The organism is Streptomyces sp. NPDC026301 (assembly GCF_055567935.1).
The window spans coordinates 113,791-225,833 of sequence record NZ_JBVHPN010000001.1; the positions used below are offsets into that span (position 1 = coordinate 113,791).

The following is a 112,043-nucleotide window of genomic DNA, read 5'->3' on the forward strand; positions in this document are numbered from 1 at the left end:
TCAAGGACGGCATCTGCTTCTCGGCCGAGAAGGCCGACCGCGTCACGCAACAGGACAACGGCATCGAGAAGGTGCTGGAGCGGGTCGGCATGCCACTGCCGTCGGTCTACAGCGCCGAGCTGAGCGAGCTGGTGATGGCGGCGGGCGTGGACGTGCTGGAGCGGGACCGCCCGGAGCTGACGTATCTGTCGCTGACGGACTACATCCAGCACAAGCACGCGCCCGGCTCTCCCGTCGCCAACGACTTCTACGCCATGCTGGACGGCTATTTCGCGCGGATCGACGCACTCGGCGCCGTGCTGGTCGTCACCGCAGATCATGGGATGAACGCCAAGAGCGATGGCGACGGGGACGCTCAAGTGGTGTTCCTGCAGGACGAGTTGGACGCACGGCTCGGCGCGGGCGCGGCACGGGTCGTGCTGCCCATCACCGACCCGTACACCGTGCACCACGGCGCGCTCGGCTCGTACGCGACGGTGCACCTGCCGCAGGGCGCGGATGCCGACGCGCTCCGCGCCGAACTCGCCCGCCTCGACGGCGTGTCCGAGGTGATGGGCCGGGAGCGGGCCCGCGTCCGCTTCGAGCTGCCGGGCGACCGCATCGGCGAACTGGTCGTCATCGCCGAGCGCAACACGGTACTGGGCACGACGCCCGCTCGGCACGACATCTCCGGCTTCAAGGAGCCGCTGCGCTCGCACGGCGGACTGACCGAACAATGCGTGCCGTTCCTGGTGAACGCGCGGGTCGGGCCGGTCCCCCAGGGCCACCGGCTGCGTAACTTCGACAGTTACTGGGTGGGCACGTCGGTGGCGGCGGGAGTGCCGCTCACCGCCTGACCCACTGTCAGCCCACCCCTCTTACGGACGACCCACCCCCCATACGGACGCACCACCCGGCCCCGGCGTGCCGCCGAGGCGCGCGCCGGGGCCCCGTCATGCCCGAATCCAGGCCGAGGGACAGGACACGCCATGGCCGACCTCGCACCGCAGTCCGTACCGCCACAGCCACCCGAGCAGCCGCCGGGAGGCGTGCTCAGCACGCGGGAGGCGCTGAAGGGGATGACCCGCTGGCGCCGGCGGATCTTCGCGGTCACCTGGCTCGCGTACGCGGGCTTCTACTTCGTCCGCCAGGCGTTCTCGGTCGCCAAGCTCGGCATCCTGGACGATCCTCTGGTGAGCGGGGTGCTGACCGAGCAGGTGCTCGGCGTGCTGGACGCGGTGTACCTCGCGGCGTACGCGGCCGGGCAGTTCCTGTGGGGCATGTGGGCCGACCGCTTCGGGCCGCGGGTGGTGGTCGCCGGCGGCATGGTCGGCGCGGTGCTCGCCGCGTGCGCGATGGGAGTCAGCAGCGCCGTGCTGGTGTTCGGCGGGGCGATGGTGCTCCAGGGGCTGGCGCAGTCGACGGGCTGGGCGCCGCTGTGCAAGAACATGGGCAGCTTCTTCACGGTGCGCGAGCGGGGCCGGGTGCTCGGCATCTGGAGCAGCAACTACGCGTTCGGCGGGCTCGCGGCGCCGCCGTTCCTGGGCTGGTGGGCGTACGAGGTCTTCGACAGCTGGCACGCGGCGTTCCTCGCGGGCGCGGCGACGCTCGCCGTCGTACTGGTGCTGTTCCTGGTGTTCCAGCGGAACACCCCGCAGGACGTGGGGCTGCCGGACCCGAACCGTACGGAGGAGGAGTCCGCGGCGGGCGACCAGGCGTCGGCAGCGCCCCGCCAACCCGCCCTGGTCCTCTACAAAGAAGCGTTGCGCGACCGCATGGTGCTGACGCTGGGCGCCGCGTACTTCCTGCTCAAGCCGGCCCGGTACGCGATCCTGCTGTGGGGCCCGGTGATCGTCAGCCGGCGGCTGCCGGAGGTCGGCAACGTGGGCGCCACGCTCATCCCGGTGGCGTTCGGGGTCGCGGGCGTCCTCGCGCCGATCCTGATCGGCTGGGTCTCCGACACCGTCTTCCGGTCCCGCCGGGTGCCGCCGTGCGTCCTGGCGCTGGGCCTGCTGACGGTGGTACTGGCGCTGTTCATGCCGCTGACGGCGACCGGCAACGCGGCGGTGATGATCGCGGTGCTGGCGGTGATCGGGCTGGCCGTGTACGCGGCGGACGCGATGATCAGCTGTGTCGCGGCGGTGGACTTCGGCAGCGCCGGCGGCGCGGGCACGGCCGCGGGGCTGGTCAACGGCTGCGGCTCGGTGGGCGCCATCCTCGGCGGCCTGCTGCCCGGCTTCCTCTCCGGCACCGCACTCTTCTACGGCTTCGCGGGCGCCGCGCTGCTGGCCGGTCTCCTGCTGCTGCCGCAGTGGAACCGCGTACCGGCCGCGGCTTCCTGAGCCACGCTTCTCGCAGGTCCATCCACAGTGCACCACCACTGAGAGGGGATCACTCATGGCGAACCGTGCCACCCACCGGGCCGACACCGCCGTCGTCGGCGGCGGCATCGTCGGACTGGCGCACGCCCTCGCGGCCGCCAAGCGCGGCGACCGCGTCGTCGTCTTCGAGCGCGACGACCACTCCGTCGGCGCGTCCATCCGCAACTTCGGCATGATCTGGGCGGTGGGCCAGCAGCGCGGCGCGGTGTACGAGCGCGCCCTGCGCAGCCGCGAGATCTGGCTGGAGGTGGCGACCAAGACCGGGCTGTGGGCGGCGCCGACCGGCTCGCTGCACCTGGCGCACCGCCCCGACGAGGCCGCGGTGCTGGAGGAGTTCGTCGCGACCACGCCGGCGGCCCGGGAGCGCGGTACGGAGATGCTGTCCGCCAAGGAGGCGGTGGCGCGCAGCCACGCCGCGCGTCCGGACGGACTGCTGGCCGCGATGTGGAGCCCGACGGAGCTGAACGTCGACCCGCGGCACGCGATCCCGGCGGTCGCGGCGCACCTGGCCGAGGAGTACGGCGTGGACGTGCGCTTCGGCGCGACGGTGCGCGGTATCGGTATGCCGACGGTGTCGACCACGGCCGGCGACTGGCGGGTGGACCGGGTCTTCGTCTGCAGCGGCAACGACTTCGAGACGCTGTACCCGGAGGTGTTCGCGGCGAGCGGGCTGGTCCGCTGCAAGCTGCAGATGCTGCGGACGGGCGTGCAGCCCGGCGGGTGGCAGCTGGGTCCGATGCTGTGCGGTGGGCTGACGCTGCTGCACTACGCGGCGTTCGAGGACCTGGCGGCGCGCGCCGCGCTGGACGCGCGGATGCGGGCCGAGCTGCCGTTCCACCGGGACAACGGCATCCACGTACTGCTGTCGCAGACGGCGGACGGGCGGCTGACGATCGGCGACAGCCATGCGTACGCCACGACCCACGACCCGTTCGAGAGCGAGGAGATCAACGCGGCGATCATGGCGTACCTGGCGGGCTTCGCCCGGCTCCCGGACACCACGATCACCGAACGCTGGTCCGGCTTCTACCCGTCCCTGCGCGACGGCCGCACGGAGCTGGTGGTCGACCCGGAGCCGGGCGTGACCGTGGTCAACGGCGTCGGCGGGGCCGGGATGACGCTGTCCTTCGGGCTGGCGGAGGAGAACGTCGCGGCGCGCTGAGCGGCCGTACCGCGCTGAGCGGGTACGCGGGCGGGCCCGGCGGAATCCTCCGCCGGGCCCGCTCCGTGCGTGCGCCGTGGACCGTACGGTCCCGTCGGGATCAGACAGCCGGGGCCGGGTAGGTCGGGTACTCCACCCCGGAGACGTGCTGGACGACGCGGATGACCTGGCTGGAGTAGCCGAACTCGTTGTCGTACCAGAGGTAGAGGATCGCGTTGTCGCCCTCGACCTTGGTGGCGCCGGCGTCGACGATCGAGGCGTGCCGCGAGCCGATGAAGTCGTTGGAGACCGCGTCGGGGGCGCTGGTGAAGTCGATCTGGCGGCGCAGCGGCGAGGTCAGCGACACCTCGCGGAGGTGATCGAGGACTTCCTCGCGGGTGGTCTCGCGGGCGAGCTGCAGGTTGAGGATCGCGATCGAGACGTCCGGGACCGGGACGCGGATCGAGCTGCCGGTGATCTTCGCCTTGAGGTCGGGCAGCGCCTTGGCGACGGCGGAGGCGGCGCCGGTCTCGGTGATGACCATGTTGAGCGGCGCGGAGCGGCCGCGGCGCTCGGACTTGTGGTAGTTGTCCAGCAGGTTCTGGTCGTTGGTGAACGAGTGGACGGTCTCCACGTGGCCGCGCACGACGCCGTACTCGTCCTCCATCGCCTTCAGCGGCGGGACGATGGCGTTGGTGGTGCAGGACGCGCAGGACAGGATCTGCTCGTCCGGCTTGATGGTGTCGTGGTTGACGCCGTGGACGATGTTCGGGACGTCGCCCTTGCCCGGGGCGGTCAGGACGACCTTCTCGACGCCGGGGCGCAGGTGCGAGGACAGGCCCTCGCGGTCGCGCCACTTGCCGGTGTTGTCGATGAGGATGGCGTCCTTGATGCCGTACGCCGTGTAGTCGACCTCGGAGGGGTCGTTGGCGTAGATCACCTTGATCTCGTTGCCATTGGCGATGATCGTGCTGTTCGCCTCGTCAACGGTGATCGTGCCCTGGAACTGGCCGTGGATGGAGTCGCGGCGCAGCAGCGAGGCGCGCTTGACGATGTCCTGGTCACCGCCGCCGCGGACGACGATGGCCCGCAGCCGCAGGCCGTTGCCGGAGCCGGCCTTCTCGATGAGCAGACGGGCGACGAGGCGGCCGATGCGGCCGAAGCCGTAGAGGACGACGTCGCGTCCCTCGCGGCACTCGATCTTGTTGGCGCCCGTGGCACCGGCGACGGCCTCGGCGGTGAACGCCTCCACCGACAGACCCCGGTCGTCCGCGGCGTAGGTCTCGGCGAGCCGGCCGATGTCGATCTGGGAGGGGCCGAGGTCGAGCGTGGTGAGGGCCTGCAGGAACGGCAGCGTCTCGGTGACCGAGAGCTCCACTCCGGCGATCTGCCGGGCGAACCGATGAGTCTTGAGGATGCTGACCACCGACTTGTTCACCAAGGAGCGGCTGTGGAGGAGGACGGTGACGTCCCGCTCCCGGTGCAGCTTCCCGATGATCGGGATCATCGACTCCGCGATCTCCTCGCGGTTCTTCCAGTTGGTGAACGAGTCGTCGTTGACAGTCACAGGCTTATCTCTCGATCGAGCTAGGCGGTGCTCACATGATAAACCCCTCTTCTTCTGATCTTTTCACCGGTCCCCCTGGGCACTCCTGCCCCGCAGCCGCCTAGTAGCTAATGCAGGCGGAGTGCCACTCCGTGTAGAAGTCCCACACCTGCGGCGAGCACTCCGGCGGGCCGTACTGGGACGCCTTCGCGCCGACGTGCGGGAGGTGCGCGTACGCGCCCACGCCCGGGCGGTTCACGTGCAGCATCCCGGCCTCGAAGCGCTCGATGGCCTCGAAGGCGCGGGACTGCGAGGCGGTGAAGATCGTGCCGGACATGCCGTACTTGACCGAGTTCGAGATCCGCATGGCGTCGTCGAAGCCGTCCGCGTCGACGACGGCGAGCACCGGCCCGAAGACCTCCTCCTGGGCCAGCTCGCTGTCCCAGGGCACGTCGCGGATCACGGTGGGCTGGACGTAGCAGCCGTCCGGCAGGCCCTCCCCGGTCGCCCGGCCGCCGCCGCACAGCACCTTGCCGCCGTCCCGCTGCGCCCCGGCGACGGCCGCCAGCGCCGCGTCCAGCCGCGCGGTGTTCACCACGGGGCAGATCTGCGAGGCGGGATCGTCGCCCGGGCCGACCTTCATGCCCGCCACCCGGGCCACCAGCCGGTCCAGGAAGGCGTCCCGCACCCGGACGTCGACGACGGCCCGGCTGGTGGCGCTGCACCGCTGCCCGGCCTGCCCGAACGCGCCGTGCACGACGGCGTTCACGGCGCCGTCCAGGTCCGCGTCGTCCAGTACGATCACCGCGTTCTTGCCGCCCAGCTCCAGCTGCGTACGGAGCAGCCGGTGGGCGCCGCCGGTGTGGATGGCGGTGCCGACGGGCAGCGAGCCGGTGAAGCTGATGCCGGCCACGGCCGGGTTCGCGACCAGCGCCTCGCCCGCCGCGACATCGCCCTGCACGAGGTTGAGTACTCCGTCGGGCAGTCCTGCCTCGTGGAACACCTCGGTGAGCAGGGCCGCGGTGAGCGGGGTGAGCGGCGAGGGCTTGAAGACGGCCGTGCAGCCGGAGAGCAGGGCCGGGGCGACCTTCCACATGGGGATGGCGAGCGGGAAGTTCCACGGCGAGACCAGCCCGACGACGCCGATGGGGCGCCGGAAGGTGTACGCGAACGTGCGGTCCTCCTCGGCGGGCGCGGTGACGCCGCCGAGCAGCCGCGCCTGGCCCACGGTGAAGTCCAGTACGGCGCGGGAGCGGGCCACCTCGCCGCGGGCCTCGCCGAGGAGCTTGCCCTGTTCGCGGGTGATGGCGCGGGCGAATTCCTCGGCGCGCTCGGTGAGGAGGCGGCCCGCCTCGGCGAGGATCGCCGCGCGGCGAATGGGGCCCATGGCGCGCCAGGCGGGCAGGGCCGCGGCCGCGGCGTCGGCCGCGCGGTCCACGTCGACGCCGCCGGACTCGGCGAACTCGCCGAGCTGATCGCTCAGGTCGGCCGGGTTGATGTTCGTACGGGTCTGCCCCGATTCGGCCGGGCTCCACCGACCGTCGATGAAGTTCAGCAGGTGATGTGCCGCGAGGGGCTGCCGCCCCGATACGTCTGCCATGCCTCGTCCCTTCGCCGGACATTCGCCGGACAACTGTCGCCACTGGGCTGCCGCCAGGCTGTCCCAGCGAAGGTCGCCGCACCATCCGGGAATTGGCAATGCCCCCGATAGCGCTCCCCTATCTGGCACCGTGGCGGCGGGCGCGGCTGGCACCCTGCCGCGCGCCGCGCGGTGCCGTGCGTACGGACAGATCACGGACAGATCCCTGACCTCAGGAGGCTCGATGACCCGGCCGTTCCGTTTCGGTGTCAATACGCTCGCGATCGCCTCGGGCGGTGAGTGGCGCGCCAAGTGCCGCAGGGCGGAGGCGGCCGGCTACGACGTGCTGCTCGTACCGGACCATCTGGGCATGCCGGCCCCCTTCCCCGCGCTGGTGGCGGCGGCCGAGGCCACCGAGCGGCCGCGGGTGGGCACGTTCGTACTGAACACCGGCTTCTGGAACCCGGCGCTGCTGGCCCGCGAGGTGGCCACCACCGACGCGCTCACGGGCGGCCGCCTCGAACTGGGTCTGGGCACCGGGTACGTGCGTGCCGAGCACGAGTCGGCGGGGCTGCCCTGGGGCGGTCCTGGCGAGCGGGTGGACCACCTGACCCGCACGATCGAGGAGCTGGACCGGCTGCTGGGCGACCCGGAGCACGTCCCGCACGCCGTGCAGACGCCCCGGCCGCCGCTGCTGATCGGCGGCAACGGCCCACGGATGATGCGGCTGACGGCGCGGCACGTGCAGATCGCGGCGTTCCAGGGCGGCCGGCAGGCGCCCGGGAAGCCGGAGGGCACGCTGGAGCTGGCCTCCGCCGAGCAGATGGACGCGACGGTCGCCCGGTACGCGGAGGCCGCGGCGGACCGCGCGGAGCCGGCCGAGCGGAACATCCTCGTACAGCGCGTGGTGATCACCGGTGACCGCAGGGCGGCGGCCCGTGAGTTCGCCGCGCAGGACATCGGCCTGGACGAGGAGCAGCTGCTGGACGCGCCGACGCTGCTGTTCGGCACGGTCCGGCAGATCGCCGACCAGCTCCGCGAGCGCCGGGAGCGGTACGGCTTCTCCTACGTCACGGTGCTGGACGCGGCCCTGGAGACGTTCGCCCCGGTCATCGAGGAGCTGCGGGGCAGCTGAGCCTCCGGGCCCGCGTGCACGGGGTCAGCGCACCACGAGCCGCAACGGCAGCGACTCCCACGCCCGCAGCGTGTTGTTCAGGTGCCGGCGCGGCGGGCCCGCCGGCTCGATCCGGGCGACGCGTTCGGCGAGCGCGGTGAGCAGGGCCTCGGCCTCCAGGCGGGCGACGTGCTGGCCGACGCACTGGTGGAGCCCCATGCCGAACCCGACGTGGCCCGAGGGGTCGCGCGCCACGTCGAAGCGGTCGGGGTCCGTCCAGCGCCGCGGGTCCCGGTTCGCTGCACCGAGGAACATCAGGATCTTCTTGCCGTCCGGGATGACGGCCCCGCCGATGCCCAGGTCCGCCGTGGCCGTACGGAAGAAGGTCTGTACGGGCGACTCCCAGCGGACCGCCTCGTCGAACGCGATCCGCGCGGCGCCCGGCTCCGCGCGCAGCCGCTCCCACGCGCCGGGGTGGGTCGCGACGGCGTGCAGTACGGCGGCGAGCGCGTGCACGGTCGTGTCGACGCCCGCCGAGAGGAGGGAACGGACGATGCGCGGCGCCTGGTCGTGCGTGATGTCGCCGCGGTCCGCCGCGGCCCAGATCGCCGCGCCGAAGCCGGTGTCGTCCAGCGCCTCGCGCCGGCACTGCCCGTCGACCCAGGCGGCGTGCCGGCCGATGGCGCCGGCGCCCGCGCGGACCAGGTCGTTGTCCGGGCCGAAGGAGTTGAAGAGGTGGTCGCCGTACGGCAGCAGGTGCGCGCGCCCGTCCTTGGGCAGGCCCACCGCGTCGGGGAACACCCGCAGCGGGAAGGCCTGGGCGAGCGCGGGCACCGCGTCCAGCTCGCGGGCGCCCGCGGCCCCCGCCAGCACCTCGTCGACCAGCCGCCGGGCGTCGGCGTGCCAGGCCTCGCGCAGCCGGCGCAGCGCCCGGGGGCCGAGCACCCGGCTCAGGACGGCGCGGGGTGCGTCGTGGTGGGGCGGGTCGGCTTCGAGGAGCAGGCTCGGCGGGCGCCAGGGCGGCTCGTACCGGAAGTTGCTCAGCCCCACGCCGGCCGCCGACTGGAATCCCTGCCAGTCGGTGAGGGCGGCGTGCACGTCGTCGTAGCGGCCCATCGCGTAGACGTCGTACTTCGTGAGGTGGACGAGCGGCCCGGCGTCCCGCAGCCAGGCGTGGAAGGCGGTGGGGTCCGCGAGGACGTCCCGGCCGAAGGGATCGGCGTCGGTGCGCGGCAGCGGCTGAGTGACGGTCATGGTTCCTTCTCCCCTCACAGGTCCAGGTCGAGGCGGTCGGAGCAGGCGCGCGAGACGCACGGGAACATGGCGTCCCCGCGCGCCCGTTCGGCGTCGTCGAGGAGAGCGTCGCGGTGGTCGGGCACGCCGGCCAGCACCGTGGTCTCGCACGTGCCGCAGGTGCCGCGGCCGCACGAGGAGAGCACGGCGACGCCGGCGGCCCGTACGGCTTCGAGGACGGTGCGGTCCGGTGTGACGGTGACGGTCAGGCCCGAGCGCCGCAGCCGTACCTCGAAGGGCGCGTCGCGTACGGGCGCCTGCTCCCGGGGGACGAAGCGTTCGGTGCGCAGCAGGCCGGTCGGCCAGCCGGTGCACAGCCGTTCCACCGCGTCGAGCAGCCCGGGCGGCCCGCAGCAGTAGACCTTGGTTCGCCCGTCCGGGCGGGGCAGCGCGGCGGCCAGGTCGAGCGGGCCGTGCGTGTCCTGCGGTACAAGGGTGACCGCGTCGCCGTACGCGGCCAGTTCACCGGTGAACGCCATGGTGGCGCGGGTCCGGCCGCCGTAAAGGAGCCGCCAGGGGGTGCCGGTGAGCTGTGCCTGGTGGATCATCGGCAGGAGCGGGGTGATGCCGATGCCGCCGGCGAGGAAGAGATACCGCTCGGACGGCGCGAGCGGGAAGTTGTTGCGCGGACCGCCGACCGCGACCGTGTCGCCTGCCGCGAGCTCGTCGTGGACGCAGGCGGAGCCGCCGCGCCCGGCGGGCTCGCGGAGCACGCCGATGCGGTACTGGTAGGGATCCCAGCGGTCGCCGCACAGCGAGTACTGGCGCGTGCGGCCGCCGGGCAGGACGAGGTCGATATGGGCGCCGGGCGTCCAGTCCGGCAGCCGGCGGCCTTCGGGGTGCCGGAGCGTCAGCGTCACGACACCATCGGCGGCGCGCGTCTTCTCCGCCACGCGCAGACTGATCAGGGAGTGAGCGGGGCTCATCGTGCTCCTCTCTTCGATGCGCAGAGGATGCGCCGTGGAGAGAGGAGCCGACGAGACCGGTTCCCATTGAATGGGCGTTTTACGGGCGTTGGCCGACCGCCCGGTCCGATTCGGGCCCTCAGCGCGTCGGCCCCGCCAGGGTTCGTTCCACGGCGCGGGCGGCCAGTTGGAGGGGGCGGATCGGGGAGTGGGCCGTGTCGTCGTTGGGGACGACGCAGCCGAGGGCGGCAGCCACCCGGCCGCCGGGGCCGCGTACGGGGACGGCGACGCCGGCCGCGTCCTCGTGGAGGTGTCCGGCGCACAACGCGTGGCCGCAGCGCCTGATCTCCGCGAGCGTGGCGCGCAGAACCCTGGCGTCGGTGAGGGTGTGGCCGGTGTAGGCGGGCAGCGGGCCGCCGAGTACCCGTTCCTGGAAGTCCGCCGGGGCGTGCGCGAGGAGGACGAGGCCGGTGGACGAAGCGTGCAGCGGGAGCCGGCCGGCGATCCTGGTGATGTTGACGACCGCGCCGGGCGCGGTGAGCCGTTCGACGAAGAGCACTTCAGCGCCATCGAGGACGCCGAGCTGGGTGGAGTGGCCGATGACGGCGTGCAGGTCGGCCATGAACGGCATGGCCGCCTCGCGCAGGGTCAGCGTCGGCGAGGCGCGCTGCGCCAGCTCCCAGAAGCGGACGCCGATGCGTACCCGGCGCCGCCCGTCGCGGCGCAGCAGCCCGTGCTGCACCAGCTCCTCGACGAGGCGGCCCGCCGTGGCGCGCGGCAGCCGGGCGCGGCGGCCGATCTCGGTCACGGTCAGCGCCGTGGCCTCCGGGCCGAAGGCCTCGAAGATGCGCACGGCCCTGGTGAGGAGCGATTCACCGCTGGACGACCTGGCCATCCGCTCATCATGCCCGGCCCGCCCCCCGTACCGGTACAGGCACCGCTTCCAGTACGAGCACGGCGAGGTCGTCGTCGATCGGGTCGGGGCTGAAGTCGTGGGCCGCCTGCCGCACCCGCTCCGCCACGGCCGTGGCGCCCAGGCCCACGCAGCCGCCGAGCACCTCGGCCAGGCCGTCGTTGTCGTCCAACTGCCGGTTGCCCCTGCGGCGTTCGGTCACGCCGTCGGTCACGCACAGCAGCGTCTCGCCCGGCGCGAGGTGGAAGGAGTTCGCGCGGAACTCCGCGTGCTCGTCGATCCCGAGCAGCATCTGCGGTTCCGCGGCCGTCGTCACCGTGCCGTCCGCCGACAGCCGCAGCGGCAAGGGGTGTCCGGCGCTGGCCATGGCGAAGCGCGCGCCGCCCGAGACGGCGTCGGGCTCCAACTCCCCGTACAGCAGACTCAGGAACCGGGAGCCCGCCTGCTCCCCGCCGACCGTCACCGCTTCCGTGCTCTCCTCCGCCATGGCGAGGTTGAGCCGGCCGAGCAGGGCCTCGACGCCGTGGCCCTCGCGTGCCAGCAGCCGTACGAGGTGGCGGGCCAGGCCGGTGACGGACATCGCCTCCAGGTCGTGCCCGCACACGTCGCCGAGCAGGAAGCACCATCGGCGGTCGCCCCTGGGGAACAGGTCGTAGAAGTCGCCGCCGACGCTCTGGCCCTCGCCGAAGGGCTCGTAGACGAGCGCCGTATCGATGCCCGGGATGGCCGCGAGGGAGGTGGGCAGCTGCCTGCGCTGGAGCGAGTGGCTGATGTCCGCCTGCCGCGTGTAGTGACGGGCCGTGACCACTCCCTGGGCCACCCGTCGTGCCACGTCCTGCGTGAGGCGTACGACGTCGCCGGTCATGCGCGGCAGTCCCGCTCGGCCGATGAGCAGCGCGCCGTGCCACCGGCCGCCCGCGACCAGCGGGAACATCAGCGCCGAGCCGCTCGGCTCGGTGGCGTCCGCCGCCTCCGGCCAGGGCCAGGCGATGCCGGTGGTGCTCAGCGTGGCGGGCGGCGGGCGGTCCTCCTCCAGGGCCTGGCGGAGCGTACGGATGCGTTCCTCGTCCCGGTGCCAGACGCGGGAGAGCCGCATCCGGCCCTGGGGGGTGGTCAGCCATACGCCGCACCAGTCGGCGAGCCTGGGCACCAGCAGCTGTCCGGTGAGCGCCGCGATCATGTCCTCGTCCAGCTGCCCAGTGAGCAGCTCGCTGACCTCGGCGAGGAAGGACTGCCCTGCGGAGTCGGCTGCCTCGGGGGCCTGGGCGCGGCGGTCGGGCGATACGGCGCCGTGGGCCGCCGCCGCGAGGTGGTCGTCGCGGCCGGGCCGGGCCTCCATGGGGGTGGCCAGCCGGAACCACACGGTTTTCTCGGTGTGCCGGCAGGTCACGCCCCAGGATTCGGCCAGCGCGCGCAGCAGCCGCAGGCCGTGGCCGTGCAGGTGGTCCCGCAGGTCCTGCCCGTCGTGATCGGCGCCGGAGGGCTGGCGGTCCACCACTTCGACCACGACACCCACGTGCCGCGTCCCGCCCGGCGTGGGCGAGGCGGGGAAGCCGTCCCCAGTGTCGAGGCGGCAGCCGACCTCGATCTCGAATCCGCCGTGCGCGGTGGCGGCGGTGGTCAGCTCGCTGACGAGGAGGACGGCGTCGTCGGCGAGTCCGCCGCTGATCACCGGTGTCCCGGGGAGGGCCGGTGCGGCCAGTCCGGCGAGGGCGACGCGCAGGAATCTGCGGGCCGCGGAGGGCGCGAGCGCGTTGGCGGGCAGCCGGATCCGCGGCGTGGAGTCCCGCAGGTCGGAGGTGGTCTCCACAGGCGGCTCCCGGCTCGGTTCCGGCGCTGAGGTCAATGAATGTAGCGTAAATCGCCCCAGAGGGGTACATATGGCTTTATTGCTCGATTGAGGACATTCCATTATGGAACGCGCTTCGGACACCGCGCCGGACACCGATACTGGGGCGCCGGACACCGCGCCCGGGACCGCCGGGCCCGCCGACCGGCCCGGCGCCGCCCAGGACGAGCGGATGCTGCGCGCGGCCGAACTGCGACCGCTGCTCGCGGCGATGAACGCGGTCCGTGACGGCGATTTCACCGTACGCGCGGACGGTGCCTACGAAGGTGTCACCGCGGAGATGGCGGAGGCGTTCAACCAGATCGTCACGCGGAACGCGCACCTGGCCTCGGAGCTGCAGCGGGTACGCCAGGAAGTGATCCGGGAGGGCCGGCTGGACGAGCGGCTCGCGGCCAGTCCGGGGCACGGAGCCTGGACCACGAGCGTGGACGCGGCCAATACGCTCCTCGAAGCGCTGGTCGTGCCGGTCGGGAACGCCACCCGCGTACTGGACGCGGTCGCGGACGGCGATCTGACCCAGCGGGTCGAGCTGCACGACGGAAAGCGACAGCTCCACGGCGATCTGCGCCGCCTCGGGCGCGGCGTGAACCGCATGGTGGACCAGCTCTCGCTGTTCACCGGCGAGGTGACCCGGGTCGCCCGCGAGGTGGGCACCGAGGGACGGCTGGGCGGCCGGGCGAAGGTACAGGGGCTGTCGGGCGACTGGCGTCATGTGACCGAGGCCGTCAACGCGATGGCCGCGCGGCTGACCGCGCAGGTCCGCGACATCGCGGTGGTCACCACGGCGGTCGCCCGCGGCGATCTGACCCAGCAGGTCACGGTCGAGGCGACCGGTGAGCTGCTGGAGCTGAAGCTCACCGTGAACACGATGGTCGACCAGCTGCGGGCGTTCGCGGACGAGGTCACCCGGGTCGCCCGCGAGGTCGGCACCGAGGGGCAGCTGGGCGGCCGGGCCCATGTGGCGGGCGTCTCCGGCGTGTGGAAGAACCTCACCGACAACGTCAACTTCATGGCGTCGAATCTGACCTCGCAGGTACGCAACATCGCCCAGGTGACCACGGCGGTCGCCAACGGCGATCTGAGCCAGAAGATCACGGTGGACGCCCGGGGCGAGATCCTGGAGCTGAAGTCGACGATCAACACGATGGTCGACCAGCTCTCCGCCTTCGCCGACGAGGTCACCCGTGTCGCCCGCGAGGTCGGCACCGAGGGCCGGCTCGGCGGCCGGGCCCAGGTCCGCGGCGTCTCCGGCGTGTGGAAGGACCTGACGCAGAACGTCAACTCCATGGCGGACAACCTCACTTCGCAGGTACGCAACATCGCGCAGGTCGCCACCGCCGTCGCCCAGGGCGACCTCGGCAAGACGATCACGGTGGAGGCGAAGGGCGAGATCCTGGAACTGAAGTCGACGATCAACACGATGGTCGACCAGCTCTCCGCGTTCGCCGACGAGGTCACGCGAGTGGCGCGCGAGGTGGGCACCGAAGGGAACCTGGGCGGACAGGCACAGGTCCGCGGCGTCTCCGGGGTGTGGAAGGAGCTGACGGACAACGTCAACTTCATGGCGCTGAACCTGACTTCACAGGTGCGCAACATCGCCCAGGTGACCACGGCGGTCGCCGACGGCGACCTCTCGAAGAAGATCACGGTGGACGCCCGGGGCGAGATCCTTCAGCTCAAGGACACCGTGAACACGATGGTCGAGCAGCTGCGCGCGTTCGCCGACGAGGTCACGCGGGTCGCCCGCGAGGTCGGCACCGAGGGCCGGCTCGGCGGCCGGGCCCAGGTCCGCGGCGTCTCCGGGGTGTGGGAGGACCTGACGGAGAACGTCAACTTCATGGCGGACAACCTCACTTCGCAGGTGCGCAACATCGCGCAGGTCGCCACCGCCGTCGCCCAGGGCGACCTGTCGAAGAAGATCGATGTCGACGCGCGCGGCGAGATCCTGGCGCTCAAGACGACCATCAACACGATGGTCGACACGCTCTCCTCGTTCTCCTCCGAGGTGACGCGGGTGGCCCGCGAGGTCGGCAGCGAGGGCCAGCTCGGCGGCCAGGCCCGGGTCGAGGGCGTCTACGGCACCTGGAAGCGGCTGACCACCGGCGTCAACGAGCTCGCGTCGAACCTCACCACCCAGGTACGCGCCATCGCCGAGGTGGCGAGCGCGGTCACCCAGGGCGACATGTCGCGCTCCATCACGGTCGAGGCGAAGGGCGAGGTCGCCGAACTGAAGAACAACATCAACCTCATGGTGTCCAACCTCCGCGAGACCACCCGCGCCAAGGACTGGCTGGAGTCCAACCTCACCCGCATGGCCGCCCTCATGCAGGGCCACCGCGATCTGGTGGAGGTCGCGGGACTGATCCTCAGCGAGCTGACCCCACTGGTCAACGCGCAGTTCGGCGCGTTCTTCCTGGCCGAAACCGGCGCGCGCCCCGGCGAGGGCCTCCAGTTCATCGCCGGGTACGGCACCGACCAGGCCGGCGGCGAGAGCCCGCTCCCCGGCTCCGGCACCCCGGGCCGCGGCCTGATCGCCCAGGCGGCGAAGGAGAAGAAGCGCATCCTCGTACTGGACGCCCCGCCGGACTACATCACCATCAACTCCGGGCTCGGCGCGGCGCTCCCGGCCAGCATCGTCATCGTCCCCATCCTCTTCGAGGGCGAGCTGCTCGGCGTGATCGAGCTGGCGTCGCTCAGCAGATTCAGCGCTGTGCACCTGGCCTTCATCGACCAGTTCGCCAACACGATCGGCGTCTCGTTCAACACGATCATCGCCAACTCCCGTACCGAATCGCTGCTTTCCCAGTCCCAGCGGCTCACCGCCGAGCTGCGCGAACGCTCCGACGAGCTCCAGCGCTCCAACGCCGCGCTGGAGGAGAAGGCGGCGCTGCTGGCGACCGCCTCGCAGTACAAGTCGGAATTCCTGGCGAACATGTCGCACGAGCTGCGCACGCCGCTCAACTCGCTGCTGATCCTCTCCCGGCTGCTCGCCGACAACCCCGACGGCCATCTCTCCGAGCAGGACGTGCAGTTCGCCGCCACGATTCACCGCTCGGGATCCGACCTGCTCCAGCTGATCAGCGACATCCTCGACCTGTCGAAGATCGAGGCGGGCCGGATGGACGTCCACCCGAAGGAGCTCTCCCTCGACAAGCTGCTCGACTATGTGCACGCGGCCTTCCGGCCGCTGACCGTCGACCGCGGGCTCGGCTTCGAGATCACCGTCGGCGACGACGTACCGCACGAGCTGTACTCCGACGAGCAGCGCCTCCAGCAGGTCCTGCGCAATCTGCTGTCCAACGCGGTGAAGTTCACCCACTCCGGCGGTGTGGAGCTGCGCGTCGAGCGGGTGCCGGGCGAGGAGTTCGCGGAGGAGACGCTGCGGAACGCGGAGGCCGTCGTCGCGTTCCGCGTCAAGGACACCGGCATCGGCATCTCCCCCGACAAACTCCCGGTGGTCTTCGAGGCGTTCAAGCAGGCCGACGGCACCACCCATCGCAAGTACGGCGGGACCGGCCTCGGCCTGTCCATCAGCCGGGAGATCGCCGGGATGCTCGGCGGCCGGATCGAAGCCGAGAGCGAGGTCGGCGTCGGCTCCCGATTCACCCTGTACATCCCCGCGCGCCACCCCGACGGCGTGGAACTCCCGGCCCCGGAGGACGGTCTGCGCCCGGTGGCGGAACCGAGCCGGGTGACGGAGCCGAGCCCGGTGACCGAGCCGAGCCCGGTGACGGAGCTGCGCCCAGTGGAGGTGCCGAGCGAGGACGCCTGGCCGCAGACGACGCGGCTCAAGGAGTGGCTCAGCGGGCGCCCGGGGCGGGTGCTGGCCGGGCGCCGGATCCTCATCGTCGACGACGACATCCGCAACGTCTTCGCCCTCACACACGTACTGGGCCGGGTCGGCATCACCGTGAAGTACGCGGAGAACGGCCGCGAGGGCCTGGAGGTCCTGCAGCGCACGCCCGACGTGTCCTTGATCCTGATGGACATCATGATGCCCGAGATGGACGGCTACGAGACCATTCGCGCCATCCGCGGCACCCCCCGGCTCGCCGATCTGCCGATCATCGCGCTCACCGCCAAGGCCATGCCCGGCGACCGCGAGAAGGCGATCGAGAGCGGCGCCTCCGACTACGTACCCAAGCCCGTGGACATCGACCGCCTGCTGTCGGTGATCTGCGCGCTGCTCGACCCGCAGACCGGCACGGCGTCACCGGACGACGGCGACGGTGCGTCGCAGGACGATGCCGGCGACGCGCCGAAGGGCAGGCCATGACCACCGTCGCGCCCGACCAGTGCAGCATCCTCCTCGTCGACGACATGGAGGAGAACCTCGTCGCGCTGGAGGCCGTACTCGGCCCGCTCCACCAGAAACTGGTCCGCGCCCGCTCGGGGGAGGAAGCCCTGAAGGCGATGCTGCGCCAGGATTTCGCGGTGGTGCTGCTGGATGTCGTGATGCCCGGCATGGACGGCTTCGAGACCGCCGGCACCATCAAGCGTCTCGATCAGACCAAGGACGTGCCCCTCATCCTGGTGACCGGCGCCAACCCCGAAGCGGACTACGCCTACCGGGGATACGCGGTCGGCGCCGCCGACTTCCTCACCAAGCCCGTCGACCCGTGGATACTGCGCACCAAGGTCAACGTCTTCCTCGATCTTTACCGCAAGAACCAACGACTGGCCGCTGCCGCGGAGGAGCCGGGCAGCGGAGAACGGCTGGCGGAGATCGCCCAGCAGCTCGCCCGGATCGAACTGCTCCTCCGCAACACCCCGCCCCCCGACCCCGCGGCCATCGCCGACCGCGTCGCGGAAGTGGCCCGCTCCGTGGACGGCCTGCGGGGGAACGGCGACTGACGGGCCGCACACCCGGGACCCGGGTTCCGGAAATCGTTCGCCCCACAGGCCGGTGATCTGCTTGGCTCGCCCCATGAGTGATCTTCACATCCGTCCCGCCACCCCCGCGGACATCGACACCGTGCTGCGGTTCTGGCGCGACGCCGCGGAAGGGACGAGCATCAGCGACGACCGGGACGGGATGGCCCGGCTGGTCGCCCGGGACCCGGAGGCGCTGCTGCTGGCCGAGCGGGACGGCGAGCTGGCCGGCACGGTGATCGCCGGGTTCGACGGCTGGCGCTGCCATCTGTACCGGCTGGCCGTGCACCCCGAGCGGCGGCGGCAGGGCATCGGGCGGGCGCTGCTGGCGGCCGCCGAGGAGCGGTTCGCCGCGCTGGGCGGGCGGCGCGCGGACGCGATGGTGCTCGACCGCAACGAGCTCGCGCACCACGCGTGGCACGCCTCCGGGTACGCCCCCGAGCCCCAGTGGAGCCGTTGGGTCCGCCATCTGAAGGACTGAAACGCTCGGGGGGACCGCCCCGCTACCGCGGCAGCCGGAAGTCGACCACGTGGATCGGCGAGGGCGTGGTGCCGGTCGACCGCCGCTGGTACATGAACGACAGCACGCCGTCCTGCGCGACGCGTGTGTCGTCCACGACGACCTCGCCGAAGGCGTTCAGGCCCGCGCCGTCGTAGACGGTCTTCCAGTCGGTCCAGCCGGACGACTCGGACGCGGCGACGATCCGGCCGTACGGCATGACGGCGTAGGCGTTGTCGTGCGCGTCGAAGACCAGGTGCGTGCGCTGCGAAGAGTTCAGCGGCACGGGAATCTCGGTCTTCTTCCACTGGCCGCGCGCGTCCTCGTACACGTGGAAGGCCCGTCCGTAGCGCACCCGGTCGTCGACGTAGTCGCTGGTGCACTGGGTGAAGCGGCCGGGGACGTACGAGATGATCGCGTGCGGCCGGCCGGCGGAGTCGGTGGCCTGGCTCTCCTGGTTCATCAGCGAGTGGTCGGGGCCCAGCGGGTCGACGACGGTGCGGTCCTCGACCGACACCTTGTCCGCGCCGCCGGTGACGCCGACGACCTTGCCCGCGGCGTCGCGCCAGGTGCGGCCGCGGTCGGTGCTGTGGACGTAACCGGTGTCGTGGTTGGTGATCCCGCCGCCGTCGCACATGACCGCGCCGTTCTGCTCCCGCCAGGTGAAGAAGGCGTGGAGGGTGCCGTCCGCGCCGTAGTCGATGCCGTGCAGGTACATGTTGCGGGCCGAGCTTGCGCCATGGTCCGTGGTGTAGGTACCGGCGGAACCGCTCCACTCCCCCAGCGGCTTCCAATGGGCCCCGTCGTACTCCGCCAGTGCGTTGCGGCCGTTGCCGGAGACGCCGACGCGATAGCTCAGCTGCAGCCTGCCGTCGGGGGTCGCGACGAACTGCGGGTAGGTGAACTCGTCGGTGAGCGCGACACCGTCCAGCGTGGTCTGCACGTCCCCGAAGGCGCGCGGGTCCCAGGCGCGCCCGGCGGGCGAACTCACCAGCCCCGCCGCCGACTTCACGTAGAAGTAGCCGCTGCTGTGCGAGTCCATGGCGAGGTGCAGTCGGCCGTCGACGCGGGAGATGCCCATGGAGATCACGTTGTGCGAGTCGTCGACGCTCAGCCGGTGCGGCAGTTCCACCGTCTGCCACTCCGTGCCGGTCACCGGGCGGCGGGCGACGACGGCGTGCCGGTCGGCGGTGTACCAGGCGGCGTACTGGTAGCCCTTGTAGGTGAGCAGGCCGTTCTTCTGGAAGGAGTTGTTGTTGACGAGCCCGTCGTAGGAGACGAAGTACAGGGCCTGCGCGTCCAGTTGGGTGTCACCGAGCTTGCTGACCGCCGGTCCCTGATCGGCCGCGTGCACGGGGCCGGCCCCCGACACGGAAGCGAACAGCGACACGGCGAGCACTCCGGCGGCGAGGGGTCTCATGGGTTTCCCGTCCTGCGGTCGGTCGAGCGGTTCAGTCGAGGTGGAACACTTCTGTCAGCGGGCGCATGGCCTCGTCCGGCTGCGCGCCGTCGAGCGCCTCGAAGAACGGCGCCATCTCCGCCTGCCAGCGGGCGTTGACGTCCGTGGCGGCCATCGCCTCCTGGGCCGCGGTGAAGTCCTCGGTCTCCAGGTAGCCGACGAGCAGGCCGTCCTCCCGCAGGAAGAGCGAGTAGTTGTGCCACCCGGAGGCGGACAGCGCCGCCTGCATCTCCGGCCAGACGGCGGCGTGCCGCTCGCGGTACTCGTCGAGGCGCTCCCGGCGCACTTTGAGCAGAAAGCAGACGCGTTTCATGGGTCCCACTCGTCTTGAAGGGTTTGCCACAGAGATTCTGAAACGATTCAGGCCGGAGGGCAAGGGGGCGGGACCGTTCCCGTCAGTACGCCGTCGGCCAGCCCCCGCTCCAGTTCAGCAGGTTGACGCCGAGCTTGGGCGTGCCGGCGTCGTTGCCGTCGTAGTAGTGGTAGACGAGCAGGTCACCGTCGCCGTCGGGCATGATGTCCTGCCCGCCGGGGCCGATCACGGAGCCCTGTGACGCCATGACCACGGTGCCGCCGTTGTCGGTCATGGGGACGCCGTTGCGGTCGTAGTACGGGCCCGTGGGGCTGGTGGCCCGGCCGACCTTGATCTTGTACGTGGAGCCGGTGCCGTTGCAGCACGTGTCGTACGAGGCGAAGAGGTAGTAGTAGCCGTTCCGCTTGACCACGGTCGGACCCTCGACCGCCTTCGTGCCGGTCGGGCGCGCGGCCAGCGAGTAGCGGGTGGTGTCCCCCGCGTAATGCTTGCCGCTCGCCGGATCGAGGCGGATCATCTTGATCCCGCTCCACCAGGACCCGAAGGCCAGCCACCACTTGCCGTCGCTGTCGACGAACAGGTCCGGGTCGATGGCGTTGTAGTCGCTGCTCGAGGTGGAGGAGTGGACGATGCCCTGGTCGCGCCAGCTGCCCGGCAGGCCGGTCGAGGAGGTGGCGAGCCCGATGGCGGAGGTGTTGGAGCCGAAGCCGGAGACGGCGTAATACATGAGGTACCGGCCGCCCTGGTACGAGATGTCGGGCGCCCACGGGTCGTTCGTGGCCGAGTACCGCGACCACCAACTCGGGGGCGCGGAAAAGGCGTTGCCGTTGCGACTGAAGGCGGTGCGGTCGGTGGAGGTGCGGGCTTCCAGGTAGCCATGGGTGGAGTAGAGCAGGTACCGGCCGTCCGGCGTGCGGAGCATGGTCGGGTCGTGGACGACGACGTCGCCGGTGACCTTGCCCGGGCCGGGATAGGCGGACGCGCTCGACGGCATCAGAGCGAGCAGGACGGCGGCGGGCACGGCGAGGAACGAAGATCTCAGGCGGGGGTGGCGCACGCGGTTCTCCTCTGCTCGGAGATTCGCACGGCATGTCGTTCGAAATACCGAACCATGCCCGCGACTTCGAACGGGAAGCTAGGGAACAAGCGAGGGCACGTCAACGCTTTGCGCAGAGATTCCTGTACCGAGTGCGCGGAAGGGGCGGCAGCCGGAATAGGCCGCGGGCCGCGGTGGGTTGTCATCTGCATGACTTCCTCAGCCCGGTCCACGACGCCCTCCTCCGGGACGGCCGCCTCCGACAACGACGCGCCTTTCGGCCGCATCGGCATCTGGAGCGGCGCCCTGCGTTCCCAGGACGCCGAGGGGCTCGCCCGGATCTCCGATGCGGTGGCGGAGCTCGACGAGCTCGGGTTCGGCACCGTGTGGCTGGGCGGCAGCCCGTCGGTGGCCGATGCCCGCAAGGTCGTGCAGGCCACCCGGCGCATCACGGTGGCCACCGGAATCCTCAGCATCTGGGACCACGACGCGGCCACCGTGGCGGCGGAGACCGCCCAGCTGGAGAAGGAGGCGCCGGGGCGGTTCGTCCTCGGGATCGGCGTCAGCCACAGCGCGCTCGCGCCGCAGTACGCCAAGCCGTACTCCGCGATGGTCTCGTACCTGGACGGGCTGGACGCGGCGCCGGAGCCGGTGCCGGCTGCGCGGCGGGTGCTCGCGGCCCTCGGGCCGAAGATGCTGCGGCTGGCCGCCGACCGTGCCGCCGGGGCGCACCCCTACCTGGTCACCGCGGAGCACACCGCCCAGGCCCGGGCCGCGCTCGGCGGCGAGGCGCGGCTCGCGCCGGAGCTGAAGGTGGTGCTCGACACCGATCTGGAGCGGGCGCGCGCCACGGCCCGCGAGACCCTCGCGATGTATCTCCAGCTGCCCAACTACACCGACAATCTGCTGCGGCTCGGCTTCGCCGAGGAGGACCTCGCCGGCGGCGGCAGCAACCGCCTCCTCGACGCCCTCTTCGCGCTGGGCGATGTGGAGACCGTCACGGCCCGGCTGGATGCCTACTACGCCGCGGGCGCGGATCATGTCGCCCTGCAGGTCCTCGACGGGGACCGGCACGCCGGTCTGCCGCGCGCCCAGTGGCGCGAGCTCGCCACCGCGCTCGGGCTGACCGCCGCCTGACGCCTGACGCCTGAAGGACCGCAGCGGCCCGGGACCCGTCCGGTCACCGGGCCGCTGCTTTGCTGCTCCTTTACTATGGATAGTCCCCCCGCTGTCGGATACACGGATTCCGCGGCGCATTTCCCGAGGAAAGGTGTGAGCGTCCAGCCATGGGCGACCCTCCCAGTTGCAGTCGACATAGCGCGAACCTCCCGGTCCTGTTCGATCATGGGACGGAGGTGACCCGATGACCGAGCTGCTCCTGTTGGCCGTGGCGCTCCTGCTGACCCTGGCCTGCGGCGTCTTCGTCGCCGCCGAGTTCTCGCTGACGACCGTCGAGCGCAGCGAGCTCGAACGCGCTGTCGAGCGCGGCGAGCGCGGCGCGGACAGTGCCCTCAAGGCCGTACGCGGCCTGACCTTCCAGCTCTCCGGCGCCCAGCTGGGCATCACGGTGACCGGCCTGGTCATCGGCATGCTCGCCAAGTCCTCCATCGCCGCGCTGCTCACCGGCCCGCTGGAGGCCGTGGGGCTGCCGCGGTCCGCGGGCGAGAGCGTCGCGCTGGTCCTCGGTACGGCCATTTCGACGGTCGTCCTGATGGTCGTCGGCGAGCTGGTGCCGAAGAACTGGGCGATCTCCAGCCCGCTGCCCATCGCCAAGCGGGTGGCCACGCTCCAGCGCGGCTTCAGCGCCGCGTTCAAGCCGCTGATCGGCCACCTGAACAACACCGCCAACCGTGTGGTGCGCCGGATGGGCCTGGAGCCGGCCGAGGAGCTGGCCTCCGCGCGCGGCCCGCAGGAGCTGATGGCGCTGGCCCGGCACTCCGCCAGGGAGGGCGCGCTGGAGGCGGACACGGCCGAGCTGTTCGTCCGTACGCTGAACCTCGCCGACCTCACAGCCGAGAACGTCATGACCCCGCGGGTGCAGGTCACGGCCCTGGACGTGCAGTGCACCGCCGAGGACGTGGCCAACGCGACCCGCGCCACCGGCCTGTCCCGCTTCCCGGTCTACCGCGGCAGCCTGGACAGCATCGTCGGCGTGGCGCACATCAAGGACGTCCTGGCCATACCGGCCGAGCGGCGGCGCCGGCACCCCATTGCCGCGATGCTCCGCGAGCCGCTGCTGGTACCGGAGACGCTGCCGGTCAACGAGCTGCTGGACCGGCTGTCGGGCAAGCGGACGATGGCCGTGGTGATCGACGAGTACGGCGGCACGGCCGGCGTCGCGACGCTGGAGGACATCGTCGAGGAGGTCGTCGGCGAGGTCGTCGACGAGCACGACCCGATGGAGACCCCGGACCTGGCCCCGGCCGGCGTGGACGAGGACGGCCGCAAGATGTACGACGCGGACGGCGCGGCCCGTTCCGACCAGCTGGAGCGGATCGGCCTGCGGATGCCGGAGGGCCCGTACGAGACGCTCGCCGGGCTGATCGCCACCGAGCTGGGCCGCATCCCGGAGGACGGCGACGCGCTGTCCGTCGCGGGCTGGCGGATGGAGGTCGTGGACGCGTCCGGCCACCGCGCCGCGCGCGTACTGCTGCACGCCCCCGCCGCCGGTGCCGACGAGGACGGCCGGCGCACGCACGAGGAGGCCGCCCGATGACCGCGCTGCAGCTCTTCATCGGCCTGCTCACGCTGGTCGTCAACGCCTTCTTCGTGGGCGCCGAGTTCGCGCTGATCTCGGTGCGCCGCAGCCAGATCGAGGCCTACGCCGAGGAGGGCGACCGCCGGGCCCGCAGCGTCATATGGGGCCTGCAGCACGTCTCCGCGCTGATGGCGGCGGCCCAGCTGGGCATCACGCTGTGCACGCTGGTGCTGGGCGCGGTCGCCGAGCCGGCCATCGCCCACCTCCTGGAGCCGCTCTTCCACGTCACCGGGGTACCGGAGTCCCTGGTCCACCCGGTGTCCTTCGTGATCGCGCTGGCCCTGGCGACGTATCTGCACATGCTCTTCGGCGAGATGGTGCCGAAGAACATCGCGCTGGCGGCGCCGGTGCGCAGCGCGCTGCTGCTGGGGCCGCCGCTGGTGGCGATGGCGCGGGCGCTGCGCCCGGTGATCTTCGCGGTCAACTCGTTCGCGAACGGGCTGCTGAAGCTGTTGCGGGTGGAGGTCAAGAACGAGGTCGCCGCGACCTTCTCCGACGCCCAGCTGGTCAAGATGGTGGAGGACTCCTCCGACGCGGGCCTGCTGGACGACCGGGGCGCCGAGCGGCTGCGGGACGCGCTGGAGCTGGGCCGCCGCCCGGTCCGTGACGTGGTCCTGCCGGCCGAGAAGGTGGTCTCCGCCCGGCTGGGCATCACCCCCGAGGGGCTGGAGGACCTGTCCGCGCGGTCCGGCTTCTCCCGCTTCCCCGTCGTGGACGCCTCCCGACGCATCCTGGGCTATCTGCACGTCAAGGACGCGCTGGACGCCATGCCGCGGGACCTGCCGTTCCAGGTGTCGTCGATGCGCCCGATCGCACGGGTGCGGGCCGCGACGCCGCTGGACGACGTCCTGACGGCGATGCGCGGTTCGCGTACCCACCTGGCCGCCGTGATCGGCGACGACGGACGGCTGGCCGGGCTGGTCACGATGGAGGACGTGCTGCGGGAGCTGGTGCTGCAGCACCGGCCGGCGTAGCTCCATGCCCTGCGCGAGCGATCCTGTACTGCGTATAGGATCGCTCGCGCCATGGAGATGAGTGCTCAGTACACCAGTTTTGTCGCGGTCGGGGATTCCTTCACCGAGGGGATGTCGGACGCGCTGCCGGACGGCTCGTACCGCGGCTGGGCGGACCTGCTCGCGGCCCGCCTCGCCGCCCGTACGCCCGGCTTCCGCTACGCGAACCTCGCCGTGCGCGGCAAGCTCATCGGCCAGATCGCCGAGGACCAGGCGCCGGCCGCGGCGGCCATGGGCGCCGACCTGGTCACGCTGGTGGGCGGCCTGAACGACGTGCTGCGGCCGAAGTGCGACGTGCCGCGGGTGTGCGCGCTCCTGGAGGAGGCCGCGGCGCGGCTGGCGCCGAGCTGCAAGCAGCTGGTGCTGATGCGCAGCCCGGGCCGGCAGGGGCCGGTGCTGGAGCGGTTCCGGCCGCGGATGGAGACGCTCTTCGACCACATCGACGCGGTCGCGCGGCGGCACGGCGCGCTCGTCGTGGACCTCTACGGCTCGGCGTCGCTCGGCGACCCGCGGCTGTGGGCGGACGACCGGCTGCACCTGACGGCCGAGGGCCACGAGCGGGTCGCCGAGGCGGTCTGGCAGGCGCTGGGCCTCCCGCCGGAGGCGGAGTGGGACGCGCCGCTGCCGCCGCCGGTGCCGCCGGGCTGGGTGGCCCGGCGCGCGGCGGACGCGCGGTTCGCCCGGACGCATCTGGTGCCGTGGATCGGCCGCCGGCTGACGGGCCGGTCGAGCGGTGACGGCCGGCCGCCGAAGCGCCCGGACCTCCTTCCGTACGACGACTGACCGGACGCCGCCGACAGGCGGGGCGTCGCGTGATCCCACGCGGCGCCCCGCCTTTTTCGTATGTCCGCGTACACCGACGGAACGGCACCGCCAGCCAGAACTTCACGCAAGATGTGTTAACACAGAAGATCTCTTCTGCTAAGAATGCTGCCTGTCTCTGTTGGCGCACGCCCCGTCCCCCGAGGTACGCACCCTCATGCCTGCATTCCTGCCTGCCCGCTCCCCCGCCACCCGGCCACCGGTCGGCCGGCGCTCCCTGCTGCGCGGCGCCGCCGCCGTCGGGGCCGCCGGGCTGCTCACCGCCTGCGGCCGCGCGGCCGGCGCGTCCTTCGACGCCGGCGCCGCGCCCTGGCGGCGGTACGCCGGTACCACGCTGAACTTCATCTCCGAGAACACCGCGCCCACCGCCGCGATCGCCGCGAACCTCGCGCCCTTCACGCGGCTGACCGGCATCCGCGTCAACATCGTCACGCTGGAACTGTCCGCGCTCGCCCAGAAGGTCGCGCTGGACCTGGCGTCCGGCAACGGCGAGTACGACGTGGTGTACGCCGACCCGTACCAGGTCCTCGCGCCGTACGCGCCCGCCCTCGCCGACCTCCGGGAGTTCCAGGAGAACCCGGACCTGCCCCGGCTGCCCGGCGGGTTCGGCGACTTCGTCGGCACGCACCTGGACGCGGCCGGGCGCTTCGAGGACCGGGAGAAGGTACTGGCGCTGCCGTACGACTCGGCGACCATGATCTGGCAGTACCGGGCCGACCTGTTCACGAAGTACCGCGACCGGATGGCCGGTGACCTCGGGTTCGACCCGATGCCGTCGGACGGCACGACGTGGGAGCAGTACTACGCGATCGCCCGCTGGTTCAACGAGCACACCGACGAGGTGAAGTACGGGACCGGGCATCAGGCGAAGCAGCACGACTCGCTGATGTGCGACTTCTCGAACGTGCTGTGGGCGTACGGCGGCGACTACTTCGACGACGGCGCGCGGGTCGGGAGCCTGGGCGCCACCGATCCCGGGCGGTGCCGGCTGGGGTCCGAACGGGCCGTGGCCGCGGCCGAGTTCTACCAGCGGCTGCTGAAGATCGCCGACCCCGGGTCGCGGACCTGGGACTGGGACGGGCTGGGCGCCGCGTTCCGGGCCGGACGCATCGCGATGTGCCCCAACTTCCACGAGTACGCGGCGTCCAACGAGGCCGTCATGCCGGGCAAGGTCGGGTACGCGCGGCTGCCCAAGGGGCCCGCGCGGGCCGCCGGCATGTACGGCGGGACCGGCATCGCGATATCCGGCGTCGCCCCCAAGCGCCGCCGCGAGGCCGCCTGGCTCTTCGCCAACTGGGCGACGGCACCGAAGACGCAGCTCGCCGGGCTGGCGAGCAAGGTCGGCGGCGGCACCCCGACCCGTACGTCGGTGTACGCGGAACGCGCGGTCCTCCGCGCCGAGCACCGGCCGACGAAGCTGCCCAACATGCTGACCGCGAAGGCCGTACGGGAGACCTGGCGGCCGGCCAACATCGGGCTGCGCCCCAAGATCCCGATGTGGAGCGAGTGCGACACGGTCGTCTACACGCAGCTGTCCGGGCTGATCGCCGGGGACGCCTCCCCGCGCGCGACGATGCGCGCCACCGCCGAGCGCATCGACCGGATCACGGCACGAGGGTGGGTGGCCTGACGATGCGCCTGCCTTCCCTGCGAGCCGTACCCGGCTTCCACGGCCGCATGATGGCCCCCGGCATCCTCGTCCTCGCCGCCGTCTCCGTGCTGCCGTTCGTGGCCGTGGTGGCCATGAGCTTCTCCCGCGTGCACCTGCTCGGCGGCCTCGGCCTGGAGGGCGTCGGCCTGGACAACTGGGGGCGGCTGCTGGCCGACCCGGACATGGCCTGGGCCTGGGCGCGGACCGCCGCGTACTTCGTGCTCACCGTCGGCGGCGAGATGGTGCTCGGCACGCTGCTCGCGGTCTGCCTGTGGCGGCTGCGGCGCGGCCGCAACGCGGCGCTGAGCCTGATGCTGCTCCCGATGTTCGTCGCGCCCGTGATCGTCGGGCTGCTCGGCCGCTTCCTCACCGACTCCACGTTCGGCCTGTACAGCTGGCTGCTGCGGCAGGTCGGATACCACGGCGACATCATGGGCGACCGGACCAGCGCGTTCACGGCGGTCACGCTGATGGACATCTGGGAGTGGACGCCGCTGATCGCGCTGATCGCGCTGGCCGGGCTGACGTCCGTGCCGTCCAGCGTGCTGGAGGCGGCGGCGCTGGACGGGGCCGGCATGGTGCGCACGCTCCGGTACGTCGTGCTGCCGTCGATCACACCCGTGCTGCTCGTGGCGCTGCTGATCCGCTCCATGGACGCGCTGCGCTACTTCGACATCATCTGGAACACCACCGGCGGCGGCCCGGCCGACGCCACGAAGGTCGCCTCCGTACGGCTCTACGAAACGGCCTTCCGCTTCTTCGACTTCGGGTACGCCGCCGTGACCGGCCTGCTGATGCTCGCCGTGACCACCATCGTCGCCCGCTTCTTCGTCCGCCTCCTCGAACGGAAGGAGCTGCCGCGATGACCACCGCCACCGCCGCTCTCGAGCGCGGTACCCGTACCGCCCGCTGGACCGTCCGCGTCCTCGTGCTCGTCGCCCTCGCCTGGACGCTCGTACCGCTGGGCTGGATGCTGCTGTCGTCCCTGAAGGCCACCGGGGAGGTCACCGCGCCGACCCCGAGCCTGTCGTTCGCGCCGACGCTGGAGAACTACCGGCGGCTGTTCAGCGGCGGCAACTCGCTCTGGCCGTACCTGCGCAACAGCGTGGTCGCGGCAGGCGCGTCGGCGCTGCTGGCCACCGCGCTGGGCGCGCTCGCCGGGTACGGCCTGGCCCGCAGCCGGATGCGCGGCAAGCACCACCTGTCGTTCTGGATCATCTCCACCCGGATGGCGCCGATCGCGGCCGTGGTGCTGCCGATCTTCCTGATCTTCCGCTACCTCGGGCTGATCGACACCCTCCCCGGCCTCGTGCTGGCCTATCTCTCCTTCAACCTGCCGTTCGCGATCTGGCTGCTCAGCGCCTTCTTCGCGGAGGTACCGCCGTCCCTGGAGGAGTCCGCGCTGGTCGCCGGGTGCGGCAACTGGCAGGCGTTCCGGCACGTCATCCTGCCGCTGACGCGCCCGGGCCTGGTGACCACCTTCGTGCTGTGCCTGGTGTTCTCCTGGAACGACTACGCCTTCGCCCTGGTCCTCAGCGGACCGCACACCCAGACCCTGCCCATCGCCGCCAGCCAACTGGTCACCCAGACCGGCATCGACTGGGGGCAGCTGACCGCCATCGGGACCGTCGTGGTGATCCCGATGATGCTGGTCGGCCTCGCTGTACGCCGGTGGCTGGTCACCGGCCTGACCATGGGAGCCGTGACCGGAGAATGACCCCTGTTTCTGATACTTCTGACACTTCTGGTCTTCCCGAGACCATGCGGGCCGCCGTGCTCGTCGCGCCGAAGCAGCTGGAGATCCAGCAGCGGCCGGTGCCCAGGCCGGGCCCCGGCCAGGTGCTCGTACGCGTCGAAGCCGTCGGCGTGTGCGGCTCCGACGTGCACTACTACGAGCACGGGCGGATCGGCGACTTCGTCGTCCGCTCCCCCATGGTCCTCGGGCACGAGCCGGGCGGCACGGTCGTCGCCCTCGGGCCCGGCGCCCGGCGGCACACGCCGGGGCAGCCGGTCTCCATCGAGCCGGGCGTGCCGTGCGGCCGCTGCACCCAGTGCCGGCAGGGCCGGTACAACCTCTGCCCGGACGTCTCCTTCTACGCGACACCGCCGGTGGACGGGGCGCTGTGCGAGTACGTCGCCGTGGACGAGGACTTCGCGCATCCGGTGCCCGAGTCGCTGGGCGCGGAGGGCGCGGCCCTGCTCGAACCGCTGTCGGTGGGCGTGTGGGCCTCGCGGAAGGGGCGGATCGCGCCGGGGTCGCGGGTGCTGGTGACGGGGGCCGGGCCGATCGGGCTGGTCGCCCTGCAGAGCGCGCGGGCCTTCGGGGCGAGCGAGGTCGTGGTCACCGATGTGGCGCCGCAGCGGCTCGCCGTCGCCCGCGAGCTGGGCGCCACCGCGACCGTCGACGCGCGGCAGACGCGGCTCGCCGACACCGGGTACGAGCCGGACGTCCTGCTGGAGTGCTCGGGCGCGCCGGCCGCCGCCGAGGAAGGGCTGCGCGCGCTCGGCCGGGCAGGGCGTGCGGTGCTGGTCGGGATGGGCGGGGACACCATCCCGCTGCCGCTCGCGCATGTGCAAAACTTCGAGATCGAGGTCACCGGTACGTTCCGGTACGCCAACACCTGGCCGACGGCCATCTCCCTGGCCGCGTCCGGCGAGGTGGACCTGGGCCGGCTGGTCACGCACCGGTACGGCCTGGAGGACAGCGCGGTGGCGCTCACCGCGGGCGCCGCCGACCCGACCGCGATCAAGGCCCTGGTCCGCCCGCAGACCGGCTGACCGGCTGAGGGCGGCGCGGGGCCTCGCACGAGGGACCGCACGAGGGAAGGAGGCCGGGTGCCCGCCAAAGCCCGGCTGTCGCAGGCAGCCGTCGAGGACCGCCGCCAGGACGTGCTCAAGTACGTCGTCGAGCGGGGCGAGATGCGCATCGACGACCTCGCCGCGCACTTCGGCCTCAGCCTGATGACCATGCACCGCGATCTCGACGATCTCGCGGGGCGTGATCTGCTGCGCAAGGAGCGCGGGCGCGCGGTCGCCTTCCCCGCCCTGACCATGGAGACCGCCACCCGCTTCCGGGAGGGCGCGCACCGCGAGGTGAAGAGCGCGCTGTGTGCCGCCGCTGCCGGGCGGATCCGGCCCGGCAGCACGCTGCTCATCGACGACTCGACCACGCTGTACCCGCTGGCCGGCCTCCTGGCGGAGATCGACGGGCTCACCGTCGTCACCAATTCGGTGGGGCTGGCGCAGCGGCTGACCTCGGCGTCCAGCGGCTCCGGAGCGTCCGGCGCGTCGAGGCGATCCGGTCCGGAGGTGACGCTGCTCGGCGGGCAGTACCACGGCGACTTCAACTCCTGCACGGGACGCGAGGTGACACGGGGGCTCGCGCGGATCCACGCGGATCTGGCGCTGATGTCCGCGACGGCGGTGCACGGCGGCCGGCTGTTCCACCCGCTGCCGGAGTTCGTCGAGGTCAAGGAGGCGATGCTGGGGGCCGCCACGGGCAGCCTGCTGCTCGCCGACCACTCCAAATTCGGCAAGACCGCCACCTACTGCTACGGGAACGCCGCGCTGTACGAGGCGGTGATCACCGACACCGGCACGGCGGCGCGCGAGGTCGCCGCCGTGCGTGAGCTGGGGGTCGAGGTGGAGACGGTGGCGGCGGAGCCGTGCGGCTTGTAGCAAGCCACAATCCGGACCGTGGCGCCGGCCTGCGCAAACGAACAGTAGAATCGGCTCACGTGACTGCAAAGCCCCGCATCCCCAATGTCCTGGCCGGCCGCTACGCCTCCACGGAGCTGGCCGTCCTGTGGTCCCCCGAGTACAAGGTCAAGCTGGAGCGGAAGCTGTGGCTCGCCGTGCTCCGCGCGCAGAAGGACCTCGGCGTTGAGGTGCCCGAGCAGGCCCTCGCCGACTACGAGCGAGTCCTGGACAACGTCGACCTGGCCTCCATCGCCGAGCGCGAGAAGGTCACCCGGCACGACGTGAAGGCCCGGATCGAGGAGTTCAACGCCCTCGCAGGGCACGAGCAGGTCCACAAGGGCATGACCTCCCGCGACCTGACCGAGAACGTCGAGCAGCTCCAGGTCCGCCTCTCGCTGGAACTGATGCGGGACCGCACCGTCGCCGTGCTGGCGCGCCTGGGCAAGCTGTCGGCCGAGTACGCCGAGCTGGTCATGGCCGGCCGCTCGCACAACGTCGCGGCCCAGGCCACCACCCTCGGCAAGCGCTTCGCGACCGGTGCCGACGAGCTGCTCGTCGCCTACGCCCGCCTGGAAGACCTCCTCTCCCGTTACCCGCTCCGCGGCATCAAGGGCCCGGTCGGCACCGCGCAGGACATGCTCGACCTGCTCGGCGGCGACGCCGGCAAGCTCGCCGAGCTGGAGCAGCGCATCGCGGGCCACCTCGGCTTCGCGCAGAACTTCACCTCCGTCGGCCAGGTCTACCCCCGCTCCCTCGACTACGACGTGGTCACCTCCCTGGTGCAGCTGGCCGCCGCGCCCTCCTCGCTCGCCAAGACCATCCGCCTGATGGCCGGCAACGAGCTGGTCACCGAGGGCTTCAAGCCCGGCCAGGTCGGCTCCTCGGCGATGCCGCACAAGATGAACACCCGCTCCTGCGAGCGCGTCAACGGCCTGATGGTCATCCTGCGGGGCTACGCCTCGATGGCCGGCGAGCTCTCCGGCGACCAGTGGAACGAGGGCGACGTGTCCTGCTCCGTGGTGCGCCGCGTCGCGCTGCCGGACTCCTTCTTCGCGCTGGACGGCCTGCTGGAGACCTTCCTGACCGTCCTGGACGAGTTCGGTGCCTTCCCCGCCGTGGTCGCCCGCGAGCTGGACCGCTACCTCCCCTTCCTCGCCACGACGAAGGTCCTCATGGGTGCCGTGCGCGCCGGCGTGGGCCGCGAGGTCGCGCACGAGGCGATCAAGGAGAACGCCGTCGCCGCCGCGCTCGCCATGCGCGAGCAGGGCGCCGAGCGCAACGAGCTGCTGGACAAGCTCGCCGCCGACGAGCGGATCCCGCTGGACCGCGACCAGCTGGCCGAGGCGATGGCCGACAAGCTGTCCTTCACCGGCGCGGCCGCCGACCAGGTGGCGGCCGTGGTCGCGCGCATCGAGGAGATCGCCAAGGCGCACCCCGAGGCCGCGGCCTACACCCCCGGCTCCATCCTCTGATCCGAGGCTCCCCATGCCGCGCTTCACCCCCGAAGAGCTGGAAGCCGCTCGTGACCGCCTCGTCCCCGACGTGGCCGCGAGCGGTCTCCGGGTGCTCTTCTGCGGCATCAACCCGGGCCTGATGTCGGCCGCGACCGGCCACCATTTCGCCCGGCCCGGCAACCGCTTCTGGCCCACGCTGCACGCCGCCGGCTTCACCCCCCGGCGGCTGCTGCCCGCCGAGGAGCAGGAGCTGCTGCGGTACGGCGTCGGCATCACCAACGTCGTGCAGCGGGCCACGGCCCGCGCGGACGAACTGACGCCGGAGGAATTCGCGGAGGGCGGCCGCCAACTGGAGGAGAAGGTGCGCCGGCTGCGGCCCGCGTGGCTGGCGGTCGCCGGGGTCACCGCCTACCGCGCGGCCTTCGGCGACAAGCTCGCCAAGGTCGGGCCGCAGGAGCGGACCATCGGCGGCGCCCGCATCTGGGTGCTCCCCAACCCCAGCGGTCTGAACGCTCACTGGAATCTCACCACCCTGGCGGAGGAGTACGGCCGGCTCCGCGCGGCGGCGTTCGCCGAGGAATAGCGGACCCGGCGCCGCCCGGCCGGACCGCTGCGACCAGCTCGTACGGCAGGCAGGGGCCCGCCCTCCCCAGCGCCGTGGCCACCCAGCTCTCCCCCACTGTCCATGTGTGCAGCGTCGTGGCCAGGGCGCTGAGGTCGGCCAGCGGCGGCCGGACCGGTAACCCCATCGCCGCGCGCTCCAGATGGGGCGTCAGGTCGATGACCTCGGGCTCGCCCCAGCGTAAGGACAGCAGGCCGTTCAGCGCCGTCAGCTCCGCTCTGAACTCCTCCTCCGCCACCCGTTCGTCGGCCGGATCGGCGTCCCAGAACTCCCCGCTCGTGCGGAGCGTGAGGAGCCGGCAGCCGTCGCCCGGCCCGGCGAGCGAGCTGTCGATAGCGGTCACATGGCACGTGAGCTGTGTGGTCGTCATGTCCCCCAGTAAAGCTCCAGGGTCTGACAATTGCCGTCCGGCGGCCGCCCGGGGCTCGCCGCATACCGCCTGACCGGCTACGATCCCGCCAACACGCGAGGCGAGGGAGACGGACGTTGGGGCGGCTCACCGGAGGGGACCCCTCCCTGCTGCGGCGGATCAACTCCGCGGTGGTACTGCACACGCTGCGCGCCGCCGACTCCCCCACTTTGACCCAGTTGGTACAGCTCACCGGCCTGTCCCGGCCCACCGTCGAGGGCGTCGTGGAGGGCCTGATCGAGTCCGGGCTGGTCGTGGAGGCGCCGGCCGAGGAGGGCGCGCGGCGGCAGGGCCGGCCCGCCCGCCGGTTCCGTTTCCGCGCCGAGGCCGGGCACCTGCTGGGCATCGAGATCGGCGCGCACCGGGTCTCGGCGCTGCTGTCCGATCTGAGCGGCCGCGTACTGGGATCGGTCCAGCACGACGTGGACGAATCGGCCGCGGCCGACCGGCGGTTGGCCTGCACCCGGGACACGGTCGCCGACCTGCTGCGGCAGGCGGGCGTGGCCCGCGACTCGCTGCGCGCGGTGGGCGTCGCGGGCCCCGGCATCGTGGAGGCGGACGGCACGGTACGGCTGGGTACCGCGCTGCCGGGCTGGACGGGGCTGCCGCTGGGCGACCGGCTGCGCAAGTCCTTCCGCTGTCCGGTCCTGGTGGAGAACGACGCCAACGCGGCCGCGGTGGCCGAGCACTGGAAGGGCGCGGCGGCCGGCTCGGACGACGTGGTGTTCGTACTGGCGGGGCTGAGTCCGGGCGCGGGTTCGCTGATCGGCGGGCGGCTGCACCGCGGCTTCGGCGGCGCCGCCGGCGAGATCGGCGCGCTGCATCTGCTGGGGCGCGGGGCGACGCCGGAGACGCTGTTGTCGACGACCGGCGAACCGTTGCACCCGCTGGACGAGGCGCAGGTCGCACGGGTGTTCACGCTGGCGCGCGAGGGCGACGCGCGCGCCCGGGACGCGATGCGGCGCTTCATCCAGCGGCTGGTGCACGACGTGGCCGCGCTGGTCCTCGCCCTCGATCCGGAGATCGTCGTGATCGGCGGCTGGGCGGCCGGCCTGGACGGCGTACTGGCCCCGCTGCGCGAGGAGCTGGCGCGCTACTGCCTGCGCCCGCCGCAGGTCGCCCTGTCGGCACTGGGCGAGGCCGCGGTGGCGACCGGCGCCCTGCGCCTCGCCCTCGACCACGTCGAGGAGCAGCTGTTCGCGGTGGAGGGGACGGTCACGGCCCGGCGGTGAGCACCAACAGGCCGCTGAGCTACCGGTGAGCCGTTCAGCCCGTCAGTACCGCCAGGTCGTCGCGGTCCCCGAAGGTGAGGCGGCAGGTGTCGGCGCGGTAGGTGGAGACGGAGACCGCGGTGGTGCGGCCGCCGGTCACATAGCGCGTGGTGACCACCAGTACGGGCGCGCCGGGCAGCCGGTCCAGCTGCTTGGCGTCCTCGGCGCGCGCCGAGCCCAGTTCCACGGCGCGCTCCTCGCCGTCCAGGTCGAGCCGCTGCAGTTCCTGCAGTACGGCGCGGGCGCGGGCCACCGGGCCGGTGGCGGCGGCCGTCGCCAGGCCGGGGACGGACTCGGCCGGTACGTAGAGCAGTTCGGCAGCGACCGGCTGGCCGTTGTCGACCCGCGTGCGCCGCACGATGTGCACGGTGTCGCCCGCGCCCACCCCGAGGGGCTCCGCGACGGCCGCCGGGACCGCGCCGCCGTCCACCGCCGCCGCGTCGACCGGCTGCCAGGCGTCGCCGGGCGCGCCGGGCCAGCTGTGTCCTGAGCGGTCCACGGGCACGCCCATACGGGGCGGCGCAACCGTGGTGCCCACGCCGCGGCGGCGCTGCAGCCTGCCTTCGAGTTCGAGCTGTTCGAGCGCCTGCCGGAGCGTGGCGCGAGCGACCCCGAAGCGGGCCGCGAGGTCCCGCTCGTTCGGCAGCACCTCGCCGACCGCGAACTCCGAGTCGAGCGCGTCAGTGAGCACGGTCTTGAGGTGCCAGTACTTCGGTTCCTGCACCGTGTCGAGCTGCGTGGTCCCCACCCTGTCCTCCGCGTTCGCCGTGTCCCGGGTCCGTCCCCCGGGGGTGCCCCCGGCATCGGCCAGGGGTTTTGAGCGCTTCTTTATTAAAGGTTGTTGAAGTATGCCTGCGACGATATGAGCGACCCCACACTTGGTCAAGACCAATGGGCCATCCGATGCCGTAGCGTGACCGACTCAACACGGTTGGAGACGGCCGGTGGGCGTGCGGGAGCGCGACAGGGCCGGCGGCACACCGGCCGCCGGCCCTGCAGAGGGGCGATCTCAGGCCGCTGCCGGTACCGCCGTCAGCTTGTCCGGGTTGCGGACGACGTAGACCGTCTGGATGCGGCCGTCGGCCACGTCGAGCTGGAACACCGTGTCGACCCGGCCGCCGACCCGCGCCACCAGCGCGAACCCGCCGTTGAGCTCGGCGAAGCCGAACCGCATGTCCGCAGCCGGGTCCTTGGAGACGGCGACCAGGAACCGCCCGACCTTGTCCGCCGTCTCGATGACGCGCAGCGGCGCCTTGGCCTTGCCGCCGCTGTCGCCGACCAGCCGCACGTCCTCGGCGAGCAGGCCGATCAGCCCCTGGAGGTCGTCGCCGGCCGCGGCGGCCAGGAAGCGCTCGGTCAGATCGCGTTGGCGCTCGGGGTTCACCTCGAAGCGCGGCTTGCGCTCCTCCACGTGGCGCCGGGCCCGCCCCGCCAACTGGCGCACCGCGGCCTCGCCCCGCTCCAGTACGGACGCGATCTCCGCGAACGGATAGCCGAACGCCTCGCGCAGTACGAAGACGGCGCGCTCCAGCGGCGAGAGGGACTCCATGACGACGAGGACCGCGAGCGTGACGGACTCGGCGAAGACAGCGCGGTCGGCGCTGTCCGGGACGGCGCCGCCGAAGTCCGTCGCGACGGGCTCGGGGAGCCATGGCCCCACGTACGCCTCGCGCCGGGCCTGCACTTGGCGCAGCCGGTCGATCGCGAGCCGTGTGGTGACCCGCACGAGGTAGGCGCGCGGCTCCCGTACCGCGTCGTGGTCGGCGGCCGACCAGCGCAGCCACGCCTCCTGGACGACGTCCTCGGCATCGGCCACCCGGCCGAGCATGCGGTAGGCCACGCCCTGGAGCACGGGGCGGTGTTCTTCGAAGACATCGGTCGCGGCGTCGGTCAGCACTCCCTCATCCCACCCGTACGCTTGCGCCTTGTCCAGCGGATTCAGCGCGGCCGGGGAATTCGCGTCCGCCCGCTACCCACCGGTAACGATTGCTGACATGGTGTCTCTTGGGCCGCCCCCGCGTTCGGCCCTCCCCCAGCGGCTTCCCCTCCCCCTCGAATCCCCCTCGAAGGAGCCCCCATGACGACCGCAAGGACCGCTCCGACCGCCTCCACGACCAGGACCGCTCCGATCGCCACGGCCTCCTCCCTTCTCGTCTCCCCCGACGACGGCCGGCCGCCGTTCACGGTCGCGTACGAGCGCAAGGGCGCCGGCGAGCCGGTCGTGCTGCTGCACGGCATCGGCCACCACTACCAGGCGTGGGAGCCGGTGTTCAGCGTGCTGGCCGCGTCGCACGACGTGATCGCGCTGGACCTGCCGGGCTTCGGCGCCTCCCCCGCGCTCCCGGATGGTGTGCCGTACGGCCTGGCGTCGGTGGTCCCGCTGCTGACCGACACCTTCGCGGCGCTGGGCGTCGAGCGGCCGCACGTGGTGGGCAACTCCCTCGGCGGGCTGCTGGCGCTGGAACTGGGGCTCACCGGGGCCGTGCGGTCGGTGACGGCGCTGTCGCCGGCCGGCTTCTGGACGGAGGCCGAACGCCGTTACGCCTTCGGAGTCCTGACGGGGATGCGGGCCGGGGCGCGGGCCCTGCCGCCGCCGGTGGTCGAGGTGCTGGCCCGCTCGGCGGCCGGCCGGGCGGCGCTGACCGGCTCGATCTACGCACGCCCCTGGCGCCGTTCACCGGCCGCCGTGGCGGCGGAGACCCGCGCGCTGCGGGAGGCGCCCGGCTTCGCCGCCACGCTCGCCGCGGGGCGCGGCCCCGGCGTGCTGTTCCGCCACGACATACCGGACGTCCCCGTGACCATAGGCTGGGGCACCCGCGACCGGCTGCTCCTGCCCCGCCAGGGAGTGCGGGCCAAGCGCGTGATCCCGGGTGCCCGCCTCGTCCGCCTCCCCGGCTGCGGCCACGTCCCCATGAACGACGACCCGGCCCTGGTCGCCAGGGTCATACTCGACACGGTGGCACCGGCCGGGGTGCGCTGACCCGCAGCGCCCGCTCACTGAACGAGGCACACCGGCGCCGGCGGCGCCGCCTCCACGGCGTCCACGTCCTCGGCAGGCGCCGGCCTCGCCCGCCGCACCACATCCGGTACGAGCGTCGCGATGCCGACCGCCGCCAGCGCCGCGCCCAGCCACAGCGGAGCCCGCAGCCCGAAGGGGCCGATGGCCAGGCCGCCGAGGGACGAGCCGACGATGACGCCGAAGGTGATGAAGGAGGAGTGCACGGTGTTCACCAGCGGGCGGGCGTTGCCGGCCCGCTGGACGCGGGTGACCAGCGCGGGGTTCATGGTCACCCCGACCAGGCCGATGCCCAGCAGGCACAGCACGGCCGGCACCCGGAAGCCGGCCAGCGCGGCGAAGCCGGTGAGGAAGAGCAGGTTCAGGGTCAGGCCGGTCAGCAGGACCGGGAGCGTGTACCGGTCGGCGAGGCGGCCGACGACGAGGTTGCCGAGGACGGTGGCCGCGCCGTACGCGATGAGCAGCAGCGGCACCGTGCCCGCACCGAACCCGGTGATCCCGGTGAGGACGGGATTGAGGTAGCTGAAGGCGGAGAACGTGGCGCCGATGACGAACGTACTGGTGGAGAGCGTCAGCCAGAGCCGGGGGCGCCGGAAGACGGCCAGTTCGGCGCGGAAGTCCACCTTCTCCTCGGCGTGTTCGAGGCGCGGCACGCCGGCCGCGGTGGCGAGCGCGGCGAGTACGGTGAGCCCGGCGACGGCCCAGAACGCCGCGCGCCAGCCGAAGTGCTCGCCGGCCAGGGTGGACAGCGGCAGCCCGAGGAGCGTGCCGAGCATCAGTCCGTTGAGCGCCACGGAGACGGCCCGGCCGCGGACCTCCGGGCGGGTCAGCTGGGCGCACATCGAGATCGCCACACCGAAGAACGCCTGGGAGGCGATGCCGGTGACGATGCGGGCGGCCATCATGACGGCGTAGCCGGAGGCGGTGGCGGCCAGTACGTTGCCCGCCAGGAAGACGGCGAACAGTACGGTCAGCGCGCGCTTCGGGGGGACTTTCAGCAGGGCCACGGTGAGGAACGGGCCACCGAGCGCCATGGCCGCCGCGAAGGCCGTGATGAGGTACCCGATCTGCGGGATGGTCGCGTCCAGCCCGGCCGCCATCTGCGGCATCAGCCCGGCGACCAGGAACTCACTGGTCACCATGGTGAAGATGCCGAGGGCGAGGACGTAGATGGCACGTGGCACGGATGTGCTCCTTGGTGTGCGTCGCTGATTGTTTTGGATCGATCGGTTCAAAATTTGGGCAGCAGAAAACGCGCCCCCGCACCCGCGTACTTCAAGGCAGCAGCGCCGCCACGGCCGTCTCCGCGATGGACTCCAGGACAGCGCGGTCCGCGCCGCCCTGGCCGGAGACCCGCATGCCGCCGATCACCGCGTTGATGAACCGGGCGAGCGCCTCCGCGCTCCGGGTGGCGGCGATCTCGCCGCCGGCCTGCCCGGCTTCCAGTACGGCCCGCAGGGCGCCGAGCCGGCGCGCCGTGTCGTGCTCCAGCATCGCCGCCGCCTCGGCGTCCCGGCCGGCCAGCTCGACCGTGGTGTTGACGGTGAGGCAGCCGGGACTGCGGCCGTCGGCACGATTGCCGAGCTCGTCGTCGATCACCGCGGCGAACAGCGCCCGAATGCGGTCCAGCGGCGCGCGCTCCGGGTCGTCGAGGATGCCCAGCTGACGCATCGTCATGGCGTCGATGTAGCGGGCCAGTGCGCGCGTGAACAGGTCGTGCTTGCTGTGAAAGGTGTTGTAGATACTGCTGCGGCCCAGGCCCGTGGCGGCGCACAGGTCCTGGGTCGAGGTGGCTTCGTAGCCGTTCGCCCAGAAAGTGCGCATCGCGGCGTCCAGGGCCCGTTCCTCGTCGAACATCCTCGGTCGGGCCATGCGAGCACCATATCAGGTTTTGGAACGCCTGGTGCAATACTCAGTGCGCGGGCAATGGCGTGGACCCTGGCCATTGCCCCGCCCGCTTGCGACCATGGGCCGGTTCCGCGTTTCCGTGCCGCGTCACCTGGTTGTTCACTGTGCGTTCGGTTACGGGGCACCGGGCACCGGTACGAACAGGACAGCACAGAACACCGAGCAACGGAGGATCACATGGCGCAGGGAGCGGCAGCAGGCGACAGAGCCTTCGGGCGGCGTTCGGTGCTGCACGGGGCGGCGGCCGCGTCCGCGGCGCTCGCACTGCCGGCGATCGGCTGCGCGGCCCCCGCTCAGGCGCGCACCGGCCGGCCGAGCGCCGACTGGGGCGTCCAGGTGGGTGATGTGACGACCGGCTCGGGGCTGGTGTGGGTACGGTCGGACCGCCCGGCGCGGATGACGGTGGAGACCGCGGCGACCGAGTCGTTCCGCAACGCGCGCACCTGGCACGGCCCCGTGACCGGCGCGGGCACGGACTTCACCGGGGTCACCTCGCTGCACGGCCTGCCGCCCGGCGAGCAGATCCACTACCGGGTCACGCTCGCCGACCCCGACGACCCGCGGCACACCGGCGAGCCGGTGACCGGCACGTTCCGCACGGCGCCCGTGAAGCGCGGCGAGGGCGTGCGGTTCCTGTGGTCCGGTGACCTCGCGGGGCAGGGCTGGGGCATCAACCCCGACCGCGGCGGTTACCGGATCTACGAGGAGATGCGGCGCCGGAACCCGGACTTCTTCCTGTGCAGCGGCGACAACATCTACGCCGACTCGCCGATCCAGGCCAGCGTGACGCTGCCCGACGGGCGGGTCTGGCGGAACGTGACCACCGAGGAGAAGGCGAAGGTCGCCGAGACCCTCGCCGAATTCCGCGGCGCCTTCCGGTACAACCTCCTGGACGACAACCTGCGGCGGTTCAACGCGCAGGTGCCCACGATCACGCAGTGGGACGACCACGAGGTGCACAACAACTGGTATCCGGGGCAGATCCTGGATGACGACCGGTACACGGTGAAGGACGCGGACGTGCTGTCCGCGCGCTCGCTGCGGGCGTTCAGCGAGTACTTCCCGATCCGCACGCTGCGCCCGGACGGGCAGGGGCGGGTGTACCGGGTGGTCAACCACGGGCCGCTGCTGGACGTGTTCGTGCTGGACATGCGGACGTACCGGAACGCCAACTCCGACGGGCGGCAGACGGAGGACGCGCAGGGCATCCTGGGCGCCGAGCAGCTGCGGTGGCTCAAGCGGGAGCTGTCGCGGTCGCGCGCGGTGTGGAAGGTGATCGCGTCCGACATGCCGCTGGGGCTGGTCGTGCCGGACGGCAAGACCCGCTTCGAGGCGGTGGCGCAGGGCGACCCGGGGCAGCCGCTGGGGCGGGAGCTGCAGCTCGCGGAGTTGCTGCGGCACATCAAGCACCGGCGGATCACGGGAACGGTGTGGCTGACGACGGACGTGCACTACACCTCGGCGCAGCACTACGACCCGTCGCGGGCGGCGTTCAAGGACTTCGAGCCCTTCTGGGAGTTCGTCTCCGGGCCGCTGAACGCGGGCGGGTTCCAGGCGCTGAAGCTGGACGGGACGTTCGGGCCCGAGCAGCGGTTCCTCAAGGCGCCGGACCGCGCGAACACCTCGCCGGCCGAGACGCCGCAGTACTTCGGCGAGATCGACATCGACGGCGGGAGCGGGGAGCTGACGGTGCGCCTGCGGCAGGACAGCGGCGAGGTGCTGTTCAGCCAGACCCTGCAACCGGGGCGAGTCGGACAGTAGCGGCGTTCGGCTCGATTGGTTCGATTGGTTCGAAGGTGCCGGGAGGGGCAATTGTCTCCTTTACCTGGCGGACACAGAGCGTTTGTGATCATGCAACACCGGTCGGTGATGCTGGAGTGCATGACTGAGGAAATCCAGCACTGCCATGCCCGCCGTTCGATGTGGCGGCGGGCGGCCGCCCGCCTCGCCGCCGGCCGCCCCCTCGGGTGGTCACGCCGCCACGAACACGCTCCCCCGCCGGGCGATACCGGCGCCGCGGCCTCGTCGGCTCCCGCCCTCGCCGAGGGCGCGGAGCTCCCCGAGACGACGCTGTGGCGCATGCGGACGACCGTACGGGACGAGCCGGGCAGCCTGGCCGCGCTCTGCCAGGCGCTGGCCGCGCACCGGGTGGACATCCTGAGCCTGCAGACCCATCCGCTGTCGGACGGCACGGTGGACGAGTTCCTGCTGCGGGTGCCGGGCACTCCGGAGCGGGGCGTACTGGCGGGCGCGGTGACCGCGGCGGGCGGCCGGGACACCTGGCTGGAACGCGCCGATGCCCATGATCTGGTCGACGCGCCGGCCCGTATGCTGTCCCTGGCCACCCGAACGGCTCTGGACTCCGCGGAACTGCCTCTGGCGTTGCGGCAGTTGCTGGGCCGTTGCACCATCCACTCGGTACCCGCGCGCACGCTGAAGGGCGAGCTGCTGGCCGAACGAGTGCCGGACGACGGCGTACTTGAGGACCACACCATGAAGTTCCGCGACCCGTCCGGGGGTTCCCTCACCATCGAGCGGCCGCAGCTGCCGTTCACCCCCACCGAGTTCGCCCGGGTCCGGGCGCTGGTGGAGCTGGACGCGCGGCTCGGCCAGCGGGTCCCGGAGCGCCGGGACACCCTCACCCTCCCCGAGGGCAGCCCCATCACCGTGCGCCGCGCCGACCCCTCCGACCTGGCGGCCGCCCGGGAGATGCACGACCGCTGCTCGGAGCGGACGCTGTCGCTGCGCTACCACGGGCCGGTGCAGGACGCCGGCCGTTACCTCGACCACCTGCTGAGCCCGCGGCACGGCCGCACGCTGGCCGTGGAGACCGCCTCCGGGCGGCTGGTGGCGCTGGGCCACCTGCTGTGGGACGGCGACGAGACCGAGGTGGCGCTGCTGGTGGAGGACGCGTGGCAGCGCCGCGGCATCGGCGCCGAACTGCTGGAGCGGCTGGTCGGGATGGCCGCCGAGACGGGCTGCGAGAGCGTGTACGCGATCACGCAGGCGTCCAACACCGGGATGGTGGCGGCCATGCGCGGCCTGGGGCTGCCGCTGGACTACCAGGTCGAGGAGGGCACGCTGGTGATCACGGCCCGGCCTGCGGGGCTGCGGCGCCGGCCGGAGCCGCGCGCCGTCGGCCGGTCGCTGCCCGCTCCCGCCGTGCCGGACGCGGCAGCGCGCCGCTGAGGCCGCCCGGACCGCCGAGTGCCGCGTCCAGGTCCTGCCACAGGTCCTCGACGTCCTCCAGGCCCACCGACAGCCGCAGCAGCTGTTCGGAGATGCCGCCGGCCGTGCGGTCGGCGGCTTCGACGACGCGGTGACTGATCGAGGCCGGGTGCTGGAGGAGCGTGTCGACGCTGCCGAGACTGACCGCCGGGGTGATCAGACGCACCCCGGCGGTCACCTCGTGCGGGTCCCCGCGCACCTCGAACGCGACCATCGCGCCGCCGAGCTTCGGGTAGTGCACCCGGGCCACGCCGGGATGGGCGGCGAGCCGCCGGGCCAGCTCCGCCGCGGTGGCGGACGCGGCCCGCATCCGTACGGGAAGGGTGGCCAGCCCGCGCAGCAGCAGGTAGCCGGCGAGCGGGTGCAGCACGCCGCCGGTGGTGAACCGCACCTGCCGCAGCCGCCGCGCGAATTCCTCGTCGCAGGCCACCACGCCACCCAGCACGTCGCCGTGGCCGCCGAGGTACTTGGTCGCGCTGTGCAGTACCAGCCGCGCGCCGGCCTCGGCGGGGCGCTGCAGTACGGGGGTGGCGAAGGTGTTGTCGGCCAGCAGCGGCACGGAGCCGCAGGCGTGCGCGACGGCCGCCAGGTCGGTCTCGGCGAGCGTGGGGTTGGCCGGGCTCTCGACCATGACCAGGCCGGTGTCGGCGCGCAGCGCGTCGGCGATGCCGGCCGGGTCGGTCCAGGTCACCTCGGTACCGAGCAGCCCGCCGGACAGCAGGTGGTCGCTGCAGCCGTACAACGGGCGGACGGCGACGACGTGGCGCAGTCCTTCGGCGTGCCGGACGAGGAGGCAGGCAGTGAGGGCCGCCATGCCGCTGGCGAAGGCGACGGCGGACTCGGTGCCTTCGAGGCGGGCGAGGGCGGTCTCGAAGCGGGCGACGGTGGGGTTGCCGAGCCGGCCGTAGACGGGCGGGCCCTCGAACTCGGCGCCGGTGGCGGCGAAGGCGTCGAGCCGGGCGGCCTCGGCGCGGCTGTCCGCCGAGGGGTACGTGGTGGACAGGTCCAGCGGGGCCGCGTGCAGGCCCTGCGCGGCGAGGTCCTCGCGGCCCGCGTGCACGGCTTCGGTGGCCAGGGCGCGGGGCAGGGGGTCGGGGGCGGTGACGGCGGTGATGGCGCGGTCCGGCCGCGCGGCTGATCGGGTCATGCTCCGATGCTGGTCGGGGCCCCTGACCGGATGGTCAACTTCCGTGTTACGTTCGGTACATGGCCGACTCTGTGCGTCTCGATCCGGTGGATCTGGAGATCTTACGCCTGTTGCAGAACGACGCCCGGACCACGTACCGCGATCTGGCCGCGGCGGTCGGCGTCGCGCCGTCGACCTGTCTGGACCGGGTGACCCGATTGCGCCGCAGCGGCGTGATCCTGGGACACGAACTGCGCCTGGATCCCGCGAAACTCGGCCGCGGGCTGCAGGCGTTGCTGTCCGTGCAGGTGCGGCCGCACCGCCGCGAGTTGGTCGGCCCGTTCGTCGAGCGCATCCGCTCGCTGCCCGAGGCGCTCTCCCTCTTCCACCTCACCGGGCCCGAGGACTATCTCGTCCACGTCGCCGTGCAGGACGCCGCCGACCTCCAGCGGCTGGTCCTGGACGAGTTCACCGCCCGGCGCGAGGTGGCCAGGGTCGAGACCCGGCTGGTCTTCCAGCGCTGGGCGTGCGGCCCGCTGCTGCCGCCGGCGGACGCGGTCGGCTGAGCGGGCCGCGGACTGGCCGCCGCAGCACCGGGACGGGCTGTTACATCACCGAGCCGGGCGGCGCGATGACCAGCCGCAGATGCAGGCGGGCGGCGCGGAGACCGGCGTGGACGGGCAGGCTCGGGCGGAGCAGCACCAGGCTGCCGCCCATGGAGCGCAGTGCGCTCTGCACGCCGAGCAGGGTGTAAAGACCGGCGTTGTCGCAGGAGGTGACGCCGGCGAGGTCCAGCCGGAGGTGCCGCTTGCCGCCCGCCATGACCGCCGCGGTGGCGTCGCACAGTCCTGACACACTGTCACCGTCGAGCACGCCCACCACGGCCAGCTTCGCCAGGGTGGGCGAACCGGCGGGAACCGGCCACCGCTCGATCCGTACGCGCCTGTCGGTCGGGGTCTTCACGAGCATCCCGGCCGCCTCCCTTCCACCCCACTCACCGGCCGCACCGGCTCACGGCCCCCATGATGACGCGGTGAGGGCGCCAGCAGGGCGCGTCGATCGAAACCGACCGAAGAATTTCGTCACGGACCGTGACCGTGGCCGGGGCATGTGCCGGGGCCACGGTCACACAGCGGAGCTACTCGTCCAGCGCGTCCCGTGCCGGAGAGCGTGGACCTCACGCAGGGCCCGCTGATCGAGCCGCTGTCCTGGGCGGTGCACGCCTTCGACGTGCTGCCGCGGGACCTGGGCGCGCACTCGTACGGGCTCGACGACTTCGGCACGGCGCTGGAGACCTTCCGGCAGGGCTCCGGCCGGAAGATCCAGCTCCGCCCTGCCGCCTGACTCCACGGAGCGCCTCAGCGGACCTCGGCGAAGAAGGCACGCATGTCGGCGGCCAGCGCGCCCGGTTCGTCCATGGCGATGAAGTGATGGCCGGCGGGATTGTCCTCCGGCCAGTGGGCGATGCGGTTGTGCCGCTCGGCGAGGCGGCGGATTCCGGGCGGCCCGCTGTAGACGCCGGTCGGCACGGCGGTCTGCCCCTCGGGCCAGGCGAACGGGCCGTCTCCGCTGTTCTCGTACATGAACCACGAGGAGCTGCCGGAGGTACCGGTGAACCAGTACACCGACGCGTTGGTCAGCAGCAGGTCCCGGTCGATGACCTTGTCGGGCTCCGCCGGCCCGGCTCCGCCGAAGTCGTGGAACTTGTGGAGCAGCCAGGCCAGTTGGGCGACGGGAGAATCCTGCCAGCCGTAGGAGAAGGTCTGCGGCGCAGCGCGCAGCAGACCGTGGTGGTCGACGCCCCATGACCACTGCTGCATCCGCGCGTACACCTCCCGCTCGGCCGGGGTGAGTTCGGGCAGATCGGCCTCGGTCGGGATGCCGAGGCCGCTGACGACGTACACGCCGGCGACGTGCTCCGGTGCGGCCTGCGCGACCGCGGGTGCGACGTACGCGCCGAGGTCGCCGCCCTGGGTGCCGTACCGCTCGTATCCCAGGCGGTGCATCAGTGCGGCCCACATGCGCGCCACCCGTCCGACCGACCAGCCGGTGTCCTGCGGCGGCGCGGAGAACCCGAAGCCCGGCACGGAGGGCACCACGACGTGGAAGGCGTGCGCGGGGTCGGCGCCGTGTGCGCGGGGATCGGTGAGCGGCCCGATCAGGTCGGCGAACTCCACGAAGGAGTTGGGCCAGCCGTGCGTGAGGAGCAGCGGCAGGGCATCCGGCTCGGGCGAGCGGACGTGCAGGAAGTGCACATCGTGGCCGTCGATGGCGGTCAGGAACTGCGGGAAGGCGTTCAGCCGGGCTTCCTCCGCGCGCCAGTCGTAGCCCCCGTCCCCCCAGTACTCCGCCAGCTCCTTCAGGTACGTCACGGGCACGCCCCGGCTCCAGCCGTCGCCGGGCAACCGCCGCGGCCAGCGGGTGCCGGCCAGCCGGTCGCGCAGGTCCTCGACGTCGGTCTGCGGGATCTCGATACGGAACGGGCGGACGGCGTCGGCCCCTGCGTCCCTCGTCGTGTCCTTTGTCATGTCCTTTGTCATGCGGCGACCGTAGGAGTCGTTGCGGTCAGCTTGTGTCCTCAAGGGCGACAGGCGGGCGAGCCGACCGCCCGGCGGCCCCTCCGTGACCTACGCCTCATTATGCAACATGTTGCATAACCGGCTCCGCTGGTCTAGAAACGAAGCTCGTCGGCACTGTGCGCGCGAGGAGACTTCGGATGAGCCCGTACCCCCACCTGCTGAGCCCGCTCGACCTGGGGTTCACCACCCTGCCCAACCGGGTCCTGATGGGCTCGATGCACGTCGGCCTGGAGGAGGCGCCGGGCGGGTTCGCGCGGATGGCCGCCTTCTACGCGGAGCGGGCGCGCGGCGGCGTCGGGCTGATCGTGACCGGCGGCGTCTCCCCCAATGAGCAGGGCCGCACGATGGACGGTGGCGCCAAGCTCACCACCGAGGCGGAGGCCGCCGAACACGCGCAGGTGACCGAGGCGGTGCACCGCGCGGGCGGGAAGATCGCCATGCAGATCCTGCACACCGGGCGGTACGCCTTCAGCGAGGACCTGGTGGCGCCCAGCGCGATACAGGCGCCGATCAACCCCTTCACGCCGCGCGCCCTGACCGACGACGAGGTCGAGCAGACCATCGAGGACTACGTACGGGCCGCCGCGCTCGCGCAGCAGGCCGGGTACGACGGCGTGGAGATCATGGGCTCGGAGGGCTACCTCATCAACGAGTTCATCGCGGCGCCCACCAACCAGCGCACCGACCGCTGGGGCGGCTCGTACGAGAACCGCATCCGCTTCCCCGTCGAGATCGTGCGGCGCACCCGCGAGCGGGTCGGCCCGGACTTCATCCTGATCTACCGGCTGTCGATGCTGGACCTGGTGCCCGGCGGCTCGACCTACGACGAGGTCGTACAGCTCGCCAAGGAGGTCGAGGCGGCCGGCGCGACCATCCTCAACACCGGCATCGGCTGGCACGAGGCCCGCATCCCGACCATCGCGACGTCGGTACCGCGTGGCGCGTTCTCCTGGGTGACCGAGAAGGTCATGGGGGCGGTGAAGATCCCGCTGATCACCACCAACCGCATCAACACGCCCGAGGTCGCCGAGCGGCTGCTCGCCGAGGGGCGCGCGGACATGGTGTCGATGGCCCGCCCGTTCCTGGCCGACCCCGACTTCGTCGCCAAGGCGAGCGAGGGCCGCGCCGACGCGATCAACACCTGCATCGGCTGCAACCAGGCGTGCCTGGACCACATCTTCTCCGGGCAGATCACCTCGTGCCTGGTCAACCCGCGGGCCTGCCACGAGACCGAGCTGTCCCTCTCCCCCACCCGGCGCCGCAAGGAGCTGGCGGTGGTCGGCGCGGGCCCGGCGGGCCTGGCGTTCGCGGTCTCCGCGGCCGAGCGCGGCCACGGCGTGACGCTGTTCGACGCCGCCGGTGAGATCGGCGGGCAGCTGAACGTGGCCCGCCGCATCCCGGGCAAGGAGGAGTTCAACGAGACGCTGCGGTACTTCCGTACGCGGCTGGAGGAGCTGAAGGTCGACGTGCGGCTCGGCACGGCCGTGACCGCCGAGAGCCTGGGCGCGGGCGGGTACGACGAGATCGTGGTCGCGGCCGGCGTCACGCCGCGCACGCCGGACATCCCCGGCATCGACCACCCCAGCGTGGTCAGCTACCTCGACGTGCTGAGCGGCCGGGTCGAGGCCGGGCGGACGGTGGCGATCGTCGGCGCCGGCGGCATCGGCTTCGACGTGGCGGAGTTCCTGACGGACGGCGGGGAACAGGCGAGCCTGGACCCGGCGGCGTTCTTCGCGCAGTGGGGCGTGGACACCTCGTACGAGGAGCGTGGCGGGCTCAAGGCGCCGGTGCGGGCCCCCGCGGCGCGCACGGTCCACCTCCTGCAGCGCAAGACCGGCAAGGTCGGCGCGGGGCTGGGCAAGACGACGGGCTGGATCCACCGCACGGAGCTGCGGCACCGCGGCGTGACGATGACGCCGGGCGCCACGTACGAGCGCATCGACGACGAGGGGCTGCACGTCACCGTCGACGGCGAGAAGTCCGTCCTCGCGGCCGACACGATCGTGCTGTGCGCGGGCCAGGAGCCGCGCCGCGAGCTGTACGACGCGCTGCTGGCGGCCGGGCACACCGCGCACGTCATCGGCGGTGCCGACGTGGCCGCGGAGCTGGACGCCAAGCGCGCCATCCTGCAGGGCACGCGACTGGCGGCGGACATCTGAGAGCCGCCTAGGATCGTGGGTACCGGTGGCCGCGTACGGCCGTCGGTACCCGCAAGCCCGGCAGCGCACGACCGCCCTCCAGGAAGGCCGACCGCCATGTCCCTCCCGCACGCGATCCTCACGGCCCTGCTGGAGAAGCCGTCGTCGGGGCTGGAGCTGACGCGGCGGTTCGACCGGTCCATCCGGTACTTCTGGTCCGCCACCCACCAGCAGATCTACCGCGAACTGCGCAAGCTGGAGGAGTCGGGGCTGATCCACGCCCTGCCGCAGACCCAGCCCTCGCGCGGCCAGAAGCGGGACTACGAGGTGCTGCCGGCCGGCCGGGAGGCGCTCACCGCGTGGGTGGCCGAGCGGCAGGACCCGAAGGCCAACCGCGATCCACTGCTGCTGCGGCTGCGCGCCGCCGCGGTCGTCGGCGCGACCGGGCTCACCGAGGAATTCCGCCGCCATCTCGCGCTGCACGAGGCGCAGTTGGCGGAGTACTTGGAGATCGAGACCCGCGACTTCCTCCGCCCCGAGAAGACGGCCCCCGCGGACCGTATGCAGCATCTCGTGCTGCGTGCCGGGATTGCCCAGGAGCGTTTCTGGGTGGAGTGGCTGACGGCGTCCGTCGCCGAATTGGAAACGCTGGAGAGCTGAGGCGAAGCACCGGCCGGCCGACCCGGTGAAAGGGCTTCCCTATCGCGCCCTCGCCGATACCGTCTCGACCGCACCGCCCCTGACCTGCTTGAATCGGGATATGCCTCAGGAGCGACCGGATCTCACGCAGCGACGTCATGTTGACCTCGCGCGCGTTTCCAGCGCTGCCTGTCGCCGTACGGCCTGACGGGGCCGTTTCTCCCGCCCGTCCCTCTTCCGCCTTCTGAGGCGTTGATTCCCGCTTTCTGCCGAGGGTTCACACCGGATTCTTCCGCGCCGTGCTGCGGACATCCGGTGCTCACGCCGTGCGCGCTCGCGCCGGTATGCCCGGAAATGAGGAACTCTTGACCGGTCTCGACGAGCTGTACGCAGCGCTCGCCGCGGACGCCGCACACCTGGAGGCGTCTCGCGAACTCCCTTATAAATCCGTTGAGTTGGTACGCCGCAGCGGCCTCGGCGCACTGCGCGTGCCGGCCCGCCACGGCGGCCGGGGCGGCACCTTCGCCGACCTCTTCCGCATCGTCATCGATCTGGCCGCCGCCGACTCCAACGTCGCGCAGGCGCTGCGCCCGCACTTCGGCTTCGTCGAGCAGCTGATCAGCCAGGGCGGGGACGCCGAGCGGGAGCGGTGGTTCCCCGCGGTGGTGGCAGGCGCGCTGATCGGCAACGCGGCGTCGGAACGCGGTACGGCGCACCCCGGCGACATCGAGACCCGGCTGACCCGCTCCCCCGACGAGGACGACGCGTACCGCCTCAACGGCACGAAGTTCTACAGCACCGGCAGCCTCTTCGCCGACCATGTGCTGGTCACCGCGCTGGACGAGGACGACCAGCGGGTCCGGGTACTGCTGCCGAGCGACCGGGAGGGGCTGCGGCTGCTCGACGACTGGGACAGCATGGGCCAGCGCACCACGGCCAGCGGCACGACCGTCCTGGAGGACGTGCGCGTGCTGCCCGACGAGATCATCATCGAGGGCAACTGGCGGGAGCGGCGCACGCACCTGGCGCCGTACTTCCAGCTGTATCTGGCCGCCGTGCAGACCGGCATCGCGAAGAACGCGCTGAGCGACGCGGTGGCGCACGCCCGCGACAAGGCGCGTGCCGTGCAGCACGCCGGGGTGGCGCGGGCCGTGGAGGATCCGCTGGTCCAGCACGCGGTGGGCGAGATCGCGGCGCTCGCGTACGGGGCCGAGGCGACCGTACTGCGGGCCGCGGCGGCCGTGGACGACGCGCTCGCCGAGACCGGGCCCGACGGCATCGCCGGCACGGAGGAGGCGCTGCACGACGCGGCCGTGCAGGTCGCGCAGGCGCAGGTGGTCGCGGCGCAGGCGTCGCTGCGGGCCGCCGAGCGGCTGTACGACGTGGGCGGTGCCTCCGCGACGCTGCGCGAGCACAATTTCGACCGGCACTGGCGCAACGCCCGCACGCTCTCCAGCCACAACCCGATCCCGCACAAGGCGCGGGTCGCGGGCGACTACCACCTCAACGGGCGGACCCCGCCGCTCAACGGCTTCTTCTGACGCGCCCGATGACGCGCCCGATCTCCTTCCGACGCGCCCGACTCCCTGCATCCCGCTCCGAGGAGCCCCCGCTGTGTACGGCAAAACCCTCATCCGCGCGGCCGCGGCCGCCTGCGCCCTCGCGCTGACCACCACCGCCTGCGGCCCGCAGACCGCGACCACCGCGCTCGGCGCCCGTCCCGCCTCCGGCGGCACCCTCGTGTACGCGACGGACCGCGAGCCGACCTGTCTGGACCCGCACGTCCAGGGCGACATGCCGCAGGCGTACGTCGCCATGCAGGTGCTGGACTCGCTGGTCGCGCTGGACGGGCGGGGCCAGGTGAGGCCCTGGCTCGCGACGTCGTGGCGGGTGTCGCCGGACGGCAAGGACTACACGTTCCGGCTGCGCAAGGACGTGCGGTTCACGGACGGTACGCGCTTCGACGCCGCCGCAGTGAAGGCCAACTTCGATCACATGGTGGATCCTGACACCCAGTCGGGCACGGCGGGCGGCTATCTCCAGCCGTACGAGCGGACGACGGTCGAGGGCCGCTGGACGGCGACCGTGCACCTCAAGCGGGCGTACTCGCCGCTGCTGCACATGCTTGCGCAGGCGTTCCTCGGCATGGAGTCGCCGAAAGCGCTGAAACGCAGCAAGGAGGCGAACTGCGCGGCGCCGGTGGGCACAGGGCCGTTCGTCGTGCGGCGCTGGAACCGCCAGAGCGATGTCGTCCTCGTACGGAACGACCGCTACAACTCGCCGCCGCCGTACGCGAAGCACCGCGGCCCGGCACATGTGCGCAAGGTCGTCTGGCGTTTCATCCCGGAGCCCGCGACGCGGTTCGCCGCGGTGCAGTCGGGCCAGGTCGATGTGATCGACGCGCTGCCGCCCGAGGACCAGCGGCTCGCGCAGCAGGACGAGCGGCTGCGGGTGGTCGTCCGCGACCGGCCCGGCAATCCGACGAACCTGGCGCTGAACACCGCGCGCCCGCCGTTCGACGACCGTCGCGTACGGGAGGCGTTCCTGCGCTCGGCGGATGTGCAGGACGGCCTGAAGAGCGTGTTCTTCGGGCAGTACCGGCGCGCGGGCGGGCCGCTCAGCTATGTCACGCAGGCGTACGACCCCGGGTACGAGAACGCCTGGACCTACGATCCGGCCGCCGCGGGCCGCCTCCTGGACCGGGCCGGCTGGACCGGGCGCGACAGCGCGGGCTACCGCACCCAGCACGGCCGCAGGCTCACCGCCGAGGTGCTGCTCAAGTCCGACATCAGCCCCAATCAACTGGCCCTGATGGAGCAGATCCAGGCGACCGCCAAGGCCGTCGGCTTCGACCTGCGGCTGCTGCGCCTGGACACCGCGACCGTCACGGACCGCTACAACAAGGGCGAGTACGACCTGCGGGACGGCTACTGGAACACCAACACGCCGGACGTGCTGCGCACGATGTTCGGCAGCGAGTACGCCGTCCGCAACGGCATCCACTCCAACTCCTCCTACGTACGCGACCCGAAGCTCGACGGTCTCCTGCGGGCCGCGCTCTCCAGCACCGACGAGGCCGAGCAGCGGCGGCTGTACGCCCGCGCCCAGCGCATCGTCTCGGCCGGCGCCTACCAGCTGACGCTCTATCCGCAGACGACCAGGCTCGCGGCGGGCCGTGCCTCGGCGCGCGGCGCCACGCTCGAACCGGCCCTGTCCCTGCCCTACCTCTACGACGCCTGGGTGGTCTCCCGATGACGCTCCACCGACAGATCGCCGCCCGGGTGGGCGGCGCCGCGCTGGTCCTGTGGGCCGCCGCGACCGTCACCTTCGCCGCCCTGCACCTGGTGCCCGGCGATCCGGTGATGGCGCTGCTGGGCGGCGGCGCGGGCAGCAACCCGACGCCCGAGACGATCGCCGCGACCCGGCACGCGTACGGCCTGGACCAGCCGCTGCCGCTCCAGTACGCACACCACCTCGGCCGCATCCTCACCGGCGACCTGGGCGTGTCCACCTCCCTCAAGGAGAACGTGGACACGGTCATCGCGGGCCAGCTGCCGGACACGATCGAACTGACCGTGACCGCGCTGCTGTTCGCGTGGGTACTGGCCGGGGCCGTGGTGCTGCTGTCGGTCGGCCGCGGGCGGTTCGCCGCGGCGCTGGGGTCGGGCCTGGAGACGGTCTCGGCCGGGCTGCCGCACTTCTGGCTGGGCGTGGTGCTGCTGTACGCCTTCGCGTTCCGGCTCGGCTGGTTCCCGGTCGCGGGCGGTACCGGCTTCGCCGGGCTCGTGCTGCCCGCGCTCACCCTCGCCGTGCCACTCGCGGGCTACCTCGGGCAGGTCACCCGTACCGCCCTGCTCACCGCGCTCGACCAGCCGTTCGTCACCTCGGCCCGGCTGCGCGGCATGAGCGCGGGCGCGGTGAAGGCCCGGCGGGCGCTGCGGCACGCGCTGCTGCCGCCGCTGACGCTGTCCGGCTGGGCGGTCGGCGCGCTCTTCAGCAGCGAGGTCGTCGTCGAGGCGGTGTTCGCGCGGCAGGGCATCGGGCGGGCGCTGCTGAACGCCGTACTCGCCCGTGACCTGCCGCTGACCACCGGCATCGTCCTGCTCATCGCGACGGTGTATGTGCTGGTCAACCTGATCGTCGACCTGGTGCACGCGGCCGTCGACCCCCGTGTCCGCACCTCCGTACGGGAGCTCCCCGCATGACCGCCCTCACCCTCTCGCCCGCCAGGACCCGCGCCCGGCCGTCCCTCCGCCCCGGAGCCGGCGCCGCCGCGCTCTTCCTCGTCCTCGTCGTCCTCGCGGCGATCTCCCCCGGGCTGCTCGCCACGCACGCGCCGGACGCGATCCGGCCCGCAGAATTCTTCCAACCGCCGTCAGCGGCACACTGGTTCGGCACCGACCAGAACGGCCGCGACGTGTACGCCCGCGTGGTCCACGGCGCCCGGCAGTCCCTCCTCATCGGCGTCAGCGCCACCGCGATCTCGCTCGGGCTGGGCACGCTGCTCGGACTGCTCGCCGCGCTCGGCGGGCGAGTGGCTGACTTCGTCGTCGGGCGGGTGCTGGAGGTGCTGTTCTCCTTCCCCGGTCTGCTGCTCGCGCTGCTGTTCATCGCGGTGTTCGGTACCGGCGTCACCACCGCGGCGATCGCGGTCGGCATCGGCGAGGCACCCGGGTACGCCCGGCTGATCCGCGCCCAGGCGTCCGGCGTCGTCCGGTCCGGGTACGTGGAGGCGGCCCACGGTCTGGGCCACCACCCGTTGCGTGTCGTCCGCCGTACCGTCTTCCCCAACGTGCTGCGTCCGCTGGTCGCGCTCGCCACGCTCGGCATCGGCCAGTCCGTGGTGTGGGCGTCCTCGCTCAGCTTTCTCGGGCTCGGCGCGCAGCCGCCCGCCGCCGAGTGGGGCGCGATGCTCGCCGACGGCCGCACCTACCTCCAACTGGCCTGGTGGGCCTCGCTCTTCCCCGGCCTGTTCATCGTCCTGACCACCCTGTCCACCACCGTGCTGGGCCGCCGGCTGCAGGCCCGGCTCGACTCCAGGAGCAGCTGATGAGCGACGTACCGATACTCGACGTCCGCAATCTGAGCGTGCGCTTCGGCGGCCGGCCCGTCGTACGGGACGTGTCCCTCACCGTACGTGCCGGCGAATCCCTCGCGCTCGTCGGCGAATCCGGCTCGGGCAAGAGCGTCACCGCACGCACGCTGGCGGGACTCACCGGCCCCGGCTCTCACGTCGCTGCGGAGCGGCTGGAGTTCGACGGGCAGGACGTACGCGCGTGGCGCGACCGGCGCTGGCGGGCGGTGCGCGGCCGGCGGGTCGGCTTCGTGCTGCAGGACGCGCTGGTCTCGCTCGATCCGTTGCGCCCGGTCGGCAAGGAGATCGAGGACGCGCTGCGGCTGCACGGCTACGGCAGCCGGGCCGCGCGGCGGGCACGCGTGCTGGAGGTGATGCGGGAGGCGGGCATCCCGGAGCCGGAGCTGCGCGCGGGGCAGCGCCCGCACGAGCTGTCCGGCGGGCTGCGGCAGCGCGCGCTGATCGCCTCGGCGCTCGCCCTGGATCCACCGCTGCTGATCGCCGACGAGCCGACCACGGCCCTGGACGCGACCGTACAGGCACAGATCCTGGACCTGTTCGCGTCGGCGGCGGGCCGGGGCCGGGCGCTGTTGTTCATCAGCCACGACCTGGCGGCGGTGGAACGGATCGCGGACCGGGTGGCGGTCATGCGGGACGGCGAGATCGTCGAGCAGGGCCCGGTGGAGTCAGTACTGACGCGCCCTCAGCATCCCTATACACAGCAGCTGTTGGCAGCCCGACCGGGCGCTCGACCAGGCGCCCGGAGCGTCCGGAAGCCGGGGCACGGGGACGTCGTCCTCAAGGCCGACCGGCTGTCCAAGTCCTACCGCGGGCGCCGCGTGGTCACGGACGTCTCCTTCGAGCTGCGGGCCGGGCAGACCCTCGGCATCGTGGGCGAGTCCGGCTCCGGCAAGTCCACCACCGCGCGGATCGCGCTGGGCCTGACAGCGCCGGACGCGGGCAAGGTCACGTTGCACGGCGAGCCGTGGAGCACCGTACGGGAACGCGACCGGCGCGCCCGCAGACCCGGCATCCAGCACGTGCATCAGGATCCGCTCAGCTCCTTCGACCCGCGCTGGACGGTGCGGCGTACCCTCGCCGACGCGGTGCGGGTGGCGGACCCCCACGGCGATCCGGTCGACCGCGTCGAGGAGCTGGCCGCCCAGGTCGGCCTCCCCCTGGACACGCTCGACCGGCACCCCCTCCACCTCTCCGGCGGGCAGCGGCAGCGCGTCGCGATCGCCCGCGCGCTCGCGCCCCGCCCGCGGGTGCTCGTGCTGGACGAACCCGTCTCGGCGCTCGACGTCTCCATCCAGGCGCAGGTCCTGGACCTGCTGACCGATCTGCAGCGGGCACTGGGCGTGGCCTATCTGTTCATCTCCCACGACCTGGGCGTCGTCCGGCAGCTCAGCGACGACGTGCTGGTCATGAAGGACGGCCGGGCCGTCGAGTCCGGCCCCGCCGACGCCCTCTTCCGCGCCCCCCGGCACCCCTACACGCAACGGCTGCTGTCCGCCGCCCTGCCCGCCTTCGACACAGAACTGGCCTCATGATGACCGACCGCCCCGCTCCCCGGCCGCTCCGCTTCAACGCCTTCGCGATGCACTGCGTCTCGCACATCAACCACGGCCAGTGGGTACGCCAGGACACCCGCCAGCTGGACTACGCGGACCTGGACACCTGGGTCGAGCTGGCCCGCATCCTGGAGCGCGGCCGCTTCGACGCCCTCTTCCTCGCCGATGTCGTCGGCCCGTACGAGACCTTCGGGGGCGGCCGCGGGACCGCCGTCCGCGAGGGACTGCAGATTCCGGTGAACGACCCGTCGCTGCTGGCCGCGGCGCTGGCCGGGGCCACCGAGCACCTGGGCCTGGCCTTCACCCAGTCCGTACTGCAGGAGGCCCCGTACGGCTTCGCGCGCCGGCTGAGCACCCTGGACCATCTGACCAAGGGCCGGGTGGCGTGGAACGTCGTCACGTCGTACCTGGAGGGCGCCGGGCGCAACTTCGGGTTCGGCTCGCTGCCCCTGCACGCCGACCGGTACGCCCGCGCGCACGAGTACGTCGACGTGCTGTACCAGCTCCTGGAGGGCAGCTGGGAAGAGGACGCGGTGGTGCGGGACACCGAGCGCCGTATCCACGCCGATCCGGCGAAGATCCACGATGTACGGCACAAGGGCACGTACTACGAAGTGGACGGGCCGCACCTGTCCGAGCCGTCACCGCAGCGCACCCCGCTGCTCTTCCAGGCCGGCTCCTCCGAGGCGGGCCGGGAGTTCGCGGCCACCCACGCCGAGGCCGTCTTCCTCGGCGCGATCTCGCCGGAGGGCGCGAAGGCGCAGGTGGAGGACGTACGGGCGCGAGCGGTGCGGCACGGCCGCGCCCCCGGCGACCTCCTCTTCTTCCAGGGTCTGACGCTGATCGTGGGCAGTACGGAGGCGGAGGCGCGGCGCAAGCGCGCGGAGTACGAGGAGTACGCCAGCTTCGACGGGTTCGCCGCGCACCTGTCGGGCTCGCTGGGCATCGACCTCGCGCAGATCGACTTCGACGAGCCGATCGGCGAGATCGACACGAACGGGGTGAAGGGGTTCGTGCGGGCGCTGATCGAGGGGGCGCCGGACAAGACGTGGACGTTCGGGGAGGCGCTGCGGGCGCGCGCCTGGACCCGGCCGCTGTCCGGCACGCCCGAGCAGCTGGCCGACGCGCTGGAGACCTGGCGGGCCGCCGGCATCGACGGCATCAACCTCAGTTACGTCACCACGCCGGGCAGCTTCGCGGACTTCGCCGACCACCTCGCGCCCGTGCTGCAGGAGCGCGGGCTGCTGAAGCGGGAGTACGCGCCGGGGACGCTGCGGGAGAAGCTGTTCGGGCGGGGTGCCCGGCTGCCGGAGACGCACCCGGCAGCCGGGTACCGGATCAGTCCAGCCCGCCCCGCTTGACCAGCTGTGCGGCGATGACGTTCCGCTGGATCTCGTTGGTGCCCTCGCCGACGATCATCAGCGGGGCGTCGCGGAAGTACCGCTCGACGTCGTACTCCGTGGAGTAGCCGTAACCGCCGTGGATGCGCACGGCGTTGAGGGCGATCTCCATCGCCGTCTCGGAGGCGAAGAGCTTGGCCATGCCGGCTTCCATGTCGACGCGGCGGTCCGCGTCCGCCTCGCGGGCCGCGTGCAGGGTGAGCTGCCGGGCCGCGGTCAGCTTGGTGGCCATGTCGGCGAGGTAGTTGCCGATGGACTGGTGCTTCCAGATGGGCTTGCCGAAGGACTCGCGCTCCTGGGCGTAGGCGAGGGAGTCCTCCAGCGCTGCCCGGCCCACGCCCAGCGCGCGGGCCGCCACCTGGAGGCGGCCGGTCTCCAGGCCCTTCATCATCTGCCCGAAGCCCTTGCCCTCGGTACCGCCGAGCACGGCGTCCGGCGCGGCGCGGTAGCCGTCGAAGGACAGCTCGCAGCTCTCGACGCCCTTGTAGCCGAGCTTGGGCAGGTCGCGGGAGACGGTGAGACCCGGGCCGTGCTCGACGAGGAGGATGGAGATGCCGTGGTGGGCGGGGGTGGCGTCCGGGTCGGTCTTGCAGAGCAGGGCGATCAGCCCGGAGCGGCGGGAGTTGGTGATCCAGGTCTTGGAGCCGTTGACGACGTAGCCCTGGTCGTCCTTGCGGGCGGTGGTGCGCATGGCCTGGAGGTCGGAGCCGCCGCCGGGTTCGGTGAGTGCCATGGTGGCGCGGATCTCGCCGGTGGCCAGCTTCGGGAGGTACCGCCGCTTCTGCTCCTCCGTGCCGAAGAGCAGCAGCAGCTTGGCGACGACGGTGTGGCCGCCCATCGCGCCGGCCAGGCTCATCCAGCCGCGCGCCAGTTCCTCGGTGACCAGGACGTAGCAGGGCGTGGAGACCTTGGTGCCGCCGTACTCCTCGGGGATGGCGAGCCCGTAGATGCCGAGCTCCTTCATCTTCTCGATGAGCGCTTCGGGATAGGTGTTGGCGTGCTCCAGCTCCTGGACGACGGGCTTGACGTCCTTGTTGACGAAGTCGTGCACGGTCTCGACGACGAACCGCTCGTCCTCGGGGAGGGTGTCCAGGGTGCTCATGCGGGGTTCCTTCGAAGAGTCCGGGTCAGATGACGGAGTCGGCACGGAGGGCGGCCAGGTCCTCCGGTGTACGGCCGAGCGCGGTGAGGATCGCGTCGGTGTGTTCGCCGACGGCCGGTACGGGGTCCATGCGGGCGGTGAGTCCGGCGAGGTCGGCGGGCGGGAGGAGGGCCTGCACGGTGGCGCCGGGGACGGCGACCTCGCGCCAGCGGTCCCGGCCTTCCAGGACCGGGTGGTCCAGGAATTCCGCGACGGAGTTGACCCCGGCGTTGGCGACGCCGATCTCCTCCAGGACCTTCATGATGTCCGCGGCGTCGGAGCGGGCGAAGCGCTCGGCGACGATCGCGTTGAGCGCGTCGCGGTGGGCGACGCGCGCCGATCCGGTGGCGAACCGCGGGTCGTCGACGAGTTCGGGCCGACCGAGGAACTCCCGGCACAGCGCCGTCCACTCCCGCTCGTTCTGGATCGAGAAGAGCACGTCCTTGCCGTCCGCCGCGGTGTAGGCGCCGTACGGGGCGATGGTCGCGTGCTGGGTGCCGACGCGCGGCGGCTGGCTGCCGCTGTGCCGGGTGTAGTACGCGGGCTGGCTCATCCACTCCGAGAGCGCTTCGAAGAGCGAGACCTCCACCGGGCGGACGGTCCCGGTGGTGGCGCGGGCGAAGAGGGCGGTGAGGATGCCGCTGTAGGCGTACATCCCGGCGGAGATGTCGGCGACGGACACACCGACCCGGGCGGCCTCGTCGGCGCTGCCGGTGAGCGAGACCAGGCCGGTCTGACACTGGACGAGCAGGTCGTACGCCTTGCGGTCCGCCCACGGGCCGGTGGTGCCGTAGCCGGAGACCGTGCAGGGGATCAGCCGCGGATAGCGGGCGGTGAGCGCGTCGGTGCCGAGGCCGAGGCGGTCGGCGGCACCGGGGGCGAGGTTCTGTACGAACACATCGGCCTCGGCGAGGAGTTGGTGCAGTATTTCCCGGCCGCGCTCGTCCTTGAGGTCCAGGGTGAGGCTTTCCTTGGAGCGGTTCAGCCAGACGAAATAGCTGGAGTGGCCGTGCACGGTGGTGTCGTAGCGGCGGGCGAAGTCGCCGTCACCGGGGCGCTCGATCTTGATGACGCGGGCGCCGAGGTCGGCGAGCTGGCGGGTGGCGAAGGGGGCCGCCACCGCCTGCTCGATGCTGACGACGGTGATGCCTTCAAGGGGGCGCTGCTGGTGCTTGCGTTGCTGATGCTCGCCTTGCTGATTCCCCATCAGGACTCCTTGCCCGTACGGCCGGTGGCGGCGGGGAACGCCGTCCGCATCAGCTCGGCCGCTCCCTCCCACGTGATGCCCGCGAGCAGGTCCGGTACGTCGGGGCCGCAGGCGGCGAACTTGGCCCGCAACTCGCCGTCGGTGGGCGGACGTTGCGGGGAGCCGGGCGGCAGGGCCAGTACCGAGTGCAGGGCCGTGCCGTCGGCGAAGTCGAGGCGGAGGGCGACCTCGCCGTCGAGGAGGGTGGTGGTCTCGCCGGGCCGCCGGTCGACAGTGACCTGCCCGACGAGCTTCTGCGCTGCGGGGCGGCTCACGGCCTCGTCGGTGAAGCTGTCGAAGCCGGGATAGGCGTCGAGGAGCGCGGTGGCAACGGCGTACGGCATGGAGAACTTGCCCTCCAGGCCGGTGCCGGGCCGGTCATGGATGAGGGGGTGGACGGTGCCCGCCGGGGTGGTGACGGTGACGCCCGTGAGCTCTCCGTGCACCTGGTCGCGGATCTCGCGGAGCGCGGCGATCGGGCGCTGCATGGCGTAGCAGCAGGGGTACATCTTGATCGCGAGACCGCCGGGGACGGCCGGGGCCACGGGGAAGTCGGTGGCGGGGGTGCCGCCGACGCGCGTCAGCCAGGCGTCCAGGGCGCGCGGGTCGGCGGTGGCGCCCGCCTGCGCGAGCCGTGCGGCCCGTACGCCGGCGTCCGCGGCGAAGCCGACCTGCAGGGACTTGCTGTGCGTGCCGAACGCCTCCTGGACGCCGCCGGCCGCGGGCACGGCGAGCGCCATGGCGGTGGCGAGCTGCTCAGGGTCGAGCCCGAGGGCGACACCGGCCGCGACGGCGGCGGCCGGGGCGCCCGCGGTGCAGGTCGCGTGCCAGCCGTTGGCGTAGTGGCCCCAGCCGAGCATCGCGCCGAGCCGGGCCATGACGCCGGCGCCCGCGAGGTAGGCGCGCGCGTCGCCGCCGGCGGCGAGCACGGCCGGGACGGTGACCACGGAGATGTGCGTGGTGGTCTCGATGTGCAGATCGTCGAAGTCCAGTACGTGCGCCATGGCCGCCCAGCGGGCCGCGTCCGGGAGCGGGGCGGCGATCGGCTGCAGCGGGTGCGCGCGGGCGGCCAGGGCGACGGCGACGGTGTCGGCCAGCGCGCGCCCTGCGAGCGCCAGGTCGTCGGGGTCTGCCCGGTGGTCGTGGGCCCACTGGGCGAGGGCTCGGGCGGCGGTCATGCGATCCCCTCCGTGGTGCGGCGGCCGTCGGCGGTCCGGCCGACGACTCCTCTGCCGAGGATTTGTACGGCCAAATGATCGCCGTGTCAACGGTGCCGGAGGTGCCCCGCGATTCCCCGCCCACCCTTGAGTACCAGGCCCTTGACGCCGCCGTGAGCCGGGCCACAGAATGCCGACGCCATCCGTCGAGCCGCTTTGTACGGAGCGATGCCGTACATGCCCGCGCTAAATGGCCGCCCGTTTCTGGGACCCCTTTGGAGGTAGGTCAGTGACGACCCCATCCCCCGCCCTCGCCGCGCTGAGCGGGGCACCGATCGGCCGGACGCACCGAAGAGTGCTCCTGATCATCAGCGCGATGTTCCTGTTCGACCTCGCCGACCTGAACACCTTCGCCTTCGCGGCCCCGGCGATCCGCGCCGTGCACGGCTTCACCGTCCAGGACGTGGCCCTGGTGACCGCCATGAGCTTCGCCGGCATGGCGGTCGGCGCCGTCCTCGGCGGCCGCGCCGCCGACCTGCTCGGCCGCCGCCTCGGCATGTCCGCCGCCGTGGCCGTCTTCTCGGCCGCCTCGCTGCTCAACGCCGTGGTCTCCACGCCCGGCCCGATGGCCGCGGCCCGCGCGCTCACCGGCTTCGGCCTCGGCGCGATGACCGCCATCGCGATCTCCTACCTCTCCGAGGTCACCCCGGCCACCCACCGCGGGCGCTTCCAGGCCGTGGCCCTCGGTGTCGGCCTCGTCGGCATCCCGCTGGTCGCCTTCACCGCCCGCGGGATCACCGTCTCGCACCCCACGGCCTGGCGCTGGCTCTTCGTCGCCGGGGCGCTCGGCTTCCTGCTGCTCCCGCTGGTCCTGCGACTGCCGGAGTCGCCGCGCTGGCTGCTCTCCCGGGGCCGGACCTCGGAGGCCGCGGAGGCCGTGCGCCGCTTCGTACCGGACTTCCGCGACGGACAGGAGCAGTCGTCCGAGCCCACCCCCGCCGCTCGGCCCAAGGCCCGCTTCCGCGATCTCTTCGCGCCTGCCCAGCGCCGCAACTCGGTCGTCATCATGATCGTGTGGGTCTTCGCGCTGACCGGCTTCTACGGTTTCCAGTCCTGGGTGCCGACCCTGCTGGCCGACCGCGGCCAGGACTTCGCCCAGTCGATGACCATGTCGGCGATCACCACCATCGGCGCGGTGCCCGGCGCGTTCCTCGCCACCCCGTTCATCGACCGCTTCTCGCGCAAACACCTCGCCGTGGCGCTCGGCCTGGTCGTCGCCGCCGTCGGCATCGGTTACGGGCTGAGCACCAGCACCGGGGCCGTCATGGTCTTCGGCGTACTGGTCGCCGCGCTCAGCCAGGCGTACATCGCCGTCCTGTACTCCTACACGCCCGAGCACTTCCCCACCGCGCTGCGCACCGCGGGCTCCGGCCTCGGCAACGGCGCAGGGCGGGCCGCCAACATCGTCGCTCCCCTGGTCATCGCGGCCGTCTACACGACGCCGCAGCTCGGTTACGTGGGCGTCTTCGCCTTCGTCGCCGGGGCCTGGCTGATCGCCACCCTCACCGTCGCGTTCTTCGGCATCGACACGCGGGACCGGGCGCTGGAGGACCTGCACGGCCGCCCGGCGCAGGAGGATCCGGTACGCCCCGGCTCCCCCAGCCCGGCCGCCACCCGCTGACCCGGCCCACCCCCGACCCGTACAGACAGGAGCCCCCATGTCCGGCGCCCCCGCCGACTTCAGCGTCCTCGAAGAGACCGCCCGCAGCTGGCACCCGGCCGACACCGGCGCCACCGACCCCCTCGACCCCGCCCCGGTCGCCGCGCTCTCCGCCGTACTGGACCTGCCGGAGCCGGTGGCCGCCGCCGGGCAGCCGCTGCCGCCGCTGTGGCACTGGCTGCACTTCCTGACCTGGGCCCGCCAGAGCGAGCTGGGTCCGGACGGGCACCTGCGCGACGGCCACTTCCTGCCGCCGCTGCCCGAGCGGCGCCGGATGTTCGCGGGCGGCCGCCTGGAGGTCCGTACGCCCCTGACCGTCGGCCGGCCCGCCGAGCAGACCAGCCGCGTGGCCAAGGTGCAGGCGAAGCGGGGCCGCACCGGCGGGCTGCTGTTCGTCACCGTACGCACCGAGTTCCGGCAGGACGGCGAGGTGCGGGTGGCCGAGGAGCAGGACATCGTCTACCGCAGCGGCGGCGACGCGCCCGTACCGGACCGGATCGTCCTCGACCCCGGCGCCGAGCCGCACGGCGACGCGCCCTGGCAACTGCCGTGGACCACCGACCCGGCCGTCCTCTTCCGCGTCAGCGCGCTGACCGCCAACGCGCACCGCATCCACTACGACGAGCCCTACGTCACCGGGGTCGAGGGCTACCCGGGCCTGGTCGTGCACGGCCCGCTGCTCGTCCTGCAGATGCTGGAGCTGGTCCGCCGCCGCGCGCCCGAGCGCACCGTCCGCACCCTGTCCTACCGGCTGCGCACCCCGTCGTTCTGCGGCGAGCGGCTGCTGTCCTGCGGCACGCCGTACGAGGACGGCGACGCGTCGGGCGTACGGCTGTCGGTGGCCGGGCCGCGCGCGGCGGAGCACGCCACGGCGGAGGTGACGTTCGCATGACCGGCACCGGGGCACCCTCGTACGCGCAGGCGCTCGCCGCGGCGCGCAGCCTGCTCTTCGTCCCAGGGCATCGCGCCGACCGGTTCGCGAAGGCGGCAGCGGCGGGCGCCGACGGGGTGATCGTGGACCTGGAGGACGCGGTCGCGCCGGACGGGAAGGACGCCGCGCGGGACGACGTGGCCAGGTGGCTGGCGGGCGGCGCGCGGGCCGTGGTGCGGGTCAACGCGCCGGGCACCGAGTGGTTCGAGGCCGATCTCGCGATGGCGGCGGCGCACGGCGCGCCCGTCATGCTGCCCAAGGCCGAGGACCCGGCCGTACTGGAATCGATCGCCTGCCGGACGGGCGGCAGGAGCCCGGTACTGGCGCTGATCGAGACCGCGGCCGGGGTGGAGAACGCCGCCGCGCTGTGCCGCGCCCCGAACCTCCTCCGGGCCGCCTTCGGCAACATCGACCTGGCGGCCGATCTCGGCGTGGACCCCGACGACCACCAGGCGCTGGCGTACGCGCGCTCGCGGGTGGTCTGCGCCTCGGCGGCGGCCGGGCTCGCGCCGCCGCTCGACGGCGTCACCGCCGACCTCTCGGCCGACGGCCCGCTCCCCGCGGACATCGCCCACGCCCGCCGGCTGGGCTTCGCCGGCAAGCTCTGCATCCACCCGCGTCAACTCGACGCCGTACACGAAGGGTTCACTCCGTCGGCGACCGAACGGGACTGGGCGCTGCGGGTACTGGCGGCGGGCGAGGCGGTCACCGTGGTCGACGGGCGGATGGTGGACCGCCCGGTACTGGAGCGGGCCCGTCGCATCCTGGGCGCCGGCGGCGGCTGAGCGGCCGTCCCCGCAGGTGACCCGCCCGTTCCGCGGCCGATAAGCTGGCCGTCCTTTCCTGTCCGGCCTGTCCGGACCGATCCGAACGGCGACGAGGATGTGATGGCGGCCAACAAGCCGGCCCGTGGGCGGTCCGCGTATCAGCAGCTGGCGGACGATCTGCGCACGGACCTCGCGGGCGACCGGTACCCCAAGGGGGTACGGCTGCCGACCGAGGCCGAGCTGGCCGAGACGTACCGGGTCAGCCGCCAGACCGTGCGCCGCGCCTTCCACGACCTGGTCGCCGAGGGCCTGGTGTACCGCGTCCCCGGGCGCGGCACGTTCGCCGCGCCGCGCGACGGCCGGTACGTCCGCAGGTTCGGCTCGGTGGACGACCTGATGGGGCTGTCCCTGGACACCACCATGCAGCTGTCCAGCCCGCTGCGGCGACGCGTGGACATCGACGCGGCCGGACGGCTGCGGCTGGACAGCGACATGGTGCACACCCTCGCCTTCCGCCGGTTCCACGACGACGTGCCGTTCTGCCACACCACGGTATGGCTGCCGCCGGACGTCGGCGAGACGCTGGCGGGCGTCGGCCAGCTCACCGAGACCGGCGCGCGCTCCACGTTCACCATCATCGGCCTGCTGGACGACCGGCTGGACTCGCCGATCACCGAGGCCGAGCAGTCCATCACGGTCGCGCCGGCGCCGGACGCCGTCGCGGAGGAGCTGGCGTGCGCGCCGCACCACCCGCTGCTGCGCATCGACCGCCTCTACACGACCTCCGAGGGCCGCCGCGTCGAGCTGGCCATCAGCTACTTCCTGCCCGAGCAGTACTCCTACCGGGTGCGACTGCGGCGCTGACGCCGTTACGCCCTTACGCCAGCGGTACGTCCAGGATCGCCTTCCGGTGGCTGAACGTGGCGATGGAGTGCGGGCCGTGGTAGGCGCCCATCCCGCTCTCGCCGACGCCGCCGAAGGGCAGGTCGGGGACGCGGAGGTGGGCCATCGGCATACCGAAGCCGAGGCCGCCCGAGGAGGTCTCGGTGGCGAGCCGGCGGCGCGTGGCCTCGTTCTCGGTGAAGCCGTAGAGGGCCAGCGGCTTGTCCCGGTCGTTGATGAACGCGATCGCCTCGTCCAGGTCCGCGACCTCGACGATCGGCAGCACCGGGCCGAAGATCTCCTCCTGCATGACCGGCGCCTGGGGGCTCACGTCGGCCAGTACGGTCGGCGCGAGGTACTTGCGCGCGCGGTCGTGGCCGCCGCCGGTGACGGTGCGGCCGGAGTCGAGCAGGCCGGTCAGCCGGTCGAAGTGGCGGTGGTTGATGATCCGGCCGTACGCGGGCGAGGCCGCCGGGTCGGGTCCGTACAGCTCCTCGACGGCCTCGGCGAGCGCGACTTGGAGGGCCTTGGAGGTCTCCGGGTCGGTCAGGACGTAGTCGGGGGCCACGCACGTCTGGCCGGCGTTCTGGAACTTGGCGCGGGCCAGCCGCTGTGCCGTGCGCGTCACGTCCGCGTCCCGGTCCACGAACGCCGGTGACTTGCCGCCCAGTTCGAGCGTCACCGGCGTGAGGTGCTCGGCGGCGGCGCGCATGACGATCCGGCCGACCGTGCCGTTGCCGGTGTAGAAGATGTGGTCGAAGCGCTGGGCGAGGAGTGCGGTGGTCTCCGGTACGCCGCCCTCGACGACGGCGACCGCGTCGGTGTCCAGGTACTCCGGCAGCAGCCGGGCCAGCAGCGCCGAGGTCGCCGGGGCCAGCTCGCTGGGCTTGGCGACGACGGTGTTGCCCGCCGCGAGCGCGCCCGCGAGCGGGACGAGCAGCAGCTGCGCGGGGTAGTTCCAGGGCGCGATGACCAGGACGACGCCGAGCGGGTCGTACCGGGTGCCCGCCGAGCTGCCGGCGGGGAAGCCCTCGGCGGACAGCGCGACCGGCGTGGGCCGCAGCCACTCCTCCAGGTGCTCCAGGGTGTGGTCGATCTCCCGGATCGGGAAGTCCACCTCGGCGCCGAACGCCTCCGCCTCGCTCTTGCCCAGGTCCGCATGGAGGGCGGCGGCGAGGTCCGCGCGGTGTTCGGTGAGCAGCGTACGGAGCTTCCAGAGCTGCTGCGCTCGCCACTCCAGGGAACGGGTGCGGCCGCCGCGGAAGGTGGCACGCAGCCGGGCGACGAGGTCGGCGGGGGCCTCGGCGGTCCCGGCGGCTGCTGCGGGGGCTTCGGCGGAGGTGGCGGGTGAGCCGGTCATGCGGTGCTCGATTCGTTCAGGGTGGTGCGTGCGATCGACCATGCACAGCGTCGGCGCGGAAGGATTCATTCCGCGCCGGGTCGGAAAAGGGGCCCGGTCAGCCCAGTGCCTTGACCATCTCCGCGGCGAGCGGGCCGGAGGAGGCCGGGTTCTGGCCGGTGACGAGGTTGCGGTCGGTGCGGACGTACGGCGCCCACGGCTCGCCCTCGCGGAAGTCCGTGCCGAGCTCCACCAGGCGATCCTGGAGCAGCCACGGCGCCTTATCGGCGAAGCCGGCCTGCTGCTCCTCGGCGTTGGTGAAGGCGGTGAGGCGGTACCCGGCGAACGGCGAGGCGCCGTCGGGGCCGCGGGTGGCCAGCAGCGCGGCCGGGCCGTGGCAGACGAGGCCCAGCGGCCTGCCCGAGGCCAGCGCGTCGGTCAGTACCCGGCCCGAGTCCTCGTTCGTGGCGAGGTCCTCCATCGGGCCGTGGCCGCCGGGGTAGAAGACGGCCGCGTAGCCGGCCACGTCGACCTGCTCCAGCTTGACCGGGCTGCGCAGCGGGTCCATCGACTGGAGCGCGGCGGCGACCGCGTCCGCGCCCTCCTGGCCGCCGTTGACCTCCGGGGCCAGGCTGGCCGGGTCCAGTGTGGGCAGCACGCCGCCGGGCGTGGCGACCACGACCTCGTGGCCGGCCTCGGTGAACGCCCGGTACGGGGCCACCACCTCTTCGCCCCAGAAGCCGGTGGGGTGCCGGGTGCCGTCGGCCAGCGTCCAGTGGTCGGCGCCGGTCAGCACGAAAAGGATCTTCGCCATGTCGGTCCTCCGGGTCCTTCGGTTCCTTCGGTTCCGCGCGGTTCACGTGGTGCCCCTGAACGTAACGGCTGTACGCGGCGGAGGCGGCCTACCGCGCCGGGGCCCGCATTCCCGGCGTGCCGCGCGCTATGCCTTCTCCAGCCGGTCGGGGTGCGGCGCGGGCGCGGCGTCCGCCGGGGGCGGGGCGAGCGGCTCGGTCACGGGTTCGGGAAGCGCGGGCCGGTTCCCCGCCTCCCGGGCCGGTTTCCGGTCCGTGCCGCCCTCCGCCTCCCGGTCCATCTCCCGCCACTCGTGGCGCAGCCCCGCCAGGTTGGTGGCGAGGAAGTACGCCGCGCCGCTCACCGCGAGGACCGGTACCAGCCCCGCCCAGACCACCGCCGCGCCGGCCAGCAGGCCGCCGAGCGGGATGCCCGCCCAGGCCAGCGAGTCGCCCAGCGCACCGACCCGGCCGAGGAGGCGGCGCGGTATCCGCTCCCAGATGACCGCGCCCAGGATCGGGTTGAGGAAGCCGGAACCGAAGCCGGAGAGCGCGTACACCGTCACCACCGCCCACACCGGTACGTCCACCGCCAGGATCACGAACTGGGGCGCGCCGGCGATCAGGAAGCCGGCGAAGAAGACCAGCCGGCGGCGCATCCGGTGCGCGACGACCGCGGCGACCAGGCTGCCGGCCACCGCCGTGAGGCCCGCCGCGCTCACCGTCAGGCCGATCGCGGACGGCCCGTGGCCGGACTCCTTGGCCCAGATCGGCATCAGCACGGAGTTGCGGGCCGCGTCGAGAAAGTTGGTGAAGCCGACGGTGCAGATGATGATGAGCAGCAGCGGCTGGCCGCGCAGGTAGGAGAAGCCCTCGGCGAACCGGCGCCAGTACCCCGCTTCGGCTCCGGCGGCGTCCCCGCCGTGCGCCGTGCCCGTACCGTCGTCCGCGCCGCCCATCCCGCGCGGCAGTGCCAGGCCGACGAGGACCGATCCGAGGGCGAAGGTCGCCGCGTTGACGAGCAGGCCGGCCAGCGGCCCGAGTACGGCGACCACTACGCCGCCCACGCCGGGGCCCACCGTGGCGGCCAGCCGCTCGACCACGCCGAGCAGGCCGGTGGCCCGCTCGATGGGCATCGCCGAGCGGGCAGCGGCCTCCGGGATCATGACCTCTTTGGCCAGGTCGCCGGGGCCGCGGGCGCCGCCGATCACCGCGACCATGACGAGCAGCAGCCAGAAGTCCAGCAGGCCCAGGGCGTGCAGCGCCGGCACCGCGGCGACCACCCCCGCGCTGACCACGTCCGCCGTCCAGGAGATCACCCGGGCTCCCGCCCGGTCGACCAGCGGCCCGGTCAGCGCCTTGATCAGGACGTACGGCGCCATCTCGCAGAACGCGACCAGGCCGGTCTGTGCCGCGCTGCCGGTGGTGACCAGGACGAACCAGGGCAGCGCGATCGCCGACACCCGCGTGCCGGCCTGGGAGACGGCGGCCGCCGCCAGCAGCCCGGCCAGCGGTCGCATTCGCGTCCGGCCGGCCGACCATCTGCCGCTGCGGCCGCCTCCGGTCCGTCTGCTCCCGTCGGCCCGCTCCCCCATGGGTCCGCTCACGCCGCCCGCCCCCGTTCCGTCCGCGCGCCGTCGCGCGCCCGCGCCAGTACCTGTGGATGTATTTCGTTCCTATACCGCCCGATGTGCTCGCGCGGCAGTGCTCGCTCCCCGCGTAATCCGTCGCGCGGGCGGTACGGCAGACTCCCTCCATGACCGAACTTCAGCCCGAACCCACAGCGCCCGCCGACCTGCCGGCCCCGATGCGCGTCCGCACCGGCGGCGAACGCGAAGTACTGGAAGCGTTCCTGGACTTCCACCGCTCGACGCTCCGGGGGAAGGTGCGCGGCCTGGCCGACGCCGCGGCGCGCCGCCGGCTCGTCCCTTCGGAGACCACCCTCGCGGGGCTGGTCAAGCACCTGACCGTGGTGGAGCGGGCCTGGTTCCCCGACCTGCTGTCGGGTCCGGCGTCGCCCGCGGGGGACGCGAAAGCGCCGGGTGAGCACGACGGCGGCTGGGAGCTGGAGCCCGAGGAGTCGCTCGACGGGCTGCTGGCGGCGTACGACGCGGCGTGCGCGGAGTCGCGCGCGGTGGCCGCCTCGTTCCCCCTGGACCACGTCGTGCCCCATCCGCAGATCGGCGAGATCTCCCTGCGCTGGGTCTATGTCCACCTCATCGAGGAGACCGCCCGGCACGTCGGCCACGCCGACATCCTCCGCGAGCAGACGGACGGCGCGACGGGCGTCATGGCATAAGTACTGGCTCAGGCGGGGCAGCACCGGATGTCCGGTAGCCTGAAATTGCTTGCATAGCCCACATACGTACGTGCCGTACGGGCGGCGCGCCGGTACGGACACGCGCCGTACGGGACGCCGCCCGCGTCCCGACCGGAGTTCTCCCATGCGCCTGCTGCTGATCCGTCACGGTCAGACCCCGTCCAACGTCGGCCACCTGCTGGACACCACAGCGCCGGGGCCCGGTCTGACCGAGCTGGGCGAGCAGCAGGCGGCCGCGCTCCCGGAGCGGCTGGCCGACGAGAAGATCGACGCGCTCTACGCCTCCACCCTCGTGCGCACGCAGCTGACCGCGGCACCGCTCGCCGAGACCCGCGGCCTGGACGTGGTGATCCGCGACGGCGTCCGCGAGATCGCCGCGGGCGAGCTGGAGATGCGCGGCGACGCGGCCTCGAACGACCAGTACCAGCGCGTGGCGTTCTCCTGGCCTGCGGGCAAGCCGGAGCTGCGGATGCCGGGCGGCGAGAACGGCGTGGAGATGCTGGCGCGTTACGACGCGGTGATCGAGGAGATCGCCGCTTCCGGCGCCGAGACGGCCGCCGTGGTGAGCCACGGCGCGGCGATCCGTACCTGGTCGGCGGCGCGCGCCCACAATCTGGACGCCGACTTCGCCATCGCCCACCCCCTCCCCAACACCGCGGTCGTCACCCTGGAGGGCTCCCCCACCACCGGCTGGACGGCCCTCACCTGGTCGGACATCGACATCCCGGCGACGACCAGCCCCGACCTGGCTGGCTGAGCCTCGACCGCGCCCGACCAAACGGGCACAGTCAGGAATATGCCGACGGAACATACTCATGGCCGGAAATCATCTTCCCAGCTCCGGCCGGGCGGGGTCCGATACTGCGCATGCCCTGTGTGTCTGTGCGGTCGCGTGCGATGCCTGTAGCACGCAGGGTGCAGCCGGTCACCCTAGTGAAAAGTGAATGCCATGCACCAGCGTCCCGATGTCGATGCCGCGCTCACCCGCCTGCAGGGCGCCACGGACGCCGTGCAGCGTGAGCTGTGGGCCCTGCCGCAGGTGCTGCACGACGGTGAGGCCGTCGAGCTCCTCGCCGTGGGGGCATGCGACGGCACCGACGGCATCTTGGCGGTCACTACGTCGCGAGCCTTCTTCCTGAGCGAGACCACGGGCAGCCGACTGCTGCGTGACCTGCCGTACCAAGCTCTGATGGGACTCCGCTGGGAACCGGGGATGATGCGGGGCGGCTTGCACATCGACGTGTGGTCGGCGCCTCCGGTGACCGTCACGGGCATCGACCGACGGGACGGCGACGAAGTCGCGGCACGGTTACGCCAGTGGGTGGAGCACGTACGCGGCGGCGGGCCGACTGCCGCTGCATCGCCCGTCCAGACTCCGGCTCGGCCGGCCCCAGCCCCGTCGGCACCCCCGCCCGCGCAGCCGGGTTCCGGGCACTCCGTGGGCGGCGTCTTCGGGCGCCGTCGCCGCCAAGCTGAATCCGATGCCGCGCGGCTGACCGAGCAACTGGCCGGCATGCAGGCAGGTGCCGCCGCACTGCATGCGGACAACGAAGTCCTGCGACAACAACTTGCGCAGGTGATGGGCCTGGATTCGGCACAGATCCTTGCGGAACAGCAGCGGTTGCGACGTGCGCACGAAGGACTTCTGGACGACATCGCACGGTCGGAAGCGGTACTGGACTCCAAGATCGAAGCGGCTGCCGACAGGGCGGAGGCCGAGCTCACCGGAGCTCGGCAGCGACAGGCCGAGCTGGCGCGTGACATCGCCGCGGCGGAGGCCCGGCTCACACAACTCCGGCAGTCGGTCGTCGAGACCGAGGAGAACGCATTGCTGCAGGAGGCCGGGATCTACGAGTTCCGGCACCGGCTCGCGGATGCCGTGGCATACAAGGCCGAACTGACTTCGCTCAAGGACCGCTACAAGATTCTGGCGAAGAACGGCAATGCCGTGCTGGGGTCGGTGAACTGGCAGGTCAACGGCTCACTGCAGGCCGGGCGCAAGATGGTGAAGGATTTCTCCACACTCATGCTGCGCGCCTACAACGCGGAGGCGGATGCGGCTGTACGCACCATGCGACCGCATCGGCTCACCGCTGCCGTCGACCGGCTGGACAAGTCCCGGGCCGCCATTGCCCGGCTGGGCGCCACCATGCAGATCCGGGTAACGGACGAGTACCACGGCCTGCGTGTACGCGAATTGGAGCTGACGGCCGACCACCTGGAGCAGCAGGAACGAGAGAAGGAGCACCGGCGGGAACTGCGCGAGGCGCAGCGCGAGGAAGAGAAGCTGCAGCGCGAGATCCAGCGGGAGCGGGAACGACTGGAGAAGGAGCGCCGCCACTACGAGAGTGCGCTTGCGCGGCTGCGCGCCTCGACAGGGGTGGCCGACGCCACCTCCATCGCAGAGCTGGAGGCCAGGCTGGCCGAGGTCGACGCCGCCACCGAGGCGGTCGACCACCGGGAAGCCAATGTCCGGGCGGGCTATGTGTACGTGATCTCCAACGTCGGTGCGTTCGGTGACCGGACGGTCAAGATCGGCCTGACCCGCCGACTGGATCCGATGGACCGGGTCAACGAGCTCGGCGACGCGTCCGTGCCGTTCCGGTTCGATGTCCATGCGCTGATCTTCAGTGAGGACGCGGTGGGGCTGGAGCGGCGGCTCCACCAGGAGTTTGAGGATCGTCGCGTGAACCGCGTGAACACCCGCAGGGAATTCTTCCGGGTGCGACCTACGGAGGTACGGGAGGCACTCGGGCGGCTGGCGGGGCAGCACCTGCTGGAGTTCCGCGAGGAGGCGGAAGCCCTGGAGTGGCGCGCGAGCGGGACGCCCTGAGCGCCGCCGCCGGACACGGCCCGTGAAACCCACCCGTCAGTCGAACAGGCTGCTGAACACCCACAGCACCAGTGCCCAGCTTCCGATGAGGGCCGCGGCGCCGAGGAGGAAGGCGACCCACGCGGAGGGGGGCAGGCGTTCCGGGAGGACCGGCTTCGGAGGGACGACCGGGCAGCACTTCGAGCAGTGCGGTCGCACGGTGACGGCCATGGCGCACACACTCCTGCGGACCGAAGTGCCGCACAAGGGGCGCGACCGGCATCTACGGCGCTTGTAGGCACACTCCGGGGCAGATTGCGCTACGACGGGGCCCGATTGGGCGGTTTCAACGATAAATCACCCATTTGCGGCTTTGCCGGGCTTGATACGGGCTGTGAGGCTGGAAGAACTCATGGTGACCGTCCCCACCACCCAGGAGAGAACCCCCATGGTCCTGTCCATCTCCGGCGTTGTCCTGCTCGGCGTCATCATGTTCCTGTTCTTCCGCAAGGACGGATTGAAGGTCTCCCACGCCGTCGTCTGCGCGCTGTTCGGCTTCTACCTCGCGGGCACCGCCATCGCCCCGGGCATCAAGGCCGGCGGCGCGAGCCTCGCGGGCCTGCTCAAGGGGCTCTCGCTCTGAGAGTCCCGCCGAGTCGTCACGCTTCCCCAGGAGACCTTCCGTGCCCCGGCGTCCACTGCCCAGCATCCTGAGCAACACCGCTCCCCTCGCCCGCGGCCGCGACTTCGCGCGGACCGCGGCCGACAGCGCCTCCGACGTGTTCCACCCGCTGCTCGTCATCGGCCGCGGCCTGCGCCGACTGCTCTCGGCCGGCCGGCAGCGGTGGTCGGCGACGCCGCAGGAGCGCCGCGGCCCGCTGCTGGCCACGACGGCCGTGTGCCTGGCGTCGCTGGCGCTCGTGCCGTACGGACCGCTGCTCGGCCTCATCTCGGTGATGGCGGCGGCGGCCTGGGCGGGCCGGGAGCGGACGCCCGCCGACGCCGGGCCGACCGAGGCCGAGACCGGCCGGCTGCGCGCCCTGTACGAGGCGCTGGTGCCGTACTTGAGCTTCGAGGGCGACCCGAACCCGCTGTACGTCCACGACGGCGACTGGGCCACCGCCTTCCCCGAGTACGAGTTCGACGAGGACGGGCGGCTCGCACGGCTGCGCCTGAAGTACCCGGTGTACTTCACCGATGCCGAGCCCCAGTCCCGGGCCCGCATCGAACAGGTGCTGCTCGCCAAGTCGGGGCGCGGCCGGGAGTACCACTTCGCGTGGGACCAGGAGGGCAACCAGCTCGTCCTGACCGTGCTGCCCGCGCTGCCGACCGACATCGCGGCCCAGCGGTTCGTGACCACACCGGGCGAGACCGTGCTCGGCTTCACCGACGCGGGCGCGGTCCAGCGCACCGTACCGGTGGCGGGCGCGGCCGAGGAGGCGGAGCCGCGGGACGTGCCGCCGGTGGTCTGGCGGACCGGGCCGCGCTCCACCGAGTCGCACCTGCTGGCCCTCGGCCGCCCCGGGAGCGGCACCACGACCCTGCTGCGGTCCGTCGCCCTGCAGGCGCTCTGCCACGGCGATGTGCTGGTGATCGACGGCAGCGGGACCGGCGAATTCGCCTTCCTGCTGGGGCGGCCCGGCGTGCTCGGCGTGGAGTGCGGGCTGACCAGCGCGCTGGCCACGCTGGAGTGGGCGGCGCACGAGACGGAGCGGCGGCTGATCGCCGCGAACCGCGCGCGGCAGGCCGGGCTGCCGGTCCCCGACGACATCCGGCAGCCGCTGTGGGTCCTCGTCGACCGGCCGAGCGCGCTGACCCACCTCGCCGCCGCCGAGGGCCGCGAGGACCCGCAGCGCCTCCTCCAGGTGCCGCTGCGCCACGGGCGCGCGGCGAGCGTCACCGTGGCCGTCGCCGACCAGTTCGAGAGTGCGGAGCTGCTGAGCGAGCCGGTACGCGCCCACACCCGGGCGCGCGTCGTGCTCGGGCCCGCCGGCCCGGAGGACGTGCGCGCCGTCCTGGGCGCGCCACCGGAGACCACGCCCGCCGACCAGGTCCCGCCGGGGCGCGGCTACGCCCGGCTCGGCTCGGGCCCGGTCCTCCGTCTCCAAGTGCCCGCCACGCCCGACCCGTTCGACGACGCGACGAGCGAGTACCACCGGCAGGCGGTACTGGCGCTGCTGCCGGAGCGCACGGCGCTCGGCTCCGTGCCCGCGGCCGCCGCCCCGCCCGCCGACAACGCGGACTTCGGGTACCGGGCCGGCACCGCCTCGGGGGCGGTGTGACCGACCGCCCTCACGGGCCTCTGTTCTCCGGGCGGCCACCGGTGACGCGCTCTGCCGGCGGCCGCCCGGATCCTTCTTCCGGGACCGGTGTCAGGCCTGGCAGTCCGTGTCAGGCCTGACAGGCCACGAACAAGTGCAGCTGTCAGGCCACGAACGAGTGCAGTGTGTCGCTGTCCTGGGACCGGCCCGTGGCGATGAGGTGGGCGGCGCCTGCCAGCCGGGAGGCGGCCTGGTCGGCGACCGCGCCGCTGACCGTGAACGGGAGCCGCACGAAGCCCTCGAAGGCGCCGTCCACGCCGAAGCGCGGCCCCGACGGCACCCGTACGCCCAGCCGCTCCCCCGCCTCCGCGATGCGCGAGCCGGACAGGCCACCCGTGCGCGCCCAGAGGGTGAGGCCGCCGCTGGGGACGCTGAACTCCCAGTCGGGCAGGTGGCGTCGGACCGCGTCGACGATCGCGTCCCTGTTCTCGCGCGCCTGTTCCCGCCGGATGGCGACCGCCTCTTCCCAACCGCCGCCGTCCAGCAGCGTGGTGATGGCGAGCTGTTCGAGGACCGGGGAGCCGAGGTCGGCGTAGGCGCGGGCGGCGACCAGGCTGCGGATGATGTCCGGGGCCGCACGCACCCAACCGATGCGCATACCGGCCCAGAACGCCTTGCTCGCCGAACCCACGGTGATCACCGAGCTGCCCGACGGGTCGAACGAGCAGACCGAGGGCGGCACTTCGACACCCGGGTCGAGACACAGCTCGGCCATCGTCTCGTCGACGACCAGGACCGTACCGGCCGAGCGGGCCGCCGCGACCAGTCCGCGCCGCTGCTCCTCCGTGGCGAGCGAGCCGGTGGGATTGTGGAAGTCGGCGACGACGTACGCCATACGGGGCGCGGCGTCCCGCATCACCTGGCGCCAGGCCGGGATGTCCCAGCCGCCGAGCCGCTCGGCCAGCGCCACCGGGACGAGCCGGGCCCCGGCGTCCCGCATCAGCTGCAGGATGTTCGCGTACGAGGGCGAGTCGACGGCCACCCGCTCCCCGGGCCGGGTGATCAGGCGGCAGATCGCGGCCACCGCGCCCATCGCGCCCGTGGTCACCATGATCTGCTCGGGCATGGTGGGGATGCCGCGGGCCGTGTAGCGGTCGGCGAGGGCCTGGCGCAGCGCGGGCAGCCCGGCCGGGTAGTCGCCGTGCGTGTGGGCGTACAGGGGCAGGTCCGCCATGACGCCCTGCACGGAGCGGGTGAGCCAGGGCTCGGGCGCGGGCAGCGCCGCGCAGCCCAGGTCGATCATCGAGCCGGCGGCCTCCGGGGGCAGCGGCTCCAGGCCCCGGGTGGGCAGCGGGTTGCCGGCCGGCACGGCCGTCCAGCTGCCCGAGCCGCGCCGGGACTCCAGGAAGCCCTCGGCGCGCAGCGCTTCGTAGGCGGCGGCGACGGTGGTCCTGCTGACCGACAGCGCGGCGGCCAGCTCGCGCTCGGCGGGCAGCCGGGCGGCCACCGGGACCCGCCCTTCGAGCACTAGAAGGCGGACGCCGTCGGCGAGGGTCCGGTACGCGGGGATGCGACGGCCGCCGACCGCCGCCGAGGCAGCGCGGTCGTCCTGCGACCGCACCAGGCGGGCGAGTTGGGCCGCACCCACCGCTGAAGTCCACTGCGCCATCTCGACCAGTCCACCTTTCCGCGATTGGCCATGGAACCCGGCCGCCAGCCCGCCACAGGCTGACCTCGTACAGTCCAATTCTGCCAGGAGGGGAAAGCATTGTCTGCAAAGGGGTCAGCAAAGGGGTCCACGGAGGAACCCGCTGAGGGGTCCGCGAAAGAGCGCCATCTGCCGCGCCGACTGATCCAGCTCTACGTGGGTCTCGTGCTGTACGGCGTGAGCATGGGGCTGATGGTACGCGCGGACCTCGGCCTGGAGCCGTGGAGCGTGCTGAACCAGGGCATCGCGGAACACACCGGCCTGACGATCGGCACGGTCACGATCGTCTCCGGCGCGCTGATCCTGCTGCTGTGGATCCCGCTGCGGCAGCGCGTGGGCCTGGGCACGGTCTCGAACGTCATCGTGCTGGGCCTGGTGATGGACGCGACGATGGCCCTGGTGCCCGCGTCCCCGTCGTTCTGGGTGCGCGTCCCGATGCTGGCCGGTGCGGTCGCCCTCAATGGCGCGGCGACCGGCCTGTACATCTCCGCGCGCTTCGGCCCGGGGCCGCGGGACGGGCTGATGACCGGGCTGCATCTGCGCACCGGCCGTCCCATCCGTCTCGTCCGTACCTGCATCGAGATCACCGTACTGGCCGCGGGCTTCGCGCTCGGCGGCTCGGTCGGCGTGGGCACGGTCGTGTACGCGCTGGCCATCGGGCCGATGGCGCAGTTCTTCCTGCGGCTCTTCGCGATCAAGGGACTGGACGAGGCGTCCCGGGTGGTCACCGGGAAGTCCGCACCGGTCGCCGGGACGTCCGCGCCGGTCGCCGGGGCGTCCGCACCACAGGAGCAGTCGGCGGCGGCACCGGAGGCGGTCGCGGGCTGCGACTCCTGAGCAGCGCCGGCCCTCGGGGCCCGGGGCCGCCGCACCTCTAGGGCCAGCGCCGCACCTCTGGGGGCCGGACCCCGCTCCCCCGCCATACGGAGCGCCCGCCATACTGCCCGCGTGACCGTCCTGCGCCCGCGCCCCCGCCACCCGTACCTCGACCACCCGGCGCCGCTCGCCTTCGCCCACCGGGGCGGGGCTGCGGACGGCCTGGAGAACACCGCGCTCGCCTTCCGCCGCGCCGTCGAGCGCGGCTACCGCTATCTGGAGACCGATGTGCACGCCACGTCGGACGGCCGCCTGGTGGCGTTCCACGACGCCACCCTGGACCGGGTCACCGACGGCAGCGGCCGCATCGGGGCGCTGCCCTGGCGGGCCGTGCGGCAGGCCAGGGTGGCGGGCCGGGAGCCGCTGCCGCTCTTCGAGGAACTTCTGGAGGAGTTCCCGGAGGCCCGCTGGAACGTGGACGTGAAGGCCGAGGCGGCGCTGCGCCCGTTGCTGGCGCTGCTGCGCCGTACGGGCGCGTGGGACCGGGTGTGCGTCGGTTCGTTCTCCGAGGCGCGGGCCGGGCGGGCGCAGCAGCTCGCGGGCGGCCGGCTGGCCACCTCACTGGGCACCCGCGGGGTGGCGGGGCTGCGGCTGCGCTCCTACGGGCGGAGCCTGCCGCTGGACCGGTTGCTGGGCGCAGCGGTACGGCGCAGCGCGGTGTGCGTACAGGTACCGGAGCGGCACGCGGGCCTACGGGTGGTGGACCGGCTCTTCCTGCGGGCGGCCCGGCAACTGGGCCTCCAGGTGCATGTCTGGACCGTGAACGACGCCGCGCGGATGGCCGATCTCCTGGATCTAGGTGTAGATGGCATCATGACCGATCACATAGACACGCTGCGGGATGTGCTGACCGCGCGGGGCGCCTGGACCTGACCTGACCACGGGCGCCGTACCGCGACCGCTCCCGCCGCCGTGACGGGGAGCGCGAGGGGGAACCTGTGGGTGTCGACATCGCCGTGGAAGCGGCCGAGCCGAGGGACGCGGCCGACCGGCGGCGCGAGCAGCGCGGCTGGTACTGGTACGACTGGGCCAACAGCGTCTACTCGACGACCGTCCTGACGGTCTTCCTCGGGCCGTATCTGACGGCCGTGGCGAAGGCGGCGGCCGACGCGCACGGATTCGTCCACCCGCTGGGCATCCCGGTGCGGGCCGGGTCGTTCTACGCGTACTCGGTGTCGGCCTCGCTGCTGCTGTCGGTGCTGGCGATGCCGCTGGCGGCGGCCGTCGCCGACCGCACAGGGCGCAAGAAGCCGCTGCTGGGCGGGTGCGCGTACGGAGGCGCAGCGGCGACGACGGGGATGCTCTTCCTGGGCGGCGACCGCTATCTGCTCGGTGGTGCGCTGCTGATCGTCGCGAACGTGTCGTTCGTCGTGTCGATGATGCTCTACAACTCCTACCTGCCGCAGATCTCGACCCCCGAGGAGCGGGACGCGGTGTCCTCACGGGGCTGGGCATTCGGTTACGCGGCGGGCGCGCTGGTCCTGGTGGCCAACCTGGTCCTGTACGCGGGCCACGCCTCCTTCGGGATCTCGCAGGAGAACGCCATCCGGATCTGTCTGGCGTCGGCGGGCCTGTGGTGGGCGGTGTTCACGCTCGTCCCGCTGCGCCGGCTCCGGGACCGCCGCCCGGTCCGTACGGCCGCGTCCCCGGCCCCCGGAGGCGGCCTGCGGCAGCTCCGGGAGACGCTGCGCGACCTGCGCCGGTACCCGCTGACGCTGGCCTTCCTGCTGGCGTACCTGGTCTACAACGACGGGGTACAAACGGTGATCACCCAGGCGTCGGTGTTCGGCTCGGAGGAGCTGGGCCTGGACCAGACGACGCTGATCGTCGCGGTGCTGCTGGTGCAGGCGCTGGCGGCGGCGGGCGCGGTGCTGATGGGCCGGCTGGCCCGGCGGCACGGCGCCAAACGGACGATTCTGGCGTCGCTGGTGGCGTGGACGGCGGTGATCGTCGCGGGGTACTTCCTGCCCGCGCACGCGCCCGTGTGGTTCTTCTGTCTGGCCGTGGCGATCGGGCTGGTGCTGGGCGGCAGTCAGGCGCTCTCGCGGTCGCTGTACTCGCACCTGATCCCGCACGGAAAAGAGGCCGAATACTTCGCCGCGTACGAGATCAGCGACCGGGGGGTGAGCTGGCTGGGGCCGCTGGTTTTCGGTATCGCCTACCAGATGACGGGCAGCTACCGTGACGCGATCGCCTCGCTGGCGGCGTTCTTCTTGATCGGTTTTGTCCTGCTTGCCCGTGTGCCCGTGCGGCGTGCCGCGACGGCGGCCGGAAACCGCACCCCCGACCTGATTTAGGCAAGTGGGGCGCGGGCCGGTAGTGTACGCCTTTGGCTCACCAGGCGGACCGTTACTGCGCGCTGAACTTCGGACAGCGCCGGGTGACATCTGCTGCCAGATGTGACAAACCGGGCGTTGGTGGGTACAAGAAGGGGCGGCACGACGGGCGACCTGGGTCCCCATTACGGGAATCTTCACCGCCGACCGGACGTTGACCGGATGACGACGACAGCGACACCTGTCCTGTGGGCGACAAAGCCCGGGAGGCACGATTCATGAGTGAGCGAGCTCTTCGCGGCACGCGACTTGTGGTGACCAGCTACGAGACCGACCGCGGCATCGACCTGGCCCCGCGCCAGGCGGTGGAGTACGCATGCGAGAAGGGACATCGCTTTGAGATGCCCTTCTCGGTAGAGGCCGAGATTCCGTCGGAGTGGGAGTGCAAGGTTTGCGGCGCTCCCGCACTTCTGGTGGATGGCGATGGCCCTGAGGAGAAGAAGGGCAAGCCCGCGCGTACGCACTGGGACATGCTCATGGAGCGGCGCACCCGCGAGGAGCTCGAGGAGGTGCTGGCCGAGAGGCTGGCCGTCCTGCGCTCCGGCACCATGAACATCGCTGTGCACCCGCGCGACAGCAACAAGAAGTCCGCCTGACGACGGACCTCACGTCGAGGGCCGGTATCCCTGCTGCGGCAGGGGTACCGGCCCTCGTGGCGTTTCTCGGCGCGGTGTTTCTCAGCGGGGCAGCGGCGGGTCCTGCCGGGGCGGAGCCGGCGGCTCGTCGTCGCGGATGACCTCGCCCTGGACGACCTTGCCGTCCGGAGCGCGCATACGCGCCTGCTGGAAGGCGTCGCCGAAGGAGCCGGGGGTGTGACGCACCTGGCGGGCCAGCAGGCGCTCCACGCGCCGCTGGAGGAGTTTCCGGGTCGGCGGGAAGAGGCACAGCAGCCCCGCCGCGTCCGAGACCAGCCCGGGGCACATCAGGAGCAGGCCGCCGAGCATCGGGAGCATGTTGCCGCCGCCGGCCTCCGGGGCCGGCTTCGCGGGGTCGGCGCCGGGCTGCTGGAAGGCGCCCGCCAGGTTCTGCCAGGCGCGCCGGCCCGCCCGCTTGATGACGTAACCGCCGATCACCACACCGGCCACCAGCAGGAGAAAGACCGTCAGTCCGCCCGCTGCCTGCCCGACCAGGGTGAGCAGCCAGATCTCCAGGACGATCCACACGGCGATGCCGAGCGGCACCAGGCGGCGGGCGCGGGAGCGCTGGGGCGGACGGGAACGCGGTGGGGTGTCAGCGGACGTCATGCTTCAAGTGTGCCTGGCGCCGCGGCGTTCGCGATGTCCCCCTCGCCGTGGGCAGGGCCCCTCCCTCTCCCCGACCAGTGGGTGGGGCCCCCTCCCCCGCCACCACCGCACACCCCCAAGCTAGCCCCACCCTCCGACCGTCCCCCCAGTTATCCACAGGCTCTCTTCACCCGCTCTTCTTCCCCCGCAGCTTGTCCAGCCGGGAGCCGACGCCCCAGGCCGTCACGCGCCACAGGGCCTCCACGACGATGTCGCGGTTCATCTTGCTGTCGCCCCGCTCCCGTTCGACGAAGGTGATGGGCACCTCGACGACGTGGTAGCCGGCCTCGACAGCCCGCCGGGCCAGGTCGACCTGGAAGCAGTACCCCTGCGAGGCGACCTCCTCCAGACCCAGCCCCTGCAGCGTCTCCTTGCGGAAGGCCCGGAAGCCGCCGGTGACGTCCCGGATCGGCACGTCCAGCAGCAGCCGGGAGTACGTGCTGCCGCCGCGGGAGAGGAACTCGCGGTACTTGGGCCAGTTCACCACCCGGCCGCCGGGCATCCAGCGCGAGCCGAGCACGAGGTCGGCGCCCTTCAGCGCGGTCAGCAGCCGGGGCAGTTCCTCGGGCTGGTGGGAGCCGTCGGCGTCCATCTCCACCAGGACGTCGTAGCCGTGCTCGATGCCCCAGCGGAAGCCCGCGAGGTAGGCGGCGCCCAGGCCCTCCTTGCCCTTGCGGTGCAGGACGTGCACGTGGTCGTCGCCCGCGGCCAGTTCGTCGGCGAGCTTGCCCGTGCCGTCCGGGCTGTTGTCGTCGGCGACCAGTACGTGCGCGTCGGGCACCCCGGCGCGTACCCGCTCGACGACCGGCTTGATGTTCTCCGCCTCGTTGTACGTCGGAATGATCACCAAGATGTCGCCCAGCGGTCCGTACTGCCGCCGCCCGTCGCCCTGTCCGCCGTCTGTCACTGCTGCCCCTTCTCGTCCTTCGTACGCCCGCGCCGGCCGAGCACGAAGGCGGCAGCGCAGGACAGAAGGCCCACCATAGCGATCACCCATTCAGGAGACGCGCCGACGCGGTCGGCGACGGTCTTTTCCTCCCGCAGCGGAAGGCTCGCGCTGACCACGCCCCGGGTGAATTCGGGGATGCGGTGGGTGACTTCGCCGTCCGGGGCGACGACGGCGCTGATGCCGCTGGTGGCGGCGGTGACGACGGCGCGGCCGTGCTCGACGGCGCGCAGCCGGGACATCGCGAGCTGCTGCTCGGGCTGGCCGGTGCGCCCGTAGGTGGCGTTGTTGGTCTGCACGATGAGGGCGCGGGCCCCGGCGTTCACGGTGTCGTGCACGATCTCGTCGTACGCCACCTCGAAGCAGATGACGTCGCCGAGCTTTGCCCCGGCCATGTTCATCACGCCGGTGTGGTCGCCGGGGTAGAAGTCGCGCGGCACCCGCTGGAGCCGCGTGATGACCTGGCTCAGCTCCTTGCGGAAGGGCACGTACTCGCCGAACGGCACCGGGTGCTGCTTGGTGTACGAGGCGCCGGGGCCGGTCTTCGGGTCCCAGAGGATGCCCTCGTTGAAGACGTAGCCGGGCTTGGTCGGGTGGTCCACGAGGGCGCCGACGAGCACGGGGACGCCGATGGCCCGTACCGCCTCCTGGATACGGTCGTACGCCTGCGGGTACTGGAACGGGTCCAGGTCGGAGGAGTTCTCCGGCCAGATGACCAGGTCGGGCTTCTTCGCCCGGCCGGCCTTGATGTCGGCGGCCAGCTTCTCGGTGGCCGTGGCGTGGTTGTCCAGGATCTGCATCGGGCGGCCGAGGAAGTCCATGCCGGGCTGCTGGACGTTGCCCTGCACGACGGCGATGTCCAGGTGGTCGGTGGCCTTGGTCGGTACCGGCACGGCGTACCCGGCGACGGTGACGGCCGCGGCCAGCCCGAAGGCTTCCAGTGCCGGGATCGCCCGGCGCAGCCGCGTACCGCCGCCATCGGCCTTCCTGCGCAGACCCCACACGGTCACGGCGACCGCGGCGAGCAGCGTGCCGCTGAGCGCGACGGCGAAGGTCACCAGGGGCGCGCCGCCGAGCGCGGCGAGCGGGGTGTAGGGCGAGTCGGTGTTGGCGAAGGCGAGGCGGCCCCAGGGGAAGCCCCCGAAGGGCAGCCGGTCGCGGGCCCACTCCTGGGCCACCCACAGGCAGGCCGCCCACAGGGGCCACGCCTTCAGGCGCGAGGTGACCGCCAGTCCGGCGCCGAGCAGCGCCACGAAGACGGCCTCGGCGAAGGAGAGGCCGACCACGGCGTCCCAGCCGACCACGTGCAGCCACTTCAGCAGCAGGAAGAAGAACGGCCAGCCGAACACGAGGCCGGTCCAGGCCGCCTGACGTGCCGTACGGCCGCGGGTGAGCAGGCCGAGTCCCGCCACGGCCAGGATCGACAGCGGCCAGAAGTCGTACGGCGGGAAGGCCAGTCCGAGTGCGAGTCCGGCGAGGACCGCGAGCACCGTGCGGGGCGTCTCGCGGCGCACGAGGGCGGCGAGGCGGCGCAGGCGTCCGGGGCGGCGGCCCGCGGCGGCGGGCGCCTCGGTGGCCACGGGGCCGCCGTCGGCGGCGGGGCCGTCCCCGCCAGGGCCCTGGGCAGGGCCTGGCACGGTTTCGGCGGTGGTTTCGGAGCCCGATGGCACGGTCGCGGCCTTCCTGCAGGTCGTGCGGTGGTGAGCCGACGGTACAACGGGGCGCGTGCGCGCGGGACGCCGGTGACCGGTACGGATACGCGCGGTCGCGCTCGGTGAGGGCGAGGCGGTGCCGCGTACGAAGAGAGCGCCTCGTTGCGAGGCGGGGTGCGGGTGGGGCGGTGATCCGCGGGGTGCGGATCGGGGCCCGGCGCCCTTCGGGCCGACCTGGGGCCCGCTGGCTGCGGGTCGACCGAGAGCCGTTGTCTACTGAGCGTCCGGGCCCCACCCGGGTCGCACCCGCCGACCTGCCGAAACCTGAACCGTCGCTTCCGTGCCGCAGGGGTGGACCTGGCTCCCAGTTGTGGTGTGCCGTGCGGCGCACCACCCCATGGCCCAGCTGCGTTCGACGACTGCGCGGTGGCCTGCCGGTCGGACGTCCTTGTGGTGGACTCGGCCGAACCTACCGGCCGCCGACGGGCTCCTGTCAACATCCGTTCTACCTGCGTCGTTTTTGCGTTCAACCAGGTCAGTGCCGAACTGCCGCAGGTAGGGCGAGTACGCGCCGGGCACGTCGCCCGGCGGCACCCGTCATGGGAGGTTCACTCGTTCGGCCGCTGGAAGACCGTCCGGCCGCCGACGACGGTCCGCAGGCAGCGCGGCAGCTCCCGGCCGGGGGTGAGGTCGGGCAGGCCGGGTGTGCCGGAGCGGGGGTCGGTGGACCAGCGCTGGACGCGCTCGTCGGGGGCCTGGACGAGCAGCTCGCCGGTGTGCCAGACCGCGTAGTCGGCGGGCGCGCCCGGCACGAGAATGCCGGCTTCGTCGCGGCCGACGGCCCGCCAGCCGCCGCGGGTGTGGGCGGTGAACGCGGCGCGCGCGGAGATGCCGTGCTCGCGGGTGCGGTGGAAGACGGCGGCGCGGACCGTGCCCCAGGGGTCGAGCGGGGTGACGGGGCTGTCGGAGCCGAGCGCGAGCGGGACGCCGGCCTTGAGGAGCGCTGCGTACGGGTTGAGGGTGCGGGCCCGTTCGGCGCCGAGGCGGGTGGCGTACATGCCCTCCTCGCCGCCCCAGAGCGCGTCGAAGGCGGGCTGGACGGAGGCGGTCAGGGCGAGTTCGGCGAAGCCGGCGAGGGTGTCCGGGGTGAGCATCTCGCAGTGTTCGATGCGGTGCCGGGCGGCGCGTACCCGGTCCAGGCCGACCCGGTCGGCGGCTGCCCGTACGCCGTCGACCACGGCGGTGAGCCCGGCGTCGCCGATGGCGTGGAAGCCCGCCTGGAGGCCGGCTTCGGTGCAGGCGGCGACGTGCGCGGCGACGGTGTCGGCGTCGAGCAGCGCGTTGCCGGTGTGCGCGGCGTCGGCGTACGGGGTGCAGAGGTGGGCGGTGTGCGAGCCGAGCGAGCCGTCGGCGAACAGGTCGCCCGCGGCGCCGACGGCGCCGAGCTCCCTGATCCGCTCCGCTTCCTTTGCGGTGGTGACGAGCTCGCCCCAGTAGCCGACGACGCGCGGGCCGTCGCCGGCGGCGGCGCGGGCGAGCAGCGCGGTCAGGTCGTCCTCGCCGGAGATCTCGGGCCCCGCGCATTCGTGGACGGTGCCGATGCCGAGGGACGCGGCGTGCGCGAGCGCGGCGGCCTGTGCGGCGGCGCGCTGGGCCGGGGTGACGGTGTCGTACGCGGCCTGCCGGACGGCGTGGTGGGCGTCGCCGGTGAGCGGTCCAGCGGGGTCGAATCCGGCGCGTTCGCGCAGGCCGGGGACGAGGTCCTGGAGGGCGGTGGTGACGACGGCGGAGTGCACGTCGATGCGGCTGAGGTAGAGCGGGCGGCCGCCGGTGGCCTCGTCCAGTTCGGCGCGGGAGGGCGGGCGGCCCTCGGGCCAGGCGGTGGCGTCCCAGCCGTGGCCGAGCAGCACGCGGTCGGCGGCGCGGGCGGCGGCGAAGGAGCGGATGCGGTCCAGGGCGCCGGAGAGGGAGTGGGTGTCGCTGAGGTCGAGGCCGGTGAGCGCGAGCCCGGTGGCGGTGGTGTGCACATGTGCGTCAGTGAACGCGGGGGTCACGAGCGCGCCGTCGAGGTCGATGACCTCGTCGACCCCGTCGGCGAAGGAGTCGGCGGCGCCCTCCGAGCCGACCCAGGCGACCGAGCCGCCCTCGACGACCATGGCGGTGGCGAAGGGGTCGGCCGGGCTGTGGACCTCGCCGCGGCGCAGCAGGACGGTGCGGTCGGGGGCCGGTGCGGGGGTGCGTTCGCTCATACCGGACAGTTTCGCCCCTGCGCGTGCCCGGCGGACGCGCGGGGTGGGTGTGGCGTGACCGGCATCCGGACAGGCGCCGCCCGGGGGCGCGCCCGCATCCGTACGGGCGCGCCGCCGCGCGTCAGATGCGGGGCGGCCGGGCCTCGTACGGCGTGGACAGCACCACGGTCGTGCGCGTCGAGACGCCGGCCAGGGTGCGGATGCGGGTGAGCAGGTGTTCCAGGTCCAGCGGCGCGGCCACCCGGACCTTGAGGATGTAGTTCTCGTCGCCCGCGACGCTGTGGCATGCCTCCAGTTCGGGGACCTCGGCCAGCCGCTCGGCGATGTCGTCCGGGGCGCTGGGGTCGAAGGGTTTGACCGAGATGAAGGCGGTCAGCGGCAGCCCCACCGCCTCGGGGTCGACGATGGCGGCATAGCCGCGGATCACGCCGCGCTGCTCCAGTCTGCGCACGCGCTGATGCACCGCCGAGGTGGACAGGCCAGTGGCCTTGCCCAGGTCGGTGTAGCTCATCCGCCCGTCCTTGACGAGCAGATCCACGATTTGTCGGTCCAGCTCCTCCACACGATCAACCTACTGTGCCGGGGCGCTGCGGCGCAGCTCGCGCCGGATCGTGGACACCGTGCGCCCCCTGTGTGACGAACACCACACCCCTCACTCCGTGTCCGGCCGGAAGCCAAGATTATGCAGTCGAGAGGCAGGGAAATGCTCGTGATGGTCGAGGCCGCCCAACACAGGACGATGGCGGTACTCGCAGCCCACCCGAGGGGGATGGACATCATGCGACGCCCGAAGCAGGAATCCACGCTGGAGAACACCGCCGCCCAGGAGGGCGACAGTTTCCGCGACGACGCCTTCGACGAATTCGACGCCTTCGACACCGTCGAGCTCTACCGCGTCAGCTGCCCGGACTGCGGGCAGCCGATCGCGCTGCTCGCCGACGAGGACACGCTGCCCGAGCACGCGGTCTGCTCCTCGCCCTGGAACCCCTTCGGCCTGACGGTCTGCCAGGGTTCCGGCCGGGGTGTGGCCGAGACGGCCTCCGCCGATGACGAGCTGGCTCCCCAGGAGCAGGACAGCGGCATGCTCCTGACGCTCCCGGAGGGCCTGAACTGGCGCACTCAGCCGTTCTCCCACGTGGGCGGCCCCGGCTCCCGCCCGGTGCGCGTCCCCCTGATGCGCCGGCACCGCTGACGCGCCCGCGGAGCGCTCTCCGCGACATCACCGTCCGCGACGTCACCGTGCGAGTGAGCCGCCCGACTCACTCGCACCCTTTTGCCGCGACGTGACGCATCCGCCTTGTGCAGTCCCGTTTTTGACGTGCCGTCAGCGGGACTCCTGGCCTGTGACCGGGCCTGTGATCAGCGGGACTCCGGGCCCGCGAGGTGCCGGGCGATGACCATCCGCTGGATCTGGTTGGTGCCCTCCACGATCTGCAGGACCTTGGCCTCGCGCATGTAGCGCTCGGCCGGGAAGTCCGCGGTGTAGCCGTACCCTCCGAGCAGCTGGACCGCGTCGGTCGTGACGCGCATCGCGGCATCCGAGCAGAAGAGCTTGGCCATGGCCGCCTCCTTGGTGAAGGGGCGGCCCTCGTCCCGCAGCCGGGCCGCGGTGAGGTAGAGCGACCGCCCGGCGCTCACCTGCGTGGCCATGTCGGCGAGCATGAAGCGCAGCCCCTGGAAGTCGGCGAGCGGGCGCCCGAACTGACGGCGCGCCACGACGTACGCCAGCGCCTCGTCGAGGGCCGCCTGCGCCACGCCCACGGCGCACGCGGCGATGCCCAGCCGCCCGGAGTCCAGCGCGTCGAGCGCGATGGCGAAGCCCTGGCCCTCCTCGCCGATCCGGCGCGCGTCCCCGATCCGTACGCCGTCGAAGTGCAGTTGCGCCGTGGGCGAGCCCTTCATGCCCATCTTGCGCTCGGGCGGCGCGGCGCTCAGCCCCTCGGCGTCGCCGGGGACCAGGAAGGCCGTGATGCCGTGCGAGCCCGCTCCCCCGGTGCGGGAGAGGACGGTGCAGAAGTCGGCGATGCCGCCGTGCGTGGTCCACGCCTTCGTACCGTTCAGCACCCACGTCTCGCCGTCCCGCGTGGCGCGGGTGGTCAGGGACGCGGCGTCCGACCCGGATGCGGGCTCGGAGAGGCAGTACGCGCCGAGCAGGCCGCCGCCGAGCATCGCGGGCAGGTGCTCGGCGCGCTGCTCCTTCGTGCCGTACGAGGCGAGCGCGTGGCAGGCCAGGGTGTGGACGCTGACGCCGAGGCCGACGGTGAGCCGGGCGGCGGCCAGCTCTTCGAGGACCTGGAGGTAGACCTCGTACGGCTGGCCGCCACCGCCGAACTCCTCGGCGTACACCAGGCCGAGCAGGCCCGACTCGGAGAGCAGGGTGAAGAGCTCGCGGGGGAACCGGCCCGCCTCCTCCTCCGCGGCGGCCGCGGGCGCGATCTCGCGGGCCGCCAGGTCGCGTACGAGCGTCATCAGCTGGCGGGCTTCGTCGGTGGGCAGCCTGCGGTCCACGGGCCTCGGTCCGTACTCGGTCATGGCGGCGCTTTCCTCCCTGTAGGGCACTGCGGCGGAGCACCGCTCGGGTGGCGCGGCGCGACCGGTCCCCACTGCCGCGATGATCCCTCTCCGGGTCGCGGAAGGCGATGACCTGCGGCGGTGGCGCAGGAAGTATGCCCAATACGGCGGCGCCCTTCACCCCTTGATCGGCTTCTCCCGATGGTCGTCGGTCCGTCGGCGGGTGTTCAGCAAATTGGTCCAAACCATTGACCCAGTTGGTCTAGTCCTTCTACGTTCTCCCCCGACGCTCCACGCGTTCGGCGCCACTGCGGACGCAGGTCACAGCACTTCCCCCTCGATGGACCCCCACTCCGAGGAGCAACCATGCTCAGACCGCACAAGAAGCGCCTCCACCACGGATTCGCGGCCGTGGCCGCGGCCCTGTGCACGGCCGCGATGGGCGCCGGCGCGCTCACCGGGACCGCCGCGGCCGCCCCCGCCCCCGCCTCCGCCAAGACCGCCGCCGCACAGCCCGCATCGGTCGGCGCCGGGACCACGGCGGCCGGCGACAAGGTCGTCGGGTACTTCACCAACTGGGGTGTCTACCAGCGCAATTACCACGTCAAGAACATCGAGACCTCCGGCTCGGCGAACAAGCTGACGCACATCAACTACGCCTTCGGCAACGTCACGGGCGGCAAGTGCGCGATAGGTGACGCGTACGCCGACTACGACAAGGCGTACACCGCCGACCAGAGCGTCGACGGCAAGGCCGACACCTGGGACAACGGGGCGCTGCGCGGCAACTTCAACCAACTGCGCAAGCTCAAGGCGCTGCACCCGAACCTCAAGGTGATCTGGTCCTTCGGCGGCTGGACCTGGTCCGGCGGGTTCGCCGAGGCGGCCAAGAACCCGGCGGCGTTCGCGCAGTCCTGTTACGACCTGGTCGAGGACAAGCGCTGGGCGGACGTCTTCGACGGCATCGACATCGACTGGGAGTACCCCAACGCCTGCGGCCTGACCTGCGACACCAGCGGCCGGACCGCCTTCACGAACGTGATGAAGGCGCTGCGCGCGAAGTTCGGCGGCAGCAATCTGGTGACCGCGGCGATCACCGCGGACGCCTCGTCCGGCGGCAAGATCGACGCCACCGACTACGCGGGCGCCGCGCAGTACGTCGACTGGTACAACCCCATGACGTACGACTACTTCGGCGCCTGGGACGCCAAGGGTCCGACGGCCCCGCACTCGCCGCTGACCTCGTACAACGGCATACCGAAGGCCGGCTTCAACACCGCCGACACGACCAAGAAGCTCAAGGGTCTCGGCATCCCGGCCAACAAGCTGCTGCTGGGCATCGGGTTCTACGGGCGCGGCTGGAGCGGCGTCACGCAGGACGCACCGGGCGGCACGGCGACCGGCGCGGCACCGGGCAAGTACGAGGCGGGCATCGAGGACTACAAGGACCTCAAGGGCCGCTGCCCGGCGACCGGCAAGGTCGGCGGCACCGCGTACGCCAAGTGCGGTGACCAGTGGTGGAGTTACGACACTCCGGAGACCATCGGCACGAAGATGGCCTTCAAGAACGAGCAGGGCATGGGCGGCACGTTCTTCTGGGAGCTCAGCGGGGACACCGCGAACGGCGAGCTGATCAAGGCGATCAAGTAGGACCCATCGAGTGAGTGGTGCGTGGGGCGGGGGGCCGTGGCCTCCCGCCCCACGTTCGTGCAGCACTGTTGACGCGTAGTCAACAACGGTCCTAATCTCTCGTCAGCTACCTTCGTTACCGCAAGTAACCGCACGTCAGCGCTGTGACCGAACGCCATGACCGAGCGCTCCCCAGGGAGGAAGCAGTGGGCAGGAATCAGCGGGCCGTACCGGAAGGCCGCACGTCCTGGAGGAAGAGCGCGGTCGTGGCCGTGCCGGCGGTACTGGCCGTCGGCGCGCTGGCGACCGTAATGGCGCAGGGCGTGCTCGCCGCGTCGTTCGCCGTCTCCGGCACCAACTTCCAGGTCACCTCGGGCAAGTTGACCAGCGACGGGCTGGCCTCGTACGTGCACACCGACCGTTCCACCGACGGCACCGGCCATCCCGTGGCCCTGCTCGGCATCGGCAGGGCACACCTCTCCGACATCTGCCAGTCGGCGCAGGTCAGTACGCCGGTGGGGCCGGTGGTCTTCAAGCTCACCGCGGGCGGGAAGGCGGGCCCGGTCACCGCGGACAGCCTCGTCATCGACGGCGAGGACCTGGTCGGTGACGCGCGCTTCGGGACGGCGCAGATCGGCCGGGACGCCTCGACGCTGGACGAAGTACCGGGCGTCCGCGGCCCGAAGGGCAAGTTCGGGCTGCAGGCCGGTGACATCGAGGTCGCGGGCGTGAAGTCGCACGCCTGGTCGGCCACCGGCGGGAACTTCCGCCTCAAGGGCCTGAAGCTGGGCGTCAGCCTGGGCGGCGAGAAGTGCTTCTGAAGGCGCGGTTCCGCGGGTGGCGGCGGACCCGGCCGTTCTGGGCCGGGCTGCTGCTGATACTGGGCGGCGCCGAGCTGCTGCTCGTCCCGCTCTCCCCGCTCGGCGTGCTGGTCAGCCTGGGGCTCGGCGGGCTCGCGGCGCTCGGCATCGGGCTGGCGCTGATCGTGGCCGGGGTGTTCCTGTGGTGCACCCCGGCCGCGCGGCACTACGTGAGCGTCAACGCGCTGATCCTGTCCGTGATCTCCTTCGCGGCCACCAACCTCGGCGGCTTCCTGGTCGGCATGGGGCTGGGCATCGCGGGCGCGGCGATGGGCTTCGGCTGGACGCCGGTACTGGACGAGGCGGTGGCGGCGGAGGATGCGACTGCGGAAGCGGAGGCGGGCGCCGCTCCCCCGCCCGGCCGCACAGCCACCGACCGTACAGGCCCCGGCCGCACAGGCCCCCGTACGGCCCTCGCCGTGGCCTTGCCCGTCGCCCTCCTCGCCGCGCTCGGGACGCCCGCCACCGAGGCCCGGGCGGCCGGCGCCGGCATCCCCGCCCCCGCCGCCGTCCCCACCGTCACGACCAGTCGTTTCGCCCCCAAGGGCTTCACGCTCGCCGGGGTCGAGGACGTGCCCACCGCGCGCGGCCCGGTCCGGGCAATGGTGCTGAGGATGAAGGCCGCGTCCCTCACCGACTACCGTCTGCTCACCCGCGACGGCAGCGACGAGCTGGGGCTGGGCGCGAAGTCGCTGGATCTGAGCGGCGACGTCACGCTCTATCTGACGAAGTTCCGCGGCTGTGTGGAAGGGGTGCTCTGCCTGACCTTCACCCCGGACCGGCTGCCCGTGCCGCCGCTGGTCCCGCCCTTCGTCTACATGACCGACGTCTCCGCCGAGCAGGCGCTGGTCACCTCGGACCTGATCGTCGCCGACGGCCTGCGGCTGCGCGCGGACGGCCCCGCCGGGCATTGGTGAGGCCCCGCACACGGGGGATGATGCGGGGCCTCACTCGGTACAACGGGCCGAGGGCATGAGAGGTTCCCCGTTCCGCGAGAATTTCGTGGAAAAATCTATGGAGCGCCGGTCAGGGGTCCCCGAGGCCCCTTCGGCCGCTCCTACGCCTCGTCCTGGACCAGCCGTTCCAGCATGGTCTGGAAGTCCTCGTCGACGACGACCCGCAGCCCGTCGCCGTCCGGCTCGCTCAGCCGGGTCATCGTGCCCTGGCGCCACCAGAAGACGTTCGGCGTGATCGCGCCCGCCGAGTCCTCGTGCGCGGCGGCGGAGAACTGCGCCATGGCCTGCAGCGCCGGTACCACCTGGGCGTCGTGGATGCGGTGGAAGGCCAGCTGGTGCCGGAAGGGCAGCGCCACCAGCGCCCCGTCGGGCGTCAGCGGCGCGCCGGTCAGCCGCTCGACCAGCTCATCGAGGACCAGGACCCGGCTGGCGGTGAAGAAGGAGTCGCCCAGTACCACTTCGAAGGCCGAGCCGTCGCCGCGGCGGACCGTCTCGTGCCCCTCGACCGGCAGCGCCCGGAGATTGTTCAGCGCCCGGATGCGCAGCTCGGCGACGTCCCCGATGTCCAGCAGCGAGTCCTCGCCGAGTATCTGCACCGCCTCGGGCAGGTCGAGCGCCAGGACCTCGCGCAGGCCGGGGGCGAGCGGGCGCGCGTACCGGAAGGAGTCGGAGGCGGGGAGGGAGTCCTCGGCGACGACGCGGGGGTAGAGCCGGGCCCGGATCTCGTCCTCGGGCATCGTCTCCATCGGCTGGGGGCCGTCCATCGTACGGAGGACCTTGCCGACGTGGTCCCGGACGAGCGCGGGCCAGGCGCGCTCGCCGCGGCGGTCGCGGTGGCAGACGGCGGCCAGATTGCCGAGGCCGAACTGCCGGCCCGCCGAGTCGGTGACCATGCCGGCGTACACCGTGACCTCCAGGCCCAGCTCGGCGAAGGCCGACCGCACCTGGCCGCGGAAGATCCCGCCCTCCCGGTCGGAGAAGAATCCGAACTCCTCATCGCGCGGGGTGTCGCGCGGATCCCGCTTCGGTCCCCGGCGGAACAGGCCCATCTCTCGCTCTTCCTCCCGGCGGCAGCCACGAATGCGCCGATCGTAGCCGTTGCCCGGGACACCTTCGACCGTGCGCGCCCGCCGTCCGGAGCACGTTCCGGGGCGCGTCCGCGGGCATCGGCACGAGCGGATTCGGGCCTTCGGGATGCGCGGCGGGCGGCGGGGAGACAGCCTGGGGGGTATGACCACACATCCACCGGTGATCGTGTATCCGCCCACCGCCGGTGGGCGGCGGGTGACCATTCACGGCCAGATCGTCGGCCTCGCCCACGGCCGCGGGGACGTCGCCGAGTTCCTGCGCCGGGCCGGGCTGTCCGACGCGGAGGAGATCCCGCTGGCCGATCCCGCGCTCATCGAGTGGCGGGGCGGCGATCTGGACTACTGGCCACGGGACGAGTGAACGGCGGCGCGCGCACGGACGGGGCGCGCCGCCCCGGGGACTCGTACGGCTGTCAGCGCTCCCGGAGCGGGTCCAGGCGTTCGCGGACCCACAGCTCGACGTCACCCACATGGCGGCCGGCCGCCGTGAAGGCCGCCAGGCTGTCGCGGGCGCGCAGCGCGGCGTAGATGTCCATGTGCTGCTGGTGGGTCCAGGCGAGCACGTCCGACTTGACCAGCGCACGCCAGATGCGGGCCCTGGCAGTGCGCTGGGTGACGGAGGAGACCAGGGACTCCAGCGTGCGGTTGCCGGTCGCCGCGACGATGTCCGCGTGGAAGGCGAGGTCCTCGCGTACCAGCTCCTCCGGGTCCTGGAGGGTCCGCATCCGTTCGATGCGCTCCAGCAGGCCGTCCAGCGCCGCGTCGTCGATGCGGGTGGCCGCGAGCGCGGTGGCGCCGGGCTCCAGTACTTTGCGGCACTCCAGCATCTCCTCCAGGCCGGTGTCCTGGGCCAGGTCCAGGAAGCTGCCGATGGCGCTGAGCAGCCGGTCCGGGCGCAGGTCGGTGACGAAGGTGCCGTCCCCGCGCCGTACGTCCAGCACCCCCGCCATGGCCAGCGCGCGGACCGCCTCGCGGAGCGAGGGGCGGGAGAGCTCCAGCTCGGCGGCGAGCACCGCCTCCGGGGGGAGGCGGTGGCCGGGCGTGAACTCGCCGCTCTCGATGCGCTTGCGCAGCCGGCCGATCGCCTCGTCGACGACGCTGCCGCCGCCGGCGCCGGTCCCGTCACCGCGTCCCGGCCGCTCTTTCTTGGTGGGCATGGACGTCAGGATGCCACCCGGCCGCGGCCGCTCCAGACCGGCCCTTCCGGGTAGCGGTACCGCTCCAGCGTCTCGCGGCGGATCCGCGCGCTGTAGCCGGGGGCCTCGGGGACGAGGTAGCGCGAGCCGCGGATGCGGACCGGGTCGTGGAAGTGCTCGTGGAGGTGGTCGACGTACTCGATGACGCGGTTCTCCAGGGAGCCGCTGACCGTGATGTAGTCGAAGAGCGACAGGTGCTGTACGAGTTCGCACAGGCCGACGCCGCCGGCGTGCGGGCAGACCGGTACGCCGTGTGCCGCGGCCAGCAGCAGGGCGGCGACGGCCTCGTTGACGCCGCCGAGCCGGCAGGCGTCGATCTGGCAGATGCCGATCGCGTCGGCCTGCAGGAACTGCTTGAACATCACGGCGTTGTGGGCGTGTTCGCCGGTGGCGACGTGGGTGGGGCCGATCTGCCGGGCGATGGCGGCGTGGCCGAGTACGTCGTCGGGGCTGGTGGGCTCCTCGAACCACCAGATGTCGAACTCCGCCAGCGCCTTGGCCCAGGCGACGGCCTCGTCGACGCCGAGGGTCTGGTTGGCGTCGATCATCAGGCGGCGGTCCGGACCGATGATGTCGCGGGCGATGCGGCAGCGCCGGATGTCGTCCGCCAGGTCCGCGCCGACCTTGAGCTTGACGGAGTCCCAGCCCGCGTCGACGGCCTCCTGGCAGAGCCGGGCGAGCTTGGCGTCGTCGTAGCCGAGCCAGCCGGCGCTGGTGGTGTAGGCGGGGTAGCCGTGCTCCCGTACGTGCGCCTCGCGTTCGGCCCGGCCTGCCGCGCGTTCCTGAAGCATCGTCAGCGCGTCCTCGGGGGTGAGCGCGTCCTTGAGGTACCGCCAGTCGACCAGGTCGACGATCTGCTGGGGCGTCATGTCGGCGAGCAGCTTCCAGACCGGCTTGCCGGCCTGCTTGGCGGCCAGGTCCCAGGCGGCGTTGAGGACGGCGGCGGTGCCGAGGTGGATCGCGCCCTTGTCCGGGCCGAGCCAGCGCAGTTGGCTGTCGCCGAGCAGGTGGCGGGAGAAGCCGCCGAGGTCGCCGGTGATCTCCTCGACGGTCATGCCGATCGCGCGCTCGCCGATGGCACGGGCCGCCTGGACGGCGAGGTCGTTGCCGCGGCCGATGGTGAAGGTGAAGCCGTGTCCCTCGGGGACGCCGGGCCCGTCGGCCTTCAGTACGACGTAGGCGGCCGAGTAGTCGGGGGCCTCGTTCATGGCGTCGGAGCCGTCGAGGTCCTGGGAAGTGGGGAAGCGGATGTCGATGGTCTCGACGTCGACGATACGGGCCGCTGTCATCGGCGCTCACTCCTGTACATGTACGTCCCTGAGTAGGGCTGCGGCGCAGCGCCCCCAAGATGTCAGATGTCTGCGTCATCGACCAGATGTTTCGTCGAGCAAAATTGCCGGTGTTCGAGGTATTGCCCGGGCGGACCACGCCTCGTACGGTCCAGCGGTCAGATGTCTCCAAGGAGGTCGGATGAACGCGGCAACCACCGCGGACCGCGTGCGCCGGAAGGTCGCGCGGCGCCTGCTCCCACCCCTGTTCCTGATGTTCGTCCTGAGCTTCCTGGACCGGACGAACGTCGCGCTCGTCAAGAGTCACCTCGCCACCGACGCCGGCATCGACGCGGCCGCGTACGGCTTCGGCGCCGGCGTCTTCTTCGTCGGCTACGCGCTGCTCGGCGTGCCCTCGAACCTGGTACTGCACCGCTGGGGCGCCCGCCGCTGGCTCGCCGCGCTGATGTTCGTCTGGGGCCTGCTGTCCTGCGCGATGGCGCTGACCGCCAGCCCCACCGGTTTCTACGTGCTGCGCTTCCTGCTCGGCGCCGCCGAGGCCGGCTTCTTCCCCGGCGTGATCCTCTACATCACCTACTGGTTCCCCGCCTCCGACCGCGGGAAGGCCACCGGCATGTTCCAGTCCGCCGTGGCGATCTCCAGCATCATCGGCAACCCCGTCGGCGGTTACCTCATCGGGCTGCACGGCCTGGCCGGGCTGGACGGCTGGCAGTGGATGTTCCTGCTGGAGGGCGCGCCGACCGTCCTCCTGGCGCTCGCCGTGCCGTGGCTGCTCACCGACCGCCCCGAGCAGGCGCGCTGGCTGACCGCCGAGGAGAAGCGGCTGCTGGCCGCGCGCATCGAGGCGGACCGGCCCGCCGAGGACGCCCGGCCGCCGCGCCGCATCCGCGAGATCGTCGGCGACAGCCGCGTACTGCGCCTGATGTTCGTGTACTTCGCGATCCAGATCGGCGTGTACGGGGTGACGTTCTGGCTGCCCGCGCTGGTCGGCCGGATCGGCGGCCTGGACGACGTCGGCATCGGCTTCGTCTCGGCCCTGCCCTGGGTGTGCGCGCTGCTCGGCGTGCTGGTCCTGCCCTGGTTCTCGGACCGCAGCGGCAACCGGCGCGGCCCGCTCCGCCTCGCCCTGCTCCTCACCGCGGCCGGCCTGGTCGGCGCGGCGCTGCTGCCCCCGGTCCCGGCGGTGGCGGCGCTGTGCGTCGCCGCGTTCGGCTTCCTGGGCGCCCAGCCGGTCTTCTGGACCGTGCCGCCGACGATCCTCACCGGCGTCCAGATGGCCGGCACGATCGCGCTGATCTCCGGCTTCGGCAATCTCGGCGGCTTCCTCGGCCCGTACGTCATGGGCGTCGTCGAGTCGTCCACCGGATCCGGCGCCAACGGCCTGTACGCCGTCGCCGTGATCGTCGTCGCCGGCGCCGCGGTCGTCACCGGCTTCCGCTGGGCCGGCCTCCGTACCCCCGCCGCTCATCCGCACACCGACAAGGAGGACATCACCGATGACCCGCATCGTGCGCTTCGCTGACACCACGGGCGCGGTCCGCACCGGCCTCGCGGACGACGACGGCGCGATCCGCGCGTTCCCCGGCGCGCCGCGCCTCGCCGACCTGCTGCACCGCACCTCCGCCGAACTGCGGGCGCTCGCCGAGGAGACCGCGGCGCGTGCGCCGGACGCCGCCGCGTCGGAGGTTCTGCTGCTGCCGCCCGTCGACGGGCTGACGGAGGTGTGGGCGGCCGGCGTGACGTACGAACGCTCGCGCGAGGCGCGGATCGCCGAGAGCACCGAACAGTCGGTGTACGAGCGGATCTACGACGCGGAGCGGCCCGAGCTGTTCTTCAAGTCCGTGCCGTGGCGGGTGGTGACGGACGGCGAGCCGATCGCCGTACGGGACGACTCCGCGCTGAACGTCCCCGAGCCGGAGCTGGCGCTCGTACTGAACCGGCACGCCGAGACCGTCGGCTACCTCGTCGCCGACGACGTCAGCTCCCGCTCCATCGAGGGCGAGAACCCGCTGTACCTGCCGCAGGCCAAGGTCTACGCCGGCAGTACGGCCCTCTCGGCGGGCATCGTGCCCGCGTGGGAGATCGGCGACCCGTCGGCCCTGAAGATCGCCATGACCGTGCACCGGGACGGCGCGCCCGCCTACGAGGCCACGACCTCCACCGCCGCCTTCCACCGCACCCCGCAGGACCTGGTGCGCCACCTCTTCCACGGCCAGCCGTTCCCGGACGGCGCGGTGCTCTCGACCGGTACGGGCATCGTGCCGGAGCTGGACTTCACGCTGGCGGACGGGGACGTGGTGGAGATCGTCATCGACGGCGTGGGCCGGCTGGCCAACCCGGTCCGCACCGGGCGGGCGGCGCTGGACTGGCTGGGGGAGGCGCTCGCCGACCCCTGGGTCCGGCGGGCGCACCGGAGCGGGTGAGCGGGGGCTCTCAGTCCCGCGGCCCGGCCGGGAGCACCGCCTGTGTCTGGGTGGTCCGGGCGATGTGCCGGCCCGCGTCGTCGTGCAGGTCGGTCTGTACAACGATGCTGGTCCGGCCGGTGTGCAGCGGGCATGCCGTGGCCCGGACCGTGCCTTCGCGTACGGCACGCAGGAAGTTGGTCTTGGACTCCAGCGTCGTGGTGGTGGCGTCCGGCGGCAGGTTGAGGAAGGCGCAGACGGCGCCGACGGAGTCGGCCAGGGTCATCAGCGCGCCGCCGTGCAGGGCGCCGCCGAGCGTCGTCAGCGCGGCCGAGTGGTCCAGGTGTCCGACGACCTCGGCCGGTTCGGCGGTGTCGAGCCGGACGCCGAGGGTGACGGCGAGCGGCATGGACTCCAGCAGCTGGTCGGTGGTGTACGCGGGCCGGACGGTCATGGCTGTGGACTCCAGTCTCCAGGGCGTCGCCTTCGGGCATCGGGCCGAGCGAGACCTCAGATCGTAACGGGTGCCGGGCACAACCGCCCCTGTACTGAGCTGAATTCGAGCTCACCGGACACCGCGTCCCGGCCGCCGAGCCACATGCCGAGCGCTTCGGCCGTGCCCCGCACTTCGGGGCCGCTGCCGAGCGCGGGCAGGTCCACGGTGGTGGGCACCACACGGTGGCGCAGCAGGCGCCGGTTGTGTTCGAAGCTGAGCAGGACGCCTTCCTGGAAGACGGCGCGTTCGACGGCGCGCGGCAGGCGGCGGCTGCGGCCGAGCCCGCGCAGTACGTCCTGGTGGTGGACGGCGGTGTCGCCGAGGAGGAAGGCGGCGGCGCAGCGGCCGAAGAGGGAGGGGCGTACGGCCCAGCGCCGTCCGGCGGCGGTCAGCTCCGCGCGACTCATGGTCCGTCCCCTGCGCACCTGCGCGGAGTTGGCCCGGTCGATCCACATTCCCTTGGCGAGGTAGTCGCCGATCCGGTCCGTGCCGGTCAGATGGGCGAGGACGTCGCGCGGCGCCCAGCCGGCGCACAGGGTGCTGGCGCCGTCGAACTCGGCGTCGGTCAGGCTCTCGATGGTGTCGAGGAAGCGGGCGCGCTCCTGGCGCAGTTCCTGTTCGACGGGCAGCCGCACGGCACTCCTCGCTTCGCGGTCGGTCGGGTGGCCGCGGTCATTGTGCGGGCCGTCCCTGACCGCGCGCTGACCGTGCGCTGACACCCTGCTGACCGCGCACATACGGGACGGGCCCGCAACCTCGGTACCGCGGTTGGCTCATGTTCTCCTGTACCGAATCACCCAGCTTGAGCGGGAATTGGCGAAGCGTCTAGTGTGCGCATGGTCCGGAAACACGGCACCCCCACGCTCTTGCCACGGAGAAGGTCCATGCCCCGTTCCGACCCCCGTCCCCGATGCGCCGACCTGCCGCTCTTCCGTCTCCTCGGCCCACTGGAGGTGGGGACGGGGCCATGCCCGCTGCCGCTGCGGGCGATCCGGCAGAAGCTGATCCTGGCCACCTTGCTGCTCAGTGCGGACCGGGTGGTCCCGGTGGCGGGGCTGATCGAAGCGGTCTGGGGTCAGCAGCCGCCGCCCACCGCCCGCGGCCAGGTGCACATCTGCATCTCGCAGCTGCGGCACAAGCTGGCCGACGCGCTGCACGACGGCTGCCGGATCGAGACCCGGGCGCACGGTTACATCCTGCACACGGAGCCCGGCGACCTGGACGTGGCGGTGTTCCGGCAGCAGGTGGCGGCCGCCGACCGGGCGGCGGCACGGGGGCACGCCGAGCAGGCCGCCGTGCTCTACCGTGCCGCGCTCGACCTGTGGCGCGGGCCCGCGCTGTCCGGCCTCCAGGGCGACGCGGTGGACAGGGCGGCGGCGCAGCTGGCGGAGGAGCGGATCGCGGCGGCCGAGAAACGGATCGAGCTGGAGCTGCGGCTGGGCCGGCACCGGGCGCTGGTGCACGAGCTGACCGGCCTGGTGGGCGAGCATCCGCTGAACGAGCGGCTGAGCGGCTATCTGATGACGGCGCTGTACCGGTCGGGCCGGCAGGCGGAGGCGCTGGCGTCGTACCAGCGGGCCCGCCACCACCTCGTGGCGGAACTGGGTCTGGAACCGGGTCGGGAGCTGCGCGCCCTGGAGCGCGCGATCCTGCGCCAGGACGACACCGCGGCGCTGTAGGCGGCGGTGGACGACGAGGGTGGCGGCCCGGACGCCATCGGGCCGCCCCGCTCGGCGGCCACGCCACTCACCGGCCACCCCACTCACCGGCCACCCCGCTCACCGGCCACCCCGCTCGCCGGCTACGCCGCTGCCACCGCCAGTACCGTGTTCTGGCCGCCGAAGCCGATGGAGCTGGTGAGCGCCAGGCCGATGCGGCGGCGGACGGGGGCGGTGGCGATGTCGAGGTCGATGGCGGGGTCGAGCCGGCCGAGGTTGGCGGTCGGCGGCACCAGGCCGCCTTCCACCGCGAGCACGGTGTAGGCGGCCTCCACCGCCCCGGTGGCGCCGAGCAGATGGCCGGTGACGCCCTTGGTGGAGGTCACCAGCGGGCCGCCCGGCAGGACCCGGCGCACCGCCTTCGCCTCGACGAGGTCGTTCAACGGCGTTGACGTGCCATGGGCGTTGAGGTGGTCCACGGCGTCCGGTGCCGCGTCGGCGTCGGCCAGCGCCGCCCGCAACGCGGCCTCGATGCCCTGCCCTTCGGGGTGCGGGGCCGTGATGTGGTGGGCGTCGGCGGTGCCGCCGTACCCGACGATGCGGGCGCGTACGCGTGCCCCGCGCGCCCGCGCGTGCTCGGGGCGCTCCAGGACGAGCAGTCCCGCCCCCTCCCCCATCACGAAGCCGTCGCGGTCGGCGTCGAAGGGGCGGGACGCGCCGGCCGGGTCGTCGTGGCGCCGCGAGAGGGCGCCCATCTGGGCGAATCCGGCGACGGTGAGCGGCGTGACGGGGGCCTCGGTGGCGCCGGCCAGGACGATGTCGCAGCGGCCGAGCGCCAGCAGGTCACGGGCCACGCCGATCGCGGCGGTGCCCGACGTGCAGGCGGTACTGACCATGAGGTTGGGGCCGCGGGCGCCGCACTCGATGGCCACCTGGCCCGCCATCGTGCCGGCCGGGAACATCGTCATCAGCAGCGGCGAGACCCACTGGCCGCCCTCTTCCCTGAGCACCCGGTGTTCGCGTTCGGCGGTCGCGATCCCGCCGAGCCCGCAGCCGAGCACCACGCCGACCCTGCTCCCGTCCCAGCCGTCGGGGTCGAGGCCGGCGTCGGCGACGGCCTCGCGCGCGGCCACCAGCGCGAACTGCGCCGCGCGGTCCAAGCGGTGGGCGCGGCGCGCCCCGAGGAGCGCGGCCGGGTCGAAGTCCGGTACGCGGCAGGAGATCCGTACCGGTATTCCGTCGAGCTCCGCGTCCAGGGCGGCGGCCGGCTTCGGCGCGCAGACCGTCTCCCAGTTCGCGCCGGTCCCGATGCCCGCGGGAGTCACCAGTCCGATGCCGGTGACGGCCGCTTCGGCGACCGGCATCAGAGGGCCACCCCCCGCTCCTCCATCAGCCGGACGATGTCGCCGACGGTCCGGGCCGCGGCCAACGCGTCATCGCTGATCTTGATGCCGAGTTCCTTGTCCAGGACGAGGGAGAGCTCGACGGTGGCCAGGGAGTCCAGCTCGATGGACTCGGGGGTGGCCTCCATGGTGATCAGATCGGCCGGCACCTGGAGCTTGCCGGCGAGGATCTCCTTGAGCTGGTCGAACATGCTGCTCCTCGGGGTCGTGGGCGGGTGGGAGGTCGTCGGTGGTGCCGTCCGGGGCGCGCCGTCGGCGCCGGTGTCTCAGCGCCCGGGCCGCACGTCCGGCCAGACGAGCGTCGTCGCGCCCCACGTGAGGCCGCCGCCGAACGCGGTCAGCAGGAGCCGGTCGCCGGCCCGGAGCCGGCCGTCCCCGCTGGTCTCGGCGAGCAGCAGCGGGATGGAGGCGGCGCTGGTGTTGCCGGTGTGCGCGATGTTGGTCAGCTGCCGTTCGGCGGGGATGTCCAGGTCGGCGCCGAGCGCGGCCAGGATGCGGGCGTTGGCCTGGTGCGCCACGAGGTGGTCGACGTCGCCGGTCTTCCAGCCGGCGGCCTCCAGCGCGGTACGCGAGGAGTCCGCCATCCGCTCCACCGCCTGCCGGAAGACCTCCCGGCCGCGCATCCGCAGGTACTCCCCGCCGGGCACGGGCGGCCGGCCGCTCTGCCGCTCCCGGGAGCCGCCCCCGGCGATCCGCAGCAGCTCGCCGCGGGTGCCGTCGCTGCCGAGGACGACACGGCCGAGCGCGCCGGGCTCGTCGGGCGTGCCGGCCCGCAGCACCACCGCGCCGGCGCCGTCGGCGAAGAGCACCGCCAGGGAGCGGTCCTGCGGGTCGATGACGCTGGTGAGCACTTCGGCGCCGATGAGCAGGACGTGCTCCGCGGCGCGTCCCGCGATCAGTCCGGCGGCGATGCCGAGCCCGTAGACGAAGCCCGCGCACATCGCGGCGACGTCGAAGGCCGCGACGCTGCCGAGGCCGAGGCGGGTGGCGACCTCGGGCGCGGTGGCCGGCGACGGGTGGTCGGGGGTCATGGTGGCGAGCAGTACCGCGTCCACCGCGGGCGAGCCTGCCGAGCGCAGGGCCTGCCGTCCCGCCGCCACGGCCAGATCCGAGGTGGCCGTGCCGCGCGGCGCCACGTGCCGCACGGCGATGCCGGTGCGGGAGCGGATCCAGGCGTCGGAGGTGTCCAGGCGGGCGCCGAGATCGTCGTTGGTCACCAGATCGGGCGGCAGGTGGCCGCCCACTCCGGCCAGCACCGCGGCGGGGACCGCGGCGGCGCGGTCCGCCTGATCGGCCGTCACCGTGCCCCCTGGCCCGGGTCGCCGAGTATCGCGACGGCTTCCGGCAGGCCCATCTGGGCCAGCCGGACCCGTGCCATCTCGTCCGTCCAGCGTTCCGCCGTGGCGTACCGCTCCTCGGGGGTGGTGTCGAGCAGGCGGCGGCCCGGCCAGACCTCGTAGTCGCCGATCAGCTCCGCGTGGTACGCCATGCCCTTCTGGAAGAGCTCTTCACGGGCGAGCACGAACTCACTGTCGGGCACCTCGTCCCACAGCTTCCGGCCGTCGCGCAGGATGTCCAGGAGGCGCGGCCGGTAGTCGGGGTGGGCGGCCAGATGGTCACGGAGGATCGAGCTGCCGACGGCCAGGTGGCGGATCTCGTCGATCGCCGCGCCGCGGGAGATCTCCCCCGCGGCCGGATCGAGCCGGTCCCACTTGCGTTCACTGAGCTCGGCGGCGGGCGCGAGGACGCCCTCGATGATGATCGTGAAGACGGCGACACCGCCCGCGAAGTCCGCCTGGTCGCGGATCACTTCCAGACAGAACCGCTCGATCGGGTCGAGCACGCGAGTGCGGTAGTCGGCGGCCATCTCCTGAATGTCGCGCACCAACGTCCGCTCAGGACAGCCCAGTTCGGCCAAGTGCTGCCGGAACACCCGGGCGTGCCGGGCCTCGTCCAGCAGCTGCGTGGCGTAGAACTCCAGCTCGGCGATGCCGGGGGCGTGGGCGACGTAGTACCCGAGCGCGCGGGTGGCCATCTCTTCGGCCACGGAACGGAAGCCGAGTTCGAGGGTGAGGGCCTCGCGCAGCGGGCCGGGCTCCTTCATGTACCGGGGTACCGGCGCCTGCTCGGCGTGTCCGGTGACGGCGCGGCCGCGCAGGGTGCCCTGGGCGACGTGCCGGAGCCAGTACGCGAGGTCGCACTGCTCGGCGGTGAGGTCGAGGGTCTTGGCTCCGTCGAGGAGCCCGGGTGCCGTGTCCCAGTCCGCTGCGTCGATGGGGGCGTCAGTCATCGCTGAGTGTCCTCCTGTGGTGGGTGCGGAGCGCTCCGCCGGACGGCGCCGGCACGGCTGCCGGGGCCGGGACCCGGGCTGCCGCGCTCCGGGTCCGCAGGGCGTCGGCCAGCCGCCGGTACAGCGGTTCGGGTACGGGCTCGAAGGGCAGGGCGAAGGGCTTGAGGAAGTTGCCGAACAGGCCGCGGTCGCCGCACAGGTGGAACGGCAGCGCCAGCAGGGCCCATTCGGGGCGCACCAGCCAGCACCACAGGGCGGCCACGGCACCCTGGGTGAGCAGGCTGTGCATGCTGTTGTAGAGGACGTAGTAGACCTTGGAGACGCGCTTGTCGGGGCTGCGGCGGTAGGCGAGGGCTCCGGGCAGATAGCCGATGAGGTCGATGTACACGAAGAAGCCGAGCGCGACGAGCCAGCGGATCTCGCCCGCGTGCAGCACGATCAGGACGGTCGTCACGACCAGTCCGGCCAGGTACTCGGCGCGGTGCAGCCGGAAGGTGGTGCGGGTCTCGAAGGGGTTGGCCTGGTCCACCGGTCACTCCCCCGCGCCGAGCCGCTGGGCCGCCCGGCCCTGCGGCTCCTCCGCTCGGCCCTGCGGCTCCTCGGTCCGGACCTCGGCGCCGAGCCGGACACCGGCGAACATCCCGGTGACCGCCCAGGCGATGGTCTCCTCGATGACGCGGGCGGCGATCGGGTCGAGGATGCCCGCCATGCTGGGGATGCCGAAGTCGAAGTCGGCATCGAAGCGCAGGGCGCAGTCCGCGCCGGTCTGCCGCAGGTCCCAGGTGCCGGACAGCTCGTCGAAGTCGCCGTCGGTCTGCCGGAAGGCGATGTGCAGCCGCTCCCGGTCGTAACTCTCGCTCTCCGTCCAGCGCAGCACGCCGCTGCGGAAGTACAGCTCCCAGCTGGAGCTGCCCGCTGGCTGCGGCGGGCCGCTGTGCACCACCGTGGAGCGCACGTGCGGGGTCAGTTCCGGATAGCGCTCGAACCGCAGGACGGCGTCGAAGACGTCCTCCGCGGGGACGTCGGGGATGAGCGCTTCCACGATCACGTGCCGCATGTCGGCTACCGCCTTTCCGGCATCCGGGCAGCGTGCTCGACCAGGTCGCGGGTGGCCGCGTCGAAGGCGGCCAGGAGATGTTCCACGTCCGCGTCGGTGAGCACGGCGGGCGGGGTGAACCGCACCACGCTGCTGCCGTTCATCGAGTGGTTGGCCACCACTCCGTGGTTGAAGAGTTCGATCAGCAGCTCGCCCGCGAGGCCGGCCTCGGCCAGCTCCACGCCGATGAGCAGGCCCCGGCCGCGCACCGCGGTGACGAGACCGGGGACGTTGCGGGCGGCGATCCCCGCGATCAGCGGCAGCAGCCGGGCGCCGAGCGCGGCGGCCCGCGGTACGAGATCATCCTCCCGTATCGCCCGGATCGCGCCCTGCACGGCGGCCATGAGGAGCGGGGCGCCGGAGAACGTACCGGTGTGCAGGTAGGGGTCCTTGTCGAACGGGCGGAACGCCTCCCGGGTGGCGAGCGCGGCGGAGACCGGGACGACGCCGCCGCCCAGCGCCTTGCCCGCGAGCAGCACGTCCGGCACCACTCCGGCGGCGTCGGCGCCCCACCACGTGCCGAGCCGGCCCAGGCCGGTCTGCACCTCGTCCAGGACGAAGAACCCGCCGTACTGGCGGCACAGTTCGCCGATCCGGCGGAGGTAGCCGTCCGGCGGGATGATCACGCCGCCCTCGCCCTGCACCGGTTCGACGATCACGCAGATCTCGCCGGGGCTTTCGGCCAGCTCCTTCTCCAGGAGATCGGCGTCCCCGTACGGGATGTGGGTGACGCCGGACAGCAGGGGACGGAACGGCCGCTGATAGACGTCCTTGCCGGAGACCGACAGCGCGCCGAGCGTCTTGCCGTGGTAGCCCAGGTGCGTGGCGACGACCTTCCGCCTGCCGTTCGCGCGGGCCAGCTTCAGCGCGGTCTCGACCGCCTCCGTGCCGGAGAGCGAGAAGTGCACGCGGTCCAGGCCCGGCGGGGCCACCGCGGTCAGCGCCTCGGCGGCGCGGGCCGCGGCCGGCTCCAGCAGGATGCGGGTGGCGACGGGGTGCACGTCGAGCTGGCGGCGCACCTCTTCCATGACGACGGGGTGCCGGGCGCCCATGAGGAACACGCCGTAACCGCCGCAGTTGAGGTACCGCGCGCCGTCGCTGGTGGTCAGCCAGGCGCCGGACGAGGCGACCTCCATCCGGCCGCCGAAGAGTTCGGCCACGGTCGCGCGGCCCTTGCTCAGGTGGGCCCGGTACAGGCGGAGGGTCTCCGCGTCGGTGCCGGGCCAGGGTTCCGCCGGGGCGTTCACGGGCGTTGTTCCTCCAGGTCGTCGGCCGGATCGGGGTGCAGGGCCGCTTCGGTCCACGCGCGCAGTTCGGCGGCGCCCGTCTTCGGCAGCCGGGGCAGTGCGTCGGCGACGTCCGCCGGCCCGCCGAGCGCGCGGAACTTGGCACGTACGAGGTCGGCGTGGTGGGTACGGGTGTGCGGGCCCGCGGCGCCGTACGGGATCAGCAGCTCGCGCACGGCGGTGCGGCCGTCGGTGAGGCGGACGGTCACCCGCGCGCCGGTGGCCTTGGTGGCGGCGGCGAAGTCGGTTGCGGGCGGGGCCGGTTCGCCTGCGAGCCGGACGAGTGCGTCGCCGCCGAACTCCCGGAGCCATGCCGCGCCCGCGGGGCCCGCCTGCCGCAGCGCCTCCCCGAACGGCGCCTCGGACGCGAGGAGTTGTCGCGTCAGGGCGGGGTCGTGCCGGAGCCGTACCTTTCCCGCGGCGGCCCGGCGTACCGGATCGTCGCTCGCCGGCGGTTCCAGGTCGGCGACGGTCAGCCGTCCGGTGAGCAGCGCGGTGGCCACCGGGTGGCCGATGTCCAGTACCAGGGCACCGAGCGGCCTGCCGGGACCGTCGAGGTAGCGGCGGGCCCGCTGTCCGGCGAGGACCGTGTAGAGGGACGCCTCCACGAGGACGTCGTCGAGTACGGCGGCGAGCTCTGCCGCGTCCGGGGCGCCCAGGTCGTGGTGGAGGTCCCGCGCGCAGTCCACGGCCGCGTCGATGCCGGGCCCGCCGGGATGCAGCTTGTACGAGAAGGTCTCGGTGTGCCAGCGCGTCCCGAGCCCCGCGGTGACCGCCTCGGGCAGCGGCACGGTCGCGAACCGGCGCAGGAAGCCGTCGGGGTGCTCCAGCAGGTCGGGCGCGCCGGTGAACCCGGCGGCGGCCGCGTCGCAGGCGTCCATGCCGGTGCGGACCGGGCCGAAGGCGTGGAGGAGGCGGGCGTCGCTGGCGAGGAAGGCACGCATCAGGGGCCAGGGCGGCTGTGCGTACGCGAGGCCGAGCGCGGCGGTCCAGCGGTGGGCCGGTGCACCTTCGCAGTGCAGCCGGCCGGCGACCGCGCCCGCGAGGTGGGCGTGCAGCGCGGTCTGGCCGCGGAGCGGGCCCAGGGTCGCCGCGGCGGTGATCCGGGCGGCGCATTCGTTGGCCGCGACCACGGCGGTGAGCAGTGCGGGGCCGTCGAGCCGCCGGGCGCGGGCGTAGGCGAGCGGCACGGCGACGGTGGAGGGGGACAGGTGGCCCGCGTACGCCGTGTCGTCGAGGTTGAGGAAGGAGCCGAGGGCGGCCAGCACGCTCGACGCCTGGCGCGGATCGTCCTGCAGCGGCGGCCCGAAGGCGGCCGTCAGGCGCCGGCCGAGCGGGTGTGCGGCGCCCGCGCGGATGGCGCCGAGCTGGGACAGCACCTGACTGGCCGCGCGGCGCAGTACCCGCTCCGGTATCGCGTCGGGTGTGAGCCGCGCCGCCCAGGCGCCGAGTTCGGCCAAGAGGGTCATCGCGTCCTCACCCGTTCCGCTGTGCGCGGGGCGCGGCCCAGACCGGCAGCGCGCCCGGCAGCACGTCGAAGGTGGCGGTGGTCCCGATGCTGTGGCGCAGCTCGCCGTCGTGCTCCAGGACCAGCCGTTCGCCGTCCAGCCGTTCCAGGACGATCCGCCGCCCGCGGCCGTACGCCGTGCCGGGCAGGTCCAAGTGGCGGCCCTCGCGGGCAAGTTCGAGGAAGCGGGCCGGGTCGATCCGGCCGCCGACGACGCAGACGTCCAGCAGGCCGTCGTCCGGCTCGGAGCGGGGCAGCAAGAGGTACTGCCCGGCGCGGTAGCGGCCGCCGCCGACGCCGGCCAGGACGGTGGGGCCCTCGGCCAGTACGGTGCCGTCGACGGTGACCCGGCCCGGGTAGGGGCGGTAGCCGGCCGCGGCCTCGGCCAGCAGGCGCGCGTAGCGGGCCCGGCCGCTGCCGGGCGCCGCGCCGGCCGCCGACAGGATCTCGGCGCCCAGCCCCGTGCAGGAGCCGAGGAACACATGGGCGCCGGTCTCGGCGAGCCGGGCGAGGTCGATCCGACGCACCTCGGCCCGCCGGGCGGGACCCAGCACCATGTCCAGGGCGTCCTGCCAGGGCCGGTCCTGCCAGTACATCCGGTACCCGGAGTTGGCACTGCCCGCGGGGATCATGAGCAGCGCTGCCCGGGAGCCGTCGCCGTCCTGCCGGAGCATCCCCTCGGCCGTCTCGTGTGCCGTGCCGTCGCCGCCCACCGTCACCACCAGGTCGGGGCGGTGCCCGGCGGGTTCCTTGGCCAGCGCGCGGTGCACGGCGTCCGTGGCGTCGCCCGGCCCGGTCGTGCGGTGCACGGCCACCGGCCCGAGCCGTTCCCGGCAGCGGGACGCGAGGAGTTCGACGAGCTCGGCGGAGTAGCTGCCGGCTGCCGGGTTGGCCACGATGAGGGCACGCAGCGGTGAGGGGTCCACGGAAAACAGCCTGTCCTACTGTGCTGACCTCGCCCTGACCATTTCCTGACCCCTTCCTGATATTCCCCTGACAGCGCACTGACGGCTGCACAATTTCCCTTTCACGGCCCGGGAATTACTTGTCGCGACCGGCCCCGCGCTGCTCTACTCGGACGTCGGCCCGTCCGCTGCGCACGCCCGGAGGAATGGACGCATGACCACCGAATCAGCCCCGGCGTCTCCGGCCCACCACGCCATCAGCACCTATGCACAGTCCGCCAATCCGAGCGCTTTTCTCGCCCTCAATGAAGGGAACAAGTACTTCACTTCCCCGACCGCGCAAGGCGTGATCGTCCATCGGCGTTCAGGACGCTGCCTGGTCCAGTTCGGCGGGCCTTTCGCGCCGCCCGAGGACTATTCCCGGCTGCTCGGTGAATTCACCGGGTACGCGCGGCGGCAGCGGCTGCGGCTGGTCGGCATCCAGCTGCAGCGGGCCGATGCCGTGCGGTACGCGGAGCAGGGGTTCACCGTCAACCAGATCGGCGCTTCCTACGCGATGGACCTGGCCGGCTTCAGCCTGCGCGGCTCCCGCTTCGTACGGCTCCGGAACAAGATCTCGCGGGCGCTGCGCAGCGGCCTGACCGTGCGGGAGGCCGGGGCCGACGAGTATGCCGGCGCGCTGCGGGAGCTGGACGCGCGCTGGCTCGCGGGCAAGGGGAAGCACGCCAGGCCGCTGGAGTTCCTGGTGGGCCAGCACGGGGGCGCTGCGCAGTCGCACCGCCGGCTGTTCGTCGGGCTGATCGGCGGCGAACCGGCCGGGTACATCTCGTACTCGCCCGTCTACGGCAGCCGGGCCGGCTGGCTGCACGACCTGAGCCGCCGCCGGCCCGACGCGCCGCCGGGGGTCGCCGAGGCCGTCAACAGCCATGCGATCGAGGTGTTCCGCGGCGAGGGCGCGCGCTGGCTGCACTTCGGTTTCACCCCGTTCACCGGGCTCGATCCCGCGTGCGAGGTCCCCGGTCACAGCCCGGCGTTCCGGTGGCTGGTGGGCAAGCTGTGGGAGCGCGGCGGGGCCGTGTATCCCGCGCGCAGTCAGCTCGCCTACAAGGAGAAGTGGGCGCCGGACGTGGTGATTCCGGAGTACATCGCCTTTTGCGGGCGAGCCTCGGTCAGGTCCCTGATCCACGTCTTCCGGGCGGCCAACGCGCTGTAGCCGTGTGCCGTCACCGACATCCCAGGAGGTCATCGGCATGACCTACGTATCCCCTCACCCGTCCGGCGCGCACTCCGGCGCCGCGCCCTTCACCGACCTCTTCCAGCAGGTCAGGGAGGCGGGCCTGCTCAGGCTGCGCCCCCGTTACTACGCCTGGCGGCTGACGCTGAGCGCGGCGCTGTTCGGCGCCGGGCTGGCGGCGTTCCTCCTCCTCGGCGACTCCTGGTACCAGCCGCTGGTCGCCGCGTATCTGGCGCTGTCCTCCGTGCAGTGCGCGTTCATGGGCCACGACGCGGGCCACAAGGCGATGTTCCGCGACAAACGCGCGGCCACGGCGGTCGGGCTGCTCCACATGAACCTCGTCAACGGGATCAGTTACGGCTGGTGGGTGGGCCACCACAATCGCCACCACAGCCACCCCAACCACCTCGACCGCGACCCGGACATCGCCCGCCGTACGGCCGTCTTCCACGTCAAGCAGTACGCGCGCAGGACCGCCCGGCAGCGGTTCATCGTGCGCCACCAGGCCGTGCTCTTCTTCGTGCTGCTCGTCCTGGAGGCGTACAAGATCCAGAAGACCTCGGTGCTGGCGGTCCTGCGCCGGGGTGTGCGGCGCCCGGTCCTGGAGGGCGGGCTGATGCTGGCCCGCGTCGTCGTCTTCGCCGGCGCCCTGCTGCTGGTGCTGCCGCCGCTGAAGGCCCTGGTGTTCCTGCTGGTCCACCAGGCGCTGACCGGCGTGTACCTCGGCCTGGTCTTCGCGCCCAACCACAAGGGCATGGAGATCCGCGACGGTGCGGAGGAGTCGCTGGACTGGCTGGAGCGGCAGGTGCTGACCTCCCGCAACGTCCGCCCCTCCCCCCTGACCGACTTCCTCTACGGGGGTTTGAACTACCAGATCGAGCACCATCTGTTCCCGGCGATGCCGCAGCGGAGCCTCGGCCGGTGCCGGAAGATCGTGCGCGCGTACTGCGCGGCGCACGGCCTGCCGTACCGGGAGGTGGGTATCGCCGCGTCCTACCGCGAGGTCGCGTCGTTCCTGCACGAGGTCAGCGCCCCGATACGGGCGGAACACGAGCGGGCGGGGCGGCACCGCCGGGCCGCCTGAAGGCCGGCCGCCCTCCTTCCCGCGGAGGGCGGCCGGCGTGCACAAGGGGGACGGAGTCAGTTGCGGGACGGCACTCGGGCCGCGTGCACGGCCGACACCGGGCCGCGGTCCAGCGCCGGGTCCTGGACCAGGATGGCGTGCTCCACCCGGCGCAGGGACGGGGAGGGGTCGACGCCGAGCTGCTCGACCAGGCACTGCCAGGTCTGCCGGCAGGTGTCCAGCGCCTCCGCCTGCCGGCCGGAGCGGTACAGCGCGACCATGAGCTGTTCGCAGAAGCGTTCGCGCAAGGGGTTGGCCAGGTGGGCCTCGCGCAGTTCCGCCAGGGCGGCGGTGTGCCGGCCCAGCAGCAGTTCGCTGTCGAACAGCGTCTCCAGCGCCCGCAGCCGGTGCTCCTCGTACCGTGCGGCGGCGGCCTTCGCCAGCGGCCCGCCGGGACTCCCGCCGCAGAGGGTCCCGCGCCACAGGCGCAGCGCGCGGCGCAGCAGGGCGACGGCCTTCTCCGGCGCTTCCCCGCGCAGCCGTTCGGCCCGCGCGGCGCACTCCATGAATGTGGTGGCGTCCAGCTCGGCGCCGTCCATCAGGAGCTGGTAGCCGTACGGGAGGCAGACCAGCCGCGGCGGGACCCGGCCCGGCTCGATCACCTTGAGCTTCTTGCGGAGCCGGCTGGCGTGCGCCTGCAGGGCGTTGGCCGCGCCGGCCGGTGCCGATTCGGCCCACAGCTCGGCCATCAGCGTCTCATGGGATATCGCCTTTCCCTCACTCACCAGGAGGGCCTGCAGCAGCATGCGCTGGAATCCTCCGGACACCGTGATGCTGCCTTCCGGGGAGAGCATTTCCAAGCCACCGAGAATCCTGAACTCGATCAAGGACTCGTCTAGCATGTACCGCCACCGATCATTCTTCTCCTCAGCCCGGAACGCGATACGGAAACCACACTTCCCCGGAAGTTACCCCGCCCCGCTATCGTCCCGCTTTCCGGTGGGTATCGACTTGCCCCTGCTGTGAAACCCGCTGGAGGTGGCGGGCGAAGTCGGTGGTGACGGAAAGGGCGTGCTCGGTGAGGTAGAAATGGCCTCCCGGGAATTCGCCGGCGCCCAGGAACGCAGGGGTACGGGTGGCCCACTCGGCGAGCCCGCCGGGCTCCAGCGTCGGATCGGACCGGCCGCCGTAGGCCACGACCGGGCAGCCGACGCGGGCGCCGTCGTCGCGGTAGTCGGCGACGAGGGCCAGGTCGGCGCGGACCGCGGGCAGGACCAGCGCGAGCAGCTCGGGGTCCGCTCCGGCCTCCGCCGGCAGCACGCCGAAGCGCCGGACCGCCGCGGCGAACTCGCCGTCCGGCAGCGGCAACAGGGCGTCGACCGGCCGGAACCGCTCGGGCGCCCAGCCGGACACGCCCAGCAGCACCGGTCCGGCGCCGCCCTCGCGCTCGGTCGCCACGGCCACCCGGTAGGCGAGCAGGGCTCCCAGGCTGTGCCC

Annotated in this window: 103 protein-coding genes (2 of these 103 only partly in view); 56 read left to right on the top strand and 47 right to left on the bottom strand. The window is 72.6% G+C overall.

Going from position 1 to position 112,043, the window contains the following annotated elements:
• The 3 genes from phnA to ACZ4MH_RS00520 form a co-directional block, all read left to right on the top strand.
• Positions 1-836, top strand: the 3' portion of a protein-coding gene (phnA, locus tag ACZ4MH_RS00510) for a phosphonoacetate hydrolase (protein ID WP_351586665.1). Its footprint begins 433 nt before the window's first position; the window shows 836 of its 1,269 coding nt (coding positions 434-1,269); its start codon lies off the left edge, out of view; the stop codon is at positions 834-836.
• A 132-nt stretch (positions 837-968) separates the two neighbouring features.
• Positions 969-2,321 carry an MFS transporter gene (locus ACZ4MH_RS00515; RefSeq protein ID WP_351586663.1) on the top strand — a complete coding sequence of 451 codons (1,353 nt, stop codon included), beginning with the start codon at positions 969-971 and terminating at the stop codon, positions 2,319-2,321.
• Between the two features lie 55 nt (positions 2,322-2,376).
• On the top strand, positions 2,377-3,522 hold the full coding sequence (locus ACZ4MH_RS00520) for a TIGR03364 family FAD-dependent oxidoreductase (RefSeq protein WP_351586661.1): 1,146 nt from the start codon (positions 2,377-2,379) through the stop codon (positions 3,520-3,522).
• Positions 3,523-3,622: 100 nt separating this feature from the next.
• Here the strand turns inward: ACZ4MH_RS00520 and ACZ4MH_RS00525 are convergent, their stop codons facing one another.
• Complete coding sequence (locus ACZ4MH_RS00525) at positions 3,623-5,068, bottom strand: glyceraldehyde-3-phosphate dehydrogenase (protein ID WP_351586659.1); 1,446 nt, start codon at positions 5,066-5,068, stop codon at positions 3,623-3,625.
• 100 nt (positions 5,069-5,168) lie between these two features.
• The gene (locus ACZ4MH_RS00530; RefSeq protein WP_351586657.1) at positions 5,169-6,647 is read right to left on the bottom strand and encodes an aldehyde dehydrogenase family protein; all 1,479 of its coding nucleotides are present in this window, start codon (positions 6,645-6,647) and stop codon (positions 5,169-5,171) included.
• Between the two features lie 223 nt (positions 6,648-6,870).
• Here ACZ4MH_RS00530 and ACZ4MH_RS00535 point away from each other — a divergent pair, with 223 nt between their 5' ends.
• Entirely contained in the window at positions 6,871-7,761 is an 891-nt protein-coding gene (locus ACZ4MH_RS00535; RefSeq protein WP_351586655.1) for an LLM class F420-dependent oxidoreductase, read from the top strand.
• Between the two features lie 24 nt (positions 7,762-7,785).
• Here the strand turns inward: ACZ4MH_RS00535 and ACZ4MH_RS00540 are convergent, their stop codons facing one another.
• The 4 genes from ACZ4MH_RS00540 to ACZ4MH_RS00555 all read right to left on the bottom strand — a co-directional run bounded on the left by ACZ4MH_RS00540 (position 7,786) and on the right by ACZ4MH_RS00555 (position 12,661).
• Positions 7,786-8,994, bottom strand: coding sequence for a cytochrome P450 (locus ACZ4MH_RS00540; protein WP_351586653.1), 1,209 nt, complete (start codon positions 8,992-8,994; stop codon positions 7,786-7,788).
• Positions 8,995-9,008: 14 nt separating this feature from the next.
• A complete protein-coding gene (locus ACZ4MH_RS00545; protein ID WP_351586651.1) occupies positions 9,009-9,959 on the bottom strand; it encodes a PDR/VanB family oxidoreductase in 951 nt (316 codons plus the stop codon).
• 118 nt (positions 9,960-10,077) lie between these two features.
• Positions 10,078-10,833 carry an IclR family transcriptional regulator gene (locus tag ACZ4MH_RS00550; RefSeq protein ID WP_351586649.1) on the bottom strand — a complete coding sequence of 252 codons (756 nt, stop codon included), beginning with the start codon at positions 10,831-10,833 and terminating at the stop codon, positions 10,078-10,080.
• 7 nt (positions 10,834-10,840) lie between these two features.
• On the bottom strand, positions 10,841-12,661 hold the full coding sequence (locus tag ACZ4MH_RS00555) for a SpoIIE family protein phosphatase (RefSeq protein WP_351586647.1): 1,821 nt from the start codon (positions 12,659-12,661) through the stop codon (positions 10,841-10,843).
• A gap of 211 nt (positions 12,662-12,872) precedes the next feature.
• On the opposite strand from ACZ4MH_RS00555, the gene ACZ4MH_RS00560 reads away from it, so the two are divergent.
• From ACZ4MH_RS00560 to ACZ4MH_RS00570, 3 genes are all read left to right on the top strand, one after another.
• Entirely contained in the window at positions 12,873-16,976 is a 4,104-nt protein-coding gene (locus ACZ4MH_RS00560; protein WP_351586721.1) for a HAMP domain-containing protein, read from the top strand.
• Positions 16,973-17,554, top strand: a complete 582-nt coding sequence (locus tag ACZ4MH_RS00565; RefSeq protein ID WP_351586645.1) for a response regulator — start codon at positions 16,973-16,975, stop codon at positions 17,552-17,554. The genes ACZ4MH_RS00560 and ACZ4MH_RS00565 overlap by 4 nt, the downstream gene beginning before the upstream one ends.
• Before the next feature lie 73 nt (positions 17,555-17,627).
• Positions 17,628-18,053 (top strand): GNAT family N-acetyltransferase, encoded by a 426-nt coding sequence (locus tag ACZ4MH_RS00570; protein WP_351586643.1) that lies wholly within the window; start codon positions 17,628-17,630, stop codon positions 18,051-18,053.
• A gap of 22 nt (positions 18,054-18,075) precedes the next feature.
• Here ACZ4MH_RS00570 and ACZ4MH_RS00575 read toward each other — a convergent pair whose 3' ends face one another.
• The 3 genes from ACZ4MH_RS00575 to ACZ4MH_RS00585 all read right to left on the bottom strand — a co-directional run bounded on the left by ACZ4MH_RS00575 (position 18,076) and on the right by ACZ4MH_RS00585 (position 20,837).
• Positions 18,076-19,491 (bottom strand): BNR repeat-containing protein, encoded by a 1,416-nt coding sequence (locus tag ACZ4MH_RS00575; protein WP_351586641.1) that lies wholly within the window; start codon positions 19,489-19,491, stop codon positions 18,076-18,078.
• Between the two features lie 31 nt (positions 19,492-19,522).
• Positions 19,523-19,843, bottom strand: coding sequence for an L-rhamnose mutarotase (locus ACZ4MH_RS00580; RefSeq protein WP_351586640.1), 321 nt, complete (start codon positions 19,841-19,843; stop codon positions 19,523-19,525).
• 82 nt (positions 19,844-19,925) lie between these two features.
• A complete protein-coding gene (locus ACZ4MH_RS00585; RefSeq protein ID WP_351586719.1) occupies positions 19,926-20,837 on the bottom strand; it encodes an arabinan endo-1,5-alpha-L-arabinosidase in 912 nt (303 codons plus the stop codon).
• Positions 20,838-21,089: 252 nt separating this feature from the next.
• On the opposite strand from ACZ4MH_RS00585, the gene ACZ4MH_RS00590 reads away from it, so the two are divergent.
• The 11 genes from ACZ4MH_RS00590 to mug all read left to right on the top strand — a co-directional run bounded on the left by ACZ4MH_RS00590 (position 21,090) and on the right by mug (position 32,859).
• Positions 21,090-22,016, top strand: a complete 927-nt coding sequence (locus tag ACZ4MH_RS00590) for an LLM class F420-dependent oxidoreductase (protein ID WP_351586638.1) — start codon at positions 21,090-21,092, stop codon at positions 22,014-22,016.
• A 226-nt stretch (positions 22,017-22,242) separates the two neighbouring features.
• On the top strand, positions 22,243-23,595 hold the full coding sequence (locus tag ACZ4MH_RS00595; protein ID WP_351586636.1) for a hemolysin family protein: 1,353 nt from the start codon (positions 22,243-22,245) through the stop codon (positions 23,593-23,595).
• Complete coding sequence (locus ACZ4MH_RS00600) at positions 23,592-24,611, top strand: hemolysin family protein (RefSeq protein ID WP_351586634.1); 1,020 nt, start codon at positions 23,592-23,594, stop codon at positions 24,609-24,611. The genes ACZ4MH_RS00595 and ACZ4MH_RS00600 overlap by 4 nt, the downstream gene beginning before the upstream one ends.
• Positions 24,612-24,662: 51 nt before the next feature.
• Entirely contained in the window at positions 24,663-25,433 is a 771-nt protein-coding gene (locus ACZ4MH_RS00605) for an SGNH/GDSL hydrolase family protein (RefSeq protein ID WP_351586632.1), read from the top strand.
• 196 nt (positions 25,434-25,629) lie between these two features.
• Positions 25,630-27,102 (top strand): extracellular solute-binding protein, encoded by a 1,473-nt coding sequence (locus ACZ4MH_RS00610; RefSeq protein ID WP_351586630.1) that lies wholly within the window; start codon positions 25,630-25,632, stop codon positions 27,100-27,102.
• Positions 27,103-27,104: 2 nt separating this feature from the next.
• A complete protein-coding gene (locus tag ACZ4MH_RS00615) occupies positions 27,105-27,989 on the top strand; it encodes a carbohydrate ABC transporter permease (protein WP_351586628.1) in 885 nt (294 codons plus the stop codon).
• Complete coding sequence (locus ACZ4MH_RS00620) at positions 27,986-28,840, top strand: carbohydrate ABC transporter permease (RefSeq protein ID WP_351586626.1); 855 nt, start codon at positions 27,986-27,988, stop codon at positions 28,838-28,840. The genes ACZ4MH_RS00615 and ACZ4MH_RS00620 overlap by 4 nt, the downstream gene beginning before the upstream one ends.
• A 44-nt stretch (positions 28,841-28,884) precedes the next feature.
• Positions 28,885-29,901 carry an NAD(P)-dependent alcohol dehydrogenase gene (locus ACZ4MH_RS00625; RefSeq protein ID WP_351586624.1) on the top strand — a complete coding sequence of 339 codons (1,017 nt, stop codon included), beginning with the start codon at positions 28,885-28,887 and terminating at the stop codon, positions 29,899-29,901.
• 57 nt (positions 29,902-29,958) lie between these two features.
• Complete coding sequence (locus ACZ4MH_RS00630; protein WP_351586622.1) at positions 29,959-30,801, top strand: DeoR/GlpR family DNA-binding transcription regulator; 843 nt, start codon at positions 29,959-29,961, stop codon at positions 30,799-30,801.
• Positions 30,802-30,860: 59 nt separating this feature from the next.
• Entirely contained in the window at positions 30,861-32,294 is a 1,434-nt protein-coding gene (gene purB / locus ACZ4MH_RS00635; protein ID WP_351586620.1) for an adenylosuccinate lyase, read from the top strand.
• Positions 32,295-32,307: 13 nt separating this feature from the next.
• Complete coding sequence (gene mug / locus ACZ4MH_RS00640; RefSeq protein ID WP_351586618.1) at positions 32,308-32,859, top strand: G/U mismatch-specific DNA glycosylase; 552 nt, start codon at positions 32,308-32,310, stop codon at positions 32,857-32,859.
• Here the strand turns inward: mug and ACZ4MH_RS00645 are convergent.
• A complete protein-coding gene (locus tag ACZ4MH_RS00645) occupies positions 32,801-33,268 on the bottom strand; it encodes a hypothetical protein (protein WP_351586616.1) in 468 nt (155 codons plus the stop codon). The genes mug and ACZ4MH_RS00645 overlap by 59 nt on opposite strands.
• A gap of 116 nt (positions 33,269-33,384) precedes the next feature.
• Here ACZ4MH_RS00645 and ACZ4MH_RS00650 point away from each other — a divergent pair, with 116 nt between their 5' ends.
• On the top strand, positions 33,385-34,539 hold the full coding sequence (locus ACZ4MH_RS00650) for an ROK family transcriptional regulator (protein ID WP_351586614.1): 1,155 nt from the start codon (positions 33,385-33,387) through the stop codon (positions 34,537-34,539).
• A 34-nt stretch (positions 34,540-34,573) separates the two neighbouring features.
• Here ACZ4MH_RS00650 and ACZ4MH_RS00655 read toward each other — a convergent pair whose 3' ends face one another.
• Entirely contained in the window at positions 34,574-35,326 is a 753-nt protein-coding gene (locus tag ACZ4MH_RS00655; RefSeq protein ID WP_351586612.1) for a GntR family transcriptional regulator, read from the bottom strand.
• 261 nt (positions 35,327-35,587) lie between these two features.
• Positions 35,588-36,475, bottom strand: a complete 888-nt coding sequence (locus ACZ4MH_RS00660) for an RNA polymerase sigma-70 factor (protein ID WP_351586610.1) — start codon at positions 36,473-36,475, stop codon at positions 35,588-35,590.
• A 180-nt stretch (positions 36,476-36,655) separates the two neighbouring features.
• On the opposite strand from ACZ4MH_RS00660, the gene ACZ4MH_RS00665 reads away from it, so the two are divergent.
• A complete protein-coding gene (locus ACZ4MH_RS00665) occupies positions 36,656-37,558 on the top strand; it encodes an alpha/beta fold hydrolase (protein ID WP_351586608.1) in 903 nt (300 codons plus the stop codon).
• A 14-nt stretch (positions 37,559-37,572) separates the two neighbouring features.
• Here ACZ4MH_RS00665 and ACZ4MH_RS00670 read toward each other — a convergent pair whose 3' ends face one another.
• Together ACZ4MH_RS00670 and ACZ4MH_RS00675 are read right to left on the bottom strand one after the other, a co-directional pair.
• A complete protein-coding gene (locus ACZ4MH_RS00670; RefSeq protein WP_351586606.1) occupies positions 37,573-38,778 on the bottom strand; it encodes an MFS transporter in 1,206 nt (401 codons plus the stop codon).
• A gap of 91 nt (positions 38,779-38,869) precedes the next feature.
• The gene (locus ACZ4MH_RS00675; protein WP_351586604.1) at positions 38,870-39,466 is read right to left on the bottom strand and encodes a TetR/AcrR family transcriptional regulator; all 597 of its coding nucleotides are present in this window, start codon (positions 39,464-39,466) and stop codon (positions 38,870-38,872) included.
• Between the two features lie 213 nt (positions 39,467-39,679).
• On the opposite strand from ACZ4MH_RS00675, the gene ACZ4MH_RS00680 reads away from it, so the two are divergent.
• Together ACZ4MH_RS00680 and ACZ4MH_RS00685 are read left to right on the top strand one after the other, a co-directional pair.
• A complete protein-coding gene (locus tag ACZ4MH_RS00680; RefSeq protein ID WP_351586602.1) occupies positions 39,680-41,263 on the top strand; it encodes an alkaline phosphatase D family protein in 1,584 nt (527 codons plus the stop codon).
• A gap of 159 nt (positions 41,264-41,422) precedes the next feature.
• Positions 41,423-42,691: a GNAT family N-acetyltransferase gene (locus tag ACZ4MH_RS00685; RefSeq protein ID WP_351586717.1), complete on the top strand. Its 1,269-nt coding sequence runs from the start codon at positions 41,423-41,425 to the stop codon at positions 42,689-42,691.
• Here ACZ4MH_RS00685 and ACZ4MH_RS00690 read toward each other — a convergent pair.
• Entirely contained in the window at positions 42,591-43,877 is a 1,287-nt protein-coding gene (locus tag ACZ4MH_RS00690; protein WP_351586600.1) for a trans-sulfuration enzyme family protein, read from the bottom strand. The genes ACZ4MH_RS00685 and ACZ4MH_RS00690 overlap by 101 nt on opposite strands.
• Before the next feature lie 59 nt (positions 43,878-43,936).
• On the opposite strand from ACZ4MH_RS00690, the gene ACZ4MH_RS00695 reads away from it, so the two are divergent.
• Complete coding sequence (locus ACZ4MH_RS00695) at positions 43,937-44,422, top strand: Lrp/AsnC family transcriptional regulator (RefSeq protein WP_351586598.1); 486 nt, start codon at positions 43,937-43,939, stop codon at positions 44,420-44,422.
• Positions 44,423-44,462: 40 nt separating this feature from the next.
• Here ACZ4MH_RS00695 and ACZ4MH_RS00700 read toward each other — a convergent pair whose 3' ends face one another.
• Positions 44,463-44,825, bottom strand: coding sequence for an STAS domain-containing protein (locus tag ACZ4MH_RS00700; protein ID WP_351586596.1), 363 nt, complete (start codon positions 44,823-44,825; stop codon positions 44,463-44,465).
• 189 nt (positions 44,826-45,014) lie between these two features.
• Here ACZ4MH_RS00700 and ACZ4MH_RS00705 point away from each other — a divergent pair, with 189 nt between their 5' ends.
• Entirely contained in the window at positions 45,015-45,200 is a 186-nt protein-coding gene (locus tag ACZ4MH_RS00705; protein ID WP_351586594.1) for a hypothetical protein, read from the top strand.
• 14 nt (positions 45,201-45,214) lie between these two features.
• On the opposite strand, the gene ACZ4MH_RS00710 is transcribed toward ACZ4MH_RS00705, so the two are convergent.
• Positions 45,215-46,396 (bottom strand): epoxide hydrolase family protein, encoded by a 1,182-nt coding sequence (locus tag ACZ4MH_RS00710; RefSeq protein WP_351586592.1) that lies wholly within the window; start codon positions 46,394-46,396, stop codon positions 45,215-45,217.
• 176 nt (positions 46,397-46,572) lie between these two features.
• On the opposite strand from ACZ4MH_RS00710, the gene ACZ4MH_RS00715 reads away from it, so the two are divergent.
• The 9 genes from ACZ4MH_RS00715 (at position 46,573) to ACZ4MH_RS00755 (ending at position 57,221) form a co-directional block, all read left to right on the top strand.
• A complete protein-coding gene (locus ACZ4MH_RS00715) occupies positions 46,573-48,594 on the top strand; it encodes an NADPH-dependent 2,4-dienoyl-CoA reductase (protein WP_351586590.1) in 2,022 nt (673 codons plus the stop codon).
• A gap of 96 nt (positions 48,595-48,690) precedes the next feature.
• On the top strand, positions 48,691-49,233 hold the full coding sequence (locus tag ACZ4MH_RS00720; RefSeq protein ID WP_351586588.1) for a PadR family transcriptional regulator: 543 nt from the start codon (positions 48,691-48,693) through the stop codon (positions 49,231-49,233).
• 100 nt (positions 49,234-49,333) lie between these two features.
• Positions 49,334-49,420 (top strand): putative leader peptide, encoded by an 87-nt coding sequence (locus ACZ4MH_RS00725; RefSeq protein ID WP_351586715.1) that lies wholly within the window; start codon positions 49,334-49,336, stop codon positions 49,418-49,420.
• Positions 49,421-49,577: 157 nt separating this feature from the next.
• A complete protein-coding gene (locus tag ACZ4MH_RS00730) occupies positions 49,578-50,753 on the top strand; it encodes an acyl-CoA dehydrogenase family protein (RefSeq protein ID WP_351586586.1) in 1,176 nt (391 codons plus the stop codon).
• Positions 50,754-50,826: 73 nt separating this feature from the next.
• Positions 50,827-52,467 carry an ABC transporter substrate-binding protein gene (locus ACZ4MH_RS00735; RefSeq protein ID WP_351586584.1) on the top strand — a complete coding sequence of 547 codons (1,641 nt, stop codon included), beginning with the start codon at positions 50,827-50,829 and terminating at the stop codon, positions 52,465-52,467.
• On the top strand, positions 52,464-53,417 hold the full coding sequence (locus tag ACZ4MH_RS00740) for an ABC transporter permease (RefSeq protein ID WP_351586582.1): 954 nt from the start codon (positions 52,464-52,466) through the stop codon (positions 53,415-53,417). The genes ACZ4MH_RS00735 and ACZ4MH_RS00740 overlap by 4 nt, the downstream gene beginning before the upstream one ends.
• Positions 53,414-54,262 (top strand): ABC transporter permease, encoded by an 849-nt coding sequence (locus tag ACZ4MH_RS00745; protein ID WP_351586580.1) that lies wholly within the window; start codon positions 53,414-53,416, stop codon positions 54,260-54,262. The genes ACZ4MH_RS00740 and ACZ4MH_RS00745 overlap by 4 nt, the downstream gene beginning before the upstream one ends.
• Complete coding sequence (locus ACZ4MH_RS00750) at positions 54,262-55,839, top strand: ABC transporter ATP-binding protein (RefSeq protein ID WP_351586578.1); 1,578 nt, start codon at positions 54,262-54,264, stop codon at positions 55,837-55,839. The genes ACZ4MH_RS00745 and ACZ4MH_RS00750 overlap by 1 nt, the downstream gene beginning before the upstream one ends.
• Positions 55,836-57,221: an LLM class flavin-dependent oxidoreductase gene (locus ACZ4MH_RS00755; RefSeq protein WP_351586576.1), complete on the top strand. Its 1,386-nt coding sequence runs from the start codon at positions 55,836-55,838 to the stop codon at positions 57,219-57,221. The genes ACZ4MH_RS00750 and ACZ4MH_RS00755 overlap by 4 nt, the downstream gene beginning before the upstream one ends.
• Here ACZ4MH_RS00755 and ACZ4MH_RS00760 read toward each other — a convergent pair.
• The 3 genes from ACZ4MH_RS00760 to ACZ4MH_RS00770 are packed head-to-tail and all read right to left on the bottom strand — an operon-like array spanning position 57,199 to position 60,825.
• Positions 57,199-58,362: an acyl-CoA dehydrogenase family protein gene (locus tag ACZ4MH_RS00760; protein WP_351586574.1), complete on the bottom strand. Its 1,164-nt coding sequence runs from the start codon at positions 58,360-58,362 to the stop codon at positions 57,199-57,201. The genes ACZ4MH_RS00755 and ACZ4MH_RS00760 overlap by 23 nt on opposite strands.
• 25 nt (positions 58,363-58,387) lie before the next feature.
• Positions 58,388-59,608 (bottom strand): CaiB/BaiF CoA transferase family protein, encoded by a 1,221-nt coding sequence (locus ACZ4MH_RS00765; RefSeq protein WP_351586572.1) that lies wholly within the window; start codon positions 59,606-59,608, stop codon positions 58,388-58,390.
• Positions 59,608-60,825, bottom strand: coding sequence for an MmgE/PrpD family protein (locus tag ACZ4MH_RS00770; RefSeq protein WP_351586570.1), 1,218 nt, complete (start codon positions 60,823-60,825; stop codon positions 59,608-59,610). The genes ACZ4MH_RS00765 and ACZ4MH_RS00770 overlap by 1 nt, the downstream gene beginning before the upstream one ends.
• A gap of 268 nt (positions 60,826-61,093) precedes the next feature.
• Here ACZ4MH_RS00770 and ACZ4MH_RS00775 point away from each other — a divergent pair, with 268 nt between their 5' ends.
• The 4 genes from ACZ4MH_RS00775 (at position 61,094) to ACZ4MH_RS00790 (ending at position 65,086) form a co-directional block, all read left to right on the top strand.
• Positions 61,094-62,485, top strand: coding sequence for an MFS transporter (locus ACZ4MH_RS00775; protein ID WP_351586568.1), 1,392 nt, complete (start codon positions 61,094-61,096; stop codon positions 62,483-62,485).
• A 37-nt stretch (positions 62,486-62,522) separates the two neighbouring features.
• A complete protein-coding gene (locus ACZ4MH_RS00780) occupies positions 62,523-63,416 on the top strand; it encodes an HTD2 family dehydratase (protein ID WP_351586566.1) in 894 nt (297 codons plus the stop codon).
• A complete protein-coding gene (locus tag ACZ4MH_RS00785) occupies positions 63,413-64,240 on the top strand; it encodes an HpcH/HpaI aldolase/citrate lyase family protein (RefSeq protein ID WP_351586564.1) in 828 nt (275 codons plus the stop codon). Before ACZ4MH_RS00780 ends, ACZ4MH_RS00785 begins: the two co-directional genes overlap by 4 nt.
• Before the next feature lie 102 nt (positions 64,241-64,342).
• Positions 64,343-65,086, top strand: coding sequence for a GntR family transcriptional regulator (locus ACZ4MH_RS00790; RefSeq protein ID WP_351586562.1), 744 nt, complete (start codon positions 64,343-64,345; stop codon positions 65,084-65,086).
• A gap of 13 nt (positions 65,087-65,099) precedes the next feature.
• Here the strand turns inward: ACZ4MH_RS00790 and ACZ4MH_RS00795 are convergent, their stop codons facing one another.
• From ACZ4MH_RS00795 to ACZ4MH_RS00805, 3 genes are all read right to left on the bottom strand, one after another.
• Entirely contained in the window at positions 65,100-66,464 is a 1,365-nt protein-coding gene (locus ACZ4MH_RS00795; RefSeq protein ID WP_351586560.1) for an aldehyde dehydrogenase family protein, read from the bottom strand.
• A 97-nt stretch (positions 66,465-66,561) separates the two neighbouring features.
• Complete coding sequence (locus tag ACZ4MH_RS00800; RefSeq protein WP_351586558.1) at positions 66,562-67,257, bottom strand: type 1 glutamine amidotransferase domain-containing protein; 696 nt, start codon at positions 67,255-67,257, stop codon at positions 66,562-66,564.
• Between the two features lie 126 nt (positions 67,258-67,383).
• Positions 67,384-68,754: an MFS transporter gene (locus ACZ4MH_RS00805; RefSeq protein ID WP_351586556.1), complete on the bottom strand. Its 1,371-nt coding sequence runs from the start codon at positions 68,752-68,754 to the stop codon at positions 67,384-67,386.
• A 236-nt stretch (positions 68,755-68,990) separates the two neighbouring features.
• Between ACZ4MH_RS00805 and ACZ4MH_RS00810 the strand changes: the two genes are divergently transcribed.
• The 3 genes from ACZ4MH_RS00810 to ACZ4MH_RS00820 all read left to right on the top strand — a co-directional run bounded on the left by ACZ4MH_RS00810 (position 68,991) and on the right by ACZ4MH_RS00820 (position 72,387).
• Complete coding sequence (locus ACZ4MH_RS00810) at positions 68,991-69,533, top strand: DinB family protein (protein ID WP_351586554.1); 543 nt, start codon at positions 68,991-68,993, stop codon at positions 69,531-69,533.
• Positions 69,534-69,678: 145 nt separating this feature from the next.
• The gene (locus tag ACZ4MH_RS00815; RefSeq protein WP_351586552.1) at positions 69,679-70,311 is read left to right on the top strand and encodes a histidine phosphatase family protein; all 633 of its coding nucleotides are present in this window, start codon (positions 69,679-69,681) and stop codon (positions 70,309-70,311) included.
• Positions 70,312-70,503: 192 nt separating this feature from the next.
• Positions 70,504-72,387 carry an SNIPE associated domain-containing protein gene (locus ACZ4MH_RS00820; protein WP_351586550.1) on the top strand — a complete coding sequence of 628 codons (1,884 nt, stop codon included), beginning with the start codon at positions 70,504-70,506 and terminating at the stop codon, positions 72,385-72,387.
• A gap of 36 nt (positions 72,388-72,423) precedes the next feature.
• Here the strand turns inward: ACZ4MH_RS00820 and ACZ4MH_RS00825 are convergent, their stop codons facing one another.
• Positions 72,424-72,597 (bottom strand): hypothetical protein, encoded by a 174-nt coding sequence (locus ACZ4MH_RS00825; RefSeq protein WP_351586548.1) that lies wholly within the window; start codon positions 72,595-72,597, stop codon positions 72,424-72,426.
• Positions 72,598-72,814: 217 nt separating this feature from the next.
• On the opposite strand from ACZ4MH_RS00825, the gene ACZ4MH_RS00830 reads away from it, so the two are divergent.
• Positions 72,815-73,009: a hypothetical protein gene (locus ACZ4MH_RS00830; protein WP_351586713.1), complete on the top strand. Its 195-nt coding sequence runs from the start codon at positions 72,815-72,817 to the stop codon at positions 73,007-73,009.
• 40 nt (positions 73,010-73,049) lie between these two features.
• Positions 73,050-74,648, top strand: a complete 1,599-nt coding sequence (locus tag ACZ4MH_RS00835; protein WP_351586546.1) for a hypothetical protein — start codon at positions 73,050-73,052, stop codon at positions 74,646-74,648.
• Positions 74,649-74,790: 142 nt separating this feature from the next.
• Here ACZ4MH_RS00835 and ACZ4MH_RS00840 read toward each other — a convergent pair whose 3' ends face one another.
• A complete protein-coding gene (locus tag ACZ4MH_RS00840) occupies positions 74,791-76,296 on the bottom strand; it encodes an SCO1417 family PLP biosynthesis transcription factor (protein WP_351586544.1) in 1,506 nt (501 codons plus the stop codon).
• A 222-nt stretch (positions 76,297-76,518) separates the two neighbouring features.
• On the opposite strand from ACZ4MH_RS00840, the gene yczE reads away from it, so the two are divergent.
• The 4 genes from yczE to ACZ4MH_RS00860 all read left to right on the top strand — a co-directional run bounded on the left by yczE (position 76,519) and on the right by ACZ4MH_RS00860 (position 80,143).
• Positions 76,519-77,172 carry a membrane protein YczE gene (gene yczE / locus ACZ4MH_RS00845; RefSeq protein WP_351586542.1) on the top strand — a complete coding sequence of 218 codons (654 nt, stop codon included), beginning with the start codon at positions 76,519-76,521 and terminating at the stop codon, positions 77,170-77,172.
• Positions 77,173-77,283: 111 nt separating this feature from the next.
• Positions 77,284-78,084: a glycerophosphodiester phosphodiesterase family protein gene (locus tag ACZ4MH_RS00850; RefSeq protein WP_351586540.1), complete on the top strand. Its 801-nt coding sequence runs from the start codon at positions 77,284-77,286 to the stop codon at positions 78,082-78,084.
• Between the two features lie 65 nt (positions 78,085-78,149).
• Positions 78,150-79,508 (top strand): MFS transporter, encoded by a 1,359-nt coding sequence (locus ACZ4MH_RS00855; protein WP_351586538.1) that lies wholly within the window; start codon positions 78,150-78,152, stop codon positions 79,506-79,508.
• Between the two features lie 257 nt (positions 79,509-79,765).
• Positions 79,766-80,143, top strand: coding sequence for an RNA polymerase-binding protein RbpA (locus ACZ4MH_RS00860; protein ID WP_030261439.1), 378 nt, complete (start codon positions 79,766-79,768; stop codon positions 80,141-80,143).
• An 81-nt stretch (positions 80,144-80,224) separates the two neighbouring features.
• On the opposite strand, the gene fxsA is transcribed toward ACZ4MH_RS00860, so the two are convergent.
• The 5 genes from fxsA to ACZ4MH_RS00885 form a co-directional block, all read right to left on the bottom strand.
• A complete protein-coding gene (gene fxsA, locus ACZ4MH_RS00865; RefSeq protein WP_351586534.1) occupies positions 80,225-80,791 on the bottom strand; it encodes an FxsA family membrane protein in 567 nt (188 codons plus the stop codon).
• Between the two features lie 166 nt (positions 80,792-80,957).
• Positions 80,958-81,737: a polyprenol monophosphomannose synthase gene (locus ACZ4MH_RS00870; RefSeq protein WP_351586532.1), complete on the bottom strand. Its 780-nt coding sequence runs from the start codon at positions 81,735-81,737 to the stop codon at positions 80,958-80,960.
• Positions 81,734-83,446: an apolipoprotein N-acyltransferase gene (gene lnt / locus ACZ4MH_RS00875; protein WP_467753670.1), complete on the bottom strand. Its 1,713-nt coding sequence runs from the start codon at positions 83,444-83,446 to the stop codon at positions 81,734-81,736. The genes ACZ4MH_RS00870 and lnt overlap by 4 nt, the downstream gene beginning before the upstream one ends.
• 590 nt (positions 83,447-84,036) lie before the next feature.
• Positions 84,037-85,677, bottom strand: a complete 1,641-nt coding sequence (locus ACZ4MH_RS00880; protein ID WP_351586530.1) for an amidohydrolase — start codon at positions 85,675-85,677, stop codon at positions 84,037-84,039.
• Positions 85,678-85,798: 121 nt separating this feature from the next.
• Positions 85,799-86,239, bottom strand: a complete 441-nt coding sequence (locus ACZ4MH_RS00885) for an Lrp/AsnC family transcriptional regulator (RefSeq protein WP_030608595.1) — start codon at positions 86,237-86,239, stop codon at positions 85,799-85,801.
• A gap of 207 nt (positions 86,240-86,446) precedes the next feature.
• On the opposite strand from ACZ4MH_RS00885, the gene ACZ4MH_RS00890 reads away from it, so the two are divergent.
• Positions 86,447-86,869 (top strand): hypothetical protein, encoded by a 423-nt coding sequence (locus ACZ4MH_RS00890; protein WP_351586528.1) that lies wholly within the window; start codon positions 86,447-86,449, stop codon positions 86,867-86,869.
• Between the two features lie 167 nt (positions 86,870-87,036).
• Here ACZ4MH_RS00890 and ACZ4MH_RS00895 read toward each other — a convergent pair whose 3' ends face one another.
• Positions 87,037-88,209, bottom strand: a complete 1,173-nt coding sequence (locus tag ACZ4MH_RS00895) for an acyl-CoA dehydrogenase family protein (RefSeq protein ID WP_351586526.1) — start codon at positions 88,207-88,209, stop codon at positions 87,037-87,039.
• Positions 88,210-88,554: 345 nt separating this feature from the next.
• On the opposite strand from ACZ4MH_RS00895, the gene ACZ4MH_RS00900 reads away from it, so the two are divergent.
• The 3 genes from ACZ4MH_RS00900 (at position 88,555) to ACZ4MH_RS00910 (ending at position 91,594) form a co-directional block, all read left to right on the top strand.
• Positions 88,555-89,838, top strand: a complete 1,284-nt coding sequence (locus ACZ4MH_RS00900) for a glycoside hydrolase family 18 protein (RefSeq protein ID WP_351586524.1) — start codon at positions 88,555-88,557, stop codon at positions 89,836-89,838.
• Between the two features lie 290 nt (positions 89,839-90,128).
• Positions 90,129-90,638 carry a DUF6230 family protein gene (locus tag ACZ4MH_RS00905; protein WP_467753896.1) on the top strand — a complete coding sequence of 170 codons (510 nt, stop codon included), beginning with the start codon at positions 90,129-90,131 and terminating at the stop codon, positions 90,636-90,638.
• Positions 90,629-91,594 carry a DUF6114 domain-containing protein gene (locus ACZ4MH_RS00910; protein ID WP_351586520.1) on the top strand — a complete coding sequence of 322 codons (966 nt, stop codon included), beginning with the start codon at positions 90,629-90,631 and terminating at the stop codon, positions 91,592-91,594. The genes ACZ4MH_RS00905 and ACZ4MH_RS00910 overlap by 10 nt, the downstream gene beginning before the upstream one ends.
• Before the next feature lie 140 nt (positions 91,595-91,734).
• On the opposite strand, the gene ACZ4MH_RS00915 is transcribed toward ACZ4MH_RS00910, so the two are convergent.
• Positions 91,735-92,682, bottom strand: coding sequence for a hypothetical protein (locus ACZ4MH_RS00915; protein ID WP_351586518.1), 948 nt, complete (start codon positions 92,680-92,682; stop codon positions 91,735-91,737).
• 181 nt (positions 92,683-92,863) lie between these two features.
• Between ACZ4MH_RS00915 and ACZ4MH_RS00920 the strand changes: the two genes are divergently transcribed.
• On the top strand, positions 92,864-93,082 hold the full coding sequence (locus tag ACZ4MH_RS00920; protein ID WP_351586516.1) for a hypothetical protein: 219 nt from the start codon (positions 92,864-92,866) through the stop codon (positions 93,080-93,082).
• Between the two features lie 52 nt (positions 93,083-93,134).
• On the opposite strand, the gene ACZ4MH_RS00925 is transcribed toward ACZ4MH_RS00920, so the two are convergent.
• Positions 93,135-93,878: a FadR/GntR family transcriptional regulator gene (locus ACZ4MH_RS00925; protein ID WP_351586514.1), complete on the bottom strand. Its 744-nt coding sequence runs from the start codon at positions 93,876-93,878 to the stop codon at positions 93,135-93,137.
• Between the two features lie 5 nt (positions 93,879-93,883).
• Entirely contained in the window at positions 93,884-95,206 is a 1,323-nt protein-coding gene (locus ACZ4MH_RS00930) for an enolase C-terminal domain-like protein (RefSeq protein ID WP_351586512.1), read from the bottom strand.
• A gap of 181 nt (positions 95,207-95,387) precedes the next feature.
• On the opposite strand from ACZ4MH_RS00930, the gene ACZ4MH_RS00935 reads away from it, so the two are divergent.
• Together ACZ4MH_RS00935 and ACZ4MH_RS00940 are read left to right on the top strand one after the other, a co-directional pair.
• Complete coding sequence (locus tag ACZ4MH_RS00935) at positions 95,388-96,728, top strand: MFS transporter (protein WP_351586511.1); 1,341 nt, start codon at positions 95,388-95,390, stop codon at positions 96,726-96,728.
• Entirely contained in the window at positions 96,703-97,629 is a 927-nt protein-coding gene (locus ACZ4MH_RS00940) for a fumarylacetoacetate hydrolase family protein (protein WP_351586509.1), read from the top strand. The genes ACZ4MH_RS00935 and ACZ4MH_RS00940 overlap by 26 nt, the downstream gene beginning before the upstream one ends.
• Before the next feature lie 10 nt (positions 97,630-97,639).
• Here the strand turns inward: ACZ4MH_RS00940 and ACZ4MH_RS00945 are convergent, their stop codons facing one another.
• Both ACZ4MH_RS00945 and ACZ4MH_RS00950 read right to left on the bottom strand, forming a co-directional pair.
• On the bottom strand, positions 97,640-98,062 hold the full coding sequence (locus ACZ4MH_RS00945; RefSeq protein WP_351586507.1) for a PaaI family thioesterase: 423 nt from the start codon (positions 98,060-98,062) through the stop codon (positions 97,640-97,642).
• A 56-nt stretch (positions 98,063-98,118) separates the two neighbouring features.
• A complete protein-coding gene (locus tag ACZ4MH_RS00950) occupies positions 98,119-98,739 on the bottom strand; it encodes a maleylpyruvate isomerase family mycothiol-dependent enzyme (protein WP_351586505.1) in 621 nt (206 codons plus the stop codon).
• A 249-nt stretch (positions 98,740-98,988) separates the two neighbouring features.
• Between ACZ4MH_RS00950 and ACZ4MH_RS00955 the strand changes: the two genes are divergently transcribed.
• The gene (locus ACZ4MH_RS00955; RefSeq protein ID WP_351586503.1) at positions 98,989-99,783 is read left to right on the top strand and encodes an AfsR/SARP family transcriptional regulator; all 795 of its coding nucleotides are present in this window, start codon (positions 98,989-98,991) and stop codon (positions 99,781-99,783) included.
• A 122-nt stretch (positions 99,784-99,905) separates the two neighbouring features.
• Here ACZ4MH_RS00955 and ACZ4MH_RS00960 read toward each other — a convergent pair whose 3' ends face one another.
• The 9 genes from ACZ4MH_RS00960 to ACZ4MH_RS01000 form a co-directional block, all read right to left on the bottom strand.
• The gene (locus ACZ4MH_RS00960; RefSeq protein ID WP_351586501.1) at positions 99,906-101,126 is read right to left on the bottom strand and encodes a beta-ketoacyl-[acyl-carrier-protein] synthase family protein; all 1,221 of its coding nucleotides are present in this window, start codon (positions 101,124-101,126) and stop codon (positions 99,906-99,908) included.
• The gene (locus ACZ4MH_RS00965; RefSeq protein ID WP_351586499.1) at positions 101,126-101,356 is read right to left on the bottom strand and encodes an acyl carrier protein; all 231 of its coding nucleotides are present in this window, start codon (positions 101,354-101,356) and stop codon (positions 101,126-101,128) included. Before ACZ4MH_RS00965 ends, ACZ4MH_RS00960 begins: the two co-directional genes overlap by 1 nt.
• Positions 101,357-101,431: 75 nt before the next feature.
• Positions 101,432-102,466: a beta-ketoacyl-ACP synthase III gene (locus tag ACZ4MH_RS00970; protein WP_351586497.1), complete on the bottom strand. Its 1,035-nt coding sequence runs from the start codon at positions 102,464-102,466 to the stop codon at positions 101,432-101,434.
• A complete protein-coding gene (locus tag ACZ4MH_RS00975; protein WP_351586495.1) occupies positions 102,463-103,455 on the bottom strand; it encodes a ferritin family protein in 993 nt (330 codons plus the stop codon). The genes ACZ4MH_RS00970 and ACZ4MH_RS00975 overlap by 4 nt, the downstream gene beginning before the upstream one ends.
• Entirely contained in the window at positions 103,448-103,984 is a 537-nt protein-coding gene (locus ACZ4MH_RS00980; RefSeq protein ID WP_351586493.1) for a hypothetical protein, read from the bottom strand. The genes ACZ4MH_RS00975 and ACZ4MH_RS00980 overlap by 8 nt, the downstream gene beginning before the upstream one ends.
• Positions 103,985-103,987: 3 nt before the next feature.
• Positions 103,988-104,512 (bottom strand): type II toxin-antitoxin system RatA family toxin, encoded by a 525-nt coding sequence (locus tag ACZ4MH_RS00985; RefSeq protein ID WP_351586491.1) that lies wholly within the window; start codon positions 104,510-104,512, stop codon positions 103,988-103,990.
• Between the two features lie 5 nt (positions 104,513-104,517).
• Positions 104,518-105,798, bottom strand: a complete 1,281-nt coding sequence (locus ACZ4MH_RS00990) for an aspartate aminotransferase family protein (protein WP_351586489.1) — start codon at positions 105,796-105,798, stop codon at positions 104,518-104,520.
• Positions 105,795-107,306 carry an MmgE/PrpD family protein gene (locus ACZ4MH_RS00995; protein ID WP_467753681.1) on the bottom strand — a complete coding sequence of 504 codons (1,512 nt, stop codon included), beginning with the start codon at positions 107,304-107,306 and terminating at the stop codon, positions 105,795-105,797. Before ACZ4MH_RS00995 ends, ACZ4MH_RS00990 begins: the two co-directional genes overlap by 4 nt.
• 7 nt (positions 107,307-107,313) lie before the next feature.
• Positions 107,314-108,270, bottom strand: a complete 957-nt coding sequence (locus ACZ4MH_RS01000) for a diacylglycerol/lipid kinase family protein (RefSeq protein WP_351599498.1) — start codon at positions 108,268-108,270, stop codon at positions 107,314-107,316.
• Positions 108,271-108,463: 193 nt separating this feature from the next.
• On the opposite strand from ACZ4MH_RS01000, the gene ACZ4MH_RS01005 reads away from it, so the two are divergent.
• Positions 108,464-109,462, top strand: coding sequence for a bifunctional lysylphosphatidylglycerol flippase/synthetase MprF (locus ACZ4MH_RS01005; RefSeq protein ID WP_351599499.1), 999 nt, complete (start codon positions 108,464-108,466; stop codon positions 109,460-109,462).
• Between the two features lie 37 nt (positions 109,463-109,499).
• Positions 109,500-110,567, top strand: coding sequence for an acyl-CoA desaturase (locus tag ACZ4MH_RS01010; RefSeq protein ID WP_351599500.1), 1,068 nt, complete (start codon positions 109,500-109,502; stop codon positions 110,565-110,567).
• A 56-nt stretch (positions 110,568-110,623) separates the two neighbouring features.
• On the opposite strand, the gene ACZ4MH_RS01015 is transcribed toward ACZ4MH_RS01010, so the two are convergent.
• Together ACZ4MH_RS01015 and ACZ4MH_RS01020 are read right to left on the bottom strand one after the other, a co-directional pair.
• Positions 110,624-111,352 carry an AfsR/SARP family transcriptional regulator gene (locus ACZ4MH_RS01015; RefSeq protein ID WP_351599501.1) on the bottom strand — a complete coding sequence of 243 codons (729 nt, stop codon included), beginning with the start codon at positions 111,350-111,352 and terminating at the stop codon, positions 110,624-110,626.
• Between the two features lie 175 nt (positions 111,353-111,527).
• A protein-coding gene (locus tag ACZ4MH_RS01020) for a thioesterase II family protein (RefSeq protein ID WP_351599502.1) crosses the window boundary here: on the bottom strand, positions 111,528-112,043 show its 3' portion. Its footprint extends 270 nt past the window's final position; 516 of the gene's 786 nt are visible here — the last part of the coding sequence; its start codon lies beyond the right edge, outside the window; it ends in the stop codon at positions 111,528-111,530.

Bases quoted from the DNA above. Each gene is read 5' to 3' on its own strand.
- ACZ4MH_RS00690 (WP_351586600.1), bottom strand. From the start codon at position 43,877: ATGACCCGATCAGCCGCGCGGCCGGACCGCGCCATCACCGCCGTCACC.
- ACZ4MH_RS00975 (WP_351586495.1), bottom strand. From the start codon at position 103,455: ATGACTGACGCCCCCATCGACGCAGCGGACTGGGACACGGCACCCGGG.
- ACZ4MH_RS00820 (WP_351586550.1), top strand. From the start codon at position 70,504: ATGCACCAGCGTCCCGATGTCGATGCCGCGCTCACCCGCCTGCAGGGC.
- ACZ4MH_RS00680 (WP_351586602.1), top strand. From the start codon at position 39,680: ATGGCGCAGGGAGCGGCAGCAGGCGACAGAGCCTTCGGGCGGCGTTCG.
- ACZ4MH_RS00985 (WP_351586491.1), bottom strand. From the start codon at position 104,512: ATGCGGCACGTGATCGTGGAAGCGCTCATCCCCGACGTCCCCGCGGAG.
- ACZ4MH_RS00750 (WP_351586578.1), top strand. From the start codon at position 54,262: ATGAGCGACGTACCGATACTCGACGTCCGCAATCTGAGCGTGCGCTTC.
- ACZ4MH_RS00815 (WP_351586552.1), top strand. From the start codon at position 69,679: ATGCGCCTGCTGCTGATCCGTCACGGTCAGACCCCGTCCAACGTCGGC.
- ACZ4MH_RS01005 (WP_351599499.1), top strand. From the start codon at position 108,464: ATGACCACCGAATCAGCCCCGGCGTCTCCGGCCCACCACGCCATCAGC.
- ACZ4MH_RS00685 (WP_351586717.1), top strand. From the start codon at position 41,423: ATGTGGCGGCGGGCGGCCGCCCGCCTCGCCGCCGGCCGCCCCCTCGGG.
- ACZ4MH_RS00790 (WP_351586562.1), top strand. From the start codon at position 64,343: ATGGCGGCCAACAAGCCGGCCCGTGGGCGGTCCGCGTATCAGCAGCTG.
- ACZ4MH_RS00545 (WP_351586651.1), bottom strand. From the start codon at position 9,959: ATGAGCCCCGCTCACTCCCTGATCAGTCTGCGCGTGGCGGAGAAGACG.
- ACZ4MH_RS00625 (WP_351586624.1), top strand. From the start codon at position 28,885: ATGCGGGCCGCCGTGCTCGTCGCGCCGAAGCAGCTGGAGATCCAGCAG.
- ACZ4MH_RS00740 (WP_351586582.1), top strand. From the start codon at position 52,464: ATGACGCTCCACCGACAGATCGCCGCCCGGGTGGGCGGCGCCGCGCTG.
- ACZ4MH_RS00620 (WP_351586626.1), top strand. From the start codon at position 27,986: ATGACCACCGCCACCGCCGCTCTCGAGCGCGGTACCCGTACCGCCCGC.
- mug (WP_351586618.1), top strand. From the start codon at position 32,308: ATGCCGCGCTTCACCCCCGAAGAGCTGGAAGCCGCTCGTGACCGCCTC.
- ACZ4MH_RS00665 (WP_351586608.1), top strand. From the start codon at position 36,656: ATGACGACCGCAAGGACCGCTCCGACCGCCTCCACGACCAGGACCGCT.
- ACZ4MH_RS00710 (WP_351586592.1), bottom strand. From the start codon at position 46,396: ATGACAAAGGACATGACAAAGGACACGACGAGGGACGCAGGGGCCGAC.
- ACZ4MH_RS00785 (WP_351586564.1), top strand. From the start codon at position 63,413: ATGACCGGCACCGGGGCACCCTCGTACGCGCAGGCGCTCGCCGCGGCG.
- ACZ4MH_RS00930 (WP_351586512.1), bottom strand. From the start codon at position 95,206: ATGACAGCGGCCCGTATCGTCGACGTCGAGACCATCGACATCCGCTTC.
- ACZ4MH_RS00860 (WP_030261439.1), top strand. From the start codon at position 79,766: ATGAGTGAGCGAGCTCTTCGCGGCACGCGACTTGTGGTGACCAGCTAC.
- ACZ4MH_RS00810 (WP_351586554.1), top strand. From the start codon at position 68,991: ATGACCGAACTTCAGCCCGAACCCACAGCGCCCGCCGACCTGCCGGCC.
- ACZ4MH_RS00795 (WP_351586560.1), bottom strand. From the start codon at position 66,464: ATGACCGGCTCACCCGCCACCTCCGCCGAAGCCCCCGCAGCAGCCGCC.
- ACZ4MH_RS01010 (WP_351599500.1), top strand. From the start codon at position 109,500: ATGACCTACGTATCCCCTCACCCGTCCGGCGCGCACTCCGGCGCCGCG.
- ACZ4MH_RS00920 (WP_351586516.1), top strand. From the start codon at position 92,864: ATGACCACACATCCACCGGTGATCGTGTATCCGCCCACCGCCGGTGGG.
- ACZ4MH_RS00575 (WP_351586641.1), bottom strand. From the start codon at position 19,491: ATGAGACCCCTCGCCGCCGGAGTGCTCGCCGTGTCGCTGTTCGCTTCC.
- ACZ4MH_RS00720 (WP_351586588.1), top strand. From the start codon at position 48,691: ATGTCCCTCCCGCACGCGATCCTCACGGCCCTGCTGGAGAAGCCGTCG.
- ACZ4MH_RS00615 (WP_351586628.1), top strand. From the start codon at position 27,105: ATGCGCCTGCCTTCCCTGCGAGCCGTACCCGGCTTCCACGGCCGCATG.
- ACZ4MH_RS00805 (WP_351586556.1), bottom strand. From the start codon at position 68,754: ATGCGACCGCTGGCCGGGCTGCTGGCGGCGGCCGCCGTCTCCCAGGCC.
- ACZ4MH_RS00830 (WP_351586713.1), top strand. From the start codon at position 72,815: ATGGTCCTGTCCATCTCCGGCGTTGTCCTGCTCGGCGTCATCATGTTC.
- ACZ4MH_RS00540 (WP_351586653.1), bottom strand. From the start codon at position 8,994: ATGACCGTCACTCAGCCGCTGCCGCGCACCGACGCCGATCCCTTCGGC.
- ACZ4MH_RS00550 (WP_351586649.1), bottom strand. From the start codon at position 10,833: ATGGCCAGGTCGTCCAGCGGTGAATCGCTCCTCACCAGGGCCGTGCGC.
- ACZ4MH_RS00700 (WP_351586596.1), bottom strand. From the start codon at position 44,825: ATGCTCGTGAAGACCCCGACCGACAGGCGCGTACGGATCGAGCGGTGG.
- ACZ4MH_RS00955 (WP_351586503.1), top strand. From the start codon at position 98,989: ATGCCCCGTTCCGACCCCCGTCCCCGATGCGCCGACCTGCCGCTCTTC.
- ACZ4MH_RS00935 (WP_351586511.1), top strand. From the start codon at position 95,388: ATGAACGCGGCAACCACCGCGGACCGCGTGCGCCGGAAGGTCGCGCGG.
- ACZ4MH_RS00585 (WP_351586719.1), bottom strand. From the start codon at position 20,837: ATGCCGTCGAGCGCGTCCGCCTATCCCGGCCCGGGCAAGGTCACCGGC.
- ACZ4MH_RS00515 (WP_351586663.1), top strand. From the start codon at position 969: ATGGCCGACCTCGCACCGCAGTCCGTACCGCCACAGCCACCCGAGCAG.
- ACZ4MH_RS00695 (WP_351586598.1), top strand. From the start codon at position 43,937: ATGGCCGACTCTGTGCGTCTCGATCCGGTGGATCTGGAGATCTTACGC.
- ACZ4MH_RS00945 (WP_351586507.1), bottom strand. From the start codon at position 98,062: ATGACCGTCCGGCCCGCGTACACCACCGACCAGCTGCTGGAGTCCATG.
- ACZ4MH_RS00725 (WP_351586715.1), top strand. From the start codon at position 49,334: ATGCCTCAGGAGCGACCGGATCTCACGCAGCGACGTCATGTTGACCTC.
- ACZ4MH_RS00900 (WP_351586524.1), top strand. From the start codon at position 88,555: ATGCTCAGACCGCACAAGAAGCGCCTCCACCACGGATTCGCGGCCGTG.
- ACZ4MH_RS00800 (WP_351586558.1), bottom strand. From the start codon at position 67,257: ATGGCGAAGATCCTTTTCGTGCTGACCGGCGCCGACCACTGGACGCTG.
- ACZ4MH_RS00675 (WP_351586604.1), bottom strand. From the start codon at position 39,466: ATGGCCCGACCGAGGATGTTCGACGAGGAACGGGCCCTGGACGCCGCG.
- ACZ4MH_RS00890 (WP_351586528.1), top strand. From the start codon at position 86,447: ATGGACATCATGCGACGCCCGAAGCAGGAATCCACGCTGGAGAACACC.
- ACZ4MH_RS00765 (WP_351586572.1), bottom strand. From the start codon at position 59,608: ATGGGGAATCAGCAAGGCGAGCATCAGCAACGCAAGCACCAGCAGCGC.
- ACZ4MH_RS00770 (WP_351586570.1), bottom strand. From the start codon at position 60,825: ATGACCGCCGCCCGAGCCCTCGCCCAGTGGGCCCACGACCACCGGGCA.
- ACZ4MH_RS00595 (WP_351586636.1), top strand. From the start codon at position 22,243: ATGACCGAGCTGCTCCTGTTGGCCGTGGCGCTCCTGCTGACCCTGGCC.
- ACZ4MH_RS01015 (WP_351599501.1), bottom strand. From the start codon at position 111,352: ATGCTGCTGCAGGCCCTCCTGGTGAGTGAGGGAAAGGCGATATCCCAT.
- ACZ4MH_RS00760 (WP_351586574.1), bottom strand. From the start codon at position 58,362: ATGAGCACCCTGGACACCCTCCCCGAGGACGAGCGGTTCGTCGTCGAG.
- ACZ4MH_RS00530 (WP_351586657.1), bottom strand. From the start codon at position 6,647: ATGGCAGACGTATCGGGGCGGCAGCCCCTCGCGGCACATCACCTGCTG.
- ACZ4MH_RS00605 (WP_351586632.1), top strand. From the start codon at position 24,663: ATGGAGATGAGTGCTCAGTACACCAGTTTTGTCGCGGTCGGGGATTCC.
- ACZ4MH_RS00610 (WP_351586630.1), top strand. From the start codon at position 25,630: ATGCCTGCATTCCTGCCTGCCCGCTCCCCCGCCACCCGGCCACCGGTC.
- ACZ4MH_RS00965 (WP_351586499.1), bottom strand. From the start codon at position 101,356: ATGTTCGACCAGCTCAAGGAGATCCTCGCCGGCAAGCTCCAGGTGCCG.
- ACZ4MH_RS00745 (WP_351586580.1), top strand. From the start codon at position 53,414: ATGACCGCCCTCACCCTCTCGCCCGCCAGGACCCGCGCCCGGCCGTCC.
- fxsA (WP_351586534.1), bottom strand. From the start codon at position 80,791: ATGACGTCCGCTGACACCCCACCGCGTTCCCGTCCGCCCCAGCGCTCC.
- ACZ4MH_RS00755 (WP_351586576.1), top strand. From the start codon at position 55,836: ATGATGACCGACCGCCCCGCTCCCCGGCCGCTCCGCTTCAACGCCTTC.
- ACZ4MH_RS00825 (WP_351586548.1), bottom strand. From the start codon at position 72,597: ATGGCCGTCACCGTGCGACCGCACTGCTCGAAGTGCTGCCCGGTCGTC.
- ACZ4MH_RS00580 (WP_351586640.1), bottom strand. From the start codon at position 19,843: ATGAAACGCGTCTGCTTTCTGCTCAAAGTGCGCCGGGAGCGCCTCGAC.
- ACZ4MH_RS00995 (WP_467753681.1), bottom strand. From the start codon at position 107,306: ATGACCCTCTTGGCCGAACTCGGCGCCTGGGCGGCGCGGCTCACACCC.
- ACZ4MH_RS00645 (WP_351586616.1), bottom strand. From the start codon at position 33,268: ATGACGACCACACAGCTCACGTGCCATGTGACCGCTATCGACAGCTCG.
- ACZ4MH_RS00535 (WP_351586655.1), top strand. From the start codon at position 6,871: ATGACCCGGCCGTTCCGTTTCGGTGTCAATACGCTCGCGATCGCCTCG.
- ACZ4MH_RS00780 (WP_351586566.1), top strand. From the start codon at position 62,523: ATGTCCGGCGCCCCCGCCGACTTCAGCGTCCTCGAAGAGACCGCCCGC.
- ACZ4MH_RS00600 (WP_351586634.1), top strand. From the start codon at position 23,592: ATGACCGCGCTGCAGCTCTTCATCGGCCTGCTCACGCTGGTCGTCAAC.
- ACZ4MH_RS00565 (WP_351586645.1), top strand. From the start codon at position 16,973: ATGACCACCGTCGCGCCCGACCAGTGCAGCATCCTCCTCGTCGACGAC.
- ACZ4MH_RS00590 (WP_351586638.1), top strand. From the start codon at position 21,090: ATGACTTCCTCAGCCCGGTCCACGACGCCCTCCTCCGGGACGGCCGCC.
- ACZ4MH_RS00960 (WP_351586501.1), bottom strand. From the start codon at position 101,126: ATGCCGGTCGCCGAAGCGGCCGTCACCGGCATCGGACTGGTGACTCCC.
- ACZ4MH_RS00715 (WP_351586590.1), top strand. From the start codon at position 46,573: ATGAGCCCGTACCCCCACCTGCTGAGCCCGCTCGACCTGGGGTTCACC.
- ACZ4MH_RS00570 (WP_351586643.1), top strand. From the start codon at position 17,628: ATGAGTGATCTTCACATCCGTCCCGCCACCCCCGCGGACATCGACACC.
- ACZ4MH_RS00925 (WP_351586514.1), bottom strand. From the start codon at position 93,878: ATGCCCACCAAGAAAGAGCGGCCGGGACGCGGTGACGGGACCGGCGCC.
- ACZ4MH_RS00560 (WP_351586721.1), top strand. From the start codon at position 12,873: ATGCTGCGCGCGGCCGAACTGCGACCGCTGCTCGCGGCGATGAACGCG.
- ACZ4MH_RS00520 (WP_351586661.1), top strand. From the start codon at position 2,377: ATGGCGAACCGTGCCACCCACCGGGCCGACACCGCCGTCGTCGGCGGC.
- ACZ4MH_RS00940 (WP_351586509.1), top strand. From the start codon at position 96,703: ATGACCCGCATCGTGCGCTTCGCTGACACCACGGGCGCGGTCCGCACC.
- ACZ4MH_RS00905 (WP_467753896.1), top strand. From the start codon at position 90,129: ATGGCGCAGGGCGTGCTCGCCGCGTCGTTCGCCGTCTCCGGCACCAAC.
- ACZ4MH_RS00840 (WP_351586544.1), bottom strand. From the start codon at position 76,296: ATGGCGCAGTGGACTTCAGCGGTGGGTGCGGCCCAACTCGCCCGCCTG.
- ACZ4MH_RS00915 (WP_351586518.1), bottom strand. From the start codon at position 92,682: ATGGGCCTGTTCCGCCGGGGACCGAAGCGGGATCCGCGCGACACCCCG.
- ACZ4MH_RS00895 (WP_351586526.1), bottom strand. From the start codon at position 88,209: ATGACCGAGTACGGACCGAGGCCCGTGGACCGCAGGCTGCCCACCGAC.
- ACZ4MH_RS00880 (WP_351586530.1), bottom strand. From the start codon at position 85,677: ATGAGCGAACGCACCCCCGCACCGGCCCCCGACCGCACCGTCCTGCTG.
- yczE (WP_351586542.1), top strand. From the start codon at position 76,519: ATGGGGCTGATGGTACGCGCGGACCTCGGCCTGGAGCCGTGGAGCGTG.